At 29.6% G+C, this 115,343-nt stretch carries 94 protein-coding genes, 5 tRNA genes and 3 other annotated features (1 of these 102 only partly in view); of the genes, 77 read left to right on the forward strand and 22 right to left on the reverse strand.

Going from position 1 to position 115,343, the window contains the following annotated elements; translation table 11 throughout:
• Window positions 1–18: 18 nt before the first annotated feature.
• Window positions 19–189 (reverse strand): DUF362 domain-containing protein, encoded by a 171-nt coding sequence (locus B3Z56_RS07400; RefSeq protein WP_035133140.1) that lies wholly within the window; start codon window positions 187–189, stop codon window positions 19–21.
• A 264-nt stretch (window positions 190–453) separates the two neighbouring features.
• Between B3Z56_RS07400 and ymfI the strand changes: the two genes are divergently transcribed.
• The 5 genes from ymfI to B3Z56_RS07425 all read left to right on the forward strand — a co-directional run bounded on the left by ymfI (window position 454) and on the right by B3Z56_RS07425 (window position 5,175).
• Window positions 454–1,191: an elongation factor P 5-aminopentanone reductase gene (gene ymfI, locus B3Z56_RS07405; protein WP_346848543.1), complete on the forward strand. Its 738-nt coding sequence runs from the start codon at window positions 454–456 to the stop codon at window positions 1,189–1,191.
• 85 nt (window positions 1,192–1,276) lie between these two features.
• The gene (locus B3Z56_RS07410; protein WP_346848544.1) at window positions 1,277–1,615 is read left to right on the forward strand and encodes a hypothetical protein; all 339 of its coding nucleotides are present in this window, start codon (window positions 1,277–1,279) and stop codon (window positions 1,613–1,615) included.
• A gap of 87 nt (window positions 1,616–1,702) precedes the next feature.
• Complete coding sequence (locus B3Z56_RS07415; RefSeq protein WP_035133134.1) at window positions 1,703–2,389, forward strand: response regulator transcription factor; 687 nt, start codon at window positions 1,703–1,705, stop codon at window positions 2,387–2,389.
• Window positions 2,390–3,787: a HAMP domain-containing sensor histidine kinase gene (locus B3Z56_RS07420; RefSeq protein ID WP_346848545.1), complete on the forward strand. Its 1,398-nt coding sequence runs from the start codon at window positions 2,390–2,392 to the stop codon at window positions 3,785–3,787.
• Complete coding sequence (locus B3Z56_RS07425) at window positions 3,784–5,175, forward strand: hypothetical protein (RefSeq protein WP_346878533.1); 1,392 nt, start codon at window positions 3,784–3,786, stop codon at window positions 5,173–5,175. The genes B3Z56_RS07420 and B3Z56_RS07425 overlap by 4 nt, the downstream gene beginning before the upstream one ends.
• Window positions 5,176–5,242: 67 nt before the next feature.
• On the opposite strand, the gene B3Z56_RS07430 is transcribed toward B3Z56_RS07425, so the two are convergent.
• Window positions 5,243–8,242 carry a vitamin B12-dependent ribonucleotide reductase gene (locus B3Z56_RS07430; protein ID WP_346848547.1) on the reverse strand — a complete coding sequence of 1,000 codons (3,000 nt, stop codon included), beginning with the start codon at window positions 8,240–8,242 and terminating at the stop codon, window positions 5,243–5,245.
• 483 nt (window positions 8,243–8,725) lie between these two features.
• Here B3Z56_RS07430 and B3Z56_RS07435 point away from each other — a divergent pair, with 483 nt between their 5' ends.
• The 6 genes from B3Z56_RS07435 to B3Z56_RS07460 all read left to right on the forward strand — a co-directional run bounded on the left by B3Z56_RS07435 (window position 8,726) and on the right by B3Z56_RS07460 (window position 11,657).
• Window positions 8,726–9,238: a gamma carbonic anhydrase family protein gene (locus B3Z56_RS07435; protein WP_346848698.1), complete on the forward strand. Its 513-nt coding sequence runs from the start codon at window positions 8,726–8,728 to the stop codon at window positions 9,236–9,238.
• Window positions 9,239–9,333: 95 nt separating this feature from the next.
• The gene (locus B3Z56_RS07440; RefSeq protein WP_346848548.1) at window positions 9,334–9,831 is read left to right on the forward strand and encodes a GAF domain-containing protein; all 498 of its coding nucleotides are present in this window, start codon (window positions 9,334–9,336) and stop codon (window positions 9,829–9,831) included.
• A gap of 38 nt (window positions 9,832–9,869) precedes the next feature.
• Window positions 9,870–10,706: a CvfB family protein gene (locus B3Z56_RS07445; protein WP_346848549.1), complete on the forward strand. Its 837-nt coding sequence runs from the start codon at window positions 9,870–9,872 to the stop codon at window positions 10,704–10,706.
• A gap of 146 nt (window positions 10,707–10,852) precedes the next feature.
• Window positions 10,853–11,299 (forward strand): DUF2975 domain-containing protein, encoded by a 447-nt coding sequence (locus B3Z56_RS07450; protein WP_346848699.1) that lies wholly within the window; start codon window positions 10,853–10,855, stop codon window positions 11,297–11,299.
• Between the two features lie 38 nt (window positions 11,300–11,337).
• Entirely contained in the window at window positions 11,338–11,517 is a 180-nt protein-coding gene (locus tag B3Z56_RS07455; RefSeq protein ID WP_035133168.1) for a helix-turn-helix domain-containing protein, read from the forward strand.
• Window positions 11,517–11,657, forward strand: a complete 141-nt coding sequence (locus B3Z56_RS07460) for a hypothetical protein (protein ID WP_346878534.1) — start codon at window positions 11,517–11,519, stop codon at window positions 11,655–11,657. Before B3Z56_RS07455 ends, B3Z56_RS07460 begins: the two co-directional genes overlap by 1 nt.
• Before the next feature lie 415 nt (window positions 11,658–12,072).
• Here B3Z56_RS07460 and B3Z56_RS07465 read toward each other — a convergent pair whose 3' ends face one another.
• The 6 genes from B3Z56_RS07465 to B3Z56_RS07490 form a co-directional block, all read right to left on the reverse strand.
• Window positions 12,073–13,122 carry a hypothetical protein gene (locus tag B3Z56_RS07465; protein ID WP_346878535.1) on the reverse strand — a complete coding sequence of 350 codons (1,050 nt, stop codon included), beginning with the start codon at window positions 13,120–13,122 and terminating at the stop codon, window positions 12,073–12,075.
• 361 nt (window positions 13,123–13,483) lie between these two features.
• Entirely contained in the window at window positions 13,484–14,770 is a 1,287-nt protein-coding gene (locus B3Z56_RS07470) for a helix-turn-helix domain-containing protein (protein ID WP_346848552.1), read from the reverse strand.
• A 208-nt stretch (window positions 14,771–14,978) separates the two neighbouring features.
• The gene (locus tag B3Z56_RS07475) at window positions 14,979–15,113 is read right to left on the reverse strand and encodes a hypothetical protein (RefSeq protein ID WP_346848553.1); all 135 of its coding nucleotides are present in this window, start codon (window positions 15,111–15,113) and stop codon (window positions 14,979–14,981) included.
• 399 nt (window positions 15,114–15,512) lie between these two features.
• Window positions 15,513–18,164: a cation-translocating P-type ATPase gene (locus B3Z56_RS07480; protein ID WP_346848554.1), complete on the reverse strand. Its 2,652-nt coding sequence runs from the start codon at window positions 18,162–18,164 to the stop codon at window positions 15,513–15,515.
• A gap of 324 nt (window positions 18,165–18,488) precedes the next feature.
• On the reverse strand, window positions 18,489–19,037 hold the full coding sequence (locus B3Z56_RS07485) for a chromate transporter (RefSeq protein ID WP_346878536.1): 549 nt from the start codon (window positions 19,035–19,037) through the stop codon (window positions 18,489–18,491).
• Window positions 19,038–19,604, reverse strand: a complete 567-nt coding sequence (locus B3Z56_RS07490; protein WP_346848556.1) for a chromate transporter — start codon at window positions 19,602–19,604, stop codon at window positions 19,038–19,040.
• Window positions 19,605–19,704: 100 nt separating this feature from the next.
• On the opposite strand from B3Z56_RS07490, the gene B3Z56_RS07495 reads away from it, so the two are divergent.
• Entirely contained in the window at window positions 19,705–20,127 is a 423-nt protein-coding gene (locus B3Z56_RS07495; protein WP_150846056.1) for a DUF327 family protein, read from the forward strand.
• A 128-nt stretch (window positions 20,128–20,255) separates the two neighbouring features.
• On the opposite strand, the gene B3Z56_RS07500 is transcribed toward B3Z56_RS07495, so the two are convergent.
• Both B3Z56_RS07500 and B3Z56_RS07505 read right to left on the reverse strand, forming a co-directional pair.
• Window positions 20,256–22,160, reverse strand: coding sequence for an NAD(+) synthase (locus B3Z56_RS07500; RefSeq protein WP_346877755.1), 1,905 nt, complete (start codon window positions 22,158–22,160; stop codon window positions 20,256–20,258).
• A 33-nt stretch (window positions 22,161–22,193) separates the two neighbouring features.
• The gene (locus B3Z56_RS07505; protein ID WP_346877756.1) at window positions 22,194–22,907 is read right to left on the reverse strand and encodes a flavin reductase family protein; all 714 of its coding nucleotides are present in this window, start codon (window positions 22,905–22,907) and stop codon (window positions 22,194–22,196) included.
• Between the two features lie 391 nt (window positions 22,908–23,298).
• Here B3Z56_RS07505 and B3Z56_RS07510 point away from each other — a divergent pair, with 391 nt between their 5' ends.
• The 5 genes from B3Z56_RS07510 to B3Z56_RS07530 all read left to right on the forward strand — a co-directional run bounded on the left by B3Z56_RS07510 (window position 23,299) and on the right by B3Z56_RS07530 (window position 27,366).
• The gene (locus B3Z56_RS07510; RefSeq protein WP_346878537.1) at window positions 23,299–23,868 is read left to right on the forward strand and encodes a TetR/AcrR family transcriptional regulator; all 570 of its coding nucleotides are present in this window, start codon (window positions 23,299–23,301) and stop codon (window positions 23,866–23,868) included.
• An 88-nt stretch (window positions 23,869–23,956) separates the two neighbouring features.
• Complete coding sequence (locus B3Z56_RS07515) at window positions 23,957–24,640, forward strand: hypothetical protein (protein WP_346878538.1); 684 nt, start codon at window positions 23,957–23,959, stop codon at window positions 24,638–24,640.
• 289 nt (window positions 24,641–24,929) lie between these two features.
• Complete coding sequence (locus tag B3Z56_RS07520; protein ID WP_346878539.1) at window positions 24,930–26,318, forward strand: aldehyde dehydrogenase; 1,389 nt, start codon at window positions 24,930–24,932, stop codon at window positions 26,316–26,318.
• 25 nt (window positions 26,319–26,343) lie between these two features.
• Entirely contained in the window at window positions 26,344–27,162 is an 819-nt protein-coding gene (locus tag B3Z56_RS07525) for a M55 family metallopeptidase (protein ID WP_346878540.1), read from the forward strand.
• Window positions 27,163–27,228: 66 nt separating this feature from the next.
• A complete protein-coding gene (locus tag B3Z56_RS07530; RefSeq protein WP_346878541.1) occupies window positions 27,229–27,366 on the forward strand; it encodes a clostri-philic family protein in 138 nt (45 codons plus the stop codon).
• A 51-nt stretch (window positions 27,367–27,417) separates the two neighbouring features.
• On the opposite strand, the gene B3Z56_RS07535 is transcribed toward B3Z56_RS07530, so the two are convergent.
• On the reverse strand, window positions 27,418–28,275 hold the full coding sequence (locus tag B3Z56_RS07535) for an AraC family transcriptional regulator (RefSeq protein ID WP_346878542.1): 858 nt from the start codon (window positions 28,273–28,275) through the stop codon (window positions 27,418–27,420).
• 177 nt (window positions 28,276–28,452) lie between these two features.
• Between B3Z56_RS07535 and B3Z56_RS07540 the strand changes: the two genes are divergently transcribed.
• The 6 genes from B3Z56_RS07540 to dhaS all read left to right on the forward strand — a co-directional run bounded on the left by B3Z56_RS07540 (window position 28,453) and on the right by dhaS (window position 39,477).
• On the forward strand, window positions 28,453–29,679 hold the full coding sequence (locus B3Z56_RS07540) for a dicarboxylate/amino acid:cation symporter (protein ID WP_346878543.1): 1,227 nt from the start codon (window positions 28,453–28,455) through the stop codon (window positions 29,677–29,679).
• Between the two features lie 285 nt (window positions 29,680–29,964).
• Complete coding sequence (locus tag B3Z56_RS07545) at window positions 29,965–34,962, forward strand: CehA/McbA family metallohydrolase (RefSeq protein WP_346878544.1); 4,998 nt, start codon at window positions 29,965–29,967, stop codon at window positions 34,960–34,962.
• A gap of 83 nt (window positions 34,963–35,045) precedes the next feature.
• The gene (locus B3Z56_RS07550; RefSeq protein WP_346848566.1) at window positions 35,046–36,200 is read left to right on the forward strand and encodes a YibE/F family protein; all 1,155 of its coding nucleotides are present in this window, start codon (window positions 35,046–35,048) and stop codon (window positions 36,198–36,200) included.
• Window positions 36,201–36,579: 379 nt separating this feature from the next.
• On the forward strand, window positions 36,580–37,770 hold the full coding sequence (locus tag B3Z56_RS07555; protein WP_346848567.1) for a pentapeptide repeat-containing protein: 1,191 nt from the start codon (window positions 36,580–36,582) through the stop codon (window positions 37,768–37,770).
• Window positions 37,771–37,956: 186 nt separating this feature from the next.
• A complete protein-coding gene (locus tag B3Z56_RS07560) occupies window positions 37,957–38,718 on the forward strand; it encodes a 4Fe-4S dicluster domain-containing protein (protein ID WP_346848568.1) in 762 nt (253 codons plus the stop codon).
• A 192-nt stretch (window positions 38,719–38,910) separates the two neighbouring features.
• Window positions 38,911–39,477, forward strand: coding sequence for a dihydroxyacetone kinase transcriptional activator DhaS (gene dhaS / locus B3Z56_RS07565; RefSeq protein WP_035133092.1), 567 nt, complete (start codon window positions 38,911–38,913; stop codon window positions 39,475–39,477).
• 92 nt (window positions 39,478–39,569) lie between these two features.
• Here the strand turns inward: dhaS and B3Z56_RS07570 are convergent, their stop codons facing one another.
• The gene (locus B3Z56_RS07570) at window positions 39,570–41,012 is read right to left on the reverse strand and encodes a WG repeat-containing protein (protein WP_346878545.1); all 1,443 of its coding nucleotides are present in this window, start codon (window positions 41,010–41,012) and stop codon (window positions 39,570–39,572) included.
• A gap of 133 nt (window positions 41,013–41,145) precedes the next feature.
• Window positions 41,146–42,714: a DEAD/DEAH box helicase gene (locus B3Z56_RS07575; protein WP_035133090.1), complete on the reverse strand. Its 1,569-nt coding sequence runs from the start codon at window positions 42,712–42,714 to the stop codon at window positions 41,146–41,148.
• Window positions 42,715–42,962: 248 nt separating this feature from the next.
• Between B3Z56_RS07575 and B3Z56_RS07580 the strand changes: the two genes are divergently transcribed.
• The 3 genes from B3Z56_RS07580 to B3Z56_RS07590 are packed head-to-tail and all read left to right on the forward strand — an operon-like array spanning window position 42,963 to window position 46,340.
• A complete protein-coding gene (locus B3Z56_RS07580) occupies window positions 42,963–44,210 on the forward strand; it encodes a pitrilysin family protein (RefSeq protein WP_346878546.1) in 1,248 nt (415 codons plus the stop codon).
• 37 nt (window positions 44,211–44,247) lie between these two features.
• A complete protein-coding gene (gene recX, locus B3Z56_RS07585; RefSeq protein WP_346878547.1) occupies window positions 44,248–45,111 on the forward strand; it encodes a recombination regulator RecX in 864 nt (287 codons plus the stop codon).
• 41 nt (window positions 45,112–45,152) lie between these two features.
• Window positions 45,153–46,340, forward strand: coding sequence for a transglutaminase-like domain-containing protein (locus tag B3Z56_RS07590; RefSeq protein WP_346878548.1), 1,188 nt, complete (start codon window positions 45,153–45,155; stop codon window positions 46,338–46,340).
• Window positions 46,341–46,455: 115 nt separating this feature from the next.
• Here the strand turns inward: B3Z56_RS07590 and B3Z56_RS07595 are convergent, their stop codons facing one another.
• Window positions 46,456–46,815, reverse strand: a complete 360-nt coding sequence (locus tag B3Z56_RS07595; RefSeq protein ID WP_035133086.1) for a tetratricopeptide repeat protein — start codon at window positions 46,813–46,815, stop codon at window positions 46,456–46,458.
• Window positions 46,816–46,979: 164 nt separating this feature from the next.
• Window positions 46,980–47,197 (forward strand) — a binding site (T-box leader).
• A 199-nt stretch (window positions 47,198–47,396) separates the two neighbouring features.
• On the opposite strand from B3Z56_RS07595, the gene B3Z56_RS07600 reads away from it, so the two are divergent.
• The 3 genes from B3Z56_RS07600 (at window position 47,397) to B3Z56_RS07610 (ending at window position 52,524) form a co-directional block, all read left to right on the forward strand.
• Complete coding sequence (locus B3Z56_RS07600) at window positions 47,397–50,039, forward strand: valine--tRNA ligase (protein WP_346878549.1); 2,643 nt, start codon at window positions 47,397–47,399, stop codon at window positions 50,037–50,039.
• 208 nt (window positions 50,040–50,247) lie between these two features.
• Window positions 50,248–51,552, forward strand: coding sequence for a folylpolyglutamate synthase/dihydrofolate synthase family protein (locus B3Z56_RS07605; RefSeq protein WP_346848574.1), 1,305 nt, complete (start codon window positions 50,248–50,250; stop codon window positions 51,550–51,552).
• Between the two features lie 87 nt (window positions 51,553–51,639).
• Entirely contained in the window at window positions 51,640–52,524 is an 885-nt protein-coding gene (locus B3Z56_RS07610) for a YncE family protein (RefSeq protein ID WP_346848575.1), read from the forward strand.
• Between the two features lie 49 nt (window positions 52,525–52,573).
• Here B3Z56_RS07610 and B3Z56_RS07615 read toward each other — a convergent pair whose 3' ends face one another.
• Entirely contained in the window at window positions 52,574–53,098 is a 525-nt protein-coding gene (locus tag B3Z56_RS07615) for a DUF4364 family protein (protein ID WP_035133078.1), read from the reverse strand.
• A 164-nt stretch (window positions 53,099–53,262) separates the two neighbouring features.
• On the opposite strand from B3Z56_RS07615, the gene pdaB reads away from it, so the two are divergent.
• Both pdaB and B3Z56_RS07625 read left to right on the forward strand, forming a co-directional pair.
• Window positions 53,263–54,027 carry a polysaccharide deacetylase family sporulation protein PdaB gene (pdaB, locus tag B3Z56_RS07620; RefSeq protein ID WP_346848576.1) on the forward strand — a complete coding sequence of 255 codons (765 nt, stop codon included), beginning with the start codon at window positions 53,263–53,265 and terminating at the stop codon, window positions 54,025–54,027.
• Window positions 54,028–54,250: 223 nt separating this feature from the next.
• Window positions 54,251–54,985 (forward strand): single-stranded DNA-binding protein, encoded by a 735-nt coding sequence (locus tag B3Z56_RS07625; RefSeq protein ID WP_150846033.1) that lies wholly within the window; start codon window positions 54,251–54,253, stop codon window positions 54,983–54,985.
• Between the two features lie 74 nt (window positions 54,986–55,059).
• Here B3Z56_RS07625 and dapD read toward each other — a convergent pair whose 3' ends face one another.
• A complete protein-coding gene (gene dapD / locus B3Z56_RS07630) occupies window positions 55,060–55,770 on the reverse strand; it encodes a 2,3,4,5-tetrahydropyridine-2,6-dicarboxylate N-acetyltransferase (RefSeq protein WP_150846032.1) in 711 nt (236 codons plus the stop codon).
• Between the two features lie 223 nt (window positions 55,771–55,993).
• On the opposite strand from dapD, the gene B3Z56_RS07635 reads away from it, so the two are divergent.
• Together B3Z56_RS07635 and B3Z56_RS07640 are read left to right on the forward strand one after the other, a co-directional pair.
• Window positions 55,994–56,533: a cob(I)yrinic acid a,c-diamide adenosyltransferase gene (locus tag B3Z56_RS07635; protein ID WP_035133066.1), complete on the forward strand. Its 540-nt coding sequence runs from the start codon at window positions 55,994–55,996 to the stop codon at window positions 56,531–56,533.
• Window positions 56,534–56,552: 19 nt separating this feature from the next.
• On the forward strand, window positions 56,553–57,701 hold the full coding sequence (locus B3Z56_RS07640; protein WP_346848577.1) for a pyridoxal phosphate-dependent aminotransferase: 1,149 nt from the start codon (window positions 56,553–56,555) through the stop codon (window positions 57,699–57,701).
• 92 nt (window positions 57,702–57,793) lie between these two features.
• Here the strand turns inward: B3Z56_RS07640 and dapB are convergent, their stop codons facing one another.
• Genes dapB through B3Z56_RS07655 form a run of 3 tightly spaced genes read right to left on the reverse strand, consistent with a single transcriptional unit; the run spans window position 57,794 to window position 60,461 of the window.
• The gene (gene dapB / locus B3Z56_RS07645) at window positions 57,794–58,543 is read right to left on the reverse strand and encodes a 4-hydroxy-tetrahydrodipicolinate reductase (RefSeq protein ID WP_346848578.1); all 750 of its coding nucleotides are present in this window, start codon (window positions 58,541–58,543) and stop codon (window positions 57,794–57,796) included.
• Between the two features lie 12 nt (window positions 58,544–58,555).
• Window positions 58,556–59,434, reverse strand: a complete 879-nt coding sequence (gene dapA, locus B3Z56_RS07650) for a 4-hydroxy-tetrahydrodipicolinate synthase (RefSeq protein ID WP_346848579.1) — start codon at window positions 59,432–59,434, stop codon at window positions 58,556–58,558.
• 25 nt (window positions 59,435–59,459) lie between these two features.
• A complete protein-coding gene (locus B3Z56_RS07655) occupies window positions 59,460–60,461 on the reverse strand; it encodes an aspartate-semialdehyde dehydrogenase (RefSeq protein ID WP_346848580.1) in 1,002 nt (333 codons plus the stop codon).
• A 1,060-nt stretch (window positions 60,462–61,521) separates the two neighbouring features.
• Here B3Z56_RS07655 and B3Z56_RS07660 point away from each other — a divergent pair.
• The 6 genes from B3Z56_RS07660 to B3Z56_RS07685 all read left to right on the forward strand — a co-directional run bounded on the left by B3Z56_RS07660 (window position 61,522) and on the right by B3Z56_RS07685 (window position 69,981).
• Window positions 61,522–62,454 (forward strand): ABC transporter permease, encoded by a 933-nt coding sequence (locus B3Z56_RS07660; RefSeq protein ID WP_346848581.1) that lies wholly within the window; start codon window positions 61,522–61,524, stop codon window positions 62,452–62,454.
• Window positions 62,455–62,465: 11 nt separating this feature from the next.
• Window positions 62,466–63,386: an ABC transporter permease gene (locus tag B3Z56_RS07665; RefSeq protein WP_346848582.1), complete on the forward strand. Its 921-nt coding sequence runs from the start codon at window positions 62,466–62,468 to the stop codon at window positions 63,384–63,386.
• 14 nt (window positions 63,387–63,400) lie between these two features.
• Window positions 63,401–64,423, forward strand: coding sequence for an ABC transporter ATP-binding protein (locus B3Z56_RS07670; protein ID WP_346848583.1), 1,023 nt, complete (start codon window positions 63,401–63,403; stop codon window positions 64,421–64,423).
• Window position 64,424: 1 nt separating this feature from the next.
• Entirely contained in the window at window positions 64,425–65,393 is a 969-nt protein-coding gene (locus B3Z56_RS07675) for an oligopeptide/dipeptide ABC transporter ATP-binding protein (RefSeq protein WP_150846023.1), read from the forward strand.
• Between the two features lie 672 nt (window positions 65,394–66,065).
• A complete protein-coding gene (locus B3Z56_RS07680; RefSeq protein WP_346848584.1) occupies window positions 66,066–67,751 on the forward strand; it encodes a peptide ABC transporter substrate-binding protein in 1,686 nt (561 codons plus the stop codon).
• A 532-nt stretch (window positions 67,752–68,283) separates the two neighbouring features.
• A complete protein-coding gene (locus B3Z56_RS07685; protein WP_346848585.1) occupies window positions 68,284–69,981 on the forward strand; it encodes a peptide ABC transporter substrate-binding protein in 1,698 nt (565 codons plus the stop codon).
• A 144-nt stretch (window positions 69,982–70,125) separates the two neighbouring features.
• Here the strand turns inward: B3Z56_RS07685 and B3Z56_RS07690 are convergent, their stop codons facing one another.
• Entirely contained in the window at window positions 70,126–71,811 is a 1,686-nt protein-coding gene (locus B3Z56_RS07690; protein WP_346848586.1) for a peptide ABC transporter substrate-binding protein, read from the reverse strand.
• 565 nt (window positions 71,812–72,376) lie between these two features.
• On the opposite strand from B3Z56_RS07690, the gene B3Z56_RS07695 reads away from it, so the two are divergent.
• The 8 genes from B3Z56_RS07695 to B3Z56_RS07730 all read left to right on the forward strand — a co-directional run bounded on the left by B3Z56_RS07695 (window position 72,377) and on the right by B3Z56_RS07730 (window position 75,026).
• Window positions 72,377–72,619, forward strand: coding sequence for a small, acid-soluble spore protein, alpha/beta type (locus tag B3Z56_RS07695; protein ID WP_346848587.1), 243 nt, complete (start codon window positions 72,377–72,379; stop codon window positions 72,617–72,619).
• Window positions 72,620–72,838: 219 nt separating this feature from the next.
• Window positions 72,839–73,585, forward strand: coding sequence for a class I SAM-dependent methyltransferase (locus B3Z56_RS07700; protein ID WP_346848588.1), 747 nt, complete (start codon window positions 72,839–72,841; stop codon window positions 73,583–73,585).
• Between the two features lie 4 nt (window positions 73,586–73,589).
• On the forward strand, window positions 73,590–74,471 hold the full coding sequence (gene hslO / locus B3Z56_RS07705; RefSeq protein ID WP_346848589.1) for an Hsp33 family molecular chaperone HslO: 882 nt from the start codon (window positions 73,590–73,592) through the stop codon (window positions 74,469–74,471).
• A gap of 141 nt (window positions 74,472–74,612) precedes the next feature.
• Window positions 74,613–74,688, forward strand: a tRNA-Val gene (locus B3Z56_RS07710).
• A 3-nt stretch (window positions 74,689–74,691) separates the two neighbouring features.
• Window positions 74,692–74,768 (forward strand) — tRNA-Asp (locus tag B3Z56_RS07715).
• A 22-nt stretch (window positions 74,769–74,790) separates the two neighbouring features.
• Window positions 74,791–74,866: transfer RNA gene (locus B3Z56_RS07720), tRNA-Phe, on the forward strand.
• Between the two features lie 7 nt (window positions 74,867–74,873).
• Window positions 74,874–74,948, forward strand: a tRNA-Gly gene (locus B3Z56_RS07725).
• 4 nt (window positions 74,949–74,952) lie between these two features.
• Window positions 74,953–75,026 (forward strand) — tRNA-Cys (locus B3Z56_RS07730).
• A 125-nt stretch (window positions 75,027–75,151) separates the two neighbouring features.
• On the opposite strand, the gene B3Z56_RS07735 is transcribed toward B3Z56_RS07730, so the two are convergent.
• Complete coding sequence (locus B3Z56_RS07735) at window positions 75,152–75,859, reverse strand: DUF6873 family GME fold protein (RefSeq protein WP_346848590.1); 708 nt, start codon at window positions 75,857–75,859, stop codon at window positions 75,152–75,154.
• Window positions 75,860–76,047: 188 nt separating this feature from the next.
• On the opposite strand from B3Z56_RS07735, the gene ytxC reads away from it, so the two are divergent.
• The 26 genes from ytxC to B3Z56_RS07865 all read left to right on the forward strand — a co-directional run bounded on the left by ytxC (window position 76,048) and on the right by B3Z56_RS07865 (window position 107,935).
• Window positions 76,048–76,974: a putative sporulation protein YtxC gene (gene ytxC, locus B3Z56_RS07740; protein WP_346848591.1), complete on the forward strand. Its 927-nt coding sequence runs from the start codon at window positions 76,048–76,050 to the stop codon at window positions 76,972–76,974.
• Between the two features lie 36 nt (window positions 76,975–77,010).
• Window positions 77,011–77,122, forward strand: a sequence feature (ribosomal protein L20 leader region).
• A gap of 33 nt (window positions 77,123–77,155) precedes the next feature.
• On the forward strand, window positions 77,156–77,683 hold the full coding sequence (gene infC / locus B3Z56_RS07745) for a translation initiation factor IF-3 (protein ID WP_346878550.1): 528 nt from the start codon (window positions 77,156–77,158) through the stop codon (window positions 77,681–77,683).
• Between the two features lie 19 nt (window positions 77,684–77,702).
• The gene (gene rpmI, locus B3Z56_RS07750) at window positions 77,703–77,900 is read left to right on the forward strand and encodes a 50S ribosomal protein L35 (RefSeq protein WP_035135823.1); all 198 of its coding nucleotides are present in this window, start codon (window positions 77,703–77,705) and stop codon (window positions 77,898–77,900) included.
• 27 nt (window positions 77,901–77,927) lie between these two features.
• On the forward strand, window positions 77,928–78,281 hold the full coding sequence (rplT, locus tag B3Z56_RS07755) for a 50S ribosomal protein L20 (RefSeq protein ID WP_035135825.1): 354 nt from the start codon (window positions 77,928–77,930) through the stop codon (window positions 78,279–78,281).
• A gap of 258 nt (window positions 78,282–78,539) precedes the next feature.
• A complete protein-coding gene (locus B3Z56_RS07760) occupies window positions 78,540–79,907 on the forward strand; it encodes a TrkH family potassium uptake protein (protein WP_346848592.1) in 1,368 nt (455 codons plus the stop codon).
• 14 nt (window positions 79,908–79,921) lie between these two features.
• Window positions 79,922–80,581: a TrkA family potassium uptake protein gene (locus B3Z56_RS07765; RefSeq protein ID WP_346848593.1), complete on the forward strand. Its 660-nt coding sequence runs from the start codon at window positions 79,922–79,924 to the stop codon at window positions 80,579–80,581.
• A gap of 12 nt (window positions 80,582–80,593) precedes the next feature.
• Window positions 80,594–81,385: an RNA methyltransferase gene (locus B3Z56_RS07770; protein WP_346877765.1), complete on the forward strand. Its 792-nt coding sequence runs from the start codon at window positions 80,594–80,596 to the stop codon at window positions 81,383–81,385.
• 103 nt (window positions 81,386–81,488) lie between these two features.
• Window positions 81,489–81,703, forward strand: a binding site (T-box leader).
• Between the two features lie 169 nt (window positions 81,704–81,872).
• Window positions 81,873–82,892 carry a phenylalanine--tRNA ligase subunit alpha gene (gene pheS / locus B3Z56_RS07775; protein WP_035134359.1) on the forward strand — a complete coding sequence of 340 codons (1,020 nt, stop codon included), beginning with the start codon at window positions 81,873–81,875 and terminating at the stop codon, window positions 82,890–82,892.
• An 18-nt stretch (window positions 82,893–82,910) separates the two neighbouring features.
• The gene (gene pheT, locus B3Z56_RS07780; protein WP_346848595.1) at window positions 82,911–85,289 is read left to right on the forward strand and encodes a phenylalanine--tRNA ligase subunit beta; all 2,379 of its coding nucleotides are present in this window, start codon (window positions 82,911–82,913) and stop codon (window positions 85,287–85,289) included.
• Window positions 85,290–85,509: 220 nt separating this feature from the next.
• Window positions 85,510–86,784 carry a helix-turn-helix transcriptional regulator gene (locus B3Z56_RS07785; RefSeq protein WP_346848596.1) on the forward strand — a complete coding sequence of 425 codons (1,275 nt, stop codon included), beginning with the start codon at window positions 85,510–85,512 and terminating at the stop codon, window positions 86,782–86,784.
• A 303-nt stretch (window positions 86,785–87,087) separates the two neighbouring features.
• On the forward strand, window positions 87,088–88,743 hold the full coding sequence (locus tag B3Z56_RS07790; protein ID WP_346848700.1) for an ABC transporter ATP-binding protein: 1,656 nt from the start codon (window positions 87,088–87,090) through the stop codon (window positions 88,741–88,743).
• Window positions 88,744–88,762: 19 nt separating this feature from the next.
• Window positions 88,763–90,898, forward strand: coding sequence for a radical SAM peptide maturase, CXXX-repeat target family (locus B3Z56_RS07795; protein WP_346848597.1), 2,136 nt, complete (start codon window positions 88,763–88,765; stop codon window positions 90,896–90,898).
• 11 nt (window positions 90,899–90,909) lie between these two features.
• Window positions 90,910–91,194 carry a hypothetical protein gene (locus tag B3Z56_RS07800; protein ID WP_346848598.1) on the forward strand — a complete coding sequence of 95 codons (285 nt, stop codon included), beginning with the start codon at window positions 90,910–90,912 and terminating at the stop codon, window positions 91,192–91,194.
• A 54-nt stretch (window positions 91,195–91,248) separates the two neighbouring features.
• Window positions 91,249–91,383, forward strand: a complete 135-nt coding sequence (locus tag B3Z56_RS07805; protein WP_346848599.1) for a hypothetical protein — start codon at window positions 91,249–91,251, stop codon at window positions 91,381–91,383.
• A gap of 91 nt (window positions 91,384–91,474) precedes the next feature.
• Complete coding sequence (locus tag B3Z56_RS07810) at window positions 91,475–94,006, forward strand: ABC transporter permease (RefSeq protein ID WP_346848600.1); 2,532 nt, start codon at window positions 91,475–91,477, stop codon at window positions 94,004–94,006.
• A gap of 21 nt (window positions 94,007–94,027) precedes the next feature.
• Window positions 94,028–94,699 carry an ABC transporter ATP-binding protein gene (locus B3Z56_RS07815; RefSeq protein WP_346848601.1) on the forward strand — a complete coding sequence of 224 codons (672 nt, stop codon included), beginning with the start codon at window positions 94,028–94,030 and terminating at the stop codon, window positions 94,697–94,699.
• 305 nt (window positions 94,700–95,004) lie between these two features.
• Entirely contained in the window at window positions 95,005–95,607 is a 603-nt protein-coding gene (locus B3Z56_RS07820) for a cell division protein ZapA (protein WP_346848602.1), read from the forward strand.
• 166 nt (window positions 95,608–95,773) lie between these two features.
• Complete coding sequence (locus B3Z56_RS07825) at window positions 95,774–96,766, forward strand: glycosyltransferase (protein ID WP_346878551.1); 993 nt, start codon at window positions 95,774–95,776, stop codon at window positions 96,764–96,766.
• 176 nt (window positions 96,767–96,942) lie between these two features.
• Window positions 96,943–99,309, forward strand: coding sequence for a U32 family peptidase (locus tag B3Z56_RS07830; protein WP_346878552.1), 2,367 nt, complete (start codon window positions 96,943–96,945; stop codon window positions 99,307–99,309).
• Window positions 99,310–99,326: 17 nt separating this feature from the next.
• A complete protein-coding gene (locus B3Z56_RS07835) occupies window positions 99,327–101,693 on the forward strand; it encodes an endonuclease MutS2 (RefSeq protein ID WP_346848605.1) in 2,367 nt (788 codons plus the stop codon).
• A gap of 24 nt (window positions 101,694–101,717) precedes the next feature.
• A complete protein-coding gene (locus B3Z56_RS07840; protein WP_346848606.1) occupies window positions 101,718–102,191 on the forward strand; it encodes a DUF523 domain-containing protein in 474 nt (157 codons plus the stop codon).
• 23 nt (window positions 102,192–102,214) lie between these two features.
• Window positions 102,215–103,237 (forward strand): alpha-hydroxy-acid oxidizing protein, encoded by a 1,023-nt coding sequence (locus B3Z56_RS07845; RefSeq protein WP_346848607.1) that lies wholly within the window; start codon window positions 102,215–102,217, stop codon window positions 103,235–103,237.
• A gap of 249 nt (window positions 103,238–103,486) precedes the next feature.
• On the forward strand, window positions 103,487–104,383 hold the full coding sequence (locus B3Z56_RS07850) for a phosphate butyryltransferase (protein ID WP_346848608.1): 897 nt from the start codon (window positions 103,487–103,489) through the stop codon (window positions 104,381–104,383).
• 76 nt (window positions 104,384–104,459) lie between these two features.
• Entirely contained in the window at window positions 104,460–106,226 is a 1,767-nt protein-coding gene (gene iorA / locus B3Z56_RS07855) for an indolepyruvate ferredoxin oxidoreductase subunit alpha (RefSeq protein WP_346848609.1), read from the forward strand.
• A 1-nt stretch (window position 106,227) separates the two neighbouring features.
• Window positions 106,228–106,803, forward strand: coding sequence for an indolepyruvate oxidoreductase subunit beta (locus B3Z56_RS07860; RefSeq protein WP_346848610.1), 576 nt, complete (start codon window positions 106,228–106,230; stop codon window positions 106,801–106,803).
• Window positions 106,804–107,074: 271 nt separating this feature from the next.
• Entirely contained in the window at window positions 107,075–107,935 is an 861-nt protein-coding gene (locus tag B3Z56_RS07865) for a hypothetical protein (protein WP_346848611.1), read from the forward strand.
• 104 nt (window positions 107,936–108,039) lie between these two features.
• On the opposite strand, the gene B3Z56_RS07870 is transcribed toward B3Z56_RS07865, so the two are convergent.
• Window positions 108,040–109,530 (reverse strand): aminotransferase class I/II-fold pyridoxal phosphate-dependent enzyme, encoded by a 1,491-nt coding sequence (locus B3Z56_RS07870; RefSeq protein ID WP_346848612.1) that lies wholly within the window; start codon window positions 109,528–109,530, stop codon window positions 108,040–108,042.
• A gap of 382 nt (window positions 109,531–109,912) precedes the next feature.
• Between B3Z56_RS07870 and B3Z56_RS07875 the strand changes: the two genes are divergently transcribed.
• From B3Z56_RS07875 to B3Z56_RS07890, 4 genes are all read left to right on the forward strand, one after another.
• On the forward strand, window positions 109,913–110,974 hold the full coding sequence (locus tag B3Z56_RS07875) for a tetratricopeptide repeat protein (RefSeq protein ID WP_346848613.1): 1,062 nt from the start codon (window positions 109,913–109,915) through the stop codon (window positions 110,972–110,974).
• A gap of 181 nt (window positions 110,975–111,155) precedes the next feature.
• Entirely contained in the window at window positions 111,156–112,997 is a 1,842-nt protein-coding gene (locus tag B3Z56_RS07880; RefSeq protein ID WP_346848614.1) for a nucleoside-diphosphate sugar epimerase/dehydratase, read from the forward strand.
• A gap of 51 nt (window positions 112,998–113,048) precedes the next feature.
• Window positions 113,049–114,365: a nucleotide sugar dehydrogenase gene (locus tag B3Z56_RS07885; RefSeq protein ID WP_346848615.1), complete on the forward strand. Its 1,317-nt coding sequence runs from the start codon at window positions 113,049–113,051 to the stop codon at window positions 114,363–114,365.
• A gap of 155 nt (window positions 114,366–114,520) precedes the next feature.
• Window positions 114,521–115,343 carry the 5' portion of a Gfo/Idh/MocA family oxidoreductase gene (locus B3Z56_RS07890; protein WP_346848616.1) on the forward strand. Its footprint extends 278 nt past the window's final position, so only the first 823 of its 1,101 coding nucleotides appear in the window; the start codon lies at window positions 114,521–114,523; its stop codon lies beyond the right edge, outside the window.

The following is a 115,343-nucleotide window of genomic DNA, read 5'->3' on the forward strand; positions in this document are numbered from 1 at the left end:
ATCTATTTTTTATTTCAATTAGTCTTGAACTGGAGCACCAACTGGGCAAACGCTAGCACAAGCACCACATTCGATACAAGAATCAGCATCGATAACGTATAATCCATCTCCTGCACTTATGCAGCTAACTGGACATTCAGATTCGCAAGCACCACAAGAGATGCAAGTATCTACTATTTTATAAGCCATGAAAAAGACCCCCCTTTACTATTAAATCATGATTATCATACCATATTATGATATAATAATAAAGAGGATTTATATTTAAATATAATAAAAAATACAAGAAATAAATTAATTTTATAGTTAATAAATGAACTAATTAAAGTAAATGTAAAATATATTAACATTTATTTAAATTAATTTATTTTCAGTACATATAACTAGTGCTATAAAAAAACAAATGTTAAAATAACTACAATGGGAATTAAAGAAGTTTTAAGAGGTATGAAAATGAAATTAAAGGGAAAAGTGGTAGTAATTACAGGAGGAACAAGAGGTATAGGTAAGGGAATAGCCTTAGAATTTGCTAAAGAAGGAGCAATATTAGTACTAAACTATTTTAACGATGATGAAAGTGCAAGGGAGACTTTAAATCAAATTAGTTCCATGGGAAATTATTGTACTTTATTTAAAGGAGATGTAAGTAATTATAACTTTTCTAAGGAATTAATAGAATATACTCTAGAGAAATTGGGCAGAGTGGATGTATTAGTAAACAATGCAGCTATTTCTAAAATAGGACTATTTATGGATGACACTGAAGAAGATTTTGATAAAATTATGTCTGTAAATTTTAAGTCAGTATTTAATACTACAAACTCTGTAGTTAATCATATGATTTCAAGAAAAGAAGGTAGCATTATTAATATATCATCAGTTTGGGGAGGTGAAGGAGCTGCCTGCGAAGTTTTATATTCTGCATCAAAGGGAGCTATAAATTCCTTTACAAAGGCCTTAGCTAAGGAACTAGCATTAAGTAATATAAAAGTAAATGCCATAGCACCGGGTGTTATCGAAACTAAGATGAACATGTGGATGAAAGAGGAAGAAAGAGTGGAATTAACAGAGGAAATACCCATGGGGAGATTTGGAAGTGTATCAGAAGTGGGAAGAGCTGCTGTATTTTTAGCTAGTAAGGATAGTAGCTATATCACAGGGGAAATACTAAATGTAAACGGGGGCTTTTAAATTTACCTTTAAAGCAGATAATAATTTTAAAATCAGATAGTATATTAATTATTTAATTGATACATATAGAAAGGAATTAGAATTTATGAATAGTGTTGAGATGAAAACATTAATAAAAGTTATATTTGTATGTATACTGTTATTTATATTTTCTCCATTGATTTTTGGAGTTTTAGGAATTGTATTCAAAGGAATTTTATGGCTTATTTTAGGGATTGTAATTATAATAACCCTTAGTATAATGTACTTAAAATATAAGGTGAAAAAGGAAACTAACGAATTTTATTCTTCTAATGAGAATGGAAGGCCACAAGGTAGCAATAGTGCCAATGTAACTCCAGACTCAGAATCTTATATAGACTATAGCGATTCTACTATTGTAGATGTAGAAGAGTATGAAGAAAGTAATGATAAGGAAGAATAGTTAAAGAGAAAATAAGAATTACGAACAAGAAGCACCGATGTTAATTTATTTTACTATTGGTGCTTTTGTACATTAGAGGTGAATATAATGAAGAAAATATTATTAATTGAAGATGAAGAACATATAAGAAAGTTTGTAAAAATAAGCCTTAAGAGAGAGGGCTTTCAGGTAGTAGAAGCAGAAACAGGAGAACTTGGTATTGAAGAAGTTGCAAAAGAGAGCCCTGATATTGTAATACTTGATATAATGCTTCCTGGAATTGATGGATATAAAGTGTGTGAAATTTTAAAGAAAAGTTATCCACAGATGGGAATAATAATGCTTACTGCTAGAGCGCAAGATGGGGATAAAATTATGGGATTAGAGTTTGGTGCAGATCACTATATTATAAAGCCCTTCAACCCATTAGAGCTTATAGCTATTATTAAATCTTTACTTAGAAGAATGGAACTAGGAAATGGTCTTAAGAGTAGAGAAATTATATCTGGAGCTTTTAAAATAGATTTGGATAGTAAGGTACTATATAAAAGTGGAGTAGAGATAGAATTAACCCCTAAAGAATATATGCTTATAAAAATGTTTATGGAAAATCCAAACAAGGCCTTTAGCAGAGATGAACTTCTAGATATGGTGTGGGGCTATAATTACATAGGGGAAAATAAAATTATTGATGTAAATATAAGACGTATTAGAAGTAAGATAGAAGATAACTCATCTAAACCTAAATATATTGAAACTGTTTGGGGAACAGGATATAAGTGGAGGGAAGATTAAGTGAAATCCTTAAAAACTAAGATTTCTAGCAGTAATATAATTGTAATAGCTATAACCATATTCATAGTTCAAATTATGGTTTACATAGCTATCAAAGGATATTACTATAGAAATCTAGAGGATACTATATATGGCCAAATCAAGATATCATCAGATTTTTATAATACATACTTGTCCTCCAATACTGTAAAAGAGAATATATTTAATGATAATGATACATTTTGGAGTAATACGGATTGTAGAGTTCAAATAATAGACTTAGAAGGTAATGTTATGATGGATTCTTCAGGATATATTTCAAAGGACAGAATATTAACTAGAGAAGTTAAAGCAGCAGCTAGTGGTAATACTGAAGGGGAAGCTAATATATATCAAAATGAAAATAAGAATGAAAAGATTATTTGTGTAGCATATCCACTTTCTTTTGATACAGATGTAGATGGAATATTGAGATTTAGCGCCTCTACTGAAGGTATAGATAAAAGCATAAGGGAAATATTGTTTATAATAATTTTATTAGGTATACTAGTAATTTCTATTTCGTCTACTATAAGTTTATTTATTTCTAATAGTATAATGAAGCCTTTAAAACTAGTTTCTGTGGGAGCAGAAAAGATGGCTAAGGGTAACTTTAAAGAGAGTATACCAAATTACTCTAAGGATGAGATAGGAAGTTTAGCTGATACTCTAAACTATATGTCTGAGGAGATACTAAAAAATGAAAGACTAAAGAATGAATTTATATCATCTGTATCCCATGAACTTAGAACACCTCTAACTTCTATTAAGGGATGGGCCATTGTGTTAGAGTCCTCAGATTTAGAAGATAAAGAAGAAGTAAGAGAAGGTCTTAAAATTATAGAGTCAGAGGTTGAAAGATTAACTTATCTAGTAGAAGAATTATTGGACTTTTCAAAGTTAATTTCAGGTAAAATCACTTTAAGAAAAGAAGTGATAAGTATAGGTGAATTTACTCAAGATATATTAAGACAATTAGAACCTAAACTACTGTCTAGAGGAATAGAGGTCATATTTGAAGAACTACAGGTTAAACCTATAGAAGTTGATAAAAATAGAATGAAACAGGTTTTAATAAATATTTTAGATAATGCTATAAAGTTTTCACCTAATGATTCTAAAATAGTAGTTAAGCTAGTAGAAGATGAAAAATATTTAACTATATCAATTAAAGATTATGGCTATGGAATTTCTAAAGATGAACTACCTCATGTTAAAGAAAAATTTTATAAGGGAAGAAATATAAATGCAAGCAATGGTATAGGACTCTCTATATGTGAAGAAATTATAACTCAGCATAGCGGAATTTTAAAGATAGATAGTGAATTACAAAAGGGTACAGAGGTTATTATAATGTTACCTAGAGGAGATATGAGATGAAAAGATTAATAAGAATACTGATAACTTTTATGTTAGCACTTATTCTTACTGGTTGTAATAAATTTAACATAGAAGTAAAGAAACCAAATAATGATTCTATTTTAAAGGGACAATGGCAAGTTAAAAATTATGTGGGAATTACAGAAGAGGAAGTATTTAATTGTAATTTGTTAGACAGCAAAGTGAGTTTTAGTAATGAAGAAGTATTTATGTTTGATAAGGCATACAAGAACATAACTTATAAAGCTAAATTAGTAAATGGTGAACAATACATTTATAATACTATAGGCTTTATACCTGATTATTTAAAAGATACTAAGGAAGTAGAAGTTGTAACCATATCATCTAAAAATACATATTTAAAGGAAGTTATTGTTATAGATAAAGGTATATTAGTAATACAGGACGATGTTTTACTTTATCTTGAAAAAGTAGATGATAAACCCATGGAGAATATCAATGAAAAAACCGGTGTAGATGAAATAGCAGATAGTGAGAAAATTAGTAATGGAGTATTAATAGGCATTAAAGATAAAACTGATGAGGGATTTACATATAAAACTCTTTGGATATCCTATGATGGTAAAAAAATATATAGTAAAGAGGTTCCATTCCTACTTTTACCACGTAAAAATGGATTTTTCAAGGTTTCAATTCATAGAGAATATATTGAAAACAATTATAAGGATAATATAGAATTTGTATTTTTAAGTGGCAATCCATCTGAAAAGCAAGCTGATCTAAAAGTAAGTAAAGAACCAAATATAAATGTATCTAAAGAGATAAATTTTATAGGAAATGATTATATAAGTATTAAAATTCATGAACAAGGAGAAGATCATAGGGCGGAAAAGGTAGGGACATATTTAATTGATACTATGAATATGGAAGGTAAAGGAGCAGTTTCCTTAGGAAATATTAGTGAACAGAAAAATATAACTAAGTTTAATAATGAAGCACAAGGACTTCATATAGAAGATATAAATAAGTTTACAGATGTTTCTATCAAAAGAAATCAAGGAAGATGGCAGATTTATACTGTTCATAGTAAAAAGGATGAAAGTATTGAAAATAATATAAATATTCCTTTAAAAGTATCTAAGAATGTAGCTAGGTATGATAGGCTATTTACATCATGGCAAGGAATTAAAAATCAGGTTCCATCAGCGGAGGATGCATTATCGTCCCCTAATAAAAATATGACTATAATAAAGACAAAATCAAGTTTATATGGATATAAAATAGAAGATGGAAAAATCAGTGAATCACCAGAGTTAACTATTTCTTTAAATGGTGATGAGGAGATAGTTATGGCAGAATGGGCCATGGCAGAATTTGTAGGATATTGGACAGAACAAGTAAATTCATTACTTAGGTCAAGTAAATAGTGTAGTATATAAACCAAGGAAAAGCCAGGCAATAATTTGCCTGGCTTTTTAGTTATCATGTATAATTTTAGCTACATCCAGTGGTTGTTCCACAATCTTGACAAACCTTACATGTACCATTTCTCACTAAGTTTGTACTTGAACAGTTTGAACAAACCTCGGAGTAAATACGCTCACCTTTTATTTCTGATTTCCCATGGTCAATAGAAGTAGTAGATACTTCATTATGATGAATTATTGGTTTTACCATATCCTTAGGGTTAGGTTTAATTTGGCAACGAGAATAGTCACCAAGCTCAATATCTATAACTTTACTGATTAAGTCAGAGATGGAGCTAACATGCTTAATGTAAGGATGTTTTTGCACAAAGCCATAAGGTTCATATTTTTGGCCTCTAAGCATTTTAGCAATATCTGCTGCAGGAACGTGATATTGTAGCATTACAGAAATAGATTTAGAAAGAGAATTTAAGAGTCCAGTTATTATAGTTCCTTCTCTATCTGTAGTTATATAAATTTCAGAAATTTCCCCATTTGTTCTTCTATTAACTGTAGTGTATATTTTAACATCATCTATTTGAGCAGGATGAGTAGTTCCAAATCTAATACCAATTGGTTTTTCACGAGTAAATACAGTAGATGAAGTAGTTTGATTTTGTAGTTCTTTAGCTTTAGATAAAAGCTCTTCATAAGTTAGCTTTTCTAAATCTGCATCATTTTCTTCTTCTAAAACTGTATTTAAAGGTTGACTAGCTTTGCATCCATCTCTATAAAGAGATATTCCTTTTACCCCAAGGTTCCAAGAATCAAGGACAACCTTTTTAAAGTCATCTACAGTAGCTGTTTTAGGTAGGTTTACCGTCTTAGAAACTGAACCAGATATAAGAGGTGTGATGGCAGCCATCATTAGAACGTGTCCCATAGGCTTAATATATCTCTCACCACTTCCACATTTGTTTGCTGTATCAAAAATGTGAATATGTTCTTCTTTAAGATGAGGAGCTCCTTCAATTTTACCATCTATAATTTTTTCATACTCATATCCATTTTCATTAACCATTTCTTTTCTAAGAATATAATCTACTATGTCTTTAATTTCATCTTGTGAGTATCCAAGGTTATCAAGGGCATCTTCTATAATTGGATTTACTATAGTCATAAATCCACCACCGGATAATTTTTTATAAACAAAGTGGGAGAAGTATGGTTCAATAGAAGTAGCACCACAATCCATAGCAAATGAAATTGTTCCAGTTGGAGCTATTACAGATACTTGAGCATTTCTATATCCAAATTTCTCACCATACTCTACAGCTTCTTGCCAAAGAGTTTTTAAAAGTTCAGATAGCTCAGTATTACCTTCTGCCTTAAGAATTTCATGATTAACTTCCACAGGGCTATAGTGAAGGTCTTCGTATTCACTATCTAGCGCTCCTGCAACCCTTCCATGATTTCTTATTACTCTAAGCATTGCATCTTTATTAATGTCATATTTTTCGAATGGTCCTACTTTTTCAGCCATAAGGGCAGAAGTAACGTAAGAAGCTCCAGTAAGCACTCCAATTAGAGAAGCAGTTAATTGTCTAGCTTCTTCTGAATCGTAAGCATAACCCATTACCATAAGAAGAGAAGCTAGGTTTGCAATTCCAAGACCTGTTGTTCTAAACATATATGTTTTTCTTGCAATATCTTCTGTTGGGAATTGACCCCAGTGAACAGAAGATTCAAGCATAAGTTGTAGCAAAGATACCATATGAACATATCCATCTAAATCAAATACTTTACTATCCTTGTTATAGAACTTATATATATTAATTGAAGCTAAGTTACAAGATGTATCATCTAAGAAAGCATATTCACCACATGGGTTAGTAGAATTTAATCTATTATGCTTTGCACCAAGGTCTCCATCTTCACCACCGGGACATGTATGCCAAGCGTTGAAGGTATCATCAAATTGAGGTGCTGGGTCAGCACATTGCCATGAAGCTAAGTTGAATTCGTCCCATAGCTCACTAACTTTAACATCCTTATTAATTTTTTCATCTATTCTTCCCTTTAAAGTTATTACTTCATCTGGATTTTCAGATAGATTTTCAACTTTTTTCATGAATTCATCGCTGAATCTTATAGAGTTATTACCGTTTTGACCGGATACAGTTTCATAAGCTTCGCCTTCAAAGGAAGCATCATAGCCCATTTTACCTAAAGCACGAACCTTATCTTCTTCTCTAGCCTTCCAATTTATAAATTCTCTAATTTCTGGGTGATCTATATCAAGGCAAACCATTTTAGCTGCACGTCTTGTAGTACCACCAGATTTTATAGTTCCAGCATTTCTATCAAAGCCCTTTAAAAAGCTCATAACACCTGAAGAAATTCCACCAGCAGAAAGCTTTTCGTCTTTAGCTCTAAGAGTTGAATAGTTAGTTCCACATCCAGAACCACCCTTAAATAGTTTAGTTTCTGTTACATATTGCTCAGAAATTGAATGAGGTCCTAAAAGTTTATCTTGTATAGATAAAATAAAGCAAGCAGAAGCTTGAGTTCTAGTATAGTTATCTACGCTTTTAACAACTTTTTTTAAGTTCTCATCATAATAAAAATGACCTTGATGCTCACCAGCTATATCATAAGAAAGCTTTAATCCAGTATTAAACCATTGGGGTGAATTTGGTGCATACATTTGATTTAAGAAGCAATAAACTAATTCATCATAAAGTATTGTAAACTCCTCATCATTAGTTATTAAACCTTCATCCTTTAGAGATGCACACCAAAAATTAACTAATCTATGTGCCACCATTTTAAGACTATTTTCATAGCCTACTTCATTAGGTACTAAAGCTCTTTTGAAATATTTAGAAGCAATTATATCACAAGCATTTTGTGAATAGTGAATTGGAAATTCTAAGTCCTTCATATCTACGAGAATGGTACCTTTTTTATAGTCTTTTAAAATTACGTCAACTTTTTTCCACTGGAATAAATCGTATACTGTCAAATCTTTATTAGTTTCTAACTCTTTTGTGTAGTATCTTTTTATTATATTGTTAATACTCTTCATTATAAAAGCTAATCACACTGTTATGATTAGCAAGTCACCCCCTAAATACTTCATATACTATATATTGTGTCCGAAATGTGCTTTTGCACTATATGTTGTATTATATTATATAATTTTTTTTCTTACAACTATTGAAATTTCCATTAAACTGTGCTTGTTCACACCTGAAAATAGCCTTAAATTAAGTAGATTTCAGTACCCTAACCACTTCAACTGATTAACTAATAAAATTTTATGACAAAGTTATAAAAATTATTACAAACTAATATAATTTCATAATACATATGGGAAAATAAATACATAATTCAGTAATTAGGTGATGAATAATAGGAAAAAATAAATTATTACACAATAGACTTTTAAATTATGGTATCATTACCTTATATAAAAGATAATAATTATTGTTGTGTTCATATAGTTTTAAGAAATTAAAATGGTTGAATGAAAATTATGGAAATTTCAAGTATAAAGGATGGATGGAAAATGATAAAAGCAATTAAAGGGAATACACCAATTATAGATGATACATGTTTTATAGCAGAAAATGCAACGGTAATAGGGGATGTAACTATAGGAGAAAATACTAATGTATGGTATAGCGTGGTAATTAGAAGTGATATGGATACCACCAGTATAGGAAAAAATACTAACATTCAAGAAAATTCTACAGTACATAATGATTTTGGAATATCAACTAGGATAGGAGATAATGTTACCATAGGTCATAACTGCATAATTCATGGGTGTAATGTAGGAAATAATGTGTTAGTAGGAATGGGATCAATAATACTAAATGGTGCTGAAATAGGAGATAATACAATTATAGGAGCAGGAAGCCTTGTAACTCAAAATAAAATAATCCCAAGTGGAGTATTATGTATAGGAAGCCCTGCTAAGGTGGTAAGGGAGTTAACAGAAGAAGAAATTAAATCTATAAAGTCTTCAGCTGAGAATTATGTTAATATGGGAAGAGAGCATAAAGAAATTCAAGAGTAAAATAATGCTATTGAGACAATATAAGTTAGTCTTATAATAAGCAATTTGAATTTTATGTAGTTTTAGATAATAAAATTATGCTAGGAGAGATAATTTTGATAAAGTTAGATGTAATAAAAAAAATGACTACAGAAGAAAAATATAAATACATGTTAATCCTCTTAGAAGGCCAGTTAAGTTCGGAAAAAGACATATATGCAAATATTTCCAATGCATCTGCCATTATATATGCTATTTTTGATAAATTAAATTGGAGTGGATTTTACTTTGTAAAAAATGAAGAGCTAGTTTTAGGACCATTTCAAGGTTTACCAGCTTGTAATAGAATAGCTATAGGAAAAGGAGTATGTGGAACAGCAGTAGCAACTAAGAAAATTCAAAGAATAGATAATGTTCATGATTTTCCAGGACACATTGCCTGTGATTCGGCATCAAATTCTGAAATAGTAATTCCAATAATAAAAGATGATGTGGTTTATGGAGTACTAGATATAGATAGTTATGAATTTAACACATTTACAGAATTAGAAGAGAAATATTTAATAAAATTTGTAGATAAGCTTAATAAATATATTGATTGGAGTCAATTATAAATATAAGCAAAGTTTTAAAAGTGGATAGGAGAAAATAAATGATAGAATTAGGAAAAATTAATACTCTTAAAGTATCAAGAAGTTGTGAATTTGGATATTATTTAGATGCAGAGGGAAAGACAACTTCTGAAGACATACTAATACCAAAGGGAAATATAGTGGGTGAAATAGGCGTAGAGGATGAAGTAGATGTATTTGTATACCGAGACTCTAAGGACAGACCTATAGCTACTATGAAGCCAGTAGAAGCTCAAGTAGGAGAGTTAGCTTACTTAAAAGTAGTAGATAAGACTGGAATAGGATACTTTATTAGCATAGGTATAGAAAGGGATGTATTAGTTCCATTTAGGGAAGCACCCGCTGAATTAGAAGTAGACAAAAAATATTTATTTTATCTATATGTAGATAAAACTAACAGAATAGCTGCAACAACTAGAGTAGATAGATACTTACATGATACTACTCATTATAATGTTGGAGAAGAGGTAGAAGGCGTAGTTTATGGAAAACATTCTAATGGAAATTTAGTTGTAGCTATAGACAATACATTCAGAGGAATTATATTAAAAAGTGAATGTTATGACGACATTTCCATTGGTGATAAAATAAAGGCTAGAGTAAAGAAATACTTTGATGATGGTAAAATTCAAATCACCACAAGAAAACCTCGTCTTGAGGAAATGGGAGAATTAGAGGAGGTTATTCTTAGCTACTTAAAGAAGAACCAAGGTTCAATGAGATTTAATGATAAGTCTAATCCAGATGATATAAAAAAATATTTTAAGGCTAGCAAGAATGCCTTTAAGAGATCTTTAGGGGCACTGATGAAAAAAGGACTTATAGAGCAAGATGAAAATGGTACTAGGTTAAAATAAAATATGAATAAAGTTAAAAGCTATCTCAGAATTATTTTGAGGTAGCTTTTTAAGTAATATTATATTTATTGAATAACAATAAATATTTATTGACGTAAAAAGCCACTTGTGATAAGCTTTGGTTAGAGGTGATAAATTTGAAAAATATGTTATTTAGAAAGATACTATATATTGTATCAGTTTTATCCGTAGTTATAACTATAATAGCTGGAGCAACATTACCTAATATAGTAAATTGGTATCTTGGTAATATATCTACTGCTGGGTTAGATATAGGCGGAGGAATAAAAATATTCTTATATATAACTTATATACCATTTTTATTAATACTTATTTCAGTAATGAAATTAAGTGGAAAGCTATTAAAAGGAAGTCCTTTTTGTAAAGAGAGTATAAAGTCGCTAAAGGTGATAAGTATATGCTCATTCATAGCTTTTGTTACTTATTTAGCAGGAACAATATTCTTATATAAAAATTTAATTTGTATAGTTATAACTTTTGCTACCATGATGGTATTTATCATTTCTTCAGTAGTAAGAGAGCTTATAAATAATGGAATTGAACTACAAGAAGAAAATGATCTTACTATATAAGGAAGGTGGATTAATTGATAATTGTTAACGTAGATGTAATGATGGCTAAGAGAAAGATGAGCGCTACTGAACTTTCAGAAAAAGTTGGCATAACCATGGCTAACTTATCTATTTTAAAAAATAATAAGGCAAAGGCAATAAGATTTACTACTTTAGAAGCTATATGTAAGGCCTTGGATTGTCAACCTGGTGATATATTGGAATATAAGGAGGAGTAATGAAGAAGAAAGTTTTAGCTACAATATTAGGGATTGTAGTTACGATAATTTTACTATTAACTTATATTAAAGTAAGACCTATAATACTTCCAACCTACACAGAATGCCTAGAAGCCAATTGGAACATAAAAATTACCTAAACCAGATAAACTAACTCTCATAGGAAGTACTAGAGGGGGTTTTGGCGGTGATGGAGATGAAATTAATGAAGTAATTTACCATGATGAAGAAGACTTAGAGAAATTAAATAATTCTTTTCAGTGGTTTAACTATGAGGAGATACCTTTTAGAATATCCTATGATGGTGTTATGCTATTGGAAGATAGAGATAAAATAAATCATAAGGAAATTAGTATATCTGATGGTAATCCTGAAAAGTAATAGAAAAACTAAGCAAAGAAGCTAAATATTTTTATATGGATAAAAATAATAAAAGTGATTTTATTGTATTTATTTTAGATGGTAATACTTTAGAAATATACGAATCTTACAGGTGATTTAAGACTAAATAAAAGGATTGGAACTTCCAATCCTTTTATTGTATTAAGTTTTAATTTATAGTTTACTTACTCTAAAAATAGTGTCTAACTTATTATATCCAATAGCATCAGGCAAAAGGTTAGAAAGTTTTGAGTATATCTCCATAGTTATATTAGGATCAACATCTTTAAAGTTTTCTATCATTTCAGAATAGAGAGTTCTAAGTTCTTCAATATCATTTAGTTCCCTATATATTTGTTCTAAAAGACTATAACCTAGTAGTGAATTTTCACTATCAGAATATTTTTTAGCCAACTTTAATCCAGCTTCTATTTTAGAAATAGCGTTCTTATAGGAACCTTCTTTAATATAGAATTTAGCTATGTCCATTAATGTACTAGCAAGATTAGGTTTATCATGTGATGTTCTAAAGTGAACAGCTTTATTAAAATACTTTAGGGCAACATCATTATTATTTTCATATAGATAAGCTAAAGCTATATTATTATATAAATGTCCTTGGTAGATTCCTAATTTATCACTAAAATTATAAAGAAGTTTTTTATATAGAGTTATAGCTTGCAAAGTAGAATTTTTTCTAAGATAACAGTTAGCTTTTAAAATTGTTCCTTGAATATACATGGTTAGCTCAGTATTAATATCAATAGTATCTAATAATTTATCTATATAAAAAATAGAATTATCAAAATCATCTAACTTTTTATAGGTTAAAGCTATATTATAGGTACAATTATAATAATTATTTTTATCCTTATTTTCTAAGGTAAAAGAATGGCATGTACATAGATATGCTAAGGCTTCTTCATAACAAAGGGTTTTGATTTTACACTTAGCTAATTTATTATATATAAATATCATATCATCATCTTTTGTAGGAATAGCATTATATAATTCCAAGGTTTTAGCATAGAATACAAAAGCTTCATTAAATAGACTTTTATCATATAGAAGATTTCCTTTTTTAACATATAGAGAAGGAAGTATATCTATTAACTTATTAAGTTCTCCAATATGAATTATCTCATCAAGTTCATCATCAGTTAAGTTTAACATAAGTTTATCAGTGCAATAAGTTCTAGCTTTAGTTTCTTCACTTAATATCAAATCATTCATCCCCTTATTCAAGTAAAAGAAAAATCCTTTTACTTATATTTAAGCAAATTAAATTATATTCATATATATTAGTCTATAGTAACTTAACAATTAGTGCAACATTTGGATAATATAAATGAAATGAAATTATTTAGACTGAAATTCTATGTATATCATAAAAACATGCGAAAATTTTATATATAAATAAAAAAATACAATATAATTAACTATATAGAAAGTTGTTGTAACTACAAATCCTATGTTGTCATCATTATGTCATTTTTTGAACATGAAAGTTCTAGAAATTTATAATAATTTATATATTTGTAAAAGGATACATATTTAAAATAAAAAAGTGATTCAATATTTTGAATCACTTTTTAAAAGATTTTTTTAAATTTTTAGCTTCGTATAGAATTTCTTTAGACTTATCATATTTTTCCATTTCAATATAGAGTAAAGATAGTTTAATATATATATTTAAAATTTTAGCTAAATCTGCATCTTTAAAAATTTTTATTAATATAAGATATATTTCTTCAAGTTTATTATTATCATTTAATTTTATATAAATATCTTCCAATATAGAGTAGCCTCTTATTAAAAACTCTGCATCAGAATATTTATCACATAAAGCTATACCTTCATACAATAGTTCTATAGCCTTATCATATGAATTTTCTTTTACATATGCAGAAGACATATCTATAATACTCCGATTTATATGTTCAATATCATGTACTTTTCTAAAGCTAATTGATCTATTAAAATAGTCAATAGATTTATCTATTTCATTTAATTCACAATAAATCAACCCTATGTTATTGTAAATCATTCCTAAATGAACTCCGATATTTTCACTAAAGTTATTTAGAATATCAAAATATATAGTTAATGCAATAGAGTAATCTTTTTTATTAAGATAACAATTACATTTCAAGATAATAGTAGATATATATAAATCAAAATTGTGGTTAGCATTACATAAATTTAGCAACTCATCTATATATATAAGAGCATTATCATATTCACCCGATTTTTTATATGCAAGGGCTATATTATATAAACAATTTTTAAGATTAGCATCGTCATTAAACTCTTTACAATAGGAATAGGCTTTAAATAAATATGTGAGAGCTTCTTCATAGGAGAAAGTCATAATCTTACATTTAGAAAGCTTAATATATGCAAAAGATTTATTACTGTTATCTTTATTATCATTATGAATTTCTAGTATTTTATAGTAATATACAAAGGCAGTATTATATGATTTTTCTTCATATAGTAAATTTCCCTTTAATAAGTAAGATTTTAAAAGTATATCTTCTAATTTATATTTTTCACCTATTTTTATAACTTCATCTAAATTTTTGTGACTTAAGACAGAATCTAATTTCATATTACAATAGTTTCGTGCGTCTTCTTTTTCAGGAAGAAGTAGATAATTTACATCTAAATTTACATTAGTTTCAAGCTCATCAGCTTTTTTTTGCATAAATTTAAGATAGTTTGCTAAGGTTACTCCGGTAAGATTTCTTTTATCACTTTCAACCATACTAATATAATTTCTAGAAACACCGATTTCTTCTAGTTCTACTTGCTTGATATTTAGTTGTTGTCTAAGAGCTTTTAATCTTTTTCCAGGACTTAAGAAATCCAAATCTTTCACCTCCTTAGTTAAATAAATGTAGTTAAATATATTTTGTAGTTAATTATATTTTATAGGTAATTATATGTAAAGACAATGCATAATTAGTTCCAGTATATGTATTAAATTTACTATTTCACTTATTGTACCATTAGTATTTTTAGCTATATCTATAATAAAATTTTATTATAGATATAGCTAAAATTTAATCAGTTAGTAATTATAAATTTTTGATAATTATAGAATTTTTGCCAATTGGACCAGGATCAGATTCATTTAAAATTGAAATTCCGATAAAAGCAGTTAAAGTTAGTGCACATAAAAATACTATACCTTTAGTAAGTTTAGTTTTCATAAAATTCACTCCTTTAATATTAATATTTATATTAAGCTTTACAATTATGAACAAGATAAAATTGAGAATTATTTTAATGCACAATGTATCTTAAAAAAGTATTCAATTAACAGTTCTTTTGATAAAATATTATTTATATGTCGATATAAGATGATTATTAGTATATATTTAAAATACATTCACAGTAATTAATTATATTTTATAACATAATATGTATGAATACAATAATAAAATATAAAAAGTAACAACAAATTTACGTCATAAATCTCTCCTCATTGTATAAATATGTATAAAAATGAAAAAGTAATTAAAATGTATTATAATTTAAAAGTAACTCATAAAAGATATTAATACTATCCTTTATGAGTTACTTGTAATTTTATTGAAATTTGTCTTTTTTTATTTATCTTTGATAAATAGTTTAATTATTTCATTTATAACTAAAGGTATTAAGCTTAGAACAATAACAAGTCCCCAATCTGCTAAAGTTAATGGTATAACATTGAACATTCTAGCAATTGGCGGTATATAAATAACTGCCATTTGTAATGCGATACCAACAACCATTGCATAGATTAAATACATATTTGAGAACAAACCAATTTTAAATATGGATTTATCTGAACTTCTCATATTTAAAGAATGAATCAGTTGAGTTCCACTAAGAACTACAAAGGCTATAGTTTGAGCATGCATCAAAGCTTCAGGATTGTTAGCTATGTTAACAAGAGTAACTCCGGCATCTCCGTATTTGTTAACTCCATAAATGAAACCTATAAGGGTTAATATACCAATTAACACACCATTAAATAAAAGAGTAAATAAAGAACCCTTAAATAAACTATCCTTAGGACTTCTTGGTTTATGTTTCATAACATCCTTATCACCAGGGTCTACACCTAGGGCAAGAGCTGGGAAGGAGTCTGTTATAAGATTAACCCATAATATATGAGTTGCATTAAGTGGTGCAGCCCATCCGAAGAGAATACCAAAGAATAGAGCAACAATCTCACCGGCATTACAAGAAATTAAGAATATTACAGATTTTTTTATGTTATTAAATATATTCCTACCTTCTTCAATAGCTGCTACTATGGTAGAAAAGTTATCATCTGTTAATACCATGTCAGAGGCACCTTTAGCAACGTCAGTACCTGTGATACCCATAGCTACACCAATATCAGCAGCCTTTAAGGATGGAGCATCATTAACTCCGTCGCCAGTCATAGATACAATATTTCCTTTAGATTTAAAGGCTTTAACTATTCTAACCTTATGCTCAGGAGATACTCTAGCAAAAACTCTTAGATTTTCACATCTACTTGAAAGTTCCTCATCAGTTAAGTTATCTATGTCAGCACCACTAGCTACTTGGTTTATATCCTCTGCAATAGATAGTTCCTTAGCGATAGCAAAGGCTGTATTTTTATGGTCACCAGTAATCATTATAGTTTTTATGCCAGAAGTTTTACAAATTTCTATAGAGTCTTTAACTTCTAGTCTAGGAGGGTCTATCATACCAATAAGACCAATGAATGTTAAGTCTTTTTCCAATTCATCAACTTCTACATGGGTAGAGTTAACAGTTTTAAAAGCAGCACCTAGAACTCTTAAAGCATCGTCTGACATAGCTGTAGCAACTTTTAAGAAACCATTTTTAATTTCTTCAGTCATAGGTACAACTTCACCATTAATATAAGCAGAAGTACATATATTAATAAGATTATCAGTAGCACCCTTAGTCATTACATTAAATTTATCTTCATAAGAGTTTACCGTAGTCATTAATTTTCTGTCAGAATCAAAAGGTATTTCATCAACTCTTTTATGAGTTTTATCTAACTCTTCTTTAAAAACGTTAAACATATTTCCCATATCTAAAAGTGCTATTTCTGTTGGATCTCCAGTTTTTGATGTAGCCGTAGAAGTAGCATCATTACAAAGGACTATGTTTTCAAGTAAAAGTTTTTCGCCATCATTATTTATATTGAATTCCTTAACTTCTTTTAGTTTATTATCTGCAAAGTATTTAACTACTGTCATTTTATTTTGAGTTAATGTACCAGTTTTATCAGAGCATATAATATTCACAGAACCTAAAGTTTCTACAGAAGGTAATTTTCTAATAATAGCATTTTGCTTTATCATTCTTTGAACACCTAAAGCAAGAACTATAGTTACAATAGCAGCAAGACCTTCAGGAATAGCCGCAACAGCAAGGCTGATAGAAATCATGAACATATCAGTAACAGCTCTATCTTGTAATAAACCGACTGCAAACATAATAGCACAGATACCAATAGCAGCAATACCTAAAACTTTTCCCAGTTGTTCAAGTTTCTTTTGAAGAGGTGTAAGCTCATTTTCACCTTCATCAAGCATTTTAGCTATTTTACCAATTTCAGTATTCATACCTGTAGCTACAGCTATACCTGTAGCTCTACCATAGGTAGCTAAGGTAGACATAAATACCATGTTCTTTTTATCACCAAGAGATACTTTTTCATCTTCAAGGATAAGATTTGCATTCTTGTCTACAGGAACAGACTCACCAGTAAGGGCAGATTCTTCTACCTTAAGGTTAGCACTTTCTATAAGACGAATATCACAAGGAATAAATCTACCTGCATCGATGATAATTACATCACCAGGGACTACTTCCTCTGAAGGAATTTCTATTAATTCTCCATTACGCTTTACTATAGCCTTTGGTGTTGATAATTCCTTTAATGCATCAAGGGCCTTCTCGGCTTTAGACTCTTGAATCATTCCAACTGTTGCATTAACTAAAATAACAATACCGATAATAATTGCATCACTTATTTCTTTTCCTACAACTACAGATAGTATAGCTGCAACTATAAGGATATAAATTAGAATATCATTTAGTTGTGCAAAGAATAGTTGGACTTTAGTTTTTTTCTTTTTTGATGCCAGTTTATTAGACCCATACTTGGACCTAATTTCCTCAACTTGAGATGAAGTAAGACCAGTATCTGGGTTGGTGTTAAACTTACCTATAACATCGTCAATAGAGTCATTAAAATACATAAAATCACCTCATAATTAATAGTGTTAAGCCATACTCTAAATCTAAGATTTAGTTAGTAAAACTTACATAGATTTAATAAAAGATATTCTTTTATTAATATTTGCAAAAACATAATCACATATGTAGGTAATGTATGTAAAAAGAAAAGACTCATATATAGCGTAAGCACTATACATGAGTCTCATTATTTAATGCAAAGCCAGACTTAAAGCCAAGATGTTGACATTGCCATAGGATAATCCTACTAATTACTCCCTCATATGTAATTATATTTTATACATTAATTATAAGGGATGTACTAATAAATTACAAGATATTTTTTATTAAAACTTAGCAAGCAAATTAGGGATCATTCCATAGAATAATATACCTAAAAATGCTGCAATAACAATAATTAATATAGGATGAATTTTAGTTTTATAAAGTAGAAAACCAATAATTGCTGCTATTATTAAACTGTTTAAATCTATATAGGACTCGTAGCTAAGAGTTATAAATACAGAAATTATAAGTCCAATAAGAGCAGGTCTCATTCCTTTTAAGGCATGAGCTAGTATCTTTGAATTTTTAAATTTATTAAAGAAGTAATTAGCAAAGGATATGAGTATGAATGATGTAGTGACAACCCCTAGTGTAGATAGAACACTTCCTATAATTCCGCCAGTTTTATAGCCTACAAAGGTTGCAGCATTTATAGCTATAGGACCAGGAGTCATTTGAGATATACCTATGATATCCATGAAATCTGTTTGAGATAGCCAAGCATTGTTGTCCACAATTTCCTTTTGAATTAAAGGAAGCATAGCGTATCCACCACCAAAGCCGAAGGTTCCAATTTTAAGAAAGGCTAAATATAGCTTTAGTAATAGCATCTAATTTTCCTCCTTTGTATTTTTATAATTATCAATGTGGTGATTTCTATTAATATATATTCCATATACAGCAGCAATAAGAATTAAATATACAGGATTAACATTCATAAATACACTAAGAATTACAGTGACTATTACAATAATTATATTAACAGCTGTTTTATCTAAAACCTTTGCCAAGCTATTTACACCTACTAAAATTAGAAGGGGAACGGCAGCATTGATGCCTTTAAAGATAAGTTCAATGACATAAAGGTTTCTGAATTTACTGAAGGCCATAGCTATAATTACTATAATGATAAAAGAGGGAAGGGCTACACCTAAAAGTCCTAGGATAGCTCCTAGAACTCCATTAATTTTGTATCCAATGAAGGTACAGCTATTTATTGCTAAGGCTCCAGGAAAGCTTTGAGATATAGCTATTATATCTATAAATTCATCTTTGTCTATCCAATGGTTTTTATCTACAACTTCTCTTTCAATAAGTGGAATCATGGCATAACCACCACCAAAGGTAAAGGCACCTATCTTAAAGAAGGTTATAAACATATTAATTAAAGTTTTCATAATTGCCTCCTAAATTAATTTAATCTGTAAATAGTAAGAAAATATAGCTAAAATCCTTAACCTTATTTATAATATAATTAAAGGACAAGGGGGTGTTCACATGGAGATATCAAAAGTAGGAAGAAATACTCCAATACAAAGAGAAAGTAAAGTTGTAAATAACAAACAGGACTTCTCTAAAAATTTTAGCTTTGCTAGAGAGCAAAAGTCAGAAGAAGATCTTAAGAAAATGCTTAAAAATATAAAATCTAAAGGTAGCAGACTTGTAATTTCAAAGTGCTATGCTGATGTTAGAGCTTATAAAAAAGAAATAAAAGAATATCTAGAATCAGTACTTTCATTTATGTATTCCATAAAAAAGGATATAAGCTTTTGGCAAACTCAATACTTTGTTACAGTAGAGACTATTGACAATAAATTAGAAGAACTAACACAGATGCTACTTAATGAAGAACGAGAAAACTTAGATATAGCTAGCACTATAGATGAAATATCAGGTCTCATTGTAGATATTTATAGATAATTATAAATTAATATCTCTAATTATCTTCATTATTAAGTTATACTATAATTTAATATTTTATATATTAAGTTAAGGACCACTGGTAATAAATAGACAATTACCAGTGGTATTTAATTATATTTTTAAAGTTAAAGAAATCCGTTATAGCTAGCATCTGATGGCATTCTTAAATCTCCTCTTGGAGAAAGGCTTATAGATCCAACCTTAGGACCATCAGGTAGAGCTGAACGCTTAAATTGTTGAGTGAAGAATCGAGTCATAAATTTATTAAGCCATTTACTAATTACTTCGTCATCATATATCCCCTTAAAGGCAGCCTTAGCTAAGAATTCTATACGTTCCTTAGAAGCACCATGTTTCATGAAATGGTATAGGAAGAAATCGTGAAGTTCATAAGGTCCTACAATATCTTCAGTCTTTTGAGTAATGTTTCCATCTTTGTCCTTAGGAAGTAGCTCTGGACTTACAGGGGTATCCAAAATATCAATAAGGATTTTACTTATATCAGGAGTGCTTTCATGGTCAGCCACATAATCCACTAGGTATCTTACAAGGGTTTTTGGAATAGAACAGTTTACAGAATACATGGACATATGATCTCCATTATAAGTACACCAACCAAGAGCTAACTCAGATAAATCCCCTGTCCCAATTAACAGTCCACCTTCTTTATTAGCAAGGTCCATAAGAATTTGTGTTCTTTCTCTTGCTTGAACATTTTCGTAGGTTACATCATGTTGCTCTACAGGATGACCAATATCTTTAAAATGTTGGAGGCAAGCAGGTACAATATTTATTTCTCTTAAGTCTGTATCTAGGTACTTGCAAAGATCTAAGGCATTATTATAGGTTCTATCTGTAGTACCAAAACCAGGCATAGTAATGGTTACAATATTTTCTCTAGGCATTTTCAACATATCAAAGGTTTTTACTACAACTAGAAGAGCTAGAGTAGAATCAAGACCGCCAGAAATTCCTATAACTGCCTTCTTTAAGCCAGTATGCTCAAATCTTTTAGCAAGAGCTGAAGTTTGAATATTAAATATCTCTTTAGATCGTTTATCTCTTTCAAGAGGATTACTAGGTACAAAAGGATGTTTATCTATATATTTATCAAAATTATTAATAGCTATATTGTTAAAATCAAAGTATATAGTTTCCATATCAAAAGGAATTAAAACTTTATTATCTCTAAAGCTTATATTTTTTAATCTTTCAGCCTTTAATTTATCTACATCAATAATTGCTGTAATAATTTCATTTTCGCGATTAAATCTTTCATTTTCAGATAAGATTCCACCATTTTCACTGATTAAAAGATGGCCACTAAATAATACATCAGTAGTAGATTCAAAGACTCCACTAGAAGAATAGATATAGGAACTCATACATCTAGCACTTTGATTTTTAATTAAGGCTCTTCTATAGTCAGCCTTGCTAACTAACTCATTAGATGAAGATAAATTACATATTACATTACAACCAGCTAAAGATAAGAAGCTACTTGGTGGAATAGTAACCCAAAGGTCTTCACAAATTTCCACTCCAATACTAATATCACCACTTCTAAATATTAGGTTAGTTCCAAAATATATATTATCTTGGAAAGGAAGTTTAACTATTCTAGAAGTTATATTAAGACCACTGCTAAACCAACGTTTTTCATAGAATTCAGAAGCATTAGGTAAGTAACTTTTTGGAACAATACCTAAAACTTTACCATTAAAGATAAGATAAGCTGCATTATAAAGCACATCATCATATTCAAAAGGAGCACCTACAGCAAATAACATATCTCTTCCTTCAGAAAATACACAAAGATTTTCAATAGCTACTTCTGCTTTTTTTAGTAGTTTTTGTTGAAAGAATAAATCAGCACAACTATAAGAGGTTATAGATAATTCAGGAAAAACTAAAATTTTAACTTGTTCTTCTATAGCTTTTTCAACACATTTTTTTATTTCATTTAAGTTAAAGTCAACATCTGCTACTTTAGTAATAGGACAAGCAGAACCAACCTTTATAAAGTTCATTAAACATCGCACCTTTCATATTAAAGATATTTCTTATATACGAGTTCTTTTTTTAGTTTTAGTTTTTTTAGGTTTATTACTCTTAATATTTTTTTTATTATGTAATTGTTCTTTCTCCACTATTGCAGTTTTTGTGGTTTCATTATGTTTTTTTATGCCTTTATTTTTAAGTTTAATAGTAGTTTTTTTAGCCACAGAATATCCGAATTTTCCAATAGGCTTAGGAGCTAAACTAAAGTATTCACCATGAGAGTATGAAAGTAGGTCTCCTTTATCAAAGTGAATTTTCCCTTTTTCATCGATAAGTGTATTTTCCACATGACAGTTAACTATTTCAGCTAAAAATAAATCATGGGTACCTAGGGGAGTTATAGATTTTACTACACACTCAAAGGCAACGGGACATTGATTAATAATACCGCAGGAAATATCCTTAGCTTCACTGAGAGACAAGTTCATATCCCTAAACTTGTCATTGGTTCTTCCACTTTTAACTCCACAGTAATCCACAGCTTTAACTAGATTACTAGAAGCTAGATTTACTACGAAGGAACCAGTTTGTTTTATATATTCATAGGATAATCTTTCAGGACGAATAGCAACTGTAATCATAGGTGGCTTAGTACAAGCTGTACCTATCCAGCCTACAGTAAATACATTATCCTTTCCTTCAGAATTTCTACTAGTTATCATCACTGCTGGAACAGGATTTAGCATAATACTACCCTTAAAAGTAGTTTTAGCCATAATATCACATCACTTTCTAATTTTAACATAAACCTAATATAAATAAACTTAATTATTTTTGTCTCATATGTATTATATAGCAAGTTGGGTATATTTATCAAAAATAATAACCATCTAAGCTATAGATATTTATTATAGTACAATAATTTAAATTAATCTTTAATTTTGATTACCCGTTTTAGTAGGTATAAGAAATTTCGGGGAGTTTTAAGTGTAAACAGTGTGTTTTTATTCATAACCTTATATTATAATATAAATATAGGGAAATTCTTAACTTATATAAGGAGAATTTAGCTTCAATCAGTTAGGCTAAAATAACAAGACATATTGACCTATAAAAAAATTTGATATATAATTAACTTGAACGTAGTTCAAACAAGGAGTAGATATAATGAATAGGTTCTCAGAAAACCCAAGAGAGATTATACTTAAAGGAGCAAAAGAAATTGCCTTAGAGAATGGAATTGCAGCAATAAATATAAGAGCTGTAGCCAGTAGATGTAAAATTTCAGTAGGTACAGTTTATAATTCATTTTCCACAAAAAGTGAATTAGTGTTATCGGTTGTTGAAGATTTTTGGAGAGAAGCCTTTACTGATTTTCATACATGCTTAATGGGGGAAAAAAATATTTTTGAAAAGATAGAGCTATTATATAATAATATTTTTGTTTACTTAGATAAATTTCAAGAAAATTGGATAGATCAGTTATCTTTATTAAGTAGTAGTGAAAAATCTCTAGGAAGAAAAAAAGAACACGAATTTTTTAAAAAAGTTAGTGAAAGTATAGTTAATCTCTTAGATTCAGAAGATAATATTAGTGATGAAACTTGGACAGACAATTTAACTAAGGAAAAAGTGGCTAAATTTATTTTTAGCAACATGTTAGTTATGCTTAAGGCTAAGGAAGAGGATATAACTTTTTTTATAGAAGCATTAAAGAGAATTATTTATTTTAAATAAAGTTAAATAAAAATGCTGTATTAACTTACAGCATTTTATACACATAAAAAATGAACTATGTTCAAATAAAAATGCGAGGTGATATATTATGCAAGGGATTATGGAAACACTTTTTGATATTCTTTATCTTTCAACAGTTATAATAATGGGAATTATTATGATTAAGAAAAGTGGACAAAATAAACAATACAGATTATTTGGAATTATGGGAGTGATTTTAGGATGTGGAGATGCATTTCATCTAGTTCCAAGGGCTTATGGATTAGTTACCACTGGTTTAGAAGCTAATGCTGCGGCTTTAGGAGTAGGAAAACTAATTACATCTATTACAATGACTATATTTTATGTAGTGCTATATCATATATGGAGAATTCGTTATGATGTCAAAGACAAAAAAGGCTTAACTAATATTATTTATGGATTAGCTATTGTTAGGATTATATTATGTGCATTCCCAGAAAACCAATGGTTATCATATAATGCTCCAGTTTCCTGGGGAATATATCGTAACATTCCTTTTGCATTAATAGGACTTATAATCATATGGATTTTCCATAATAAAATTAAAGAAAACAATGATAAAGGATTTAAATTTATGCCTATTGCAATAATTTTATCTTTTGGATTCTATATTCCTGTTGTACTATGGTCCAATACTTTACCGATCATAGGAATTCTTATGATACCTAAGACTTTAGCCTATGTATGGATTGTATTTATGGGATATAACGAGATGAAAAAACTCTCAAACCCGCATGGTGTAAACAACTAGTTAACTATTTAAATATTTATATAGTTCTATAGGTAAATATTAAAATCGTATCCTAGGTAAAATTTTAAATAGTTATATAAGATAAATTTTAAAAATTTTAATATTTATTATATTAAATATTTTTAAATTATAAATTCTTAAGCTGTTTGAAATAAATTATCCCTTTGAAAGACCTACTTAAAAATAAAATTTTTAAGTAGGTCTTTGCTATGGAGCTATGTAGTATAATATGTAAAAATAGTATAAAATATAGTTATTGAAATAGGTATAATAAGGAGTGATTTGGTTTATGGAATTAAGTTCAATTGATGTAGATAAAATTATAGAAGATCACTATAAGTTTTTTGAGTCAAAAAAAAGTCGTAATATAGATTTTCGTATTAATCAATTAAGAAGTTTAAAGTCTGCTATAAAAAAGTATGAATATAAAATATATGAAGCATTATATAAAGATTTAGGAAAGTGTGAGTTTGAATCTTATACTACAGAGGTAGGCTTTGTATTAAGTAGTATTAGTCACACTATAAAGAATTTAAAGAAGTGGGCAAAGAAAGAAAAGGTAAAAACGCCTTTGTACTTATTTCCTGCAAAAAGTTTTGTAATTTCTGAGCCCTATGGAACGGTTCTAATTATAGGGCCTTATAATTATCCATTTCAACTTTTGATAGAACCTTTGGTGGGAGCACTTGCTGCTGGAAATTGTGTAGTATTAAAACCATCTGAAAATGTGCCCAATTTATCAAGAGTAATTACAGAAATGATTACTGAAACCTTCCCTAAGGAATATATACGCTCAGTAGAAGGTGGAATAGAAACTAACACTTCATTGATTAATGGTACCTTTGATTACATCTTCTTTACAGGGAGTGCTCAAGTTGGGAAAATAATAATGGAAGCTGCTGCAAGAAACCTAGTTCCTGTTACTTTAGAATTAGGTGGGAAAAGTCCTGTAATTGTAGATGAAAGTGCAGATATTAGAGTGGCAGCTAAGCGTATAATTTGGGGCAAGACTATAAATGTAGGTCAAACCTGTGTAGCACCGGATTATGTAGTAGTAAATAACAAGGTGAAAGATGAATTAATTAAGGAATTAAAATTGCAAATTCAAAGCTTCTATGGTAAGGATGCTATGGAGAGTAAAGACTACGGAAGAATTGTTAATGATAGACACTTCATAAGGCTTAAAAATATATTAGATAAAGAGGCAGATAAAATAATATATGGTGGAAAAGTAAATAGAGAAAAAAGATATATTGAACCTACACTTATAGATGCTTCATGGGAAGGTGCAGCTATGTCAGAAGAGATTTTTGGACCTATTCTTCCAATTATAAGCTTTAGTAATTTAGATGAGATAATAGGGGAAATTAAAAAACTATCAAAGCCATTAGCTCTGTATTTATTTACTGAAAACTACGAAGTAGAGGAAAAGGTTTTGGAAGAGATATCTTCAGGTGGAGCTTGTATAAATGACACAATAACTCATTTAGCTAATCCGGAGTTACCTTTTGGAGGAGTTGGAAATTCAGGTATAGGAGCTTATCATGGTAAAGAAAGCTTTAAGACATTTTCTCATAGAAGAAGCGTTGTAAGAAAAACTACTAAAATAAATATTCCAATAGTTTTTCCACCTTTTAATAATAAAAATCTAAGTAATGTAAAAAAACTTATGAAATAAATTGAATGAGATAAGGGGGAGTTTTATGAAAATTTATATTTCAGTGGATATTGAAGGAATCAGTGGAGTAACTAACTGGGGATTTACTAATGAAGGTGGCTATAACTATGAAAGAGCAAGAAAGCTTATGACAGAAGAAGTAAATGCAGTCATAAGAGGAATTAAAAAAGCAGGTGCAAAAGAAATACTAGTAAATGATTCTCACGGTCCTATGACAAGTATTCTCATTGAAGAGTTAGATGAAGATGTAGTATTAATTAGTGGAAATAAAAAAATTCTTGGCATGATGGAGGGTATAAATAATACTTTTGATGCAGTTATGCTGATAGGATATCATGGAAGACATAATACTTCAGGGGTTTTAGCCCACAGTTATAATAGCTCTGTGGTATCAGAGATAAGACTAAATGGAAAAGTAGTAGGAGAGTTTGAATTTAACTCCTTATTGGCAGGATATTTTAAAGTTCCAGTGGTAATGACATCAGGAGATAACATTTTAACAAGTCAAGCTAAAGAATTTAACAAGAATATAGAAGCTGTAGAAGTTAAAAAAGCTCACAGTAGATATGTAGGTGAATGCATACAGCCAAAGAGAGTTCATAAAATGTTAGAATCATCAGCAGAAAAAGCTATTTATAATAAATTAGTAGAACCTAACATATTAGATGATGAGGTAGAGTTAGAAATAGCCTTTATGGATAGTGGTATGGCAGAAGGAACCTTATGTATTCCAGGAGTTCAGCTTATAGAACCTAACAGAATTAAGTACAAGGCAAAGGATATTATGGAAGCTTATAAAATAAGAAGTGGTCTAATTACCTTGGCTGGGGCTTGGATGCGATAACACTTAATTTAAACACATAAAACCTTAAAAAAAGTAGAAACTATTTAAGGAAAGGATGTGTTTATTATGAAGAGAAAATCAGGTTCTAACAATCCAGCTCAGAAGGGAAAAAGAAGACAAAAGCTTCATGAGAATCAAAACAATGTTGGGGATCCGCGAAATAAGCCTGAATTTAAAGATTTCAACGGAAATGAAATAAAATAGTTAAATTGTGTTTTAAGAAGCTGTCTCAGAAGTAGTTTATTTTGAGACAGCTTATTTTATTGCATTTATATATTCTCGGGGTGATTTGTGAAAGAGCTTTTTAAAGCTACGTAGAAAACTAGAGTAATCCTTAAATCCACAGAGAGAACTAACCTTAGTTACAGGCTCACCAGATTTTATAAGTTCTTGAGCCATAAATAATCTCTTCTGAATTATATAGTTATGAAGAGTATACCCAGTTTCATTTTTGAATTTATGCATTAAATAATATTTACTTATAAAGAATTCCTTACATATAAGTTCAATGGATAGATCTTGTGATAGGTTATTGTTTATATATTTTAAAATCTCTTCAATTTGTTTATCGTATTTTAAAGAATCCTTAGTAGTAATATAAGTTTTATCAAGATAAAGTCTGTTAAGATATATAATTAGTTGAATAAAGAGGGAGTTACCTAAAAGTTTACTTCCAAAATCTTGAGAGTTAAATGATACTTCTAAGGAAGATATGATATTTTTAAGGTTATTTTGAAATTTATCTTCAAGTCTTATTAAATTAAAACTCTTCTCTTTTGCTAGTTTAAAGCAAGTTGATAAATCGCAACCTTCATAATTATGATTTTCAATAAAACCTGAATTAGCCCAAATAATTATACGTTCATAGGTCTCATTAGAATCGATAATAGGCTTGTGCACATCATGATTGTTTACAAGTAGAATATCCCAAGGCTTTAAATAATAAGCCTTCCCTTCAATTAAATAAGTAACTTTTCCAGATAAAAAGATTATTATTTTATTAAAGTCATGATAATGAAACTCGAATTCTTGATTTTTTTTGTCCTTTATATGAAAAAGCTGAAAGTCTTTATTAAGATATCCAGATTTGTTACTTGAATATGTGTTATCCATAAAGATACCTCCAAAACTAAATATACTTCATTTATCATATTATTAAAAAAGCAGTTTTTGCAATGTTTTAAACAGTATATTCAATATTTATTGTACATAGTGTTGAATATAATAAGATTATAACATATATGAAAATTAAATTACTAATTATATTATTTTATTTAAGGAGGAGGAAAAATGGAGATTTTAAAAAATTATAAGTCCTCGATATTTTTAATAATTTCAGTTATTATAGGTGGAGTTATAGGGTTGATCATGGGAGAAAGGGCAAGTATTTTTGCACCACTGGGAACAATATTTCTAAATTTAATATTTACAATACTGATACCATTAGTATTCTTTAGTATTTCATCGGCTATTGCTAATATGGATAGCTCAAAAAAATTAGGAAAGATACTTGGAATTACAATAGTAGTATTTGTATGTACGGCTATTATATCAGGAATAATAGGGGTAACTAGTTTCAAAATTTTTAATCCTGCACAGGGACTAAATTCGTCTATGTTTACAGAGTTAATGAATAGTGCTCAAGTTGTACCTAGGGAGCAAGTAGGATTTTTAGAAAAAATAGTTTCTAGTATTACTGTAGGGGATTTTTCACAGTTGTTATCTAGAAGTAATTTATTGGCACTTATAATATTTTCTATGCTTATAGGTTTTGGAACTATGTTAGCAAAAGAAGAAGGAAAGGAGTTTTCTAATTTTTTAAGTAGTGGCGCTATAGTAGTAAATAAGGTGATAAATATAATAATGTATTATGCTCCAATAGGATTAGCAGCATATTTTGCCAACGTAGTTGGTCAATTAGGAAGTCAAATATTAAGTGGATATGCAAAGGTATTTGTACTGTATTTGATAGTATCTATAGTATATTTTATTATATTCTTTACTCTCTATGCCTATATAGCAGGGGGTAAAGAAGGTATAAAAGCTTTCTGGAGAAATTCCACAGGACCATCAGTGACAGCATTAGCTACATGTTCTAGTGCAGCCTGTATTCCAGTAAATATTCAGGCAGCTAAAAATATGGGAGTATCTAGTTCCTTAGCTAATATAGTTATGCCTTTAGGTGTAAATATCCATAAGGATGGTTCAGTGATAGGTGGAATATATAAGATAATGTTTTTATTTGCGATATTCGGAAGAGACATTAATAGCTTGGGAACTTTAACTATTATTTTCATGGTGGGATTACTAGTAGGAGCTGTTGTTGGTGCTATACCAGTAGGTGGTTCCATTGGCGAGATGCTAATATTAAGTATATTTGGATTTCCTCCAGAAGCTTTAGCAATAATGTTAGTTATTGCAACTATAATTGATGCGCCCGCAACCTTATTAAATTCTGCAGGTAACACGGTTTGTACCATGGTAATATCTAAATTTACAGAAAAGAAAAGGATTTAAAATAAAATTTATAATAAAAGTACAGATATAAATTTTGCATATAGAAATAAGGCTATCTCAACTGACTGAAATAGCCTTATTTTTATTCAATCTTATTGATAATATTTTATTAATTAGATTATTTAATTACAAATTTTACTGATTAGTTGATAAAAAATATTTATAAATTCAAAAAAATAGTTAATTTATAGAATAATATAAGATTAAATGTTTTATTACAATAATTTAAATAATATCCATATAATGTTATAATTATTTATAAAATATTGTAAGGGGGGCAGTTAATTGGGAAAGAAAAAAAATAAACTTTTAAGCCTAATTAGTGCATTATTATTCTTAGTAACTTATATTGTTATGCCAAGTATAAGTGTTTATGCAGTAGAAAGAGCTATTAATAATAATGAAGATACAACAATACTCCTTTCAGAAGGTTTTACAGGAGCTAGAAAGAATGTAAAACCAGAAGGAGAAGGATGGACAATTACAAGAAATGGGGAAAAAGCTACTGTACTAGATGGATATGACACAAATGGGAATTATGGTAAAACAAAACCTTCACTAGGATTTGGACGATTGAGTGGAAGTAGTACTGAAACTTTAGAAACACCAGTATTCAATTTACCTTCAACAGGAACTTTGAGTTTTTGGTATAAGGGGCAAGTTGGAAATGGTCCGATAACTTCAACTTTAAAATTAGAAGTTAAAGTTAATGATGTGTGGCAAGAGATAAAAGGACCAGATATTACAGTTACGAGTGAAAGTACCTTTTCAGTTTCTTTAGAAAAGGGAGTTACAGCTATAAGATTTACTTTCAATAAAGCATCAGGTAACTTAGCTATAGATGATATAGAAATTTCTTGTATTGGAGGAGGAACTACAGATCCAGGAGAACCACCAATAGATCCACCAACTTCAGAGGTCATAACTATATCATCTGCTAGAGATTTAACTAATGGGGTTGAAGCTGTAGTTAGGGGAATAGTTTCCTTTAATGATAGAAATAAAACCCTTCATATTCAAGATGCTACAGGTGCAATTGCAATATCAAATAACTCCACTAAGATAGATTTAAGTGCTGCAGTTAATGGAGCATTAGTTGAAGTTAAAGGTACCAGAGATACCTTTAAAGGATTAGCTCAACTTCAGGCTAGCGATATTAAGGTTATATCTAATAGTGGTATGCCAACTGCAGAAATTTATACTATAAAAGAGTTATTAACAGGAAAGCATGACTCAAAATATGTGGAAATAACTAATGCAGTTATAGATGTTGCAGCTAAGACCTTAACTCAAGGAGAAGATAAGTTAGACATATACTATGTACCTTCTGATATAAATGTAGTTACTGGTGACTTAGTTAATGTTAAAGGAACTATGGGGAAATACAACACAACTGTACAAATATATGGTTCATCTTGTACATTTACAAAGGTAGAAGCTCCTGACACTGAAGGGCCTATAATAAAACATGAACCAATTCTTAAAGCATCAATAGAGGAAGATCTCAAAATAACAGCTTCTATTGAAGATAATAAAGAAGTTAAAAGTGCAATGTTAAACTATAGAGTTAAGGGAGAAGAAGTCTTTAAGGCTATAAATATGACTAAAGATGAACAAGGAAATTACATGGCATTAATATCTAAAGAAGAACTGAAATTGATGGGTATAGAATATTATCTTGTGGCTGAGGATGGAACTAATATTACAAGAATTCCACAAGAAGGAGTATTTAATGTAGAAGTAACTAATGAAGATATAGTTGGACCAGAAATATATGATTTAGTGCCAGACAGTGGTGTAGGTATTGGAGATGTAGCAAGACCTGAAATAAAGGCTTCAATAAAAGATAGGACAGGAGTAGATAAAAATTCTATTAAAATATTCTTTGATGGTGAAGATGTAACTTCAAAAGCTACAATAACTTCAACATCTATTCTATACAAACCAACTACTGATTTAGACGATGGAAGTCACAGAGTAAAGATTGAAGCTAAAGATACTTTGGGGAATTATTCAAGTAAAGAATGGACTTTCAAAAAAGGTAAGTTAAGTCACTACTTCGGGCAACTTCATTCACATACTAATATTTCAGATGGAACAGGTTCTTTAGATGAAGCTTATTCTTGGGCTAAGAATCATGGAGCTGACTATTATGCAGTAACAGATCACTCAAATTGGTTTGATAATGATACAGCAGCTTCCTTAGCAGACGGTTCAGCTAGCAAAGCTTGGACAAATGCTCAGTTTACAGCGGATAAATATGATAAAGAAGATGATTTTACAGCTATATATGGATATGAAATGACTTGGTCAGGTTCTACTGGAGGGTGGGGTCATATAAATACATTTAATACACCAGGATTTGAAACCAGATCAAATAAGGCCATGGATTTACAAAACTATTACAATACATTGCAAACACAACCACAGTCAATTTCTCAATTAAATCATCCAGGTAAGACTTTTGGGGATTTTGCAGACTTTGGTTATTATAGTGAGGCTACAGACAAGGTTGTAAACTTAGTGGAAGTTGGTAATGGTGAGGGGCCAATAAGAGGTTCAGGTTATTTTCCAAGTTATGAATATTATACAAGAGCTCTTGATAAAGGATGGCATGTTGCACCAACTAATAACCAAGATAATCATAAGGGCAAGTGGTTTACAGCTAATAATGCAAGAACAGTAATTATAGCCACAGATAACTCTAGAGGAGATATATATGATTCTATAAGAAATTTAAATGTATATGCTTCAGAAGATGAGAATATGATTGTTGATTACACAGTAAATGGTAGTCTAATGGGAAGTTCCTTAGGTGAAGTAGATAAACTAAATTTTAAAGTTAATATAACTGATGATGAGACTATAAAGAAAGTATCAGTTATTTCTAATGGTGGAGTTGAGGTTGTATCTAAAGAATTTAATTCTAAAAATGTAGACTGGCAGTTTGAATTGTCTCCAGAATATACCTACTACTATTTAAAGATAGTGCAGGGTGATCAGGATATAGCTGTTACAGCACCAGTATGGGTTGGTGATAGTAGTAACTTTGGTTTAACTACAGTTACTGTAGACAATGAAATAACTTTACCTAATGAAAAGGTTCAAGTTTCTGTAGGAATTTACAATAATGAAGCTAAGGCTTTAAAAGATGCTAAGGTGGAGTTCTTTGCAAATGAAATTAAAACAGAAAATAAAGTAGGTGAAAAAGTTATTCCTTTAGTGGAAGGAACTAAAACCGAAAATGTTCAAATAGATTGGATACCTACTAAACAAGGTGAATATACAATTTATGCTAAAGCAACAATAAATCATGAAGGCAGTGAAAAAGTATTTACTAATAGTGTAAAGGTCAAAGTTAGAAATCCAGAAAACACTTATAGAGTTGTAATAGATGGTGCTCACGTAAATCAATATGTAAGTGGAAATTATGCAGGAAAATATACAGCACTTAAGAATTTGTTACAACAGAGAAATACAATACTTTCTTTAAATAAAGAGACAATAACTGCAGATACTCTCAAGGGAGTAGATTTATTTATTCTTACAAACCCACAGAGTATTGATAAGTCAGAATATAACTTAACTAAGAGTAAGTTAGAGACAAGTGAGATAAAGGCTATTGCTGATTATGTAAAGGCTGGAGGAAATATAATAATAACTACTATTGCTGACTATAAGGATGGTGAAGGTGAATATAGCAATGATAGGCAGCTTAATCCATTACTTGAAGCTATAGGAACAGAACTTAGAATAAATGATGACCAAGTTATTGATAATACTACTAATGGTGGTCAACCTTATAGATTATACTTTAATAAATACAGTTCACCATTATACAATTTAGTATCTGGTATCGAAGATGGAAAAGAGCAATATAGCTTCTATAGTGGAGCTTCAGTTGTCCTTGCAGATGGAGCAAAGGGAGAGAAGGTAGATTTCTTAGTAAAGGGTTATGAAACTACAACTACTAGCGATGCGGATAATGCTAAAGATAACGTACCAGTAGCACAAGGAAAGGTATCAGTTATTGGAGCAGAAGAGCTAAGTAATGGTGGTAAGGTAGTAGTAGCTGGTAATACATTTTTCTCAGATTTTGAAACAGATGGGCAAAATGCAATATCTTACTCAAATATTAAAATAGTAAAAAATATTATGGGTTGGATGATGCCAGAGAAGATAGCTGAAAAAGTAAATATCAAAGATGTTAGAATAGATGCAAATAAGGACAATGTACCTGATTTACTAGGAGAAGAGTTTACTATAGAAGGTATAGTAACTTCTCAGTCAGAGGCAGTAACTCCTAAAAATTCCTTCTTTGAAGTAGTGTATATAGAAGATGAAACAGGCGGTATCTGTATATTTGGTGTATCTAAAACTCCATTAAGGGTTGGACAAAAAATTAGAGTTACAGGTACAGTAGATGCATATCAGGGTGAATTTGAAATTCAAGTTAAGGATGAAGATACTCAAATTCAAATTATTGATGAAAACCCAGTTGATATATCTCCAGTAAAGCTTTCTACAGGAAATAGTATGATAGCTGAGAATGGTGGTAAGCTTATTCAGGTGCAAGGTAAGGTAGTTAGAATGGATAAATCTAATTTATATATTAACGATGGCACTGGAGAATCAAGGATATATGTAGAAGGATATATATGGGATGGAAAAGATGAGAGTACAAAGGGAATATGGGATAAAAATATTAAAGTTGGAGATACAGTATCAGCTATTGGACTTGGTTCAATGGATCCTGAAGGAGCAAGACTTAGAGTTAGAAATACTGGAGAAATAATATTAATTCCAAGTGAAGAAACCAATGAAAAACCAGTGATTAATGGAGCTGAAAATATAACAATAAAGGTTGGAGATAGCTTTGATCCTAAATCAGGGGTAATTGCTACTGATAAAGAGGATGGAGATATAACTTCAAAAATAGTAATTACAGGTTCAGTAGATACAAGTAAGGCTGGAGAGTATGTTTTAACCTATAGCATAACTGATAGCTTTGGAAATAATACTACTATGACAAGAAAGGTAACTGTAATAGATAAAGAAACACCAGGTAAAGATGATAACGAAAAACCAGAAAATCCAAGTAAGCCTAATAAACCAAACAAACCAAATAATTCAGGAAACAATAATTCAAACTTACCTCAAACAGGAGGAGATAGTTCTTCAATAGTACTAATAGTTATAGCTGTTTTAGTAATTGGAGGAGGAGTAACTCTATTATTTAAGAGAAAAAACAAAGGAGAGAATACAGAGCAGAGTAAAAAATAAAATTAGACATTGAATTTAGGGGCTGACTCAAAGTAAGTTTGAAACAGCCCCTTACAATAAAATAGGTGAGAGGAGGGTTATTAATGAATATAAATAAATACAAGAAGGATATTATAACAATAACAGTAACCGTTATATTAGGAATATTAATTGTTTTTTCATCTAAACTAATATTTACTAATGGATTTTTGTTGGACAAGCTAAGTGCTGGCGTAGAATATTATGAAGCAGAAATAGTAAATGTACTTAAAGAAAATTTGCAAGATGATAAGTATATAGAGGAAATAGAACTAGGATATCAACAGGTATCAGTAAAAATATTAAATGGCCCTTATGTGGAAAATCAATATGAAATAACTAATAATGTAAGTAGACTATATAATACTGTAGTAAAAAAAGGTGACAAGGTAATAGTTGCCATGTACTTCATGGACAATAAGCTTAATGATGTGGCTATATCTAGCTTTAAGAGAAGCACTTCTTTATCTATTATGGTTATTTTATTTTTACTAGTAATATTATTGGTTGGAGGATTTAAAGGTTTAAAATCTATAGTAGCATTACTATTTACAATGATTTGCGTAATATTTTTGATGGTACCATTAATGCTAAGAGGTGTAAGTCCTATAATATCAGCTATAATAATAGCTATAATAAGTACATCAATTACCTTAGTACTAGTATCAGGAACAAATAAGAAAACATTGTCAGCCATCTTAGGAACTTTAATAGGAGTTTTAATAGCAGGAATACTTGCCTACATATTTGGTGAAACCACAAATCTCTCAGGAATAAACATGTCAGAGGTAGAAAGTATAATGTATATAGCAGAAACGACTAATCTAAAAATAAAGGGTATATTTTTTGCAGGGATTCTTGTGTCTGCATTGGGAGCGGTTATGGATGTAGCTATGTCAATATCCTCATCTATATTTGAAATAAGTTCCATAGATAAGACTATGAGTATAAAAGCATTATTTAAAAGTGGTATGAATATTGGTAAAGATATAATAGGAACTATGGCTAATACTTTAATTTTAGCATTTGCAGGAGGAGCTATAAACATACTTATTTTATTATACTCTTCTAGTATGACAACTAATAGGTTACTGAATTTAGATATCCTTGGCACCGAACTGATTCAAGGGTTATCAGGAACTATAGGAATAATTCTAACTGTACCAGCAACAGCAATTATGGCAGCATATCTATGTAAGGCATCTTCAAAAAATAAGTAAGTCAGAATACTCGTCTATTTTGTGTTATACTGCGTCAACAGAACCCTTAGATAGTGCTACTATCTAAGGAACCTGTTTCCTTGTCTAACTCAAAATATACTTCCCATCTTTGACTTATTATTTATTTTCAGGTGCCTAAGAAAAAAATAAAATTATAAAGAAATAGGATTTGAAACAAACTGTTTCAGCCTTGTAATTAAAGAGTAATAAAATTAACTCAGATAATTAAGGATGATACAGTTCTTTATTTTCCCTTTAAAAAGGTATAATGATGAAAAATAAAATAGCTATATAGCTACATGAGTAATTTTTATATAAAGGTATCATACTAAGTAGTATTAGTATAAAAAATAGTAGATATTAAAAGGAGAGGACTTTTATGCCTTATATAAACTTTAAAGAAGAAGTGTTTAAAGGAAAAGAAGAGCTATATAAAAGAATAGAAAATAATAAGAAACTATTTAGTGAAATAAAAAATAATAAGAACAAAATTAGCATCCAACAAGATGAAAAGTATAGTTTTAGAATCATTAAAGATAGAACTATAAATAATTCTAAAACTGAAAATGAGGGGGATTTTTTAGAGATTACTGATAAAAGTATCGTATGTACTGAGTTTATAAAGTGTAAATTTTATAATATAAAATTTAAAAATTGCACATTTGTGGCCTGTAGGTTCATAGAATGTGACTTTGGGGGTGGAGGAGTAATTTTTGAGAACTGTACTATGATTTTAGAAGAAATTAATAATGTACCATCACTAAATAAAAAGGATAATCTATCTTGTAGTTTTGAAAAATGTAAATTATACTGTAAATTTTTAAGCTCTAATATCACTTATTTAATAATTGATGAATGTGAACTTAAAGATACATCTTTTGAACTTACAGATATGACTAGTGCTATAATTATAAATTCTTATATGAAAAGAATTAATTTAATGGATGTGGATTTATCAGGAGGGAAAATAATATCAACTTACATTGAGGATTTAGAATTTAATGATAAATTAAAAAGCAAACTAGATCCAAAAACTTTTTTTGATAAAATTCAACCAAAGAAAAAAACAAAGACAGAGTATGAAGGAATATATACTGTATATGAAACTATTGCTGATAAATATAATGAAAATAATTTGAAGAATAACTTTGGAGAATACTATTATCTTTGTAAGAATATGCAAAGAAAAAGTTTGAAAAAGCTATTACCCAAAACAATATCTTATATTTATTGGTTTACATGTGGATATGGAGAACGAATATTATATCCATTAATAAGCTCTTTAGTTTTAATATTAATTTTTGCAACTATGTATTTGATCTTGGGATATAACTCACAAAATCAAATAATTAGCTACTGGTGGAGTATAGGATTACCAAAAAACTTTAATGAATTTCTAAGTCAAGTAAATCAATGTATAAATATAAGTGTTGAGGTATTTACAGGACTAGGATCTGATAATGAAACGCCAATACCGGCTTCTTTTATAGTAGCTAATACTGAGATGATAGTTGGAGTAATTATGATGGGGGTTGGAATAGGTACCTTAACAAGAAAATTAGTAAGATAAATAAAAATTTAGTTGCGTAACAAAAGTTACAGACCTATTATAGAAATCTAGTTATAATTAAGCTATATTAAATATAGTTTAATTTAAATTTGGTGTTAAAATTAAACAAAAGATAAGTGTGATAAAAAATATAATTTTGAAAAATATGATAAATTAGATTAAATAATAGGTTTAGGAGGATTTGTTATGAAGAGAAAAATAATTAAGATCCATGAGGAAAAATGTAATGGCTGCGGATTATGTGTTACGGCTTGTCATGAAAAAGCTATAGAATTAGTCGATGGAAAGGCAAAACTTGTTAGCGATATATATTGTGATGGATTAGGAGATTGCTTACCCAATTGTCCTACAGCAGCTATAGAGATTATAGAAAGAGAAGCGGATGAATATGATGATGATGCAGTAAAGGCAAGAATTTTAGAATTAGATAATAAGTCTAAAGAGATTAAAGATATAAATATTGGTGGGGAAGAAAAGTTGCCATGTGGATGTCCTGGAACAATGGCTAAAACTATTGAAAGAAAACCAATAATCACTATGGAAACTATGCCTAAAAAAAGAGAGAATACTACTGAAAACAACTCTGAGCTTATGCAATGGCCAGTGCAATTGAACTTAATAAATACTAGTGCGCCATATCTAAAGGATGCTAACTTATTAGTAGCAGCAGATTGTACAGCTTATGCTTACGGAAATTTCCATAGAGACTTTATGAAGGATAAAGTTACAGTAATAGGATGTCCAAAACTTGATGACAATGAACATTATAAGAATAAATTAACTGAAATACTTAAGAAGAACAATATAAAGAGTATAACTGTAGTTAGAATGGAAGTGCCATGCTGCTCAGGAATAGTAGCTTCAGTTAAAAGTGCCATGCTTCAAGCACAAATAATAGTTCCTTACAAAGAAGTAACCATTGGAACTAATGGTGATATAATAGAGTGATAATTGAATATATTTTAAGTGTGGAGCTATCTATAAATCTGTTAACTTAATAGATTTATAGATAGTTTTTATTATTGCATAAATATTTATAAATTTTAAAGAGGGGTAATAGAAAATTAATGGATTAAAAAGATAATATAATGTATAGTAAATGTAAAGATGAAAAAATCCATAGGGAGGAAATAAGTACCTATGTCAAATTCAATAATAACAAAAAAAGCATTAGCTAAATCTTTGAAGGAATTAATGAATTCTATACCGTTAAATAAGATATCTGTTAAAGAGATAGTTAATAACTGTGGATTAAATAGACAAACATTTTACTATCATTTTCAAGATATATACAATCTACTGGAATGGATTTATGAAACAGAAGCTGTAGAAAGCATATCACAATACAGAAGTTATAACACCTGGACTGACGGATTTCAAAAGATTTTCAACTATATAGAAAGCAATAGAAGATTTTGCATGAATACTTTAAATTCTTTAGGAAAGAATCACCTAGATTCATATCTTTACACAGTTACTTATGATTTAATTATTGGAGTAGTTAATGAAGTTTCTCAGAATATGAGAGCTACAGAAGACAATAAAAAGTTTATTGCAAATTTTTATACTTTAGCATTTACAGGTTTGGTAATTCAGTGGATGAATGGTGGAATGAAGGAAGATTCTCATAAGATTATTGAAAAGTTAAGTGAATTAGTAGAGGGTAACTTTATGAGAGCTTTAGAGAGATATGAAAAGGATGCATAATAAATATATCCATCATGCATCCTTTAAAACTTATATATTCTTTAAAGTATTAGTGTAATTATAAAATATTTCATATAACTATGATTTAAAAGTTACTTTAGTTTATTACCATCTTCATCAATGTAAAACCACTGATTATCTAATTTTACAGATATGGGGGCTATATCCCTGAAGGAAGGAGTGATTTCATCATATATGATATCTGTAAACTTATTAGAGGATTTATTATAAAGCCCCCATTTATTATCTTTACTTACTAAAAAGATATTTTCAGTGTAGGGGTCAATAATATTATATTCGCATTTTAAAATTTCTTTTTGGGTTTTATCTATAAGCCCCCATTTACCATTTAGGCATACTTGAAATATATTTCTAGATGAATCAATATTATAAACCTCATCATAAATAGGAGGAACTACCTCAATTCCATTAGAAGCTAAGATACCACATTTGCTTGACTTATAAATGGTAGCAAAGCCATCATAGAATGGATAAATTTCAGTATAGTCTGTGTTAAGTATAATTTCACCTTGTTTATTTATAAATACATTCTTACGGTTACCATCTTCATCTACATAGCTAGCAGCAAACATATTATCTCCTGAACCTAATTCTATGTATTCAAACTTAGGTTCAAAGAGCAATTCTCCTTTAGTATTCATAAGAGCAACCTTGTTATCTAAGGAAGCTACCAAAATATCACTTTCCCAAAAGGAGTTTATATAATCATATTTAAATGGAATTACAACATCACCATTCTTGTCTATACATCCAGTCTTACCATCAAGATATACTGTAGCTAGTCCATTAATAAATGAATCAGCCCCATCGTAAATAGGTTTAATTATCATTTTATCTTTAGTATTTATATAACCAAACTTTCCATCTATATCTACAGGAGCTAAATCATCATTGAAGCTTAAGTAATAAGAATATTTAGGTTCTACTATAGTTTTACTTTCTAGATTTACAAAACCAAATTTTCCGTTACTTTCAAGATGAACTATAGAATTGTTAGGCATTATGGCAGTATACTTGGGCTCTACCTTTAAATTAGTATTTAAAACTATAAAGCCTTGGTAATTGTTTTCTGTTATAATGGCTATATTTTCCTCTCCACAATTATATATTGAAATTGGGGTTTCAGATACGAAATCAACTACTATATTGTTTTTAAAGTCTATACAACCATACTTACTGTTCTTTTTAACAGAAATGAGAGTATCAGATACAATAGTAGCTTCTTCATAATCAAAAGGAATTATCACATTATTTTTTTTATCAATAGCACCCCAAAATCCATCTTTTTTTACAGGGGCTATATTGTTATAAAATGAATGTGTTTCGTCATAGGTTGGAGTTATAACTAGATTTTCTTCTGTATCAATAAATCCCCAAAGACCTCTAAGTTTAACTGCTGCTAGGCCATCAGTGAAAGAGGAGGCTTCTTCATATTTATTATTGTTATTACAACCACTTAGAACAACACAGAAAATTAATAATACTATTAATAGAATTTTGTTTAAAATCTTCATATGTCCTCCTTTTAAAATATTATTTACTATATTTTAACATTATATTTTCTATAGATATACAAGATTTGGCAAAAAAATAAAAAATGCAGTATTATGTAAAATACCGCATTTTGGCTATATATTAGATGTAAATCTATTTTCTTTTATTAGATATTTCAATGTTTACTTTTCTTTTACCAAACATTTTTCCTTTAGAATTCTCTAATATTATATTTACAAGATTGCTAGGTACATCAACAAAGGAGAACTTATCAAGGATATCAATTCTTCCAATTTCTTTACCTTTAACACCGGCAGTGTTATCTAAAAATTCAATAACATCTTTAGCTCTGGCCTTGTCGAGCTTACCTATAGATAAGAATAATCTTGTTGTATCATCTACATCTACAGACTCTTCAGCATAGTTACAATTTAATTCTTTATCAAACATTAGTTTTAGTAAAGAAGCAGTAACATCTTCAGCACCATACTCATTTATTAGCTCTTTAGCCATAGGTAAGAATGTATTGTATGAGTCTTCTTGTAATACATTCCCAATGTTTTCTATTAAACTTCCAGATTTAGCAGAGAATATATCAGCTAAAGTAGGAATGTCTTTTTTTACTATTTTACTTTTAGTATGATTTTCTATTTGTCTTATAAAAGAAACTTCTTTTCTTGAAGCAAAGCTATAAGCAATACCTTCTTTATTAGCTCTTCCAGTTCTTCCTATTCTATGCACATAAGATTCTATATCTTGTGGCAAGTCATAGTTAATAACATGAGTAACATCTTCAACATCAATTCCACGAGCTGCAACATCAGTAGCTACAAGAAAATGTAGTTGTCCGCTCTTGAATTTAGCTAATGTGTTCATTCTTTGGCTTTGTTTCATATCTCCGTGCATACCTTCAACACTATAGCCTTTACCATGTAAAGCATCAACTAATTCATCTACACCTTTTTTAGTTTTACAGAACATTATTGTTGTAGTTGGATTATCTACGTCTAAAATTCTACAAAGTGAATCAAATTTATTAGATGAGTTAACTAAAAAGTATGATTGTTGTATTTTGGATACAGTCATGGATTTTTTAGCTATTACAATATGTTGAGCATCAGGTTTCATGTAATTTTTAGATAGGTTTTTTATTGGTCTTGGCATTGTAGCAGAGAATAAAAGCGTTTGTCTTTCCTCATTTAAGTTAGATAGGATACTTTCAATATCCTCAATAAATCCCATGTTTAACATTTCGTCAGCTTCGTCTAAAACTAAGAATTTAACATTTTGAAGTTTTAATGTTCTTCTATTAATGTGATCTAATATTCTTCCAGGAGTTCCAACTACAATATCTACTCCTCTTTTTAGAGCAGCAAGTTGTCTGTCAAAGGATTGACCACCATAGATTGGTAGGATTTTATACTTTTCATACTTACACAATTTCAAAAGTTCTTCGCTAACCTGAATAGCTAATTCTCTTGTTGGAGCTAATATTAAGGTTTGGATAGCTCCACCCTTAGGACCCATGTTGCTAAGAATAGGTGCTCCGAAGGCAAGGGTTTTACCAGTTCCTGTTTGCGCTTGACCTATTATATCGTAACCTTGTAAACTTACAGGAATGCTTTTCTCTTGTATATCACTAGGATTTTCAAAGTTTAAGTCATTTATAGACTTTAATATGGAATCCTTAAGTCCAAGTTCTTCAAATTTAGTTTTTATCATTCATATTCCTCTTCTCTTTTTTCTTTAAATACATCTAATAGTAACACAGTAAATCTATAATAGCAATTGTAAACTGAAATTTTATCTCTAAGTATTTATCCCTAAGTATAATGAAATAAATAAAAATTATGCAGGTGGAAATATAAAACTCTATTACATTTATAGAAAATCATATATTATATTATGTGTAGATATAATTAGAATTATAGGTATAATTATATATAGATATTTTAAATTAAGGAGAATATATGAAAAAATTTTTATTTGATACAATGGAAACATATTTGGAAAATGGACTTAGGTTAATAACTATAAAAAAAGAAACCCAAATAGCTTCTTTAAATATCGGAGTTATGGTTGGAGCTGTTTGTGAAGAAAATCAAGAACGTGGTATATCTCATTTTATAGAGCATATGCTTTTTAAGGGAACTGTAAATAGAGATAATGAAAAATTAAATAGTGATTTAGAAAATTTAGGTGGAGAGTATAATGCTTATACAGATTATATGTCCACTGTTTTTAATACTACTACTTTAAACGAAGAATTAGATGTAAGTTTAGAATTGATTAGTGACTTACTTCAACATCCTACTTTTTTAGAGGAACACATTGAGAAGGAAAGAGGAGTAATATTAGCAGAATTAAGAAGTGGTAAGGATGATGTAGAAGATTTATCTTTTCAAAAAATAAATGATATGGCATTTACTCATAGTCCATTAAAAGTTGATGTAATAGGAAAAGAAGAGATTGTAAAGTCAATTAGTAGAGAAGATTTGATAAGATATTATAATAATCACTATGTTTCTAATAATACAGTGATAACAGTGGTATCATCTTATGAACATGAATATGTAATAGAGTTAGTTAAAAAATATTTTAGTCAGTGGAAAAGAAAAAAAGTAAGTAAGCCTATTTTATATTTTGAAAAAAATAAAGACAAAATTAAGATTACGCATAGAGATAATATGGAGCAGAGTACAATAATATATTTATATACATTTAATGATCTAACTAAGAAGGAAGAGTTAGCTTTAAGAATATTAAATCACAAGTTTGGAGAGAGTTCTAATTCTATATTATTTAGAGAACTTAGAGAAGATAGGGGACTTGCTTATGATATTTATACAAGTCTTGACTTAACAAACAACTTGAAAACTTTATATATCTATGCAGCAGTAGCACCAGAGGATGTTGATGCAACTATAGAAACCATAAATAATTGTATAGAAAAAATTAAAGAGGAAATAATTGTATTTGATGGTAATACTATAAATTTAATGAAAAAGGTGTTTAAGACTGCTATAGCTTCTACTTTAGAGGATTCAACAGATTTAGGAAATTATGTAGTACATCAGGCTATGGAAGAGGATAATTTATATCAATTTAATGAAGATATGGAGAATTTGAATTATATAGTAGCTCAAGATTTATATGAAGTAGCTAAGAAGGTACTAAATAAGCCTACAATTCATGTGCTTCTATGTGATAGGGAGTAAGGTATAAAATTTCTATAGATGATGGGAAGGAAGAACAGTGAGTAAAATAATTACTAAGATTGAAGCCCAAAAGAAAAAGGATAACAGAGTAAATATATTTATAAATGGTGAATTTGCCTTTGGATGTAGCAGTGAGTTAGTATATTATCATAATTTATCTAAGGGAAAAGAAATTAATATTGAAGACCTAAAGAAAGTTATAGTTGAAGATAATTTTCTTACAGCAAAGACAAAGGCTTTAAAGTATATTGAGAGAGCTCTAAAGAGTGAGTTTCAAGTGAGAGAATTTCTACAAAGGAAAGAATATGAAGATAGTGTCATAGACAGAGTTTTAGAATTTCTAAAGGCATATAAATTTATTGATGACGAATATTATGCAAAAGCTTATGTAACACAAAATATTAGAATAGAAGGCAAAGGAAACATTAGATATAAACTTATAAAAAAGGGTATATCTGAGGAAATGATAAATAACATACTAAATGAAATTTCTTCTAAGGATGAAGAAACAGTGGCTTTAAAGCTAGCAGAAAAAAAACTTAAAGTGCTATGTAAAAATGAAGGCAATATAGTAAAAATAAAAAGTAAACTTAATACTTTTTTAATATCTAAGGGATATAATTTTGATACTATTAAATCAGTAGTAAATAAATTAGAAATCAAGGAAAAAGAAAATATAGAGGTCTTTAGGTCAGATGGTTATAATCAGGTTAAGGAAAATCAATGGGATGAACTTCTCAGTATTGCAGAGAAAAGATATGAACGCCTTAGCAAGTCAGAAGAGGATGCAATTAAAATAAAGAAAAAATTACAGGATTTCCTTTTAAGAAAGGGTTATAATTACAGAGATATCAAAACTGTATTAAACAAGATTATTAAAGGTGAAGATCCCTATTATTAAATCTAGAAGAAAATCTAACAGGAGAGAAAAGGAGGGATAGAATGGAATTTTTAGAGGAGTATAATATAAATATTGTTTCATTAGTATTGGTTATAGCATTTGTATATCCTGTAATAATGGGCATTGTATTTAAATTGAAAAGTAAAAGCATGGTGGTTACAATTAAGGGTGTATTAACTTCTATGGCAATGGTTTGTTCAATAATACTAACTACTGTGGTGGTAAAAAATGTGTTTGCATTAGATAAGTATGGATTAGTTGAATATATATCCTCAAAGATTTCTCCATCCTTTGCTTATCTTATTACTAAATCTAAGCTATTTAATGGGATTATACTATTGTTTACATTCTTAATTATTTATCAGATATTTAAAGCCCTTATAGAATTTATTAGCAGGACTACTTTATATCCAGCTTCAGATGCCATTGATACCAGTATTAGAAATACAGGCAGAGGTACTAGAGCTTTATTAGGAGGAATGTTTCAAATTCCTAAGGCTATATGTTATATGATAATATTATCAGCACTACTTAGCTATGCATCAATTTTTTTAAATAATCCAAAGCTAGATAATAAATTAAATTCATCTACCATATATAGTTATATTAATAAAAAGATTATAGAGCCTGTTACGGATTCTAAGATAGCTAAAAGTTTCCCCAATATATTAGAGAATTCATTTAAAGTAGTAGATGAGAAAAATAATATAGTAGATGATGTAAATGGATATCTTCAAGGGGTAGTTTTTTATAATGGAGTAACATTAGATGAGGGAATAAGATCTAATGAGATCATAGATAATACTGCGTTAAGTATAACTAGTAAGTATGATAACGATTATGATAAAGCAAGATCTTTATATGAATGGATAGGGAATGCTATAATTTATGATGATGATAAGGCTACAGAAGTTATGAATAATCCCATACCTACAGAGATTAATTCTGGAGCCATAAATACTTTTAATACAGGAAAAGGTGTTTGCTTTGACTATGCATGTTTATATGTTGCAATGTGTAAAGCAAATGATATACCAGTAAGACTAATTGTAGGAGAAGGTTATAATGGAATGTCTTGGGTTAGTCACTCATGGAATGAAGTGTATATAAAGGAAATGGATAAATGGGTAAATGTGGATTCAACTTTTTATAATGCAGGGAATTATTTTGATAATGATACCTTTAATTCAGAGCATAGAAATAGAAAAATCGCAGGAGAATGGAAGTAAAAATTTAATTAAAACTTAAGTTTTAATTAGTCTTTTATATTAGATTTATATAACTTTTATATTATAAAGTTTGTATTATGAAATTAAAATAATAGTTAAATATAAAAAAACAAGCTTATATGCTTGTTTTTTTATATTTAGAAAGTATGAAACTTATGGCCTTTTCACATTCAGTATCCGTATTATCTATGGACCATGCAGTATTAAAATAATTTAGGGCCTTTTTATTTTCATCCATCATTACATGACAATAAGCAAGGTTGAAATAATATTTACTTTCTTTTCGTAGATTCAAAGCTCTATGAATAAGAGGTATTGCAGCCTTATAGTTTTTTAGTTTAATAAAACATACAGCAGAATTATAAAATGAAGGTGCTTCATATTCCTTTAACTCTGCAGATTTTTTATACATATCAATAGCATTTTTATAGTCCTTAAGTTTATATAAATCATTACCTTGTGCAAAATAATTCAAGGAAAAGACCTCCTAATTAGTACTTTATCTTAATATTTTCCATTTTGTTCTAAAATATACTATAACATTTATAAATTTATGTAAATTATATTTTGAAATTTGTATTGACAAAAGAGTTGTATTGTATATAATATTATAAAAGAGAAATATATATAATACATAATAAATTGACTGTGATGAAGAGGAGTAAGAATATGAAATATTAAGAGAGGAAAATCCATGGGCTGAAAGGTTTTCTATAGGAAGTATTTTGAAGGTAGCTTCGGAGTTGCTTTAGCGAAATTAAGTAGCTAGAGACGGTGGTTCCTCATCGTTAAAATTAAGAGAGTCTTAAAAGTAATTTTGAGAAATAAAGGTGGTAACGCGCGCTGTCGTCCTTTGGGGTGATAGCGCTTTTTTTTATTAATTTTATACTAATCTATTAAATTACCCTAGTATTAAGTATATTAATAAATGTAATGCTAATTTCTGTGTAATAGTTTAGTTAAGGTTTTGTACATTATAGCTACTAAGAACTGTAATTGTTAGAACAAGTAATCAAAAGTAAAAAATAAAAACATATAGAAGGGCAGGTAATAACAATGGATGAAAATAACAATATAGCAAAGAATTATGATCCTAAAGAGTTTGAAGAAAGACTATATAAGTGGTGGGAAGAAAGTGGATTTTTTACTCCACAAGTAGATAAAAATAAAAAGCCATATACAGTAATAATGCCACCACCGAATATCACAGGACAACTGCACCTTGGTCATGCTTTAGATAACACTCTTCAAGATATACTTATAAGAACTAAGAGAATGCAAGGGTATAGCACATTATGGCTTCCGGGAGAAGACCATGCAAGTATAGCTACTGAAGTAAGAGTTGAAAAAGCTTTACTTGCAAAAGGAATTAAAAAGAAGGAAATTGGTAGAGAGGCATTTTTAGAAAAGGTTTGGGAATGGACAGAGGAATATAGAGATAGAATTAAAACTCAACTTAAAAAAATGGGTTGTTCTGCTGATTTTACAAGAGAAGCTTTTACTATGGATGAAAATTTAAGTAAGGCTGTTAGAGAAGTTTTTGTTAAATTATACAAAGATGGTCTTATATATCAAGGAAATAGAATTACAAACTGGTGTCCTAAATGTATGACTGCTATCTCAGATGCGGAGATTGAATATGAAGAGCAAGGAGGACATTTCTGGCACATAAATTACCCTGTAATAGGTATTGATGAAGTAGTTGAAATTGCTACAACAAGGCCAGAAACTTTACTTGGAGATACTGCAGTAGCAGTTAATCCTAAGGATGAAAGATATGCTCACCTAGTTGGTAAGAAACTTAGGTTACCATTAGTGAATAGAGAAATTCAAGTTGTTGCCGATGACTATGTAGATATGGAATTTGGAACAGGTTGTGTTAAGATAACTCCAGCTCATGACCCTAATGATTATCAAGTAGGTAAGAGGCATAACTTAGATGAAGTTGTAGTTTTGGAGGAAAATGGAACTATATCTGAAGGTTATGGAAAGTATTCAGGACTTGAGAGATATGAAGCTCGAAAGCTTATTATAAAAGATTTGGAAGAACACGGATATTTAGTTAAGATTAAAGAGCATAGTCACAATGTAGGAACTCATGATAGATGTGGATGTACTATTGAGCCAATGCTTTCTAAGCAATGGTATGTAAAAATGGATACTCTTGCAGCACCAGCAATTAAGGCCGTAAAAGAAAAAGATATAAAATTCATTCCAGAAAGATTTGAAAAAATCTACTATAACTGGATGGAAAATATTCAAGATTGGTGTATTTCAAGACAATTATGGTGGGGACATAGAATTCCAGTTTGGTACTGTAAAGATTGTGGAGAGATAATAGTTGATACAGAAACTCCAACTCATTGCAGTAAGTGTAGATCTACAGATCTAGAGCAAGATAAAGACGTTTTAGATACTTGGTTTAGTTCAGCCCTATGGCCATTCTCAACATTAGGTTGGCCTGGTGATACAGAGGATTTAAAATATTTTTATCCAACAAGTACATTGGTTACTGGTGGAGATATTATATTCTTCTGGGTTGCAAGAATGATATTCTCAGGTTTGTACAACATGGATGAAGTACCATTTAAAACAGTATTTTTCCATGGTATGGTTAGAGATGATCAAGGCAGAAAGATGTCTAAGTCTTTAGATAACGGTGTTGATCCACTAGAAGTTATAGAAAATTATGGAGCAGATGCTCTAAGATTTTCCCTTGTTACTGGTAATGCTCCAGGAAGTGATATAAGATTCTATGAATCAAGAGTTGAGGCAGCAAGAAACTTTGCTAATAAGATTTGGAATGCATCAAGATTTGTTATGATGTACAATGATGAAGTTCTTATAGAGAAATATAAAGATTGTAAAAACTATTCTGTAGCCGACAGATGGATATTATCAAGACTTAACAATATAGTTAAAGAAGTTACAGAGAATATAGAAAAATATGAAATCGGTATTGCACTTCAGAAGGTTCATGACTTTATGTGGACTGAATTCTGTGATTGGTATATAGAAATTGCTAAACCATCTTTATATAGTGATAATGAAGAAGTTAAAGGAATAGCTTTAAATGTTCTTAATAAAGTTTTAGTTTCAGGATTAAAATTACTTCATCCAGTAATGCCATATATCACAGAAGAGATTTATACTCACTTAACTAAAGAAAGTGAATCTATTACAATTGCTAAATGGCCAGAGTTTGAAGCTGATTTAGAAGATTTCAAAGCAGAAGAATATATGAATTATATTATAGATGCCATAAGAAATACAAGAAATGCAAGAACAGAAATGAATGTACCACCTTCAAGAAAGGCTAAAACATATATATATGCAACTGAAGCAGCAGAAGCTTTTAAAGAAGGAAAAGTTTACTTTGAAAAATTAGCATCTGCTAGTGAAGTTATAATCTTAAACGCTAAAGAAGAAGCACCAGAAAATATAGTATCTGTAGTTTCAAAGGGCGCAGAGATTTACATGCCACTTTTAGAGTTAGTAGATGTGGAGAAAGAACTTGAAAGATTAAACAAAGAAAAAGCTAAATTACAAGGAGAAATTGAAAGAGTAGAGAAAAAACTTGCTAATGAAAGATTTGTTTCTAAAGCTCCAGCTGAGGTTGTTGAAGAGGAAAAAACTAAGGGTGAAAAGTACAGAGAAATGTATAATTCCGTATTAGAGAGTATAGAAAAGTTACAATAAAAAACATTTAAGAATGTTTATATAAAAATAAATTTTAATATTAATAAATAGAAGGATATCTAAAAGTGTATAGACTATATATTTTATTTATAGTCTTATACTTTTCAGATATCCTTTTTAATATTGATAATTACTAGTGTGATATAGTTGAGTATGGATATGTAATGAGGTAAAATAGGTTATGAAATTAGAATTCAGGAGGGGTATTATGAATTATACTGAAGCTATTAACTATATAAAGGATACTGCTAAGTTTGGAAGTAAACTAGGCTTGGAAAGAACAGAAAAGATACTAGAACTCCTTGGAGATCCACATAAGAAGATTAAAGCTATTCATGTGGCAGGAACTAATGGTAAAGGTTCAACCACAGCTATGATTACAAAGATATTAATACATAGTGGGTACAAAGTAGGATGCTATATATCTCCTTATATTGAAGAGTTTGAAGAGCGTATTCAGATAAATAATAAGAATATTCCCAAGGAAGATTTAGCTAGGATAGTTACAGAAGTTTCAATGGCCGTTAAAGAAGTAACTACTTTAGGTTATGGTAACCCTACTGAGTTTGAGATAATAACTTGTGCAGGATTTTTATATTTTCATAAAATGAAGGCTGATTTTGTTGTTGTAGAGGTAGGACTTGGAGGAAGACTAGACTCTACTAATGTTATAGAACCAATTTTATCTATAGTTGGATCTGTAAGCTATGATCATATGAATATTTTAGGAAATACCTTAGAGGAAATTGCTTATGAAAAGGGTGGAATTATTAAAAATAATACTCCAGTAGTTTTATATCCACAGGAAGATAAAGTCACTAAAGTCATAGAGAACATTTGTAAAGAAAAAAATTCACCACTTATAAAAGTGAAAAGAGAAAATGCATCTTTAGTTAAAGTAGGAGAGTATAAGGGAAATACAGTGGTTCAAAATTTAAACATTATAACAGAAAGAGACAGTTATAATGTTAAATTATCTCTTTTAGGAACTTATCAGGTTCAAAATTGTAATGTTGTTATAAATGTTTGTGAAGCTTTAATAGATCTTGGAGTTAATATTACAAAGGAAAGTATAACAAATGGTTTATCTCAAGTTAAATGGCCAGGTAGATTAGAAATTATGAGAATAAATCCTTTAGTGGTAATTGATGGTGCTCATAATATTGATGGTATAAGGAAGTTAACTGAAAGTATAGATATTTATTTTAAGTATAGAAAACTAGTGTTAATAATAGGAATTTTAGCAGATAAGCAAGTAGATGAAATGATAAGTATAATATGTCCTAAAGCAGAAAAAATTATAGCTGTAACTCCTCATAGTGAGAGAGCTGAGCTATGTGAAGATTTAAAGGAGAAGATTAATATTTGCAATAAAGAGTGTGAAGCTATTATGGATTATGAAGAAGCATACGTTAAAGCACTTTCCTATTGTGATGAGGATACTTTACTAGTCATATCTGGTTCTCTTTATATGGTGGGAGATATGAGGAAGATAATAAGAAATCATAATTAATTTTAAATATAATATATTTATGGTGTAACAAATTTTTCGTAGCATAATGGAAGGTTCCTTCATAGTATAATGTGAGGAGGGATTCCAATGAGGTACTTATATATTTGTAATACAACTCAAGATAGCATTAACAAAATTGGTATAGAGAAGTTTGCATTAGAAGATGTTATAAAGTTAGAAGGAGTTAATGAAAATAAAGTAGGTCCTCATGGATTATGTATACAAGGGGATCAATTATTCACTTCAAATTGTTACGATGGTTCAGTGTCTATAGTTAATTTGAAGGATTTAAAATCCTATAGCTATTATTTAGGAAGAAACTGTAGAGATATTTGTGCCTTGGGAAATCATTTATATATTATTTGCGGAGACTCAAATAATGTTGTAACTTTTGATTTGAATAAAAAAGAAATAATAGAGATTATTCCTTGTGGAGACTCTCCACATAGTATTGACTGTTGTAATCACAGCAATGAAATAGTTGTAGCCAATAATGGTGACGATACAATTACAGTATTTGATTCGTTATATGGTAGTGACATTAAAAACATAAAGGTAGGGCAAGCACCAACAAAAGCGTTATTTACTTTAAATGGGGATTATATTCTTGTTTGTGAAAGTAGTGCAGGTAGTTTGGATAAGGGGTGTGTAAGTGTTATATCAAGCAGAAATCATAAAGTAATACATAGATTATCAGTGGGAAATTGTCCTTTTGATATGTATTGCGATGAAAAGTATTGCTATGTATCTAACTATGGTGATGGAACTATATCCATTATTGATATTGTAAATTTTATAAATGTAAAGAGTATAAGAATTGGTGGTATGCCTAGAGGAATAATTTGCGATGAAAGGTATATTTACGTAGGAGATAGCTACAATGATTTGATAATGAGGATTAATAAAAATGATAATCATGAAAAATTAATCATCCCATTAAAGGGCCAGCCTACAGGGATGATTATAGATTAAAATATTTATGAAAATACTAAGGGTAGATTTATAATGAGCTTAATAAAAATTACTCAGTTAAAACTTTAATAATCTTAGTGTATAAGTCAGAGGGGTTAGCTTTCCATTTGGAACATAACTCTCTGGCTTGTTTATTTGATGCCACTGTTACCTTAATTTCCATGAGAGGGATATTATTTTCAGAAGCACCTAGGCTAACTACATAACTATTGGAATTTTCAATGGTGTAATCAGCTGAAATTGTAGCCTCTTTTTTTATTAGATTCATTTTCCCATCTATATAAGAATTTAATTTACTTAAACTATCCTTAGATAATCTATTTTTAAATAAAGATAGGACTTCTTTACCTTTACTTGATATTACTAATCTATCTTTATCTTTATAATTAATTTTATTTATTAGTTGAGACGAGATTAAATCATCTATATATTCTTGCAGTGTAAAATAATTTATAAAATTATTTTCAAGGACAATTTCTGTAAGTTGTATGTTTGATATAGGTAAATCAACTTTATCTATTATATGCAACAGTAGAAGCTTGTTTTCTGCTAAGTTCAAAGAATTATCAAACATAAAGTAACCTCCTTTAAACCATGTACTTTTATACATATTTATTATATTAAATTATAACACATATTTATTAAATATGAATTAAGTTTACATGATATAGTATAGCATATAATAACTGATTATGAATATAATTTTATAGAAAGTATGTTTATAAGTAAAGGAGGAATATGGATAGATCTAATAGAATTAAGATAAAAATAACAACTTATTTAGCATTGTTAATATTAATAGTGTGTATAAGTATTATGGGACGTGTATTTTATAAGGAGACCTTTATTCCAACAGATAGAAAGGTACCTATTTATTCAGTAGACACAAAAGAAAAGAAAATGGCTATAACCTTTGATGTTAATTGGGGTGATGATAAAACTAATGAAATTCTAGATGTTCTCGATAAATATAATGTAAAGGCCACATTTTATATTATCGGATTATGGTGTGATGATTATCCAGACAAAGTAATAGAAATTTCAAAGAGAGGACATGAAATAGGAAATCATTCTAATAAACATCCTGATTATACCAATCTGACAAAGGAGAGTATAATTAAGGATTTAGAAATAGCTAATGCTAAAATATTAAATTTGACTGGAGAAATGCCTAAAACGTTTAGATTTCCATCAGGCTCATATAATGATGATTCAGTAGAAGCTATACAAAGTACAGGGTTAAAGGCAATACAGTGGGATGTTGATAGTGTTGACTGGAAGGCTAATGGAGCAGATATAGAATATGAAAGAATAGTATCAAAGGCAAGGGAAGGCTCTATACTACTATTTCATAATGATGGAAAGTACACCACAGAAAATTTGCCGAAAATAATTGAAAAATACCAAGCTATGGGTTATGAATTTATTACAGTGTCTAACTTAATATATAGTGATAATTATTATCTAGATCATTCAGGGAAACAAATACTAAATGAAAACTGACAAAATTATTGCATATTTTAATTATAAGACTAAAAAATGTGAATTTTTGAAAATTAAATGTTGTAAAATTTAGACAATTATTCTATAATTAATTCACGGGGGTAATGTAAATAGAACTATAAGAAAAATATTTGATTTTTACTATAAATAGTTATATTTTTATTTTTTATGAATATAAATTATAGTAAATTTTACTAAAAAACCAAGGGAAAGAGGGGTTACCATGGATAATAATATTTTTAATAACAAAATTTACTTAGAGGGAAAAGTTATCTCAGATTTAGAGTTTAGCCACGAAATGTATGGAGAGGGATTTTACAATTTTGAATTTGAGGTTTCAAGACTTAGTGATACTTCTGACATATTAGTAATTACAGTATCAGAAAGATTAATTGCAGGAATTGATGTAAGTATTGGAAGTGAGCTTGTAATAGATGGACAGCTTAGATCCTATAACAAGTTTGTAGATGGTGCCAATAGACTTATATTAACTGTATTTGCAAGAGATATTCGCCAACTTGAGGAAAGAGGAAAAAATCCAAATCAAATTTTCTTAGATGGATATATTTGCAAGGCACCCGTTTACAGAACAACACCATTTGGCAGAGAAATAGCAGATATGTTATTAGCTGTTAATAGATTGTACAATAAATCAGATTACATTCCTACTATCGCTTGGGGAAGGAACTCTAGATTTTGTAAGAGTTTAGAAGTAGGGGATAACATTAGAATTTGGGGAAGATTACAAAGTAGGGAATATCAAAAGAAAGTTTCAGATACAGAAGTAGTTAAAAAAATTGCCTATGAAGTTTCAATCTCTAAAATGGAAAGAGTTACTGACGAAAATAGAGATAATGTAACTATTATAGGAAAAGTGGACAATGATCCATCTACAGATGAGAGTAACAATATACAAGAAACAAATTTAAATGATAATGAAGAGAAAGAAGTTATTTAATGAGATAAATCAACCCAAAAGCTATCATGAAGAAGTCCTTCATGATAGCTTTTGGGTTGTTATTTTATAATTTATTATTTTCTTAAATCAGCTAAGATTTCAGTTTTACTCTTAGTTTTATCATCTACATGTTTAATTATTTTAGCTGGAGAGCCAGCTACAACTACATTTTCAGGTACATCTGTTGTAACGATAGCACCAGCAGCTACTACTGAATGATTTCCTATTTTTACACCTTCTAAGATTACTGCATTAGCTCCTATAAGTACATGGTCACCAATTTCACATGGAGACTTGCTAGGTGGTTCTAAAACTCCAGCAACTACTGCTCCAGCTCCAAGGTGGACCCCTTTACCAAGCTTTCCTCTAGCACCTACAACAGCATTCATATCTACCATGGTTTCATCACCGATTTCAGCACCTATGTTGATAACAGCACCCATCATAATAACAGCATTATTTCCAATAGAAACTCTATCACGGATTATTGCACCTGGCTCAATTCTAGCATTTATACTTCTTGTATCAAGCATAGGTATAGCTGAGTTTCTTCTATCAGATTCAAGCCTGTAGTTATGTATTTTTTCTTTATTTGCATCTAAAAAATTATTTATATCAGCGCTATCGCCAAATAAAACATAAAAGCTGCCTTCGCCAAAACAGTCTACATTTTCAAAGTTACAATCCTTTAGATCACCTTTAACATAAGCTTTCACAGGGGTTGATTTCTTTGACTCCTTTATAAATCTAGCAATTTCATATGGATCAGTAAAGTTATATTCCATACCTCTAACTCCTTTCGACAAGTAATATATATTCATTTATATATTATCCTAAAAACTCAACAATAATTATAAATAAATAAGATATTTTTGAATATAATACTTAGTATATTTAATTTATCAATATAGTATATCTATAGTTATATCATAAAAATCATATATAATGGAATATTTTATTTGTAAATGATATAATAAAATTAAAAAAGTAGACCTAGGAGGTAAATATATGGGAAACTTAAACAAAGGATATATTCAAATATATACTGGAAACGGAAAAGGAAAAACTACAGCAGCGGTGGGGCTTGCAACTAGAGCTGCTGGAAATAAATATAGAGTATGTATGGTTCAGTTTTTAAAAAGTGATGCAACAGGAGAATTAGAGTCAGCTAAACTTATGGCTCCATATTTTACTATTCATAGATTTGAAAGACCTAGAGGATTTTTTTGGACATTAAATGATCAAGAAAAGTTAGAGCTAAAAGAGGATATTCAAGAAGCGTATAAGTTTTGTATAAAACAGTTGGAAGAAGGAAATTGTGATATATTGATAATGGATGAAATAATGGGAACTTTATCTAATGGGTTAATTACAGAAGAACAATTAATAGAATTGATAGATAAAAAACCAGATGATGTAGAACTTATAATGACAGGTAGAAATGTGCCAGAATCAATAATGCAAAGAGCTAATTTAGTTACTGAAATGAAAGATCTTAAACACTACTTTAATGAAGGGGTTCCAGCAAGAAGAGGAATAGAATTCTAAGGAGTATAAGGTATAAATTATGAGGTTGTCAAGTAATATAGACAATATAGAAATATCAGGAATAAGGAAATTTTATAATAAGGTCGCTAAGATAGAAGGTGCTATATCACTAACTCTAGGTGAGCCAGATTTTAAAATACCTGGGGAAATAAAAGAGGCTATGAAAAAGTCCCTTGATGAAGATAGGACTACTTATACACCTAATGCTGGGATAGAAGAGTTAAGAGAAGAAATTTCTAAGTATCTAAATTCTTTAAATATAAGTTTCTCCAGTAAAGAAATATGTGTAACTGTAGGAGGAAGTGAAGGATTATTATCTACTTTTACTGGAATATTAAATCCAGGAGATAAAGTTCTAATACCTTCCATTGCATATCCTGCCTATGAAAATTGTGTTAAGATTCTTGGTGGAGAGGTAATAAATTATAATATTAAGGAAGATTTATCTTTAGATATGGAGCAATTGGAGAGAGTTATAGAGAAAGAGTGTCCTAAGGTGATGGTAGTATCTTATCCATCAAATCCTACAGGACAACTTTTGACCAAGGATCAATGTGATAGATTATTTAATATATTAAAAGATAAAGATATATTAATTGTAAGTGATGAAATTTATAGCTCTATTGTATTTGGAGAATTTAACTCTATATCACAGTATGGAAAGTTAAAAGATAAACTTATACTTATAGGTGGATTTTCAAAAATGTTTTCCATGACAGGAATTAGAATAGGATATGTATGTGCAGCGGAATGGATATTAAATAGCATAATAAAGGTTCATCAATACAATGTGTCATGTGCACCGTCTATTGGTCAATATGGAGCTTTAGAAGGACTTAAGAAGTCTATGTACCATATGGAACATATAAAATCAGAATTAAAGATAAGAAGGGATTATGTCTATGATAGACTAGTTTCTATGGGGCTTGAAGTTATAAGACCACAGGGAGCATTTTATATATTTCCGTGTATAAAATCCTTTGGATTTAGTAGTGAAGATTTTTGTGATAAGCTACTTGAGGATACTAAGGTAGCCGTAGTACCAGGAACTGCATTTGGAAAAGGTGGAGAAGGGTATGTTAGAATTTCTTATTGCTACAGCATGGAAAATTTAAAATTATCTTTAGATTTAATGGAACAGTGGTTAAATCAGATAAAGCTTAACTAAGGGTTAAATATAAAAGATAAGTAAATATTAAATAAAAGTGTTATGAAAATATAGATTTCATAACACTTTTTATTTGAACTAAATTTGATTTACTATTTAACTACATCGTCCATAGAATATATGCCTTTTGGTTTGTTATGAACATACTCACAAGCCTTTAAAGCGCCTACAGCGAATACTTCTCTTGAAATAGCAGAGTGTTTAATTTCAATTACTTCACCCATACCAGCAAATATAACTTCATGGTCACCTATAATATTTCCACCACGGATTGCATGAATTCCTATTTCCTTGTGTTCTCTTTTAGAGATTCCTTCTCTACCATAGTTGAAGGTTGTTTCTTCTTCTATAGAGTCCTTTATAGTATTTGCAAGAAGTAGTGCAGTACCACTTGGAGCATCTACCTTTTGATTGTGATGTTTTTCTATTATCTCAATATCAAAATCTGTATATAGTTTATTGCTAATAGATTTTAATAAATTATTTATTATATTAATTCCTATAGACATATTAGCGGAATAGAACACAGGAATTGAATTTTGTAGATTTTTAATATGAACTATTTGTTCTTCCGTATAGCCAGTAGTGCAAAATACTACTGGTAATGAGTGAGCTAAAGCATATTTTGATATAGAGTCTAAACTTGAAGGTCTTGAGAAGTCCAGAATTACATCTACTTCTTCTGTTACTTTATCTATGGAATCATAAATAGAGTAATTAAAATTAGATTCTGTATTCATATCTACTCCAGCTTGAATATTTAGTGTTTCAGAAGTAGAAGCTACCTTTGAAATCATATGACCCATTTTTCCGTTACATCCAACTAATAAAATCTTTACCATGTATAGTCTCCTTTATAATAAGTAGTAGTTTTTTAGAGCTTCTTTCAAAGTCTCTAAATTATTATCATCCATATCAACTAATGGAAGTCTTAAGTTTCCAACACTTCTACCCATAAGATTTAAGGCAGTTTTTATAGGAATAGGGTTTGTTTCACAGAAACATGCATTAGTTAAAGGGATTGTTTTTAAAAATAACTCTTGAGCTGCTTTTATTTCTCCATTAAAGAATAATTCACATATATTATGAACATCTTTAGGTACAATATTTGCAATAACTGATATTATACCAAGTCCGCCTATAGCAAGAGTTGGTATAATTTCATTATCATTCCCAGAATATATATCTAATTTATCTCCACAGAGATATTTTATTTCTGCAATTTGGCTTATATTTCCACTAGCTTCCTTTACAGCAACAATATTATCTAGCTGACAAAGTTCATGGAGAGCCTTTGGTGAAATATTCATGCCAGTTCTAGATGGTACATTATATACTACTATAGGAGTATTAACAGCTTCAGCAATAGTTTTAAAATGAGCAATTAAGCCTTTTACTGAAGTCTTATTGTAGTAAGGGTTAATTACTAAAAGTCCATCTACACCAACAGACTCAGCGTAGATGCTCATTTTAACAGAAGCCATGGTGTTATTACTACCAGTACCAGCTATAACAGGGATTCTCTTATTAACTGTATCTACAGTGAATTTTATAGTTTCTTTTCTCTCAGCCTCTGTCATAGTAGATGCTTCTCCAGTTGTACCACATACTATGATAGCGTCAGTTCCATTTTCAATATGCCATTCTAATAATTCTTTTAATTTAGGAAAGTCTACACCGTCTTTGCTAAATGGAGTTACAATTGCAACACCAGAACCTTTAAAAATACTCATATATACACCTCTTAAATCATTATATTTATTTTATTAAATTTTCTTTTATAAAAACTTCTGCAATTTGTACTGCATTAAGGGCAGCACCTTTTCTAATATTATCAGCAACAACCCATAGGTTAACACCATTATCAACACTAAAATCACGTCTGATTCTTCCAATATAAACGTCATCCTGACCTTCTATATCTACAGGCATAGGATAAATATTATTTTTTATATCATCCATTACAGTAATTCCAGGTAAAGTTTTAAATAAGTCGAAAATATCATCCAATTCAAAAGTATTTTCAAATTCTACGTTAATACTTTCGCTATGACCATGGAATACAGGTACCCTTACTGTGGTAGCAGTAACTTTAATTTGATCATTATGAAGAATTTTATGGGTTTCATTTATCATCTTCATTTCTTCCTTTGTATAACCATTATCTAAGAATACATCAATTTGAGGTATTACATTATAGGCTATAGGATATTGAAATTTCTTAGGAGGAACATTAGATACTCCATCCTTTAGATCATTAAACCCTTGAACTCCAGCACCGGATACAGCTTGATAAGTTGAGTATACAACTCTTTTTATTCCATATTTAATATCAAGAGGTTTAAGAGCAACCATTGCTTGAATAGTAGAACAGTTAGGATTAGCAATAATACCATTATGCCATTTAATATCTTCACCATTAACCTCAGGAACTACCAGAGGAACTCTAGGATCCATTCTCCATGCACTACTATTATCTATAACCACGGTATTGTGTTCTGCGAATATAGGAGCAAATTCTAAGCTGACATCTCCACCAGCTGAAAAAAGAGCTAAATCAATTTTTTTGTTAATTATATTTTCTTTCTTAAGTTCTTCTACCAATATATCTTTTCCATTAAAGTGTATAGTAGTTCCAGCAGACCTGGCAGATGAAAAAAGATATAAATCCTCTATGGGAAAATTTCTTTCAGCTAAAATATTTATGAATTGTCTTCCCACCATTCCAGTAGCCCCGACTATAGCAACATTGTATTTCAAAAATACCACCTCACTTAACTTATATTTATAATACATTATATAACTTAAGTAGATAAAGTTATATAACTTTATTAAATTTATATATAAAATTTTTATTATAGCAGAGATATATACCAAAGATGTCAACGGAAGTAAAAGCATAATACAATGTATGTAGATATTATTAAGCCCAGATTGTTAAGGGGAAGATGAAAGTAAGGAAGTGTTAGGTCAATTTAAAGAGTAGATAATAAGATTTTAGATATAAATGAATCATATTAAAAATCCGCAAGATAATATTTTAAATAAAAAGATGCATTTGTTTAAATATGTAAAAATATGAAGGCGTATAGAAGATTTAATAATATGAATTTAAAATATTATCTAATATTTTGTTGCAATTTGTAATCTTAAGAACAAATTATGTATTAAAATAGTTTGACAACTTACAGAACCCTGTGTTAATATTATAAAAAATGAATTTATTATTATTTTTATTTTCATACTTTTAACAATTATAACTACTAAAATACATAACCACATATTAACTATGAAATATGTATGAATGATTAAAATACTGAGAGTTAATTTCTTAGTGTTGCTTTTGAAAAGTAAGTGGCTTTGATATTGTGGCAATTGTCAAAATATTTGAAAGGAACTAACTATTTAAATAAATCATTTTTGCTAATTTCACAATAGCATCTTAAGTGTGTTTTAGTAATGTTAAAGGAATGAAGCCTTACTAGATTTTATTATTAGTGTGGGAGGTGTTAGTAAGGGGAAATAATGCATTACATTTTAAAAGTTGATATGAGGCAAAAAAAGAATAAAAAAGTGCTAAAGTTTTATAATATCATAATACATAATGTTGCAAATTATAAAACAACGACTTTGTATACGATATCATTAATAAGCTTAGCGGTGTCTTAAATATTTACATTTCATTTATAGGAGTCTATAGGAGAGATGTAATTTCTAATAATGTCTCATTGTGCTTAAGGTAGAAAAAGGTTAATGTTGGGGGAAATGCAGTAGATGGGGATTTTATTGCATATTTTTACTTAAAAATGGAGGGATGACGATGTTTAAATTTACTCTAAAAAGATTTGGATATATGTTATTGACATTATTCATTGCATCATCAATAACATTTATGCTTATCCATGCTATGCCTGGAGATCCACTTGCGGTTGCAGCAAGAAAGCTTCCAGAGCAAATAAAAGCTAACTACTATGCTAAATATGGATTAAATAAGCCACTTTTAACTCAATATGGATTATTCGTTAAGAATGCTGTCAAAGGAGATTTAGGACAATCTCTAGCATCTCCGGGAAGAGATATTACAGAGACTATTATGAAACATGCACCTATTTCAGCACGAATTGGAGGACAAGGTCTTATACTGGGAGTTACAATAGGTATCTTATTAGGTATTGTAGCTGCATTTAAAAGAGGAAAATGGCCAGATTATTTAGTAATGTTCATAGCCATAGTTGGTATATCTGTACCAAGTTTTGTTGTAGCATCACTACTACAATTCTTCTTCACAGTTAAATTAACATGGTTGCCAACAACAGGGTGGGGCGAGTTTAAGCATACTATATTACCTACCATAGCATTAAGTTTAGCTCCTATAGCTACATATGCAAGATATATGAGAGCTAACTGTTTGGATGTTATTGGACAAGATTATATAATAACAGCTAAGGCTAAAGGGGTTTCTAATGTTAGTTTAGTATTTAAACATGTTATAAGGAATGCTATTTTACCAGCTATTACCCTTCTAGGACCACAAGTTGCTGGTATATTTACAGGTTCCTTCGTAGTTGAAAGTATATTTTCAATACCGGGACTTGGACAATATTTCGTATCAGCAATTACTGATAGAGATTATACTATGATAATGGGACAATCAATATTTGTATCAGCATTATTTATAGTTGCATTATTCTTAGTTGATATAATCTATGGATTAGTTGACCCAAGAATAAGAGTATCAAGCGGAAAGCGTTAGGAGGGATAAGTATGGCAGAATTTTCAAAAGAAAAATTTCAAATTATAGGTTGTGATAACCTAGATTCAGAGGGAATACTTAGACCTAGTATGACCTACTGGCAAGATGCATGGAGAAGACTTAAAAAGAATAAAGTTGCGATGCTTTCGTTGGTGTTATTAGGAATAATTACATTGATGACAATAATAGGACCTATGATAAGTAATTTTGAATATCAAGCTACAAATAATGATATGTTAAACTTAAAACCAAACGCAACATATTGGTTTGGAACAGATAGTTTAGGTAGAGATTTGTTTACAAGAGTTTGGATAGGTGGTAGAATATCTATCGCTATAGGGTTAATTGGAGCTGTTATCGACACTGTTGTAGGAACAATTTACGGTGGTATAGCTGGATATCTTGGTGGAATTGCTGATGATATCATGATGAGAATACTAGAAATTTTAGTAAGTATTCCATACCTAGTTTTAGTTATACTTATCAGGGTTATTATGGATGGTGGTAGTATGATACCACTTATTATAGCTATGACCATTACAGGATGGTGTTATATGGCTAGACTTGTAAGGGGACAACTTTTACAAATTAAAGAACAAGAATACGTACTTGCTGCAAAAGCACTGGGAGCAAATGCTTCAAGAGTAATAGCAAAACACTTAGTACCAAATACTTTAGGTGTTATGATTGTTGCTATAACATTCGATATACCATCATTTATATTTGCAGAAGCTTTCTTAAGTTTCTTAGGAATAGGTGTTCAATCACCAATGACAAGTTGGGGAGCTCTTGCAGCAGCAGGACAACAGACTATAATGTTCTACGCTTATCAATTAATTTTCCCTGCCTTAGCGATTTCGTTAACAATGTTATCTTTTAATTTATTAGGTGATGGTTTAAGAGACGCACTAGATCCTAAATTACGTCAATAAGGGGGGAATGGCAAATGGAAAGAATTTTAGATATAGAAAATTTACAAGTTTCATTTCATACCTATGCGGGTGAAGTAAAAGCAGTAAGAGGTGTAGATTTCCATCTTGATAAGGGTGAAACTTTAGCTATAGTTGGAGAATCAGGTTGTGGAAAAACAGTTACATCAAAGGCTATAATGAGGCTGTTACCAGAACCAATGCCAGCAGAAATTAAAAAAGATTCTAAAATCATTTTTGAGGGTAAAAATATTTTAGATATGAACGAGAAGGAATTAAGAAAATTAAGGGGATCAGATATATCTATGATATTCCAAGATCCTATGACTTCATTAAATCCTACAATGACAGTTGGTAAGCAAATTGCTGAGAGTTTAATAATTCATAGAGGTATGAATAAAGCTGAAGCTATGAAAGAAGCAATAAAAATGCTTGATCTTGTTAATATACCAAATGCTGATAAGAGAGCTCATCAATATCCGCATGAATTCTCAGGTGGTATGAGACAAAGAGCTATGATAGCTATAGCTCTTGCATGTAATCCTAAGATACTTATTGCGGACGAGCCAACTACTGCTCTAGATGTTACAATACAAGCTCAAATAATGGATCTTATAGGAGATCTTCAAAAGAAACTAGGAACTGCAGTTATACTTATTACTCACGATCTTGGAGTAGTAGCGGATACTGCGGATAGAATTCAAGTAATGTATGCGGGACAAGTTATCGAAAGAGGTACTGTAGAAGAAATATTTGCAAATCCTCAACACCCTTATACATGGGCATTGCTTCAATCAGTTCCAAGACTTGAGACAAAAAATAAGGATACGCTTTACGCTTTAAACGGTACTCCGCCAGACTTAGTTAAACCACCAGTTGGATGTCCTTTTGCTGCAAGATGTGAATATTGTATGCAAATATGTTTAGAGGAAATGCCAGAAGTAACTAATGTAGAGAACGATCACCAAGTGTTGTGTTGGTTAAAACACCCAATGGCACCTAAGGTTGAAGTTCCAGAAGCGTTAAGAAGAGGTGAATAAGATGGCTGAATCAAATAAAAAAGAAGTTTTAATTGAAGTAAAGAATCTTAAGAAATATTTCGAGGTTGGTAGGAATGCTACACTTAAGGCGGTAGACGATGTTAGTTTTAATATATTTAAAGGTGAAACATTAGGTCTTGTTGGAGAATCAGGTTGTGGAAAAACAACGTGTGGAAGAACTGTAATGGGACTTTATGGAGCGACTGGTGGTGAAATATTATTTGATGGAGACGATATTAGTAAATATGATAAAAAACAGAAAAAAGAGTTTACTAGAAGAGCTCAAATAATATTCCAAGACCCTTATGCATCGCTAAATCCAAGAATGACTGTTGGAGATATTATTGGGGAAGGAATAGATATTCATAACCTTCACAAAGGTAATGAAAGACAGGCTAGAATTTATGAATTACTACAATTAGTAGGACTAAATAAAGAGCACGCATCTAGATTCCCTCATGAGTTTTCGGGTGGACAAAGACAGAGAATAGGGATAGCAAGAGCTCTTGCTATAGAACCAGACTTCATAGTTTGTGATGAGCCTATATCTGCTCTAGATGTATCTATTCAAGCGCAAGTTGTTAACTTGCTGATAAAATTGCAAAATGAATTAGGATTAACATATTTATTCATAGCCCATGACCTATCAATGGTTAAACACATATCTGATAGAGTTGGAGTTATGTATTTAGGAACTATGGTAGAACTTGCTAGTAGTAAAGATTTATATGATAAGCCTTTACATCCATATACTCAAGCGTTATTATCAGCGATTCCAATTCCTGATCCTGATGCAACTAAGAAAAAAGCAAGAATACCTTTAGAAGGAGAAGTGCCAAGTCCAATAAATCCTAAACCAGGTTGTAGATTTGCACCTAGATGTAGATATGCAAAGCCTATATGTAGTGAAAAAACTCCTGAGTTTAGAGAAATTGAGCCAAATCACTTTGCTGCATGTCATATACTATAATTTAAATAAAAAAATAAGAGTGCTTAAGCACTCTTATTTTTTTTATTTAAAAGCTTAGTCAAATTTTGTTTTTAATCATTGTAATTTCAAACAAAGACTTTATCCAATGACTATCAATTTTATTCATTTATTGAGTTTTATTACCAGGTATATAAATTCGTATATCTTTTAATAATATTATAAAAGGAGGTCATATATGGGTGTTTAGTAGTAAATATCATATTGAATTTAATTGAGTTTTATTTAAAGAAAATACAGAAAAAAGAATTTTATTAAAAAACGAAATTCATATATCTTCTTTTAATGATTAATTTATGAAAAAAACTACAAATTACGACAAAGAAAAATATGAAACCTTGAAGATAGGGTGTACCAATGGTAATAGAATCAATTGCCATTCGTGAATTTATAATACTTTGTTGAAATATAGGGAATTTTACGTAAAAAATATAGGTAATAATTCGTATAATTGAATAAAATTAAAATTATAATGTCTTAAGTGGAAGTGGTCAACATTGACATTGTCGTAAAAAGAGTGTACTATAAATATAAATAAAAGTTATGAGGAAATGTGTAGAAATATGCACAATGAATAACGCAAAGATGAGCCGAGGTTAGAAAGAAAATTTTTAATTTTTGAACTAAACCAAATTATTTTAAGGGGGATTACTTATGAAGAGTAAAAAAATACTAGCATCATTATTAGCATTATCTATGGTAACATCAGCGGCATTAGTTGGGTGTGGTAAAGGCGAAGAAAAGGGTGCAGGAACTGCTACTAATGGAGAAGCAGATGCTGAACAATATTTAAATATGCTTTTACAATCTGAACCAAAAACAATTGACCAATCTAAATCAAGTGATTCATATTCTTCACAAATTCTTGCAAACTGTCAAGAATCATTAACAAGAATTGTACAAGATGAAAATGGTAAAGATAAAATTGAAAAGGGTATAGCTGAAAGCTGGGAAACTTCAGATGATAAATTAACTTGGACATTTAAATTAAGAGATGCTAAATGGAGTGATGGTAAACCAGTTACTGCAGAACAGTTTGTATATGGTATTACTAGAACTCTAGATCAAAATACTGCATCACCATATGCTTTCCTATTATATCCTATTGCTAACGCTGTAGAATTCAACTCTGGTAAAGCTAAGGCAGAAGATTTAGGAGTTAAAGCTCTAGACGAAAAAACTGTTGAGTTTACATTAGCATCACCATGTGCATACTTTCTTGATTTAACATACTTTAAAGTAATGCAACCACAAAGAGAAGATATAGTAAAAGAACACGGTGATAAATATGGTTCAGAAGCTAACAGTATGGTATATTGTGGACCATTTATGATATCTGAATGGGTACATAATAATAAAGTAGAATTTGTTAAGAATCCTGAATATTGGGATGCTGAAAATGTAAAACTTGATAAAGTTACAATGAAAATAATAAAAGAAGAGTCTGCTAGAATGAATGAATTACTTAATGGTTCATTAGATATGGCTACAGTAGTTAAACCAGAATGGATAGAAAAGTTTGATTCTGCTGGTGAATATGAAGCTAAAAAAGGATATGATGGTTCGACTACATATACTTTCTTTAACCTTAAAGATAAATTATTCAGTAATGCTAAGGTAAGAAAAGCATTTATAGTAGCAGAAGATAGAGAAAATAAAATTAAGACTTTAAGAAAAGGTCTTGGCGAACCTGCTCTAGGTTTTGTACCAAAGTCTGTACAAATAGGTGGAGAAGAATATAGAACAAAAGTAAATGAATTACCAGTTCAAAAATTAATGGATGAAAATACAGATCCAAAAGCATTATTAATAGAAGGTATGAAGGAACTAGGGCTTGGAGAAGATCCATCTAAAATAACCATTAGTTACTTACAATCAGGTACTGATGCGGTAGCTAAAGAATATGCTGAATTCCAACAACAAGTTTATACAAAAAAACTTGGAATTAATGTTAAAGTTGATTTTGTTGAATGGGCACAATTCCAAGAAAGAACTGATAATTTTGATTATCAAGTTGCAGGTATGGCATGGACTGGAGACTATAATGACCCTAACACATATTTAGATTTATGGACATCAACAGCTGGAGTTGTACCAACAGGTTGGTCAAATCCTAAGTACGATGAACTTATAGCTAAAGCAGGAAAAAGTGATGATCCGAATGAAAGAGCTGAACTTTTCAAAGAAGCTGAAAGAATACTATTATATGAAGATGGTGTTGTAAGTCCAGAAGCTTGGAGATTTAAAAATACTTATGTAAGAAAGTATGTTAAAAACTACACTGCTCCATTATTTGGAACAATAGACTTAAAATATACTTATACTACTGGAAGAAAATAATATTATAATGAAATGAGAAAAAGTGAAGCAAATAACGAATGCTTCACTTTTTTTAGATGCTTTGATGTTTTTGCCTATAAAAGTGGGCTTTATAAGAAAATTCTAATTTAATGCATTATAAAGTTAGGGAAAAGAAGTCAATATTATCTAAAATACTATAATATATATAATATATGTAGTGATTAAATGATAAAATTCGTATTACAAATTTCGAATTTAAATGCAAATAAAACCCGATTAATAGAGAAAAAAGAAGAAAAAAGAAAAATAAACAAACGAAAAAAAGAAAAATAAATTAATAAATAAATTTTAATTAAAAAAATATTAATATAATTAATCAAAATGAGAGGTTGCATTAATATTTCATAAGATATTTGCACTTATATAAGATAATAAGTCGAATTGAGGTAATCTTATAAATATTCAGATAATGGGTATTGCAATAGTGAAAGTGTTAATATATAATAAATTTAAATCAGATGGATATGACATTATATCTATTATATTGATGATTAATGAAGGGGGATTATTCATGAAAAGCAAAAAAATATTAGCTGCTTTACTAGCTGTATCTATGGTAACTTCTGTTGCTTTAGTAGGTTGTGGTAAAGATGACAAAAAAGATGAGGGCAAAGGTGGAGAGACTGCTGCTTCTGGAGATATGGATAAAGAACAGTATCTTAACTTATTATTGAGGGCTGAACCAAAGACAATTGATCAATCAAAATCAAGTGATTTGTATTCATCACAAGTTCTTGCAAACAGCCAAGAGGCATTAACAAGAATTATTCAAGATGAAGCTGGAAAAGATAAAATCATAGAAGGTATAGCTGAAAGCTGGAAACCTAACGATGACAAATCTGTTTGGACATTTAAGTTAAGAGATGCTAAATGGAGTGATGGAAAAGCAATTACTGCAAAAGACTTCGTTTATGGTATCACTAGAACTTTAGATCAAAATACTGCATCACCATATGCATTCTTATTATACCCAATCAAAAATGCTTCAGAATTTAACGCAGGTAAAGCTAAAGCAGAAGATTTAGGTGTTAAGGCTGTAGATGATAAAACAATTGAATTTACATTAAATTCACCATGTTCATACTTCTTAGATTTAACATACTTTAAAGTAATGCAACCACAAAGAGAGGATATAATAAAAGAACATGGCGATAAATATGGATCTGAAGCAAATACAATGGTATATAGTGGACCATTCATAATCTCTGAATGGGTACACAACAATAAGATTGAATTTACTAAAAATCCAGAATATTGGGATGCTGAAAATGTAAAACTTGATAAAGCTACAATGAAGATAATTAAAGAAGAGTCTGCTCAAATGAATGAATTACTTAATGGTTCATTAGATATGGCAGCAGTTTCTAAACCAGAATGGATAGAAAAATTTGATAAAACTGGTGAGTATGAGGCTAAAAAAGGATATGATGGTTCTACTACTTATACTTTCTTCAACCATAAAGATAAGTTATTTAGTAATGCTAAAGTAAGAAAAGCATTTATGGTAGCTGAAGATAGAGAAAATAAAATTAAGACTTTAAGAAAAGGTCTAGGAGAGCCAGCTATGTCTTTTGTACCTCCTAAAGTACAAATAGGTGGAGAAGATTACAGAGATAAAGTAAGTGATACTCCAGTTAAGGATCTTATAGATGAAAATCCAGATCCAAAGGCTCTATTAATTGAAGGAATGAAAGAGTTAGGACTTGGAGATGATCCATCTAAAATAACTATTAACTACTTAGAATCAGGTACTTCAGCTGAAAATAAGGTATGGGCTGAATTCCAACAACGTGTTTATGAAGATAAACTTGGTGTAAAAGTAAAAGTTGATTATGTTGAGTGGGCACAATTCCAAGAAAGAACTGATAACTTTGATTATCAAGTAGCAGCTATGGCATGGGGCGGTGACTACAATGACCCTAACACATTCCTTGATTTCTGGGTAACTGGAGCTAACGTTGTAATGACAGGATGGTCAAATCCTAAATACGATAAGCTTATAGCTGATGCAGCAAAAACTGTAGACCCAGCAGAAAGAACCGAATTATTTAAACAAGCAGAAAGAATTTTATTATATGAAGATGCTGTTATAAGTCCAGAGTCTTGGAGATTTAAAAACACATATGTAAGAAAGTATATTAAGAGTTACAGTGCTCCATTATTTGGAACAGTTGATTTAAAATACACTTACACTTCAGGTAGAAAATAATATAAAATAGTATTATAATTTTAAAAAGGCTATCTCATTTCTTTGAGATAGCCTTTTCTGTAGTTTTTAACAAATACAATAAAAAACTGTGTTTAATTAGGTTCTTTAAGTAATATAAACACAGTTTTATTTTATAATTCTATATTATGGTCTACCTTCTGTATACACTTCTTTTAAATCTAAAGATCCAAAGGTTGGAGAAGTATAATTTTTAACATAATTATAAATATAAGTATTTTTAAATCTCCACGTAGTTGGACTACACACTGCATCTTCATAAATAAAAATTTTTTCTGCTTCTTGGAATAACTTCTTTCTTGCTTCTTGATCTGAAGTGGTTCTAGCTTTTTGTATTAACTCTTCATATTTATCGTTCTTCCATCCAGTTTTAACGGAAGCAGTATCATGAAGGAACATATCAAAATAAGTTAGTGGATCATTATAATCGGCAGTAACTGACATTCCTGCTAATTCATAATCCATGTTATCTGTCCTATCGCAGAAAATTGCCCATTCCACATAATCTACATCAATGTTAACTCCTAATGTTTTATTATAATTCTCCTGAGAAAATTCTGCCATTTCTTTACTGTAAGAACTAGTGCCAGATTGAAGAAGTTTAATAGTATGCTTTGAAGGATCTGGATCTAAACCTTCTTCCTTTAAACCCTCTATAAGTAATTTTTTAGGGTCTGGATTTTCTTTTATTAGCTCGGTTACCGGATTAAAATCAGTAGCACTTCTAAACTCTTCCTCACCTACTTTAACTGATGGTGGAACCCAAGCTGTACAAGGTTCTGCTAAGTTTCTATACAATGCTGAAACTGCACCTTCACGGTCTTCAGCTATGAGAAAAGCTTTTCTTATTTTTGCATTTTTGAAGTATCTGTTTTCTTGGTTAAAAAAATTATAGCATATTGAAGTATCGTAACCTTTTTTGACTGTAAAATTTCCGGTTTCATTTAATTTGTTAATCCAATCCTTGGAACTTACATTAGCTAAATCTAAAGAACCATTAAATATTTCATTCATTCTAGCAGATTCTTCCTTAATTATTTTCATTGTAGCTTTATCAAGTTTTACATTTTCAGCATCCCAATATTCGGGGTTTTTTACTAATTCAATTTTGTTGTTGTGTACCCATTCAGAGATTTTAAATGGACCAGTGAAGATTAAAGTGTCTGCATCTGAGCCATATTTATCTGCATGTTTTTCTATTAAGTCTTTTCTTTGAGGTTCCATTATTTTCAAGTAAGTCATGTTTAAGAAATATGCACAAGGTGATTCTAATGTGATTTCTAAAGTGTGATCATCGATGGCTTTTACACCAACTTCTTCAGCTTTTGCTTTACCAGCATTGAATTTAGCGGCATTTTTTATTGGATAAAGCAAATATCCCATTGGAGAAGCAACATTTGGATCTAATGTTCTAGTGATACCATACACAAACTGATCTGCAGTAACAGGTTGCCCATCACTCCATTTAGCATCTCTCAATTTAAATGTCCAAGTTAAGCCATTTTCGGATTGAGTCCATTTATTAGATATTCCTTCTTTAACTAAGTCATTACCATCTTCATCTACGCCTAATCTAGTTAAAGCCTCCATAGTATTAGTATGGATGTATGATGAATAGACATCATAAGTTTTTGAAGGGTCTAGACTTTGTGGCTCTGCACCTAACAGTACATTAATATATTGATTTTCATCAATAGTGCCTTCTTTAGTTTTCTCGGAGTTCTCTGAACTGCTTGATCTACCACATCCAAGTATTATAGTTGATGCTATGGATAAAGTAAGAATACAAGCTAAGATATTTTTGCTTTTCATAAATATTTCCCCCTATTTATAATATGAAAATATTAGCAATGCTAATATAATTCTCTAATTAAAGAATTATGTCATATCAACGAAGATGAGATATTATTAAAAATTTTGCAAAAGTAATGTAAGTTAAACTAAAAATGGTTATATTTAATTTGAATAAGGTTTGGTAAAGTTATAAATATATATTTCACAAATATAAAAGTTTGTGAAGCTAATAAGTGAAAAATGAAATAGAGTTCACAATAATGATGATAGATAATTAATGATATTGAAAAAAATATTAATTCATATGAAATTATATGAAATAATATAGTGAATATTTCATATTAAAATAATAATTAGATTTAATTGTTATAATATATAATTATACATAAAAAACTACTATATGTAAATATATTTATTTAAGTGAAAATATGTAATGAGATTAATTATTTATTTTGATAATACATAGGGGATGGATGAATAACTAATGTAGAATTTATAAAGGAAATGAATAAAAAAAAGTCTATGGTAGAAAATATAGTTATTACATTAAAACTATATTTTAATAACGCGGAGGTGGAAGCTTGTGGGTAAGACTCCTATAAAAAAAGTAATAAAATCTAAATTAAAAGCTAATAAAGAATTAACTCCACAGGAGGCTTTAAGAGAGCAAATAAAATATGATATAGTAGAAGAATTAGGTTTGGCTGAAAAAGTAAATGAATTTGGATGGAGTAGTTTAACTGCAGAAGAAACGGGGAGAATTGGAGGTATGATGACCAAAAAGAAGAAGGGTCTAAATATTCCCAAGAATGATGAGTTTTTTTAGTTTTATATAATATACTAATAATAATCAAGTTTAACTAAGACTTTGTTAGAATAATTAAGATAAATTATATTAATTTAGTGAAGAGATATAATTATAGCTTAGTTCATGAATAAACATATAGATATGAGATTTGTTACATGGTCATGGAAGAATTCTTAGACAAAATAAAAAAAGTAATGTAAAATAAATAGGTGATTATATAGAAAAGATGGTGAACCTATGGACTGTTATAATGATTTTGCTGATATATACGATGAACTTATTAATGAAGATATCAATTATAGAGGTTGGGCAGATAAAATTATTGAGATTTGCAAGGAATATAATGTTGGAAGAAGAGAGTATTTAGATTTAGCTTGTGGTACAGGGAATTTTACCAAGTTAATTGGGAAAAACTTCATATTTACAACGGCTATAGATTTATCAGAGTATATGTTATCTATTGCTGATGAAAAATTAAAGGCAGAAGGAATTAAAGCTAAGGTTATGTGCCAAGATATATGTACTTTTAATCTTAAAAAGCAGTTTGATCTGATAACCTGTGGATTGGATTCTACTAATTATATAATTGAGGATGAAAAACTTCAATTATATTTTGTGTCAGTTAATAAACACTTAAAGGATGATGGCGTTTTTATTTTTGACATTAATACAGAGTACAAAATAAAAAATATATTAGGAAATAATAGCTTTAACTATGACAGAGAAGATGTGGTATATATTTGGGAAAATCAATTACAAGAGGATATTGTTGATATGTACTTAACCTTTTTTGTTAAAGAAGGACAAGTGTATCATAGATTTGATGAACATCACAGAGAGAGAGCCTATAGTGAGAGTAAAATAGAAAAATTTATAAAAGAAGCAAACCTTGTCATAGAAAAAAAACTTAATTGCTATGAAGAAGTTGCCATAGGCGAGAATACACAAAGAATAACCTATGTTTTGAGTAAGAAAGGATGTTAGAGTAATGAAAGATAAATTAATTAGAGCCACTGCAAAGGATGGTCAAGTAAGAATAATTGCAGCTATTACTACTGAATTAGTGAATGAAGCAACTAAAACTCATGAATGTATGCCAACAGCTTCAGCAGCAGTAGGGAGAATGTTAACTGGTGGGGTTTTAATGGGTGCTATGCTAAAAAATGATACTGATAGTTTAACTATTCAAATAGATGGTGGTGGAGAAGCAAAAGGTGTTACTGTTACTGCCCATCATGATGGAAGTGTTAAAGGATATATAGGAAACCCAAAAGTGGATTTACCTTTAAATGAAAAAGGTAAATTAGAAGTTGGTGGTGCTATAGGTAAAAATGGATATCTAAAAGTAATTAAGGATATGGGGCTTAAAGAACCTTATGTAGGTCAAGTGCCTATATATACAGGAGAAGTAGGCGATGATATAGCGTATTACTTTACGGTATCTGAGCAAACACCATCTGCTGTTGCTTTAGGAGTATTGGTAGATACGGATTTATCTATAAAAGCTGCTGGGGGATTTATTATACAAATGATGCCAGGTGCATCAGAATTCTTAGCAGATATTATAACTTATAGATTGGAAGAAGTTCCATCAGTAACAGCTATGATAGAGAAGGGAATGACTATAGAAGAAATATTAGAATTTATATTTGAAGATATGGATTTGAAAATATATGATGCTTTAGTACCAGCGTATAAATGCGACTGTTCAAGAGAAAGAGTTGAAAGAGTACTGATTAGTATTGGTAAAGATGATTTACAAGAGATATATGATGAGGGCAAGACAGAAGAAATATTGTGCCATTTCTGTAATAAAACCTATAATTTTAAACCAGAAGATATTAAAAAAATATTAGAAGCTATTGACTAATTTCTATAATAAATTCTAAAAACCATATTGACAATAAACTAAAAATTTAATATAATAGTCTTTGTTAAGACTTGGAAGATTTATTGATTTTTAAGCTTAGCAAAGATTATTTTTAATAATGGTGTCACAAATTTAAATTTTGGTCGCATAGCTCAGCTGGGAGAGCACCTGCCTTACAAGCAGGGGGTCACAGGTTCGATCCCTGTTGCGACCACCATATGGCCCAGTGGCTCAGTTGGTTAGAGTGCCGGCCTGTCACGCCGGAGGTCGAGGGTTCGAGTCCCTTCTGGGTCGCCAATAAATTCTAAAATTTGTGTCTGGCTCGATAGCTCAGTCGGTAGAGCAGAGGACTGAAAATCCTCGTGTCGCTGGTTCGATTCCTGCTCGAGCCACCATTATTACGCGGGAGTGGCTCAGTGGTAGAGCGTCACCTTGCCAAGGTGAACGTCGCGAGTTCGAATCTCGTCTTCCGCTCCAATATGGCGCTATAGCCAAGTGGTAAGGCAGAGGCCTGCAAAGCCTTTATCCCCAGTTCAAATCTGGGTGGCGCCTCCAAAAAAGCAAGTAATTTATTTACTTGCTTTTTTATTTTTTTTGTGCATTATATAAATGTGCTTCTTAGAGAGAGGCATTAAAATTAAGTATTAAAAATTCATATTGTAGTATTTTGTATAGATGAGTTACTGAATATCTAAAAAGTATATACTACCTCTATCAATTAATTGAGAGTTGGCTAAAGAAATAGGTGTTATGCCATGCTTATCTAAAAATCTTTTTATTAAATTCCCGTGAGGATATAAATCTAGGTCTCCATAAAAAACTATAGTTTTAGAATCTACCATACCACAAGTTCCTCCAATAAAGCCATAATTCAAATGAGGTAAAAGAATGTCACCTGGTGGAATTAAGAGTACATCATATCCACAGTTATTTAATTCTTTGTAAATGCATATATCAGAAGTTATAAAGGCCTTATTAGATAATACTACAGTAGAGCATTTAGTATAACCTTGATTTATATTTATTAATGTCTTATGATTAATATTTTCTAATAAAGTTTTATCAGTATACCTTATATTATGCATAAAAAAATCAGGAGTATTTACAGCATTAAGGATAATATCATTAGGATATTTATCAGTTAAAGTGCTAGTGCTTCTCAATACTGTTAGATTTAGAGATTTTAGAGTTTCTTCAAAGGTAGAAGATGCATCCTTATGAATGATGGCATTATTATTGTCAATGAAATGCATAAGAATATCAGGATGACCACATATAGCTGGATATAATGAATTGCATGGTTCGCAAAGGATAACTTTACAATTTAAATTTTCTAAAGCAAATAATTCCTCAAAAGAAATTCTAAAGTCTACAAAAGCATATTTCAAAAATATCACCACCTTAAGGTTAGTTGTTACTAACTTAAAAATAATATATCATATATATTATATTATTTGTAGAATAAATTGGATTTAATAAATTGTATATAGTAAAAAATAAAAACACATAATATACATAATATATTAAAGTAAAGTTCTGTATCTATAAAATTCTTAACATGAAGTGGGGTGATTGAATGCTACTGTTGACCATTGTAAATAATAGTTATAAGGATTATGTATTAAATCAAGTTAAGAGTATGAGTGAGTATTTAAGAGAAAAAAAGAAAAGTATAAATTTGAAAATTGAAAATGATGAATTAGATGAATGTATACATATATATTGGGAAGATGGTGATTACACTGAGGATGAAGTTAAGAAATTATTTAACTATTATACAGCTAATATTTTATATGGTGTAATTATTAATGAATTTTTAGAAAAAAGGGTTAATAAACATCTGAATGAAACATATAATTTTCTTAACTATAACGATATAAGTATTGTAAAAAAGGATATATATAAAATTTTAAAAGAAGAAGTACCTATAGATGATACTGTGATATATTATATGAATAAGAAAAATAGTATTTTAGATAGAATTATTAATTGTATAGAAGAAGGTAACGTATTAAATATTAAAGGGTTTATGGACTTTAGATCCAAGGAATTAATGCCACAGATATATGCGATAATAGAAAAAGTGGTAGAAAGTTATATGATAGAAAAGGAGTATAATGAATTTATTAGTCTTTTAAAGTATTTTGTTGAGATACAAGAAAGTAAGGCTGAAAAGGTAGATTTGTATATTGGAAAAAGAGGAGATTCATATATACTCAGAGATGAATTTGGAAATAATATTATGGAAACCCTTTTGAATGAAATTTGCGAAAATAAAAATATAGTAGACGTTAGTCAAGATGATTTAGTTATAAGTGGACTAATAACTATGTGCCCGAAAAAAATAGTAATACATTCTGCTAATAGATGTAAAAATAAGGAGCTAATTAATACTCTAGAGAAAGTTTTTGAGAATAGAATTTATCATTGTAGTGGTTGTAATGAATGTTTAATGTTTAAAGAAATTATAGAAATGCCTATTGACAATAATATAAAGGTGTAGTAAGATTAACTATGTTAGTGAAAAAGTAAATAACTAATTAACAAGTAGAAACTGCCGTTTCTCACCTTACAGTACTGCTAGTAAGGTAAAATTTTGGTTTACAATGATTGTAATAACAGGACGGCTTTTGCTGTCCTTTTTATTTTATATAAGATAAAAATATGTGGTTTAAAAGCCGGAGGTGAATGTTATCAGTAAAAATAAAGATTTCATGATGAATGAAGAGATAAGAGACAAAGAAGTTAGAGTTATTAACTCAGAAGGGGAAGCACTAGGAGTAATTTCTACAAAAGAAGCATTAGAAATTGCATTACAAAAGGAATTAGATTTAGTTGTAGTATCTCCAAATGCAAAACCTATGGTATGCAAAATCATGGATTTTGGTAAGTTTGTTTATGAGCAACAAAAGAAGGAAAAAGAAGCTAAAAAGAAACAAAAAATCACTACTCTTAAAGAGATTAGACTAAGTGCTAGCATAGAAGATCACGATATTGAGATAAAAGCTAATAATGCTAGAAAGTTCTTATTAGATGAAGACAAAGTTAAAGTTACTGTGAGATTTAGAGGAAGAGAAATTGAAAACTCGCAAGTAGGACACAAGATATTAAACCTTTTTGTAGAAAAATTAGGCGATGTTTATGTTATTGAAAAGCCAGCTAGACAAGAAGGAAGAAATATGATAATGATATTAGCTCCAAAAAGAGCATAACCGAGAGGAGGACTTTACAATGCCAAAAATGAAAACACATAGAGGTGCAGCAAAGAGATTTAAAAAGACAGGAACAGGTAAGTTAAAAAGATCTAAAGCTTTTAGACGCCATATATTAACTAAGAAGAGCAGAAAGACTAAGAGAAATCTTAGAAAAACAGGATACGTTTCAACTACTCAAGAAAAAATAATGAAGAAATTACTACCATACTTATAGTAGGAAGTTATCTAGGAGGTAAATATAATGGCAAGAGTAAAAAGAGCGATGAATAGTCGTAAAAAACATAAAAAAGTATTAAAACTTGCAAAAGGATACTACGGTGGAAAAAGCAAGTTATTTAAAACAGCTAATGAATCAGTAATAAGAGCATTAAGAAATGCTTATGTTGGAAGAAAATTAAAGAAAAGAGATTTCAGAAAACTATGGATAGCTAGAATAAATGCAGCTGCTAGAATGAATGATCTTTCTTATTCAAAATTCATGAATGGAATGAAGCTTGCTGGAGTTGAAATAAACAGAAAAATGCTTTCTGAAATAGCAATCAACGATCCAAAAGCATTTGCTGAATTAGTAGAAGTTGCTAAGAAGCATCTATAAGATTAATTAAATATAAAAAATAAAAGCCAGAGGATGACTATGTCATGTCTCTGGATTTTGTTAGACTAAATTTTAATGTACATAATTATTTATTATTTTTATATAAGAAATAAAGATAATAAATAAATGGATATATATAGTATAGAAATGTAGCCATGGCTACATTTTTATACTATATATATTTTAATAAGGAAATGGGGAAACTATATATAAATATATAATCGTGATAAATTTTTTTAAAAGTTTGAGGTGTTATTTATGCAGTTAAGATTAAGGGATGTTCTAAGGCGTAAAAACTTTACTCCAGTTCAAATAATAGCTATGGGATTTGCAACTATAATATTTACAGGTGCCCTATTATTAAGCTTACCTATTGCTACTATAAAAGGTGTAGGAACTCCATTTATAGATTGTATTTTCACATCAACTTCTGCAGTTTGTGTGACAGGATTAGTTACTGTAGATACTGGTACTTATTGGAGTTATTTTGGAAAAACAGTAATACTTATTTTAATACAAATTGGTGGTCTTGGATTTATGTCTTTTGCTACACTTTTATCATTAATTATTGGTAAAAAAATAACTTTAAAAGAAAGATTAATTATAAGGGAATCATTAAATTCAACATCTCTTCAGGGAATAGTAAAATTAGCTAGATATATATTAGTTTTTACTTTTTCAATAGAATTTATAGGAGCTTTACTGCTTTCCTTTGAATTTATACCTGAGTTTGGAATTATTAAAGGTATATATTATAGTATATTTCATGCAGTTTCTGCATTTTGTAATGCTGGATTTGATCTTATGGGAAATTACGGTAGCTTAACTGCCTATAGTGATAATGCTTTGATAATACTTACTATATCTTCTTTAATAGTAATTGGTGGACTAGGTTTCTATGCATGGAATGATATATTTAATTATAAACGTACTAAAAGATTAACACTTCAGACTAAACTAGTAATAGCTGTAAGTGCAGGATTGATTTTGTTTGGATTTATAATGTTTCTTGTATTTGAACTTTCTAATCCAGATACTTTAAAACCTATGGGGATTAAAGAAAAAGTGCTGTCAGCATTCTTTGCATCGGTTTCACCAAGAACAGCAGGATTTAATTCTATAGATTTGACAAAGATGACTATGGCATCTACATTTTTATCCATAATGTTGATGTTTATTGGTGGTTCACCAGGATCAACGGCTGGGGGAATAAAAACTTCTACCGCGGGCGTGCTTTTTATGACAATACTATCAGTTATAAATGGAAGAGAAGATACAGAGTTATTTAAAAGAAAAATAAATAAAGAAACTGTATATAAGGCTTTAGCAGTAGTAGTAATAGCACTGGCGTTAGTGTTTACTACAACCATATTATTATCTATTACAGAAAGAGCATCAGGTGCTCCGTTTGAACATTATTTATTTGAAGCTACTTCAGCCTTTGGAACTGTTGGGTTAACATTAGGATTAACTCAAGAGCTTACTGCTATAGGCAAGGCTATAGTAGCACTAACTATGTATGCGGGTAGAGTTGGGCCACTTACATTAGTTGTAGCAATTTCTATAAGAAAAAGTAAAAGAGGAAATTCTATTAAGTATCCAGAAGATAAAATCTTAGTTGGATAAAGGGGGATATATTAATGAGTAAAAAACAATTTATAGTTATTGGTTTAGGTAGATTTGGAACTTCAGTAGCAGAGACTTTATATGCACTTGGTAATGATGTATTAGCTGTAGATATAGATGAAGAAGCTGTTCAAAACATTGCAGAAAGAGTTACTCATGCTGTTCAAGTAGATGCAAATGATGAGGTTAGCCTAAGAGCCCTTGGAATTGGTAATTTTGATGTGGCTATAATTAGTATTGGTTCTGATATTCAAGCTAATATTCTATCTACTCTTTTAGTTAAAGAAATGAATGTTAAGCATATTATAACTAAGGCTAATAATGCATTGCATGCAAAAGTTTTATATAAAATAGGTGCCAATAGAGTTATATTCCCAGAGAGAGATATGGGAATTAGAGTTGCTCATAACCTTTGTTCTTCTAACATACTTGATTATATAGAGTTATCACCAGACTTTAGCATTGCAGAAATTGTTACCCCAAAGGAATGGGAAGGTCACTCTCTAAAAGAGCTAGATTTAAGAGTGAGGTACAGTGTAAATGTGGTAGCTATTAAAAGAGATGATAACATAGAGGTATCTCCATCTGCAGATGAGGTTATACAGGAAGGCGATATAATAGTAGCCATAGGAGGAACTGCTGAGCTAAACGGAATTGAAAGTTTAGTTAGATAAGGAGATTTATAAGTGCAGGTTATAAAAAGTAAGGATAATAATACATTAAAAGAAATTAAAAAATTAAAAGAAAAAAAATATAGAGTTGAAAATAAGAAGTTTATTGTAGAAGGATTTAGATTTCTAGAAGAAGGTTTTAAATCAGATTTTATTATAGATAAACTTTTTATAAAGGAAAGCTCAGTTGATAAATTTAAAGAAAAATTTTCTTTTTATATTAATAAATATGAAGAAAAATTATTTATTATAAATGACAGTCTATTTAAAAATATTTCAGGTACAGAAAATTCTCAAGGAGTTTTAGCTGTACTTCAAATGAAAGAGGAAAATTTTAATAAAGAAGAAGGACTGTATATTTTAGCTGACAAGATACAAGATCCAGGCAATTTAGGAACTATAATAAGAACAGCTCATAGTGCTGGTTGTAGGGGAGTTATTTTAAGTAAAGATACAGTAGACTTATACAATGAAAAAACCTTAAGAGCTACTATGGGTTCCATATTTAATATTCCTATAATCCATGATGAAAATTTAGTTTTCACAAAAAGATTAATTAGTGAAGGGTATAATTTAGTATGTAGTTCCCTTGACACAGAAAAAAACTTTTATGAAGTTAATCTAGTAGATAATGCAATAATAGCTGTAGGTAATGAAGGTAATGGCATTAGTGATGAAGTTATGAATTTAGCTACCTTTAAGGTTAAAATTCCTATGCTAGGAAATACAGAATCCTTAAATGTTGCTATAGCTGCATCTATTATGATATATGAAGGTGTAAGACAAAAGTTAAATAAAAAGTATTAATACTTGAAATTTTTATATATTATATGTATAATGTTTCTATCAAGTTAGGATTTAAATGTTATTTAAGTGAAATAGTATCCAAACTGGTTTAGTAAAATAAAATATTTATACAATGACGAAGAGAGTAGATATATATTTTTATATAAGGGATGAAGAGCCAAAGACTGAAAGCTGTTCTTATAGGATTATATCGAAGTTCACTTCTGAGTACTAATTATGAAGTAATAGTAGTAATTAGCGGCTATGGTCGATAGATTTACTAAGAGGAGTTTTAATAAAACTCAATTAGGGTGGTACCGCGGATTTTCCGTCCCTTTTTAGGGACGGTTTTTTTATGTCTATAAAGCAAAAACTTAATTTCAGAAACTATTATTTATACTTGAATTAAGTAGAAATTTCATTAATTATGAAGTGGAAATTTTTTCCAAAGAAAGTTTTAATCCATAATTTTAAATGAACTCATGAATTTTAGAAAGGAGCTTAGAATATGAAAGAACAATTAGAACAAATTAAAAAAATTGCCCTAGAACAACTAAGTCAAGTAACAGATAAAGCTGAACTTGAAAATATTAGAGTAAAGTATCTAGGGAAAAAAGGAGAGCTTACTGCAATCTTAAGAGGTATGGGAAAACTATCAGCAGAAGAAAGACCGGTGGTAGGTAAAATTGCTAATGAAGTAAGAGAAGAAATAGAAAGTGCCATTGATACAAAGGTAGTAGCTATTAGAAGTGCAGAAAAGACTGAAAAATTAAATAGTGAAGTAATAGACATTTCTATGCCAGGAAAGAAACAAACTATGGGGAAAAAACATCCATTAAGTTTAACTCTTGATCAAGTAAATGATATATTTTTATCTATGGGTTTTTCTATAGAAGAAGGACCAGAAGTAGAGTTTGATCATTACAATTTTGAAGCTTTAAATATACCCAAGGATCATCCAGCGAGAGGAGAACAAGATACTTTCTACATAAATGATAATATAGTATTAAGAACTCAGACATCTCCAATCCAGATAAGAACTATGGAAAATCAAAAGCCACCAATAAAGATGATTGCACCAGGAAAGGTATATCGTTCAGATGCTGTAGATGCAACTCACTCACCAATATTCTATCAAATTGAGGGATTAGTAGTGGCAGAAAATATTACCTTTGGAGACTTAAAGGGAACACTAGAAATGTTTATCCAAAAGATGTTTGGAGATGACATGAAAGTTAAATTTAGACCGCACCACTTCCCATTTACAGAACCATCAGCAGAGATGGATGCAACTTGCTTTGTATGCGGAGGTAAGGGATGTAAAGTTTGTAAAGGTAGTGGATGGATAGAAATTGTAGGCTGTGGTATGGTGCATCCACAAGTACTTAGAAATTGCGGAATTGATCCAGAAAAATATAGCGGTTTTGCTTTCGGATTTGGATTAGATAGAATTGTAATGTTAAAATACGGTATTGAAGATATTAGATTATTATATGAAAGTGATATGAGATTTTTAAATCAGTTTTAATATATAAGGAGGAAGATTATGAAGTATCCAGTTAAATGGTTAAAAGACTATGTTGATATAAATGTTTCCCCTGTAGAACTTGCAGATGCATTAAATCTTTCAGGGTCTCATGTTGAAGAGGTTATACTTACAGGAGATGAAATTTCTAATGTAGTTACAGGAAAGATAACAAAGATAGAAAGACATCCAGATGCAGAAAAACTAGTTGTATGTGCAGTGGATATTAACAAAGAGGAAGAAATACAAATAGTAACTGCTGCTACAAATATGAAGGAGCAGGATATTATTCCAGTAGCACTACACGGAGCAACGCTGCATGGCGGACTTAAAATAAAAAAAGGTAAATTAAGAGGAGTAGTATCAAACGGTATGTTCTGCTCAGAAGAAGAGCTTGGAATTGCTGGAGATGAGCCAGTACATGGACTTATGATATTACCTAAAGATACATCTATTGGAGTAGATATCAAGTCTGTAATACCTCTTGAAAGTGCTATTATTGACTTTGAAATAACTTCTAATAGAGCAGATTGCTTTAGTATAATTGGAATGGCAAGAGAAACAGCAGCGACTCTAGGGTTAACTTATAAAATGCCAAATCTTAAATATAGTGAAGAAGATAAAACTAATATAACTGATAGTTATAAAGTAGAAATTAAGAGTCCACTATGTAGAAGATATATGGCTAAAGGAATTAGCAATATAAAGATAGAACCATCACCACAGTGGATGCAAGAGAGATTATTAGAAGCTGATGTAAGACCTATTAATAATATTGTAGATATAACAAACTTTGTTATGTTAGAGTTAGGTCAACCATTACATGCCTTTGATGCTAGAGATATAGTATCTAATACTATAGTAGTTGATACTGGAAAAGATGGAGAAAAATTTGTTACTTTAGACGAAGAGGAAAGAACTATAGATAGCTCTATGCTTTGTATAAAGGATGGGGATAAAACTATAGGACTTGCAGGAGTTATGGGAGGATTAAACTCAGAGGTTAAAGAAGATACTTCTATGATAGTCCTAGAAAGTGCAAATTTTAATGGTCTTAATATAAGAAATACATCTAAAAAGTTAGGACTTAGAACAGAAGCTTCAACTAAATTTGAGAAGGATTTAGATCCAAACCTATGTAAGTTAGCTATTGATAGAGTATGTGCCCTAGTGGAAGAATTAGGTGCAGGTAAGGTTATGACTGGGGTTATAGATATATATAATGAAGTTATAGAACCTCATACCTTAGAAGTAGATAGTAACTGGGTTAATAGATTCTTAGGTAGTAATATATCAAAAGAAGATATGAAAAGATATTTAGATGGATTAGATTTAAATACTGAAATTAAAGGTGATGTTTTAGTTGTTAATTGTCCAACATTTAGAAGTGATCTAAATATAAAAGAGGAGATAGCAGAGGAAATTGCTAGAATTCATGGATATAATAATTTTGAATCTACCCTTCCTCATTGTGAGGCTATAAAGTCTGGAAAATCAGATAAGCATAAGCTAGAAGATAAAATAATAGAAGCTTTAGTAGCCAGTGGAATAAATCAATCTATAAGTTATTCCTTTGTAAGCAATAAAATTTTTGATAAACTTTTAATTCCACAAGATAGTGAACTTAGAAATGTAGTTGAAATTAGAAATCCTCTAGGAGAAGATTTCAAGGTTATGAGAACTACTACTCTTGCATCAATGATGGAATCTTTAGCTAGAAACTATGTAAAGAGTAATGAAAGTGCAATGCTTTTTGAAATAGGTAAAGTATATATAAAAAATACTGATGAAGAGAAGTTGCCAGAAGAAAGAAATATTTTAACCTTAGGAATGTATGGAGCGGGAGATTATTTAGAACTTAAAGGTGTGGTAGAAAATGTACTAAATGCTTTAGGAATAGATAATGGAATTTTTATTAGAGAAAGTGAGAATCCTAGCTTCCATCCAGGAAAAACTGCTGCATTAAAACTTAGAAATAAAATTTCTGGAGTTTTAGGTGAAATTCATCCAGATGTAAGTGAAAATTATGGTATAGATACAAGATGTTTTGTTGCTGAATTAAATTTAGATATATTAATGGAATGTGCTAAGATAGACAAAAAACATAAAGCACTTCCTAAATTCCCAGCAGTAACAAGAGATATTGCAGTTTTAGTAGATGATAGAGTTCTAGTACAAGAGATAGAAGACACTATTAAAAAACAAGGTGGCGGCATCTTAGAAAGTGCTAAGCTATTCGATGTTTATAAAGGAAGTCAAATTCCAGAAGGTAAGAAGAGTATAGCCTATGCTATAACCTATAGACATGCAGATAAAACTTTAACTGATACTGAAGTAAATAAGGTCCATGATAAGATTTTAAGAAGCTTAGAGCATAAGCTAGGTGCAGAATTAAGATAATTATTAATTAAAATAAGTAGGTGTAAATTTACATCTACTTATTTTTTTATGGAGTTTTCTATGAAGTGAATAGTTTACAATTTTAAACAAAATATAGTCTATAAATGTTGAATTTGTAAACTCATTAATGTACAATTATGGTTATATATGTATTATTATATATAATTTTGTATAAAGACTATTTTTTATATGAAATCATGTTAAAATAAAGGAGGAACAAATGATAAGCAATTTTAAGGTTACAAATAGATTGAAATATTATAGAAATATGTTAAATATTAGTCAAAAGGAATTGGTAACAGAGAGTTTATCATTACAACAAATTAAATTTATAGAAACCAAAAGAAGAAAAATAACTTATAGAACAGCTGAAATAATAAGTAATCATTTAAATTACATAGCTAAACATAAAAATATTAGCTTAAATGTATATCCTAAAGAATTAGTAATGGAGGATGAAGATTATGCAAGATATTTATGTGAGATTGAACTAAGAAAAAAAGAAAAAATAGATACAGAAAATTTTGAAACTATATGTTTACAGTATAATCTTAAAAATATTTTACAGGATTATTATAAACTACAAGGTGAAATTTTTGGAAATCAAAATGAATTTCAAAAATCTCTTGATTTCTATACCAAAGCAAAAGATATAGGATGCTTGGAAGAATATTCCTACATAGATATTTTAAATAAAATTGGGTGGGATCATGTATGCCTATGCAATTGGGCATTAGGCTTAAAAAGTTATACGGAAGCAGAAATATTAATTAAGCTAGTTTATAAAAGGAGTAATTATGAAATTAGGAACATTCAAGATATTGAGTCACGTGTATATTACGGGGTAGCTTTGATTAATAAGGAGATTAATAATTATAAAGTTTCGTTAGAATATATAGAAAGTATAAAAAAATTAGAATATGTAGAGTCAAAACTTATTATAGATAGCAGCATACTGGAAGCTAATGTGAATTATGAAGTTGGTAATATAGAGAAGTCTATAAATAGTTATATAAAATTACACAAAGAGTTTCCAGATAATTCAAGTGTAATAATTAACTTAATTACATTGTATGAATTAGTTGAAGATGAAGAGCGTTCTAACTTCTATTTAAATAAAATAAATGGCGATAGGCTTAAAAGTGAGGATGCTAGTTTATATATAGCATACTTAATAAAAATAAAAAACTATTTTATTAAATTTGATGTTAAAGCTGCTGTTAAACATTATAATACTGCGATCAAATTATGTATTAATGATAATAATATTTTATGGCTAACAAAGATATATGAAAATATAGTACAAGATTATCATGATGAGTTACTAAATTCAAATTATACAAATCAATATTTAATAATTTTAAATCGTAATAAACATATGTATGATAATCATAAAGAGTTACTTAATGATATTTTAGTTGGATTGATAACTAATAAAAATATAAATAAAAGTTTATTAGATACTATAAGAGAAATTAAGAATGGAACATTATGAAGAAGTTATTAGTATGTTTTTCTTAATATTTATATTTAGCACTTTAACTTTGATAAATGTAAAAGGGGATATTTATTAAAAGAATAATAAATATAATTATCAATTTAGTGTTAGTAATGAGGAGTTAGTAAACTATAAATCATTAAAATAATGATTTTAATGGTTTATAGAAATATAATAATTATGAACGTATAATGAAAATCAGCTAAAGGAGTATATATGAAAACTTTATCTAAAGAAGATAAAAAAGTTATTAGATGGGCATTCAATTATGTAAAACCATATACATGAAAAATAGCTTTGATGATTATTCTTATGACTATAGTTACATTGCTAGTTTCAATAGAACCTAAAATAAAAGCTAAAATTATAAACCTGTTATTCCGATCTGAATATAACTTAGCTATAAATATGCTTTTACTATTAGTATTTATATATTTAGGACAAGTATTGACAGAAGCATTTAAATTTAGAATATTAACTAAAGTAGATTGTAATGTATGTAAAGATATAAGAAGTGATTTGTTTTCTAAAATACTTAACTTTCCTATCCAGGTATTCGACAATACAGAAACAGGAGAATTATTATCACGAATGAATAACGACATCGAAGATATATCAAATGTATTTGCTAATTATTCTATATCACTACTAGATTCATTATTTGTAGTAACTTTTATTGGCGTTTCAATGATTAGTTTAAATGTCTATTTATTCTTAATAATTGCTGCAACATTTCCTATAACTTTAGGAATTTTTAAGTGGAGTGGAAAAAAAGTTAAGAAGGAAATTTCACTTTATAAACAATTTAATGATCAATGCTATGGAGTTGAGGCACAGTGTTTTACAGGTATAAGAGAAATTGTATCTTTAGGCATTAGAGATAAGATGGAGAATAGATTAGGATCAATTTTAGATAAAGCAACTAACCAAGCAATAAAGTCCCAATATATAACTATAAAAGGTAATATGCTTGTACAAGCTGTAAATTATCTAGATATGATAATATTTATTTTCATTGCAATAGTTTTAATTAGTTTAGGGAAAATTGGTATTGAGGAATTCATAACATTCTTATCATACTCAATTTTGTTTTCAAACTCTCTTTCTAGCTTAACTAAGGTTAATGCTGTTATTCAAAAACTTATTGTGTCATTAAAAAGAATATATGATTTAAATAATAATTTAAATTTTAATACGAATATATTTGGTAATAAAGATATTCATAAAGAAGAAAAAAAGATTGAATTAAAGAATGTTTCATTTAGCTATACTGATAAAAATGTTATCAGTAATTTAAATGTATCATTTAATGGATTTGGAAAATATGTAATAGTTGGTGAAAGTGGAAGTGGTAAAAGTACAATATTTAATTTGTTATTAAGATTTTATGATAATTATGATGGAGAAATATTAATCAATGAAGTTAACATTAGAGAGATGAGTGATGTTTCACTACGAAATAATGTTTCAGTAGTGAGACAGGAACCATATTTGTTTAATTTATCAATTAAGGACAATTTATTATTAGGAAACTCTTGTAGTGATATGAATGAGATTGAACATGTATGTTCTATTTGCAATATACATAAATTTATAATGAGTCTTCCTAATAATTATGATACTGTAGTTTCAGAAGGTGGAGTTGGTTTATCTGTAGGTCAGAAACAAAGAATTGCCATAGCAAGGGCATTATTAAGAAGAACATCAATATTACTTTTAGATGAAATAACATCCGCATTAGATAATGATACAGAGGAATCTATAAATGAATTAATTAATTATATATCAATAGATCATATAGTAATAGTAATTACGCATAGATTAAAAGGTATATTTAATGCAAAAAGTATTTTTCTTATAAATCAGGGTCAAATAATTGAATCGGGATCACATAAGGAGTTAATGAGTTACGAGTCTTTATATAAAAATTTATATTTAAAGGGAAGAGAAAACTAGAAAAAGGGGAGTATTAATTATGGACAATAATATTTCAATGGGAAAACTACCTGTAGTATGGGGGGACAGAAGAATAAAGGATATTACATTTTCAGTAACTGAGGAATGTAATCTTAGATGCAAATATTGCTATATGACAGGAAAAAACAATGTAAAAAAAATGTCCTTTGAAACTGCTAAAAAGGCTATTGATTATATATTAGAAGATAGAAAAACTTTTAATGAACTTGGAGTAATCTGGAACTTCATAGGTGGGGAGCCTTTCTTAGAAATGGATTTGATTGATAAAATAACAGATTATATAAAAGTAAGAACTTATGAATTAAATCATCCTTGGTTTAATAAATATAGATTAAGTTTTTCAAGTAATGGTATATTATATGATCACCCTAAAGTGCAAGAATATATTAAAAAGAATCGTAAGCATGTATCTATTGGATTAAGTGTTGATGGAAATAAAGAAAAACATGATTTACAAAGAGTAAAATTAGATGGAACTGGATCATATGATGATGTAGTTAAAAATGTACCCTTATGGTTAGAGCAATTTCCAGAAGCGGCTACAAAGGCAACTTTTGCCCATGGAGATATAAAATATTTAAAAGATAGTATTATAAATCTATGGGATTTAGGAATATCACAAGTTGCTGCTAATGTGGTATTTGAAGAAGTTTGGGATGAAGAAGATCCGCTTATATTTGAAGAACAACTCAAAGCTTTAGGAGATTATATATTAGAAAATAAGATTTGGGATAAATATACTGTGTCATTCTTTGATCCTAATAAGGGATTTCCACTTTTAGAAAATGAACTTAAAAGTAATAGCTGTGGAGCAGGCAGAATGCTTGCAATAGATTGTGATGGCAACTTTTATCCATGTGTTAGATTTTTGGACCTTTCTATGAATAATAGAAAAGGTAGAAAAGTAGGGGATATTAATAAAGGGATGGATTTAGATAAGGTAAGGCCATTTTTGGAATTAAATACTTTAAAGGAAAGTGAAGACAAATGTTTAGAATGTGAAGTAGCTACAGGATGTACAGGATGTACAGGCTTTAATTATGATTGTTATGGAACCATATATAAAAAAGCTACGTATATATGTGAAATGCATAAGGCTAATGTTAGAGCAAATGAATATTATTGGGATAAGTTTGAAAAAGTTACAGGTATGAAATCACCAAGAAGAGAAATTGAAGAGGAAAGAAAGAAAATAAATACACCGGAAAAGTATATGCTATTTATAACATCCGATAAAGCTACATCTCATTGTCTATATGAAAACAGTGGTGGAGATCATGTGATGAGTGAAGAAATTTTTAATAAGGGACTGAGTTTTTGCGAAGATAATAATTTTATGCCAGTAATACTTGAAGATAATAACAATAAGTTTAAATATGATGGACACAGCTCATTAACTATTATGAAGGGTACAAGTGATATAGAAGGTATAAATGGAATATCTGTATTGAATATGTCAGAAGAACTTATAGGTGAAGATTACAATGATGCTTGCATTGTTAATGTATACAAAGAAAAGTTACATGAACTATCAAATTTTATAGGAAAAATTAAAGAAAACTATTCTCGAATCAACTTAATTATAAAAGATATTCCATACTGGAATGAAAAAGATGTAGAGAAATATTCTCATGAATTAGATAAACTAATAAAAATTATAGTAGAAATCTATAAGAATAGTGAAGTGATAGATATAAATGTGTTAACAGATATCTTTGAATTACAAGAACATAATAGATGTAGTTCAGGCGTATATACCTATGCATTAGCACCTAATGGCAAAGTTTACATGTGTCCAGCAGCGTATTTTAATGACGAGAATAAGTACATGGGAAGTATAGAGGATGGAATTTTAAAAAATCTTAATGAAGAGTTTAAATCTAAAAATTTAATTATGTGTGGAAAGTGTGATAGCTATCATTGTAAAAACTGTAAGTTTATTAATGAGTTAATGACTGAAGAAATTAATATGTCACCTAGAATACAATGTTTAATATCAAATCTAGAAAAAGAAAAGTCTTGTATGCTTCAACAACTACTAATTAATAATAATTTAATTAATATAAAACATATTTCCAATTATATAAAGAGTAATATGTACAAAGATCCTATAGAATATTTTAAGGTTATGTAAGAGGTGTTTAAATGGAAGAAAAAGATAAGATAATTTCAATTCTTGATGCAAATGACATAAAAGATTTTGAAGTGTACACAGAAAGAAAAAATTCTCTTGAGGAGTTAAAGCTAATTTTAAATAATAATAGCAGAAAAGATTTACTGGATAAAGTCGAAGAAGATATAAAAGTAATAGATAAAGAAATATCACAGTGGTGGAATGAGATTGAGAGGAGATATGAACTAGTTATTAAGAATAGTGAGGATATATATGTGGATGTTTATACAGGAGAGATTATTCTAAAATATATATAAAGTGAATAACATATTTATGTTATTATATATATTAAATTTAAGGGGGGTGAAATCATGGAACATTTACTTTCAAAAAAGAATAAAAATGCTAAAAAGGCAATCCATACAATTATAGTTTGTGAAGATTATACTTGTATGAATGCATGTGGAGATTCTTGTTATGGTAAACTTATAAAAGTTCAAAGATAGCATTTTATCAAAAATAATATTTTAATTTAGGGAAATAAATCTTTTATATATTAATATTAAAAGATTTATTTTCTTATTTTGGAGGTGAAATATGAAAAGTTTTTGGGGGATTATTCCACGATATATTAAAAAGGGGAAAAAAAGAATTATCTTTGTAGCTTTAGGTATTATAGTATCTATGGCACTAATAGTATCATTAGGCACTATATCAGAAGCTTTAAAGGAATCGCTATATCAGAAGATGAAGGATGATTCAGGAGGAATACATGATATCTATTTAGGAACTTTAGGTTATGTGGATTTTGATAGAGTTGCAAAAGAAGAGGTTGTAAAAGAAGTTACTACGGTTTGGCCAATTGGCAGATATGATGTGCCGAATACAGATAATAGTCTTCAAATTTCGGCATTTAAAGAAAATGCTACAGATATATTAAATCTAGAATTGATAGAAGGTAGATATCCAGAAAAGGATAATGAAATAGCTATAGAAAAGTGGATTTTAGATTTGTTTCCTAAAAAGTATGAAATAGGAGATAAGATAACCATTCCTTATACCATAGTTCACAGAGGCAGAGGTACAGAATTTTATTATGAGAAGGGTGAAACAGAGTTCGTACTTACAGGGACTTATGATTTTACCTATAGAAACTGGTTCTATCCAAAGGAAGGGAATGCATATATTACACCTGAATTTGGAGAAAAGATATTAAAAGAGAAAAAGCTTACTATGCAAAGTGTAGAAGCTGACGGATATATAATGATAAAGCCATCTTACTCTGTTGAGGATGCTGTAAAAAAGTTAACTGAATCAAGATATTCTACCGGAGGATTTTTTGCTAACGAACCTAAGTTACAATTAAAAAGTGAATATGAAAAATATGATAATATAATGTTTTTTGTTTCATTAATATTAATAGTAATTTCTAGTGTAATAGTTTATAACATATTTAATGTTAGTGTATCAGAGAGAACTAAAGAATTTGGTATGCTTAGGGCAATGGGATGTCCTCCATGGAAAATAAAAGCCATGATTTTAATTGAGGGTATGCTTATAACAATTGTATTTATTCCTATAGGAATTTTATTAGGAAACTGGATAACTAGGTATATTATAAAAATAGTCACTGGAATAGAGAATTTAGGTACAGTGAGAACAATGGATACTAAAATTATCTTAGTAGCAATTGTAGTGGGACTTTTAACTGCATTTATAGGAACTTATTTTCCAGCTAGAAAAGCTTCGGTTATATCACCCACAGAGGCTATAACTGGAGGAGCAAATACTAGTTTAAAGAGTAGTAATATGAGAGGAAGCTTAGATAAATCTATTTTAAAAAAGGTATCTTTTGAAATCAATTTGGCGTTTATAAATATAATTAGAAATAAAAAAAGATTTTTATCTACATGTTTATCTTTAATTATAACTATAACCATGTTTATGACAGTAAATTATGTGGTAGGTTCTACAAATCCTGTGGCAATCTTTAAAGATAGCTTCAAGGTAGATTTTAAAGTTGATTCTAAAAGTGGATTATCGCTAGAAAAGGTTTCTTCTGTGGAAGGATTGGATGTAACCTTAAAGCTTAAGAGAAGAGGCACAACTATGGATATTGAAAAAGAAAATTATACAGAAGAAGGATTAAGAACCTATGAAGAATTAGGAAAGTCTGTACAGTATATATCACAGTGTATATCTAGGGATAGATATTTAATAGAAGTTACAATTTTAGGACGTAGTGATGAGGAGTTAGAAGCTTTAAAGAAAAATGTCATTGCTGGTGAGATAGATATAGACAAGATGAAAAATGAAGATATATTAATTCTTGTACAAAATATAGATGGATTGAACTACACTAATTTATCTGTGGGAGATGTTGTACAACCTTCATTTACTAAGTTAAATGATAATGGAGAATTTTTAGGTGGAACTTATCCAGAGTTTAAAGTTGGAGCTATAGTTAGTGAAGATGCAATAAAAGGATTACCTTTAGGTACTCCAAGCACAACAGTACACTCATCAGCAATAATTCTACCTGACTCTGCCATGAAGAAACATATGGAAATGACTAAATATCAATATTGGGAAGGGAATGTTAAGGAGGGATATGACTATGAAGAAGTTGAAGAAGAGTTAAGAGCAGTTGTAGATGGTGATAAGGGAGCTACATTATTATCTTACAGAGAAGAACTAGAAAAAGTAAAGGTAAATAATGCTCAAATTATATTTGCCATGTACAGTATAGTTATTGTTGTAGCCATAGTAAGCATAATAAATCTTATTAATATCATGAATATGAGCGCAATTATGAGGAAGAAAGAGTTTGGATTCCTAAGAGCTATGGGCCTTAGTGGAAAGCAGGTGAAGAAGATCATAATGTGGGAAGGGGCCATTTATGGAATAGTATCTTCTGCAATTTCAGTACTGCTAACTTTGGGAATTTCAGCAATTATAACTAAAAATTCAGAGCTTTGGCTAGGTCAGATTATAAGCTGGCATATACCAATAGGCCAAATGACTATAATTATAATAATTACAATCATAATCACACTACTATCATCTATATTACCGTCAAAAATATTATTTAAATCAAGTATTGTTGAGAGTATTAGGGATGTAGAGTAGAAGAGTAATGGAGGAATTAATATGAGTATGTTAATAACCAGTGGTCTAGCTAAAACCTATGGAATGAATGAAACTGCAGTAAAGGCGTTAAAACCTACGGATTTAGAGATTAAAGAAGGAGAATTTGTAGCCATAGTAGGACCTAGTGGCTCTGGAAAAAGTACATTACTACATCTTCTTGCAGGATTAGATAAGCCTTCAGCAGGAAAGGTATTTATTAATGAACAAGATATTTATGAGTTAAGTGAAAATGAGTTATCTAGATATAGAAGACAGAACGTAGGATTTATATTTCAAGCTTTTAATTTAATTCCTATTCTTTCAGCAGAGGAAAATATAAAACTTCCAGTATTAATGGATGGTAAAAAGGTAGATGAAGGGTATATTGATGAAATTATGGATGTTCTTGATATAAAAGAAAGAAGAAAACATCTTCCAGGTGAACTATCTGGAGGGCAGCAGCAAAGGGTATCCATTGCTAGAGCACTAGCTAATAAACCGTCCATAATATTTGCAGATGAACCTACAGGAAATTTAGACAGTAAAAATAGTAAAGAAGTATTGCAACTACTAAAATCAACCATAGAAAAGTATAATCAAACACTAATCATGATTACTCACGATGGTAGTATAGCACAAATGGCAGATAGAATTATTACTATTACTGATGGAATGATTATAGAGGGTAAATAAGAAGAATGTTACATAACTAATATAAAGAAATAGTTGTGTAACATTTTTTATTTGCAATACTTTGGTAGTTAGAAAAGAATAATTTTTATAAAAACTGTGGCTTGATTATATGGTAAAATTTTACAATATAATTATAAAATATGTACCATAATATATTATATTTATATTTAATTAAGTTTTATGAAACATATTGTTGACAAGTATTTGGAATATTTATTAAATACCTTATTTAATAAATAGCTAATATATGTTAAAATGATTATAAGTTTATGCAGATGTAAATTTATAATTAAGAGGGTGTTTATGTGAGCATTATAACAGTTAAGATAAATGGAATGGAATATAACCTTAGAGGAGAAGAAAATGATGAGTATCTACAAATGGTTGCTCAATATGTAGATAATAAAATAAATAGTCTAATGTTTAAGAATTCTAAAATAAGTCGTCCTGATGCTACTATTCTTGCAGCAATTAATTTAGGAGATGAGGTTTTTAAAAATAAAGAGGCCTGCGAAAGGGCAAATGAAAATTATAAAATGATTGCAAAGGAACAAAAAAATCTTATTTCCGAAGTAGAAGGACTAAAAAGAGATTTACAGGCTGCAAAAAAAGAAAATGAAGACTTAAGAAAAGTTAACACTTCGGATAAAGATGAAGAGATAGGAAAGCTAAAGGATGAGGTTACATATCTTAAAGAGCAATTAGAACTTATGGATCAAGTTGTTCAAGAGTTAAAAAAGGATAATAAAAAACAAATGACCTTTAATAAAAAGCTTCTATCTGAAAATAATAATTTAAGATATGACCAAATAGCTAGAGTAAGACAGCTAGAGCAACTTAGTCATGAGATTGAGGATAAAAACCTTCAGCTTATGAAAAATGGACAAGTTAATGTAAGAAAAAAGTAAAAGTTTAGGTGATAATATTATATTTATATATTATCGCCTATTTTTTATTTTAGGATAATTAGCTATATTTATGAATTAAATATAATTTTATTCTTTAATATTGTGATAATTAAAATTTTATGGGCATAGGTATTAGGTAAAACCATAATTCTTAGGGGGATTATACATGAAAGTTTTGCTATGTGCTAGAAGTAATTATATAAATTTAAGTTCAGGAGATACTACTATAATATTTAAAATATACACTTTTTTAAAAGAGAAAGGGGTTAATGTAGATATATGTGGAGCCAATGAGGAGGCTAATTATGATGATTATGATATAGTACATCTATTTGATATTAAAAATATATTTGATGCTTATAAACATTTTAAATTGGCTAGTAATAGTAAATGTAGTATAGTAGTATCACCGATGTATTTCAATATGGAGAAGTTTTTCGAATATAGTAATAATATGGAACGAAAAAATCTATGGAATAATTGCAAAGCTTATAAGGAATTAATTTTGAAGAAGAGTAAAATCATATTTTGCAATAGTATATACGAAAAGTCTTTAATAACCAAGGATTTCACTACAAAGGGAGATATTAAAGTTGTTTATAATGGAGTAGATATAAATTATGATGAGGTTCCGTTATATAATTTTAAGGAGAGATATAATTTAGATAATTATATATTGTGTGTAGGAAGAATTTGTGAAGTGAAAAACCAATTAGAATTAAGTAAGATATGTAATGAAATAGGAGTAGACTTAGTTCTAGTTGGAACGGCATCAGAGGAGCGTTACTTAAAAGAATGTTTAGCTTATCCTACTACACATTATTTAGGATTTATGAATGACTATGATTTGTATAATGCATACACCTTTTCTAGTGCTCACGTATTAGCTAGTTTTTCAGAAGTTACAAGTTTATCATCCCTTAAGGCAGCAGCTTATGGATGTAACATAGTGGTTACGGAGGAAGGGGCTTCAAAGGAATATTTTAAGGATACGGCAATATATTGTGATCCTTATAATCATAATAGTATAAAATTAGCAGTAGAGAAAAGTAGGGCAGAAAGAAAAAATAATAAACTAAAAGAATATATAAGATATAATTATAACTTGAAGAATATGTTAGAAGGCATATATGAGGGATATTTAAAATTGATGAATTAAGATGTATAGGGGCTAACCAATAAAAAGGTATTAGCTCCTATTATTTTTTACAGTTTGTAACAAAGAAAATTGTGATATAATAATCCATGAGAAGTAAAAAATAAGTACTAATAAAATAAGTATGACTTTTTTAATATAGAATAAAGACATTTCTTATTGATAGGAGTTGAGAACATATGGATAAAATAGAATTATTAGCGCCAGGTGGAAGTAAAGAAAGTATCTATGCTGCTGTTCAAGGTGGTGCAGATGCTATATATATGGGCGGGAGTAAGTTTTCTGCTAGAGCCTATGCAAATAATTTTAATGAAGAAGAATTAATAGAAGTAGTGAATTATTGTCATTTATATAATGTTAAAGTATATATAGCCTTTAATACTGTGATAAAAGAAGATGAGTTAGGTGAAGCTTTAGAGTATGGGAAGTTTCTATATGAAATTGGTGTAGATGCTATTATAACTCAAGATATGGGATTATTTAAAATTATAAAAGAAGCTATACCAGATTTTGAAATTCATGCATCCACACAAATGACTATACATAATGGAGAAGGGGCTATATTTTTAAAGAATGAGGGCTTTCAAAGAATAGTTTTATCAAGGGAGTTAAGTCTAGATGAAATAAGATATATTTCAAAGGACTTAGATATAGAAACAGAAATATTTGTCCATGGAGCATTATGTATAAGTTATTCTGGACAATGCCTTATGAGTAGTATCATAGGAGGAAGAAGCGGAAATAGAGGAAGATGTGCACAGCCCTGTAGATTACCTTATACTATAATAAAAAAATCTAGTGGAGAAAATAGAGAAGGGTATTTATTAAGTCCAAAGGATACTTGTACTATAGATGAAATTAAAAGTTTAATTGAAAGTGGGACTTCATCATTAAAGATAGAAGGTAGAATGAAAAAGCCTGAATATGTAAGTGGTGTTGTAACTACCTATAGAGAAGCTATAGATAGTGTGTATCACAACAAATGTTTTGAGATAGCACCTAAAAAGGCCATATTAAATCAATTATTTAATAGAGAAGGGTTTTCAAAGGCATATCTTAGAGGAAACATTGGAAGAGACATGATGGCATATAATTGCCCCAAAAATACAGGTGTATTTTTAGGCACCGTTGAAAAAGATTTAACCATACAGCTTCAAAAGGATATAAAAGCCCAGGATGGAGTTAGAACTGATAATAGTGGATTTACAATCACAAATATTTTAAAGGGGAAAGAAAAGGTTAAAGAAGCCTCTAAAGGCGAAAAAGTGAAGCTTATGCCTACTAAATATAAGGTTGGAGATAAAGTATATGTAACTTCAGATACTGAACTTTTAACTAAACTTCAAAAAAATTATGAAGATATTTATGGTGTAAAGTTACCCTTAACTATAAAGGTTAGATTTGCTCCAGGAGAAAGATTTTATTTATCTACGGTTTATCAGGAAAAAGAATTTGAAGTCTATGGAGAAAATGTAGAGGTTGCAGCTAATAAGCCTATGGATAAGGAAGCCATAATTAAAAATCTCAATAAGTTAGGGGATACTCCTTTTAAACTAGAAAACATTGAATTTGAAACCTTTGAAGAAGGATTTTTAAGGGTATCATCTATAAATAGTGTAAGACGTGAGCTTATTGAAGATATAATGAAGTATATTAAAATTCGTGATAAACGGCATGTGCAAGAAAAGGCTTATAAAGAATTTAATAGGAATTCTAAAGAAGCTAAAGATATATTTAATGATGAGTATCTAATATGCGTTAAAACTCTAGAACAATTAAAAAGTGTATTAAGTTTTATAGATGAAAATCCAGATATAGATCCAGCTATAGGAGTAGATTTATTTAAAAAGGGTGGAGGTTTTAATTTAGAAGAAGTAGATTATGAAAATTTATATATGATTGTTCCTAATATAATAAAAAGTGAATTTAATTTAGTTACTGAAGCTATAGAAAAGAATATTTCTAAAATTAAGGGGTTAATTACAGCTAATTTAGGTATAATAAATGTGTTTAAAAACAGACTTAACATAATTGGAGATTATAAGTTAAATATTTTAAATAGTGAAAGCTATGATTTTTATAATAGGTATACAGATATATCAGCTTTAAGTGTAGAACTTAACAATAAAGAAATGTTTTCTATAGCTAAAAATATTAAAACTCCAGTGCAAGTAGTAGTTTATGGTAAGTATGAACTTATGGTAAGTGAATACTGTGTAATTGGCAGTACCTTTGGTGATAAGAGCTCTACTTCAAACTGTAATTTCAGATGTGACAAGGATAAGTTTGTATTAAGAGATAGGATGAATGAAGAGTTTCTGGTTACTACGGATAAATATTGTAGAAGCCATATATATAATACATTACCTGTAAATATAGTTCCATTCATTAAGGAATTAAGGAAAAATAATATTAACAATTATAGAGTTGACTTTATAGATGAAGATTATAATCAGGTTTTAAAGGTGATGAAATATATATTTAAAGATGAAGATGTAGATTTAGGGAAAACTACAAAAGGACATTATAAGAGGGGAATTGAATAGAAAGTAGGGGATAAGAAATGAATGAAAAGACCTTTAAAGTACTTGAGTATTATAAAATCAAGGAAATATTAAAAAAGTATACAGTTACAAAAGCGGGGAAAGATTTAATTGATAATCTGAAACCATATAACAATCTCTATGAAATCAAAGAGCATTTAGAGGAGACTAAGGAAGCATTAATTTTATTAACTACAAAAAGTGCACCACCCTTTGAAGGAATATATGATGTTAGGGAAGCGCTTTTAAGAGCTAAGAAAAATTCCACACTTATGCCAGTAGAATTACTTAGAATTGGTAATATGCTTAAAAGTTCTAGAAATTTTAAGGAATATGTACAGAGTAAGGACGATGAAACAACTTATAGAGTTTTGGAAGATATAATAGCAGGTATAGTTCCCTTTAAGAACATTGAAGATGAAATCTTTAGAGCTATTATTGGAGAGGATGAAATTGCAGATAGAGCTAGTGAAACTTTATTTATAATTAGAAAGAAACTAAAAGATAAAAGTTCTTCCATTAAAGACAGAGTTAATAGCATGGTTAGGACCTACTCTAAATATCTTCAAGAAAGTCTTTATACTGTAAGAGGAGATAGATATGTACTTCCTGTAAGATCTGAGTATAAAGAACAGGTTAAGGGTTTGATCCATGACCAGAGTGGTACAGGTGCTACATTATTTATAGAGCCTATGGGACTAGTAGATCTTAATAATGAAATAAGAGAACTTAGAAATAAAGAAAAGGCAGAAATAAATAGAATTCTTAAGGAACTTACTTTAAAAATTGCAGGTAACATTGATGTTATAGAGAATAATGGAAGTATTATATGGGAATTAGATTTTATATTTGCAAAAGCTAAATATGCCAATGAATTAAATTGTATATGTCCAGAGGTAAATGATAAAGGAATTATAGATTTAATAGAGGCTAGGCATCCTTTAATAGACCAAAAGGTAGTAGTACCAAGCACTATTTATCTTGGTAGAGAGTTTACTTCTTTAGTTATTACAGGTCCTAATACAGGAGGTAAAACTGTAACACTAAAAACTGTAGGTTTAATAGAGCTTATGGCTATGAGTGGAATGATGATTCCTGCAAGAGCAGGTTCAGCTGTTAGTGTATTCTCAAATATATTTGCTGATATTGGTGATGAACAAAGTATAGAACAAAGTTTATCTACTTTCTCATCTCATATGACTAATATAGTAAATATTATTAATGAAGCAGATGAAAATACTTTAGCACTTTTTGATGAGCTTGGTTCAGGAACAGATCCAACGGAGGGTGCAGCTCTTGCTATGAGTATTTTGGATAACTTAAGGGATAGAAATACAAAAATAATAGCAACTACTCACTATAGTGAACTTAAAGGTTATGCTTTAAAAACTGTTGGAGTAGAAAATGGCTCTGTAGAATTCGATGTTGAAACTTTAAGACCAACTTATAATTTGCTTATAGGTGTGCCAGGTAAATCTAATGCCTTTGAAATATCAAGGAGGCTTGGTCTTCCAGAGTATATTATAAATAGTGCTAAAGAAAATATTTCCACAGAGAGCTTAAAGTTTGAAGAGTTAATACAAAATCTTCAACAAAAGAGCATTAAAGCAGAAAATGATGCTAGGAAGGCAGAAGGTTTAAAAGCAGAAGCAGAAAAACTAAAAAATAAATATGAAGAAAAGTTATATAAGTTCGAAAATGTTAGAGAAAAAGCTATCTATGAAGCACAACGAGAAGCTAAAGAGCTTATAAAAGCTGCTAAGGAAGAAGCTGATTCCATTGTTAAAAATATAAGAGAACTTGAAAGGTTAGGCTATTCTTCAGAAGCTAGAACTAAAATAGAGAATGAAAGAAAGAAGATAAAGGATTCTCTTGATAACATGGAAGAAAAATTAAGTAAAAAAGATGAGCCTAAGGGAGAAGGATTAACTTCTGTAACTCAAGGACAGGAGGTATATCTTCCATCTTTAAATCAGAATGTTATAGTAGTATCCGAGGTGGATAATAAGGGAGAAGTTCAAGTTCAAGCTGGAATAATGAAAATCTCTGTAAAGCTTAAGGATTTAAGGAAGGGAAAAGTGTCTAGTGAAGATAAGAAAAAAGCTAAGGTTCAAAGAAGAGAAGCTAAGCTTAATCTAAAAGCAGTATCATCTTCAGTAGACTTAAGGGGTATGGATTCCGAGGAGGCTATTTATACCACAGATAAGTATTTAGATGAAGCTTATCTTGGTGGTCTCGGCGAAGTTACAGTAATTCATGGTAAAGGAACAGGAGTACTTAAGAGTTCTATAACTGATTTATTAAAACATCATCCCCATGTTAAAAGCTATAGACTTGGTAATTATGGAGAAGGTGGAACAGGAGTTACTGTGGTTGAGTTAAAGTAATACTAGAGTATAGGGGTTGACGAAATGATTTTGGTAAGTGGATGTCTTTGTGGTATTAACTGCAAATATGACGGTAACAATAATTTAAATGAAAAAATTCTTGAACTTTTAAGACAAGGGAAGGCTATACCAGTATGTCCAGAGCAACTTGGAGGACAGGCGACTCCTAGAGAAGCTCATGAGATTGTAAATGGTGATGGTGCTATGGTCTTAGATGGAAAATGTAGGGTTTTAGGAAGAGATGTAAGTGATGATGTAACTGGTGAATTTATTAAAGGTGCAGAGGAAACATTAAATATAGCTAGAGAGTTAAAAATTGATACAGCTATTTTAAAGGCAAGGAGTCCATCATGTGGAAAAGGAATTATATATGATGGTACTTTTTCAGGTGGTAAAAAAACAGGTAATGGAGTAACTGCAGAGCTTTTAATTAGAAATAATATAAAGATTTATACTGAAGATGAATTGGATAAATTCTTTGAGGAAAATAATATTTAGTTTTATAGTTAGGTGGGGATTTTATGAATTATAGTGATGTTAGAAAAGAAGCTAGAGTTAATTTAAATAATAGCTGTAAAGTATGTAATGTATGCAATGGAGTTGTTTGTGCAGGAGAAGTCCCAGGTATGGGTGGAAAAGGTACTGGAAATGCATTTACAGAAAACATTAGAGCTCTTGAAAGATATAAGCTTAATATGCGCGTAATTCACGATGCTAAGGATCCAGATACAGCTATTGAGATTTTTGGTAAGAAGTTAGATATACCAGTTTTTGCAGCTCCAGTTTCAGGAACTACTCTTAACATGGGTGGAAAGTATTCTGAAGAAGAGTATATTTCTTGGGTTATTGGAGGTACTTTAGATGCAGGTATATACCCAATGGTAGGAGATACAGCAGTAGATACATTTTTAACAACTAATTTAAAAGTGTTAAAGGAGTTTAATGGTGAAGGTATTGTATTTATAAAACCATGGGAAAATAAAAATATAATTGAAAAGATAAAATTAGCTGAGGAGTCAGGAGCATTTGCCGTAGGCGTGGATATAGATGCCTGTGGACTTATAACTTTAGCTCTTCATGGGAAGCCAGTAATGCCTAAAGGAGTAAAGGAGATAAAGGAATTAGTTAACAGTACTAAACTTCCATTTATACTAAAGGGAATTATGACAGTAGATGAAGCATTACTTGCAGTAGAATCAGGTGTAGATGCTATAGTAGTTTCTAACCATGGAGGTAGAGTTTTAGATGAAACTCCAGGTGTAGCAGATGTTCTTGAAGATATAGCAAAAGCAGTAAAGGGTAAAGTTAAGATTTTAGCTGATGGAGGAGTAAGAACAGGAGTAGATGTACTTAAATTCTTAGCCCTTGGTGCAGATGCTGTATTAATAGGAAGGCCTTTTGTAACTGCATCCTTTGGTGGTAAAAGAGATGGTGTAAAAACTTATGTTCATGGATTAAAGGGAGAGTTGAAATCTGCTATGGTACTTACGGGATGTAAAGATGTAGATAGTATAGATAAGAGAATTATATTCCAAAGAAAATAATCGAATAAGTAAAGTTTTTTAAAGTAATAAAAATTTTTAATAGATATCTTAAATTGTATAATTTAAGATATCTATTTTTGTTAATTTTAAATAAAAAATACACTATTACACTTTAGCAGTTAAAATTGACTCAGAAAGGATTACACATTATACTTAAAAGTAAGAAAATATAAAATATTATAAAAAAAGTGTTGGATATCTACTACTTATTTCAATTTTTTAGTAAACCTATACATAAGGAGTGAAAATATGGTTAAAAGTTTAGAAGAATTGTTAGAATTAGCAAAGAAAAAAGAAAAGAAAACTATGGCAGTAGCAGTAGCACAAGACAATGTTGTTCTAGAAGCAGTGATAAAGGCAGTGGACATGGGTATCATAAATGCTATATTAGTTGGAAATGAAGAGAAAATTAAAACTATAGCAAAAGATTCTAATATAGACTTATCTAGAGTAAGAATAATTAATGAGTGTGACATAACTAAGGCTGCAGCAAAGGCTGTGGAATTGGTTACAAAGGGCGAGGCTAATTATGTAATGAAAGGATTACTTGGGACTTCAGATTTATTAAGAGCTGTACTTAATAAGGAAGCAAATCTAAGAACAAATAATTTACTATCTCATGTAATGGTGTATGATGTAAAGTCTTATGATAAGCTGTTACTTCTTACCGATGGAGGAATGGTGCCATATCCAGAATTAAAAGATAAAATAGGAATATTAAAGAATGCAGTAACAGTGGCAAAAGCACTAGAGATAGATATGCCAAAGGTAGCACCAATTTGTGCTGTAGAAGTAATTAATCCATCAATGCAGGCAACTTTAGATGCAGCAGCTCTTTCAGCAATGAATAAGAGAGGACAAATTAAAGGTTGTATAATAGATGGTCCACTGGGACTTGATAACGCTATATCTAAGGAAGCGGCTCACCACAAAGGAATTGTAAGTGATGTAGCAGGAGAAGTGGATATACTTCTTGTACCTAATATTGAAGCTGGAAACTTCCTAGGAAAGTCTATGACTTATTTTGCTGGTGCTGAAAGTGCTGGAGTAATTGTAGGTGCAAAATGCCCCGTAGTATTGGTTTCTAGAGCAGATAGTGCAAAATCCAAGCTTTATTCAATAGCATTAGGTAGTATTTTAGGGTAAACAATTATTGGGGAATAATTGAAGTAGGATAGTTAATTAATTATTAAAAGATAAATTGTAATGGGGGAATGTGAATATGAAAAAGGTTATAATGACTGGTAATGAAGCCATCGCTAGAGGTGCCTATGAAGCTGGATGTCATGTAGCATCAGCTTATCCAGGAACACCTAGTACAGAAATATTAGAGAACTTTGCATTATATGAAGGTGTATATGCAGAATGGGCACCAAATGAAAAGGTTGGTTTTGAAGTAGCATCAGGTGCATCTATTGGAGGAGCAAGAGTGCTTACTACAATGAAGCATGTAGGACTTAATGTGGCTGCTGACCCATTATTTACTATGGCATATGAAGGAGTTAACGGAGGTTTTGTAGTTGTAACTGCTGATGATCCAGGAATGCACTCTTCTCAAAATGAGCAAGATAACAGATTTTATGCTCCTCATGCTAAGGTTGCAATGGTTGAACCATCAAACTCACAAGAATGCATTGACTATATGAAGGAAGCATATGAAATAAGTGAAAAATTTGATACATTAGTTTTATTTAGAGTTACAACTAGAATTTCACACTCTAAAACAGTAGTAGAGGTTGGAGATAAACAAGCTGTAGAAGTGAAGCCATATGAAAAAAATATTAAAAAATATATAATGACTCCAGGTCATTCAAAAATTAAACACTATGAAGTAGAAGAGAGATTAGAGAAGCTAAGACAATATTCTAATACTACAAAGCTTAATAGAATGGAAATGGGCAATACAAAGATAGGTATAATTACTAGTGGTATTTCTTATGAATATTGTAGAGAAGTTTTTGGAGATAATGCATCATACCTAAAGATAGGTTTCTCTTACCCATTACCAGATGAAATGATTAAAGAGTTTGCATCTAAGGTAGAAAAATTATATGTAGTAGAAGAGAATGATCCATACTTAGAAAATTCAGTTAAAGCTTTAGGAATTAGCTGCATAGGTAAGGAAGTTATTCCTATATGTGAAGAACTAAATCCAGCCATTATTAGAAGAGGTATTTTAGGAGAAGAAAATAAAATAACTTATACAGCAGATACTAATCCACCTTCTAGACCACCAGTGCTATGTCCAGGATGTCCTCACAGAGGAATATTCTATGCAGTATCAAAATATAAGGATGTAATAGCTTCTGGAGATATTGGATGCTATACTCTTGGTATGAATGCACCACTTAGTGTAACTGACACTGTAATTTGCATGGGTGCTTCTATATCAGCTGGTGTAGGAATGGAAAGAGCTAGTATAGTAGCTAATAGAGAAGATAAAAAGGTATTTGCATTTATTGGAGATTCAACGTTCTTCCATTCAGGAGTAACTGGATTAATTGAAAGTGTTTATAACAATACACCGATAGTAACTGTAATTCTTGATAACAGAATCACAGGAATGACAGGGCACCAAGAAAATCCAGGAACAGGTAGAACCCTTCAAAATAGAGAAGCTCCAATGGTAGATATTGAAGCTTTAGTCCTTGCATGTGGTATTAAAAAGGAAAATATAAAGGTAGTAGATCCATATAAAATAGAAGAAACTTCAAAGGCTGTAAAAGAAGCTCATGATAGCACAGAACCTTTTGTAATTATTACAAAACAACCTTGTGCTTTGATAAAAGACGTATTAAAGAAAAGAGCTAACTTAAAGTGTAAAGTTGATGTAGAGAAATGTAAGAAGTGTAAAATGTGCTTAAAAACAGGATGTCCAGCATTGAAATTCCAAAATGGTGTAGTGGAAATAGATGAAAGCATGTGTAATGGTTGTGAAATATGTAAGCAAGTTTGTCCATTTGATGCTATAGAAAAGGTTGGTGAATAATATGAAGGAAGTAAAAAGTATATTATTTATAGGTGTAGGAGGACAAGGAACTATCCTAGCTTCAAAAATATTATCTGAAGGCTTGTTAAGAAATGGCTATGACGTTAAAATGTCTGAGGTTCATGGAATGGCTCAAAGAGGAGGAAGTGTTACTACTCAAGTTAGATTTGGAGAAAAAGTCTATTCTCCTTTAATAGAAAAAGGAAAAGCTGATGCCATAGTTGCTTTTGAAAAAAGTGAAGCACTAAGAGCACTACCTTATTTAAAAGAAGGTGGACATTTAATAGTAAATGATTATGAAATTCATCCTGTACCAGTACTAATAGGACTAGAAAAGTATCCAGAGGGTGTAAATGAGGCACTAAGATCTACAGCAGAAAATACAGTTATAATTAAAGCGGCAGAAATTGCAAAAGATCTAGGTAATATGAAAGCACAAAACGTTGTATTACTAGGAGCGTTACTTAAAGCCCTAGATATAAAGGAAGTAAATTGGGAAGAGGTTGTAGCTTCATTAGTGCCAGCAAAGGCTGTAGAGTTAAATAAGAAAGCTTTAGTTGCAGGAATGGAAGTATAGAGGAAAATCAGAAGAGTTAATTTCATGATTAAAGCTTGTTCATTATAAGGTTTAGAATAAGTTTCTATAAAATATTAGCTTTACTCTATTATATAGAGGTAAAGCTAATATTTTTTATATAAGCAATAAATTTATATGATTTTCATTATTTTCTGATATAATATATTATAGTAAAAGTCTGAAAAGTAGATCTAATGATAATAAGAGTATATTAAGTTTAGTGGTTACTATTCATAATTATATAAGTAAAATTACTATGGGAGGATAATTAATGGGAATATACAAAGCACCAAATTCAGAAGAAAAAAAAGCTATAAAAAAATATAGTAAGTTATTTGAAGATATTAAGATATCTGAGCCAGCGCTATTTTTGGGAAATACATATAAAGAGGTAATATTTGAAAAGAAAGGTATTGTCAGCTTAATTGGTAAGAAAAAGGGATATATATATATTGATGTAAATAATAAAGTAGTAGAAGATGAGAAAACAATAATGAGACTAGGAAGAATATTCTTTTTCATGGAAGCATTCTTAAATGATGATAATGGTAGTATAATTAAGGCTCTTCAAAATGAAGAAGAAGTAGAAAAAAATAAAACTGATTTGGAATTAATGATGAAAGGCTTTGAAATCATTGAGAAAATGAATAAAAAATATGATATTGAACATAAGGAAGTTGAAAAGGTTAAAGATATATTATCAAAACTAATAGAACTTAGAGCTAAAACTAACTTGAAATTACAAGATTTTCTTAAGGTAGTACAGGAAGAAACATCAAAACAGAAATACTTTGATGAAAATATTATTGAAGCATGTATGCCAGCATATAAAGAAGTGATGGCATGTAATTATGAAAAGGTGATACTCATAGCTAAAGGATCTTCAAGTTATAACTGCTTAAAAAAGGCGGCAGAGAAAGTAAGGAAAAAATATACTATAAGATTTAATATATCTTATACAGATCCATTAATGAAGGTAAACTATATGATGGGTTATTTTGAAAGTTTAATTAGAGCTTATGAAAGCATTATTAACATGTCTTATAATCAGTATTTAAAAAGTATAGTAAATTCAGGAAGAACCAATGCTGAATTTAAATTATTAGAGTTAAGAAATAAGAAAAAAAATTAAAAGATCAATACAGTTAAAGATTAATAAAAATAATTAAAGGTATGTATGTGAGAGATATCATACCTTTAATTATTATAATTTATATAATATAAAATTCACATTTATTATTCAACGTTAATAAATACTGCATCCTCATCTTTAACTACATTTATATACTCAACTTCAGGATCTTCAGTACCTTGAACATAAAGGCCAGTATCTTTTAGTTGTTGAACATAATCTACAATTTCTTGTGTGATTTTTTCTCCCGGGCATAGTACAGGTATTCCTGGTGGATAAGCCATTAGGAATTCACCACTAATCATGCCTACGCTATTTTTAATTCTAACAGAAGTTTTAACACTGTTGAAGGCTTCGTTAGGAATCTGTATTTGCTCAGGAATGGAAGGGATGTCTATGAAGTCTGCTTTAGCAGTACCCTTGCCATAATAGTCATCACTGATTTCTCTCAAAGCTCTTAAAAGTCTTTCCATGCCATCTTCAGTATCGCCAAAGGAACCTACAATAAGGACATTATATAAATCCGAAAGTTCCATTTGAATATGATACTTGTTTGTTAAAATCATATCCAAATCATAACCAGTTATACCTAAATCTCTACAAGTTATTGTAATTTTAGTTGGATCAAAGGCATATGCTCCAGGAACTCCTAAGATTTCTTCGCCAAAGCAATAGAAACCAGGGATTTTATTAACTTCATCTCTAACATAATTAGAAAGTTCTATTGTTTTATCTAGTAATTCTTCTCCACCCAATGCAATTTGTCTTCTAGCAGTATCTAATGAAGCCATTAGAATATAAGAAGGCGAAGTTGTATGCATTAAGTTTAAAACCTGTTTTACCCTTGGAATACTTACTCTTTTAGAGTTAACTTGAAGTAGAGATCCTTGAGTTAAAGCACCAATAATTTTATGAGTACTTTGAGCACAGATATCAGCACCAGCTTCCATGGCAGACATAGGTAAATTTTTATTAAAGTTTAAATGCGGTCCATGAGCCTCATCAACTATTAAAGGAATATCATATTCATGAACGATATCAGCAATTTGCTGAATGTCTGTAGATACACCATAATAAGTTGGATTGATTATAAGAACAGCTTTAGCATCCTTATTAGCTTCCAATGTAGTTCTTACTGTTTCAGGTGTAACTCCATTTGCAATTCCTATCTTTTTATCTAACTCAGGCTGCATATATACAGGGATAGCACCAGCTAAGATAATTCCTCCAGTAATGGATTTATGAACATTCCTAGGAATTATTATTTTGTCCCCAGCACCTACTACAGAAAGAATCATTGCTTGAATAGCGCCGGATGTTCCATGAACAGAGAAAAAGCATGCATCTGAACCGTAGGCATCAGCAGCTAATTCTTGAGCTTTTTTTATAGGACCTGTTGGATGATGATAACTATCTACTAGTTTAAAAACTGTAACGTCAATCTTAAACGGATTTTCGCCCATGAAGTTTTTAAAATCTATGTCTACTCCAACACCTTTTTTATGCCCAGGAACATGGAATGGAAGAGTGTCTCTATTCACATATTCCATTAAGGCATCAAATAATGGGGTTTCATTTTGGTTTAACTTATACAATTCCATACCCTCTTTCTAATTTATAAAGTATAGAGATATCAATAATATAATTTAATGACCTCCCTATAATAATTTTACTCCAAATATAATATTTATAAAGTTATAAAACAAATTTATTATAGAATAATATTAGTATCAATGCAATAAGATTTTAGTTTATAATTAAATATTTATAATGTTTTACTTATTATATGAGTTATAAGATTATAAATGTATAATAAAGCATATAAATTTTATGCGTTTATTAAATTGTGTTATATAAAAAATAAAAAAAATACGAAAATATTACTTTATACAAAAAACAGATGATTAAAAATAAAATAAATGGTAATATAGTTTAGTGGAATAAATTAAAAAATATAGAATAGTAAGAAGGTGCATTATGAGTAATGAAAATTATTTTTTAGAAAAACTTGAGAAAATGCTATTTCTTGAAATAAAAAAAGGTAGCAAAATAAATGAATATGTATTTAAAGATAATATATATCTACCAGTAAATTCAGATAAAATAGTTTCCAAAACTAAAGAAGGAGATGATTTATCTAATATTCCTGTTAATTTTTTTATAGAGGGAATTTTTTATGCACTAGGAGCAGATAAAAACTTTAAATTTAATCATGTATATAAGGAAATAATAGAATCCATTCCTAATAGCGTTAATTATATAAAAGGAAAAATATTTGAGAATATTAAAAATGAAAAGTATGAAGATGGATATATATTATTAAAAGGATTATTGGAAGTTGAAATTACAACAGATAATTTAAATAAAGCTTTTATTTTAATTGATGGAATGAGAAAAAATAATATTGTATTTAAAGAAGAGATTATTAAACTTATTGAAATTGGAAAAGAGATTAAGGATTATCCACAACCCTATTATTATTCAGCCTTAGTAAGTTATGAAGATAAAGATTTTGAAAAAGCTCATTTTAATATTAAACAATATATATCATTGGGAGGAAATGTAAGTGAAGAGGTTGAGGTATTAAAAGAGAATCTAGATATAATCAATTCTTTTGATAAGGGGAAAGAACTTGTATATGAAGAGCCAAAGAAAGCGTTAGAAGTATTATTACCACTAATAGATGTATTAGGGGATAGCGCTGAGATATTTTATTATATTGCAGTTTCTTATAGAATTTTACAAAACTATGAAAAAGCTATATACTATTTAAATGAAGCATTATCTATAGATAGTAACTATGTTCAGGTGTTTAATGAACTTGGGATAAACTATGCTTGCTTGAATGATTTCGAAACTGCAATTAAGTATTTAAGGAAAGTATTTGAGGTTACCAAATCTATAGAGGTATGCACTAATTTAATAATGTGTTATATAAATATTAAGGATTTTAATCAAGCAAAAATACATTTAGATATAGCTAAAAAATTAGATCCAGAGGATGAAATTGTAAAGGAACTTGAAGAAACATTAGGATAATCAAACGAAAAAGAATGTATCAATAGAATATAAATAATTAAATAATATTTTATGAATAACTTTGAATGCAATTGTGTTTACATGCAAAAAACAGTATAATAACTGTGATAAACTTTTGAAATTTGCATTTCAAAACATCTTGAAGTATTTGATTACCATAATTGATTTAGGAAGTGAAGTTATGAAAAAAGAAAATAAAAATATAGTTTTAGATGTAATTCTTGTCGCAATAAGTTTATATTTGGCTTTATTACTAAAATTTGATTTCAGGATACAACCTGATTATAGAGAGTTTTTTATATTATCAATAGTTCCAGTTGTAGCATTAACAATTATATTTAATATGATATTCAAACTATATAGTAATATTTGGAAATATGCATCTGTTGAGGAGTTACTATCGATAGTATATTCTATGACTGCTTCTAATATAGTATTTATAATCTATGGTTATTTTATAAGCCACACTATGTTAAAAAGTAGATTTTTTAGATTTCCAATAACTGTTCATATTATATTTTGGCTATTGAGCGTAATAAGCTTAGGTGGAGTTAGATTTTTATATAGAATCATGGAGAATAATGGAACAGATAAAGGATCGATTAACAAAAAAAAGAATTTGTTAATCATAGGTGCTGGAGATGCTGGAGCTATACTTATTAAAGAAATAAATAATAATAGTACTTTGCACTATAAAATTGTTGGGTTGATTGATGATAATATAAATAAGATAGGTAAGAGAATTCATGGAGTAAAGGTTGTAGGAGATAGAAATAAGATTATATCCTTTTGTAAGCAAAACAAAGTTGATGAAATAATGCTTGCGATGCCATCAGTGGATAAGAATACTAAGAAAGAAATTCTAGATATATGTAAACAGGTGACAAAAAATATTAAAACCATGCCAGGTATTTATAAAATTATTGATGATAGCATAAATGTAAATCATATGAGAGATGTGAACATTGATGATTTATTGGGAAGAGAATCGATAAAGCTAAAATCGGAGCATATAGAAAGATATATAAAAAATAAAACAATACTAGTTACTGGTGGTGGTGGAAGTATTGGGTCTGAAATTATTAGGCAAATAGCAAAATTCTCACCTAGAAAAATAATTATTCTGGATATATATGAGAATAATGCTTATGATTTAGAAATGGAATTTAACAGAAACTATCCAGAAATAAATAAACAAGTAATTATTGCTTCTGTAAGAGATATGATAAGAATAGATCAAATATTTGACGAGCACAAACCAGAAGTGGTATTCCATGCAGCAGCTCATAAGCATGTACCTTTAATGGAGGGAAATGCAGGGGATGCAATTAAAAATAATATTTTAGGTACATATAATGTAGCTAAATGCTGTAATAAATATAATGTTAAAAAGTTTGTTTTAATTAGTACAGATAAGGCAGTAAATCCAACTAATGTAATGGGAGCCACTAAAAGATTTTGTGAACTTATAATTCAAGCTTTTAATGAAGTTAGTAAAACAGATTATGTAGCAGTTAGATTTGGAAATGTTCTTGGAAGTAATGGTTCAGTAATACCACTATTTAAAAAGCAAATTGAAAAGGGTGGACCAGTAACTGTAACCCATCCAGAAATAACAAGGTTCTTTATGACTATTCCTGAGGCTGCTCAATTAGTTATTCAAGCTGGTGGTCTTGCAGATGGTGGAGAGATATTTGTATTAGATATGGGTAAACCGGTTAAAATGGTTGATTTAGCAAGAGATTTAATAACATTATCTGGATATAAGCCAGATGTAGATATTAAAATAGAATATGTGGGATTAAGACCAGGTGAAAAGTTGTATGAAGAGCTTTTAATGGATGAAGTAGCACTTACATCTACAGAGCATAATAAAATTTTTGTAGAAAAACCTAAAGATGCTACTATAGAATTTATTGAAGAAGCTATAAAACAGTTTAGAAATGTAGATAATATGACTAAAGAAGAAATAATAAAATTGCTTGAAGAAAAAGTTCCTACATATAAAAGAAAGAAAGACTAAGATATGTAACGAATTGTGTAATGTAATAAATTACTAATAGGAGGAACAATTATGAGTCAATTAAAGGAAGAATTATTATTAAAATTAAAGAATAAAACAGCTAAACTAGGTGTAGTAGGTCTTGGATATGTAGGACTTCCTCTAGCAGTAGAAAAAGCTAAGGCGGGATATGAAGTTATAGGATTTGATGTTCAAGATAAAAAAGTTGTTATGGTTAACAATGGAGAAAATTATATAGGTGATATAGTAGATAATGACTTATCAGCCCTTGTTAAAGCGGGTAAGCTAAAAGCAACTACGAATTTTAGCTTCATAGAAGAAGTAGATACAGTATGTATAGCTGTACCAACACCTCTTGATCTTTATAAACAGCCGGACTTATCCTATGTAGTTAACTCAACAAAAGATGTAGCAAAATACTTAAAGCGAGGAATGCTTATAATTCTTGAGAGCACAACCTATCCTGGAACAACGGATGAAGTTATAAAACCAATTCTTGAAGAAAGTGGATTAAAATGTGGAGAGGATTTCTTTTTAGCATTTTCACCAGAAAGAGTAGATCCCGGTAATAAGGAATATAACACTAAAAATACACCTAAGGTTGTAGGTGGATGTACACCAGAGTGCACTGAGGTTGCAGGAACTTTATACAGATGTGTATTGGATGGAGAAATTATGGAGGTATCGTCACCAGCAGTAGCTGAGATGGAAAAAATTCTTGAAAATACCTTTAGAAATATAAATATAGCCTTAGCTAATGAAATGGCAATATTGTGTAAGAGGATGGGAATTGACGTTTGGGAAGTTATTGAAGCTGCAAAAACTAAGCCTTATGGATTTATGCCATTCTATCCAGGTCCAGGTCTTGGTGGTCACTGTATACCACTAGATCCATTCTACTTGGAATGGAAGGCAAAAGAGTATGATTATCATACAAAACTTATAGAGACTTCAGGTATAATTAATGATTCTATGCCAGAATTTGTAGTTGAGAACGTGATGAAGCTTTTAAACGGACATAAAAAGGCGTTAAATGGTGCAAAAGTACTTGTTATGGGTGCAGCATATAAAAAAGATATAGATGATATGAGAGAGTCACCAACATTGAAAGTCCTTGAGATATTAAACAAAAATGGTGCGGACATAATGATTAATGATCCATATATTCCGTCTTTTAAACATAAAGGTATTGAATATATATCAGTAGATTGGGAAAAAGAAATTGATAATGCTGATATAGTAATCATCACTACAGATCACAGTTGTTACGACTATGAATTGATGGTTGAAAAGGCTAAGATCCTTTATGATACAAGAAATGCGACAAAGGATGTTAAAAAAAATAGAGATAAAATAAATAAACTTTAATATATTAAGTGTATTAGATACAGCACTACAATGTCTTTTGTGCTGTATCTAATAATTATGAATAAAAATTTAATAGATAATATTGGTAATAATTAACCATATTTAAAGGGTTCGAGTTTAGTCTTAATCCCTAAAATATATTAGGAGGAATTGGTATGAAATTATTTAATGTAGCTGTTATTGGATGTGGAAGGATATCCTATAAGGGAATAGAAGCAGTGGTTAATAACAAGGAAAGGCTACAGTTGGTATCAACTTGTGACCCTATAGAAGAAAAAGCTATTGCAAAGAAAAATGAATATATTGACAAGTTAGGTAAGGAAGTTAAAGTTAATATATATAAAGATTATAAAGAAATGTTAGAAAAAGAAGATATAGATATAGTGTATATAGCAACTGAAAGTGGATATCATCCAGAAATTGCTATAAATTGTATGAAAAAACATATTCATGTTATAGTTGAAAAACCAATGGCGTTATCAATTAAAGATGCTGATGAAATGATAGCTTGTGCTAAAGAAAATAATGTTAAATTATGTGTATCACATCAAAATAGATTTAATACTGCTATTCAAAAACTAAGAAGTGAAGTTGAAGCAAATAATTTTGGTAAGATGGTTAATGGTACAGCAAGAATACTTTGGAATAGAAACATGGGATATTATGAGCAAGCTCCTTGGAGAGGGACTTATGAACTTGATGGTGGAACATTAATGAATCAATGTATCCATAATATAGATTTACTACAATGGATGATGTGCTCAGATGTTGATACAGTATATGCTCAATGTGATACTTTCTTAAGAGATATTGATGCAGAAGATTTTGGAGCTATATTAATAAGGTTTAAAAATGGTGCCATAGGGATAATAGAAGGAAGTGCTTGTGTGTATCCTACAAATTTAGAGGAAACATTAAGTATTTTTGGGGAAAAGGCAGCTGTTTGCATAGGAGGCCTTGCAGTAAATAAAATTGAAA

The organism is Clostridium sp. UBA7791, from assembly GCF_002480755.1.
In the GTDB taxonomy this organism is placed as follows: Bacteria; Bacillota; Clostridia; order Clostridiales; family Clostridiaceae; genus Clostridium_J; species Clostridium_J sulfidigenes.

Bases quoted from the DNA above. Each gene is read 5' to 3' on its own strand.
- B3Z56_RS07400 (WP_035133140.1), bottom strand. From the start codon at position 189: ATGGCTTATAAAATAGTAGATACTTGCATCTCTTGTGGTGCTTGCGAA.
- ymfI (WP_346848543.1), top strand. From the start codon at position 454: ATGAAATTAAAGGGAAAAGTGGTAGTAATTACAGGAGGAACAAGAGGT.
- B3Z56_RS07410 (WP_346848544.1), top strand. From the start codon at position 1,277: ATGAATAGTGTTGAGATGAAAACATTAATAAAAGTTATATTTGTATGT.
- B3Z56_RS07415 (WP_035133134.1), top strand. From the start codon at position 1,703: ATGAAGAAAATATTATTAATTGAAGATGAAGAACATATAAGAAAGTTT.
- B3Z56_RS07425 (WP_346878533.1), top strand. From the start codon at position 3,784: ATGAAAAGATTAATAAGAATACTGATAACTTTTATGTTAGCACTTATT.
- B3Z56_RS07430 (WP_346848547.1), bottom strand. From the start codon at position 8,242: ATGAAGAGTATTAACAATATAATAAAAAGATACTACACAAAAGAGTTA.
- B3Z56_RS07435 (WP_346848698.1), top strand. From the start codon at position 8,726: ATGATAAAAGCAATTAAAGGGAATACACCAATTATAGATGATACATGT.
- B3Z56_RS07445 (WP_346848549.1), top strand. From the start codon at position 9,870: ATGATAGAATTAGGAAAAATTAATACTCTTAAAGTATCAAGAAGTTGT.
- B3Z56_RS07450 (WP_346848699.1), top strand. From the start codon at position 10,853: ATGTTATTTAGAAAGATACTATATATTGTATCAGTTTTATCCGTAGTT.
- B3Z56_RS07455 (WP_035133168.1), top strand. From the start codon at position 11,338: ATGATGGCTAAGAGAAAGATGAGCGCTACTGAACTTTCAGAAAAAGTT.
- B3Z56_RS07460 (WP_346878534.1), top strand. From the start codon at position 11,517: ATGAAGAAGAAAGTTTTAGCTACAATATTAGGGATTGTAGTTACGATA.
- B3Z56_RS07475 (WP_346848553.1), bottom strand. From the start codon at position 15,113: ATGAAAACTAAACTTACTAAAGGTATAGTATTTTTATGTGCACTAACT.
- B3Z56_RS07480 (WP_346848554.1), bottom strand. From the start codon at position 18,164: ATGTATTTTAATGACTCTATTGACGATGTTATAGGTAAGTTTAACACC.
- B3Z56_RS07485 (WP_346878536.1), bottom strand. From the start codon at position 19,037: ATGCTATTACTAAAGCTATATTTAGCCTTTCTTAAAATTGGAACCTTC.
- B3Z56_RS07490 (WP_346848556.1), bottom strand. From the start codon at position 19,604: ATGAAAACTTTAATTAATATGTTTATAACCTTCTTTAAGATAGGTGCC.
- B3Z56_RS07495 (WP_150846056.1), top strand. From the start codon at position 19,705: ATGGAGATATCAAAAGTAGGAAGAAATACTCCAATACAAAGAGAAAGT.
- B3Z56_RS07500 (WP_346877755.1), bottom strand. From the start codon at position 22,160: ATGAACTTTATAAAGGTTGGTTCTGCTTGTCCTATTACTAAAGTAGCA.
- B3Z56_RS07505 (WP_346877756.1), bottom strand. From the start codon at position 22,907: ATGGCTAAAACTACTTTTAAGGGTAGTATTATGCTAAATCCTGTTCCA.
- B3Z56_RS07510 (WP_346878537.1), top strand. From the start codon at position 23,299: ATGAATAGGTTCTCAGAAAACCCAAGAGAGATTATACTTAAAGGAGCA.
- B3Z56_RS07515 (WP_346878538.1), top strand. From the start codon at position 23,957: ATGCAAGGGATTATGGAAACACTTTTTGATATTCTTTATCTTTCAACA.
- B3Z56_RS07520 (WP_346878539.1), top strand. From the start codon at position 24,930: ATGGAATTAAGTTCAATTGATGTAGATAAAATTATAGAAGATCACTAT.
- B3Z56_RS07525 (WP_346878540.1), top strand. From the start codon at position 26,344: ATGAAAATTTATATTTCAGTGGATATTGAAGGAATCAGTGGAGTAACT.
- B3Z56_RS07530 (WP_346878541.1), top strand. From the start codon at position 27,229: ATGAAGAGAAAATCAGGTTCTAACAATCCAGCTCAGAAGGGAAAAAGA.
- B3Z56_RS07535 (WP_346878542.1), bottom strand. From the start codon at position 28,275: ATGGATAACACATATTCAAGTAACAAATCTGGATATCTTAATAAAGAC.
- B3Z56_RS07540 (WP_346878543.1), top strand. From the start codon at position 28,453: ATGGAGATTTTAAAAAATTATAAGTCCTCGATATTTTTAATAATTTCA.
- B3Z56_RS07550 (WP_346848566.1), top strand. From the start codon at position 35,046: ATGAATATAAATAAATACAAGAAGGATATTATAACAATAACAGTAACC.
- B3Z56_RS07555 (WP_346848567.1), top strand. From the start codon at position 36,580: ATGCCTTATATAAACTTTAAAGAAGAAGTGTTTAAAGGAAAAGAAGAG.
- B3Z56_RS07560 (WP_346848568.1), top strand. From the start codon at position 37,957: ATGAAGAGAAAAATAATTAAGATCCATGAGGAAAAATGTAATGGCTGC.
- dhaS (WP_035133092.1), top strand. From the start codon at position 38,911: ATGTCAAATTCAATAATAACAAAAAAAGCATTAGCTAAATCTTTGAAG.
- B3Z56_RS07570 (WP_346878545.1), bottom strand. From the start codon at position 41,012: ATGAAGATTTTAAACAAAATTCTATTAATAGTATTATTAATTTTCTGT.
- B3Z56_RS07575 (WP_035133090.1), bottom strand. From the start codon at position 42,714: ATGATAAAAACTAAATTTGAAGAACTTGGACTTAAGGATTCCATATTA.
- B3Z56_RS07580 (WP_346878546.1), top strand. From the start codon at position 42,963: ATGAAAAAATTTTTATTTGATACAATGGAAACATATTTGGAAAATGGA.
- B3Z56_RS07590 (WP_346878548.1), top strand. From the start codon at position 45,153: ATGGAATTTTTAGAGGAGTATAATATAAATATTGTTTCATTAGTATTG.
- B3Z56_RS07600 (WP_346878549.1), top strand. From the start codon at position 47,397: ATGGATGAAAATAACAATATAGCAAAGAATTATGATCCTAAAGAGTTT.
- B3Z56_RS07605 (WP_346848574.1), top strand. From the start codon at position 50,248: ATGAATTATACTGAAGCTATTAACTATATAAAGGATACTGCTAAGTTT.
- B3Z56_RS07610 (WP_346848575.1), top strand. From the start codon at position 51,640: ATGAGGTACTTATATATTTGTAATACAACTCAAGATAGCATTAACAAA.
- B3Z56_RS07615 (WP_035133078.1), bottom strand. From the start codon at position 53,098: ATGTTTGATAATTCTTTGAACTTAGCAGAAAACAAGCTTCTACTGTTG.
- pdaB (WP_346848576.1), top strand. From the start codon at position 53,263: ATGGATAGATCTAATAGAATTAAGATAAAAATAACAACTTATTTAGCA.
- B3Z56_RS07625 (WP_150846033.1), top strand. From the start codon at position 54,251: ATGGATAATAATATTTTTAATAACAAAATTTACTTAGAGGGAAAAGTT.
- dapD (WP_150846032.1), bottom strand. From the start codon at position 55,770: ATGGAATATAACTTTACTGATCCATATGAAATTGCTAGATTTATAAAG.
- B3Z56_RS07635 (WP_035133066.1), top strand. From the start codon at position 55,994: ATGGGAAACTTAAACAAAGGATATATTCAAATATATACTGGAAACGGA.
- B3Z56_RS07640 (WP_346848577.1), top strand. From the start codon at position 56,553: ATGAGGTTGTCAAGTAATATAGACAATATAGAAATATCAGGAATAAGG.
- dapB (WP_346848578.1), bottom strand. From the start codon at position 58,543: ATGGTAAAGATTTTATTAGTTGGATGTAACGGAAAAATGGGTCATATG.
- dapA (WP_346848579.1), bottom strand. From the start codon at position 59,434: ATGAGTATTTTTAAAGGTTCTGGTGTTGCAATTGTAACTCCATTTAGC.
- B3Z56_RS07660 (WP_346848581.1), top strand. From the start codon at position 61,522: ATGTTTAAATTTACTCTAAAAAGATTTGGATATATGTTATTGACATTA.
- B3Z56_RS07665 (WP_346848582.1), top strand. From the start codon at position 62,466: ATGGCAGAATTTTCAAAAGAAAAATTTCAAATTATAGGTTGTGATAAC.
- B3Z56_RS07670 (WP_346848583.1), top strand. From the start codon at position 63,401: ATGGAAAGAATTTTAGATATAGAAAATTTACAAGTTTCATTTCATACC.
- B3Z56_RS07675 (WP_150846023.1), top strand. From the start codon at position 64,425: ATGGCTGAATCAAATAAAAAAGAAGTTTTAATTGAAGTAAAGAATCTT.
- B3Z56_RS07680 (WP_346848584.1), top strand. From the start codon at position 66,066: ATGAAGAGTAAAAAAATACTAGCATCATTATTAGCATTATCTATGGTA.
- B3Z56_RS07685 (WP_346848585.1), top strand. From the start codon at position 68,284: ATGAAAAGCAAAAAAATATTAGCTGCTTTACTAGCTGTATCTATGGTA.
- B3Z56_RS07690 (WP_346848586.1), bottom strand. From the start codon at position 71,811: ATGAAAAGCAAAAATATCTTAGCTTGTATTCTTACTTTATCCATAGCA.
- B3Z56_RS07700 (WP_346848588.1), top strand. From the start codon at position 72,839: ATGGACTGTTATAATGATTTTGCTGATATATACGATGAACTTATTAAT.
- hslO (WP_346848589.1), top strand. From the start codon at position 73,590: ATGAAAGATAAATTAATTAGAGCCACTGCAAAGGATGGTCAAGTAAGA.
- ytxC (WP_346848591.1), top strand. From the start codon at position 76,048: ATGCTACTGTTGACCATTGTAAATAATAGTTATAAGGATTATGTATTA.
- rpmI (WP_035135823.1), top strand. From the start codon at position 77,703: ATGCCAAAAATGAAAACACATAGAGGTGCAGCAAAGAGATTTAAAAAG.
- rplT (WP_035135825.1), top strand. From the start codon at position 77,928: ATGGCAAGAGTAAAAAGAGCGATGAATAGTCGTAAAAAACATAAAAAA.
- B3Z56_RS07760 (WP_346848592.1), top strand. From the start codon at position 78,540: ATGCAGTTAAGATTAAGGGATGTTCTAAGGCGTAAAAACTTTACTCCA.
- B3Z56_RS07765 (WP_346848593.1), top strand. From the start codon at position 79,922: ATGAGTAAAAAACAATTTATAGTTATTGGTTTAGGTAGATTTGGAACT.
- pheS (WP_035134359.1), top strand. From the start codon at position 81,873: ATGAAAGAACAATTAGAACAAATTAAAAAAATTGCCCTAGAACAACTA.
- pheT (WP_346848595.1), top strand. From the start codon at position 82,911: ATGAAGTATCCAGTTAAATGGTTAAAAGACTATGTTGATATAAATGTT.
- B3Z56_RS07785 (WP_346848596.1), top strand. From the start codon at position 85,510: ATGATAAGCAATTTTAAGGTTACAAATAGATTGAAATATTATAGAAAT.
- B3Z56_RS07790 (WP_346848700.1), top strand. From the start codon at position 87,088: ATGATTATTCTTATGACTATAGTTACATTGCTAGTTTCAATAGAACCT.
- B3Z56_RS07795 (WP_346848597.1), top strand. From the start codon at position 88,763: ATGGACAATAATATTTCAATGGGAAAACTACCTGTAGTATGGGGGGAC.
- B3Z56_RS07800 (WP_346848598.1), top strand. From the start codon at position 90,910: ATGGAAGAAAAAGATAAGATAATTTCAATTCTTGATGCAAATGACATA.
- B3Z56_RS07805 (WP_346848599.1), top strand. From the start codon at position 91,249: ATGGAACATTTACTTTCAAAAAAGAATAAAAATGCTAAAAAGGCAATC.
- B3Z56_RS07810 (WP_346848600.1), top strand. From the start codon at position 91,475: ATGAAAAGTTTTTGGGGGATTATTCCACGATATATTAAAAAGGGGAAA.
- B3Z56_RS07815 (WP_346848601.1), top strand. From the start codon at position 94,028: ATGAGTATGTTAATAACCAGTGGTCTAGCTAAAACCTATGGAATGAAT.
- B3Z56_RS07825 (WP_346878551.1), top strand. From the start codon at position 95,774: ATGAAAGTTTTGCTATGTGCTAGAAGTAATTATATAAATTTAAGTTCA.
- B3Z56_RS07830 (WP_346878552.1), top strand. From the start codon at position 96,943: ATGGATAAAATAGAATTATTAGCGCCAGGTGGAAGTAAAGAAAGTATC.
- B3Z56_RS07835 (WP_346848605.1), top strand. From the start codon at position 99,327: ATGAATGAAAAGACCTTTAAAGTACTTGAGTATTATAAAATCAAGGAA.
- B3Z56_RS07840 (WP_346848606.1), top strand. From the start codon at position 101,718: ATGATTTTGGTAAGTGGATGTCTTTGTGGTATTAACTGCAAATATGAC.
- B3Z56_RS07845 (WP_346848607.1), top strand. From the start codon at position 102,215: ATGAATTATAGTGATGTTAGAAAAGAAGCTAGAGTTAATTTAAATAAT.
- B3Z56_RS07850 (WP_346848608.1), top strand. From the start codon at position 103,487: ATGGTTAAAAGTTTAGAAGAATTGTTAGAATTAGCAAAGAAAAAAGAA.
- iorA (WP_346848609.1), top strand. From the start codon at position 104,460: ATGAAAAAGGTTATAATGACTGGTAATGAAGCCATCGCTAGAGGTGCC.
- B3Z56_RS07860 (WP_346848610.1), top strand. From the start codon at position 106,228: ATGAAGGAAGTAAAAAGTATATTATTTATAGGTGTAGGAGGACAAGGA.
- B3Z56_RS07865 (WP_346848611.1), top strand. From the start codon at position 107,075: ATGGGAATATACAAAGCACCAAATTCAGAAGAAAAAAAAGCTATAAAA.
- B3Z56_RS07875 (WP_346848613.1), top strand. From the start codon at position 109,913: ATGAGTAATGAAAATTATTTTTTAGAAAAACTTGAGAAAATGCTATTT.
- B3Z56_RS07880 (WP_346848614.1), top strand. From the start codon at position 111,156: ATGAAAAAAGAAAATAAAAATATAGTTTTAGATGTAATTCTTGTCGCA.
- B3Z56_RS07885 (WP_346848615.1), top strand. From the start codon at position 113,049: ATGAGTCAATTAAAGGAAGAATTATTATTAAAATTAAAGAATAAAACA.